The 115343-nt window shown below is 46.0% G+C and carries 107 protein-coding genes and 1 tRNA gene (1 of these 108 cut by a window edge); 23 read left to right on the plus strand and 85 right to left on the minus strand.

Annotation, left to right across the window (positions count from 1 at the left end; genetic code table 11):
• Positions 1-698 carry the 3' portion of an alanine dehydrogenase gene (gene ald / locus OM978_RS11695; RefSeq protein WP_233007282.1) on the plus strand. The gene continues 424 nt to the left of window position 1, outside the view, so the window shows 698 of its 1122 coding nt (coding positions 425-1122); its start codon lies beyond the left edge, outside the window; it ends in the stop codon at positions 696-698.
• Positions 699-796: 98 nt separating this feature from the next.
• A complete protein-coding gene (locus tag OM978_RS11700) occupies positions 797-1225 on the plus strand; it encodes a DUF192 domain-containing protein (protein WP_264342402.1) in 429 nt (142 codons plus the stop codon).
• Positions 1226-1234: 9 nt separating this feature from the next.
• On the opposite strand, the gene OM978_RS11705 is transcribed toward OM978_RS11700, so the two are convergent.
• The 27 genes from OM978_RS11705 to OM978_RS11835 all read right to left on the minus strand — a co-directional run bounded on the left by OM978_RS11705 (position 1235) and on the right by OM978_RS11835 (position 37857).
• Complete coding sequence (locus tag OM978_RS11705; RefSeq protein ID WP_264342403.1) at positions 1235-1552, minus strand: CcdB family protein; 318 nt, start codon at positions 1550-1552, stop codon at positions 1235-1237.
• The gene (locus tag OM978_RS11710; protein WP_264342404.1) at positions 1552-1797 is read right to left on the minus strand and encodes a type II toxin-antitoxin system CcdA family antitoxin; all 246 of its coding nucleotides are present in this window, start codon (positions 1795-1797) and stop codon (positions 1552-1554) included. The genes OM978_RS11705 and OM978_RS11710 overlap by 1 nt, the downstream gene beginning before the upstream one ends.
• Positions 1798-1970: 173 nt before the next feature.
• The gene (locus tag OM978_RS11715) at positions 1971-2231 is read right to left on the minus strand and encodes a DUF2960 domain-containing protein (RefSeq protein WP_127023124.1); all 261 of its coding nucleotides are present in this window, start codon (positions 2229-2231) and stop codon (positions 1971-1973) included.
• Entirely contained in the window at positions 2209-3387 is a 1179-nt protein-coding gene (locus tag OM978_RS11720; protein WP_264342405.1) for a 1-acyl-sn-glycerol-3-phosphate acyltransferase, read from the minus strand. The genes OM978_RS11715 and OM978_RS11720 overlap by 23 nt, the downstream gene beginning before the upstream one ends.
• A 117-nt stretch (positions 3388-3504) precedes the next feature.
• Positions 3505-4023, minus strand: coding sequence for a cell division protein ZapC (locus OM978_RS11725; RefSeq protein ID WP_264342406.1), 519 nt, complete (start codon positions 4021-4023; stop codon positions 3505-3507).
• Between the two features lie 109 nt (positions 4024-4132).
• Positions 4133-5146: a quinone-dependent dihydroorotate dehydrogenase gene (gene pyrD, locus OM978_RS11730; protein WP_264342407.1), complete on the minus strand. Its 1014-nt coding sequence runs from the start codon at positions 5144-5146 to the stop codon at positions 4133-4135.
• Positions 5147-5312: 166 nt separating this feature from the next.
• Positions 5313-10151, minus strand: coding sequence for an NAD-glutamate dehydrogenase (locus tag OM978_RS11735; RefSeq protein WP_264342408.1), 4839 nt, complete (start codon positions 10149-10151; stop codon positions 5313-5315).
• A 227-nt stretch (positions 10152-10378) separates the two neighbouring features.
• Positions 10379-12697: an efflux RND transporter permease subunit gene (locus tag OM978_RS11740; RefSeq protein WP_264342409.1), complete on the minus strand. Its 2319-nt coding sequence runs from the start codon at positions 12695-12697 to the stop codon at positions 10379-10381.
• 1 nt (position 12698) lies between these two features.
• A complete protein-coding gene (locus OM978_RS11745; protein WP_264342410.1) occupies positions 12699-13724 on the minus strand; it encodes a WD40/YVTN/BNR-like repeat-containing protein in 1026 nt (341 codons plus the stop codon).
• A 76-nt stretch (positions 13725-13800) separates the two neighbouring features.
• On the minus strand, positions 13801-15162 hold the full coding sequence (locus OM978_RS11750; RefSeq protein ID WP_264342411.1) for a DUF1329 domain-containing protein: 1362 nt from the start codon (positions 15160-15162) through the stop codon (positions 13801-13803).
• Positions 15163-15182: 20 nt separating this feature from the next.
• Positions 15183-17327 (minus strand): DUF1302 domain-containing protein, encoded by a 2145-nt coding sequence (locus OM978_RS11755; RefSeq protein ID WP_264342412.1) that lies wholly within the window; start codon positions 17325-17327, stop codon positions 15183-15185.
• A 302-nt stretch (positions 17328-17629) separates the two neighbouring features.
• The gene (locus OM978_RS11760) at positions 17630-17851 is read right to left on the minus strand and encodes a DUF2835 family protein (protein ID WP_233007295.1); all 222 of its coding nucleotides are present in this window, start codon (positions 17849-17851) and stop codon (positions 17630-17632) included.
• Entirely contained in the window at positions 17851-20433 is a 2583-nt protein-coding gene (gene pepN / locus OM978_RS11765) for an aminopeptidase N (RefSeq protein WP_264342413.1), read from the minus strand. Before pepN ends, OM978_RS11760 begins: the two co-directional genes overlap by 1 nt.
• A 71-nt stretch (positions 20434-20504) precedes the next feature.
• A complete protein-coding gene (locus tag OM978_RS11770) occupies positions 20505-22055 on the minus strand; it encodes a Na+/H+ antiporter NhaC family protein (RefSeq protein ID WP_264342414.1) in 1551 nt (516 codons plus the stop codon).
• Between the two features lie 110 nt (positions 22056-22165).
• A complete protein-coding gene (prc, locus tag OM978_RS11775; protein ID WP_264342415.1) occupies positions 22166-24184 on the minus strand; it encodes a carboxy terminal-processing peptidase in 2019 nt (672 codons plus the stop codon).
• A gap of 16 nt (positions 24185-24200) precedes the next feature.
• Positions 24201-24923 carry an RNA chaperone ProQ gene (proQ, locus tag OM978_RS11780; protein WP_264342416.1) on the minus strand — a complete coding sequence of 241 codons (723 nt, stop codon included), beginning with the start codon at positions 24921-24923 and terminating at the stop codon, positions 24201-24203.
• 6 nt (positions 24924-24929) lie between these two features.
• The gene (locus tag OM978_RS11785) at positions 24930-25238 is read right to left on the minus strand and encodes a hypothetical protein (RefSeq protein ID WP_233007300.1); all 309 of its coding nucleotides are present in this window, start codon (positions 25236-25238) and stop codon (positions 24930-24932) included.
• The gene (locus OM978_RS11790; protein ID WP_264342417.1) at positions 25235-25708 is read right to left on the minus strand and encodes a GAF domain-containing protein; all 474 of its coding nucleotides are present in this window, start codon (positions 25706-25708) and stop codon (positions 25235-25237) included. The genes OM978_RS11785 and OM978_RS11790 overlap by 4 nt, the downstream gene beginning before the upstream one ends.
• A gap of 107 nt (positions 25709-25815) precedes the next feature.
• Positions 25816-26496 carry an SIMPL domain-containing protein gene (locus tag OM978_RS11795; RefSeq protein ID WP_264342418.1) on the minus strand — a complete coding sequence of 227 codons (681 nt, stop codon included), beginning with the start codon at positions 26494-26496 and terminating at the stop codon, positions 25816-25818.
• A gap of 64 nt (positions 26497-26560) precedes the next feature.
• Complete coding sequence (locus OM978_RS11800; RefSeq protein WP_264342419.1) at positions 26561-28387, minus strand: M1 family metallopeptidase; 1827 nt, start codon at positions 28385-28387, stop codon at positions 26561-26563.
• A 14-nt stretch (positions 28388-28401) separates the two neighbouring features.
• Positions 28402-30228, minus strand: a complete 1827-nt coding sequence (locus tag OM978_RS11805) for a protein kinase domain-containing protein (protein ID WP_264342420.1) — start codon at positions 30226-30228, stop codon at positions 28402-28404.
• 104 nt (positions 30229-30332) lie between these two features.
• Entirely contained in the window at positions 30333-31904 is a 1572-nt protein-coding gene (locus OM978_RS11810; protein WP_264342421.1) for a dihydrolipoyllysine-residue acetyltransferase, read from the minus strand.
• A 10-nt stretch (positions 31905-31914) separates the two neighbouring features.
• A complete protein-coding gene (locus OM978_RS11815) occupies positions 31915-32892 on the minus strand; it encodes an alpha-ketoacid dehydrogenase subunit beta (protein WP_233007306.1) in 978 nt (325 codons plus the stop codon).
• Positions 32892-34076, minus strand: coding sequence for a thiamine pyrophosphate-dependent dehydrogenase E1 component subunit alpha (locus OM978_RS11820; RefSeq protein WP_264342422.1), 1185 nt, complete (start codon positions 34074-34076; stop codon positions 32892-32894). The genes OM978_RS11815 and OM978_RS11820 overlap by 1 nt, the downstream gene beginning before the upstream one ends.
• Positions 34077-34365: 289 nt before the next feature.
• The gene (gene astE / locus OM978_RS11825) at positions 34366-35418 is read right to left on the minus strand and encodes a succinylglutamate desuccinylase (protein WP_264342423.1); all 1053 of its coding nucleotides are present in this window, start codon (positions 35416-35418) and stop codon (positions 34366-34368) included.
• A 124-nt stretch (positions 35419-35542) separates the two neighbouring features.
• Positions 35543-36823 (minus strand): endonuclease, encoded by a 1281-nt coding sequence (locus OM978_RS11830; RefSeq protein ID WP_264342424.1) that lies wholly within the window; start codon positions 36821-36823, stop codon positions 35543-35545.
• Positions 36824-36978: 155 nt separating this feature from the next.
• Entirely contained in the window at positions 36979-37857 is an 879-nt protein-coding gene (locus tag OM978_RS11835; RefSeq protein ID WP_264342425.1) for a DMT family transporter, read from the minus strand.
• Between the two features lie 270 nt (positions 37858-38127).
• Between OM978_RS11835 and OM978_RS11840 the strand changes: the two genes are divergently transcribed.
• Positions 38128-39111 carry a catalase family peroxidase gene (locus OM978_RS11840; protein WP_264342426.1) on the plus strand — a complete coding sequence of 328 codons (984 nt, stop codon included), beginning with the start codon at positions 38128-38130 and terminating at the stop codon, positions 39109-39111.
• Positions 39112-39178: 67 nt separating this feature from the next.
• On the opposite strand, the gene OM978_RS11845 is transcribed toward OM978_RS11840, so the two are convergent.
• Complete coding sequence (locus OM978_RS11845) at positions 39179-40153, minus strand: LysR family transcriptional regulator (RefSeq protein ID WP_264342427.1); 975 nt, start codon at positions 40151-40153, stop codon at positions 39179-39181.
• Positions 40154-40295: 142 nt separating this feature from the next.
• Here OM978_RS11845 and OM978_RS11850 point away from each other — a divergent pair, with 142 nt between their 5' ends.
• The 4 genes from OM978_RS11850 (at position 40296) to OM978_RS11865 (ending at position 42604) form a co-directional block, all read left to right on the plus strand.
• Positions 40296-41231, plus strand: a complete 936-nt coding sequence (locus tag OM978_RS11850) for a sodium-dependent bicarbonate transport family permease (protein WP_264342428.1) — start codon at positions 40296-40298, stop codon at positions 41229-41231.
• A 90-nt stretch (positions 41232-41321) separates the two neighbouring features.
• Positions 41322-41398, plus strand: a tRNA-Pro gene (locus OM978_RS11855).
• 167 nt (positions 41399-41565) lie between these two features.
• Positions 41566-41787, plus strand: coding sequence for a hypothetical protein (locus OM978_RS11860; protein WP_264342429.1), 222 nt, complete (start codon positions 41566-41568; stop codon positions 41785-41787).
• Positions 41788-42277: 490 nt separating this feature from the next.
• Positions 42278-42604: a hypothetical protein gene (locus OM978_RS11865; RefSeq protein ID WP_264342430.1), complete on the plus strand. Its 327-nt coding sequence runs from the start codon at positions 42278-42280 to the stop codon at positions 42602-42604.
• A gap of 23 nt (positions 42605-42627) precedes the next feature.
• On the opposite strand, the gene OM978_RS11870 is transcribed toward OM978_RS11865, so the two are convergent.
• Entirely contained in the window at positions 42628-43257 is a 630-nt protein-coding gene (locus OM978_RS11870) for a hypothetical protein (protein ID WP_264342431.1), read from the minus strand.
• 372 nt (positions 43258-43629) lie between these two features.
• Between OM978_RS11870 and OM978_RS11875 the strand changes: the two genes are divergently transcribed.
• On the plus strand, positions 43630-45471 hold the full coding sequence (locus OM978_RS11875; RefSeq protein ID WP_264342432.1) for an ABC transporter ATP-binding protein: 1842 nt from the start codon (positions 43630-43632) through the stop codon (positions 45469-45471).
• 39 nt (positions 45472-45510) lie between these two features.
• Here the strand turns inward: OM978_RS11875 and OM978_RS11880 are convergent, their stop codons facing one another.
• From OM978_RS11880 to apbC, 6 genes are all read right to left on the minus strand, one after another.
• The gene (locus tag OM978_RS11880; RefSeq protein WP_264342433.1) at positions 45511-46086 is read right to left on the minus strand and encodes a glutathione S-transferase family protein; all 576 of its coding nucleotides are present in this window, start codon (positions 46084-46086) and stop codon (positions 45511-45513) included.
• A 73-nt stretch (positions 46087-46159) separates the two neighbouring features.
• Entirely contained in the window at positions 46160-47086 is a 927-nt protein-coding gene (gene blaPER, locus OM978_RS11885) for a PER family extended-spectrum class A beta-lactamase (RefSeq protein WP_264342434.1), read from the minus strand.
• A 74-nt stretch (positions 47087-47160) separates the two neighbouring features.
• The gene (locus OM978_RS11890; protein ID WP_264342435.1) at positions 47161-48678 is read right to left on the minus strand and encodes a DUF3300 domain-containing protein; all 1518 of its coding nucleotides are present in this window, start codon (positions 48676-48678) and stop codon (positions 47161-47163) included.
• A 171-nt stretch (positions 48679-48849) separates the two neighbouring features.
• On the minus strand, positions 48850-49734 hold the full coding sequence (locus OM978_RS11895; protein ID WP_264342436.1) for a DMT family transporter: 885 nt from the start codon (positions 49732-49734) through the stop codon (positions 48850-48852).
• A 254-nt stretch (positions 49735-49988) separates the two neighbouring features.
• Entirely contained in the window at positions 49989-50579 is a 591-nt protein-coding gene (dcd, locus tag OM978_RS11900; RefSeq protein ID WP_233007323.1) for a dCTP deaminase, read from the minus strand.
• Positions 50580-50581: 2 nt separating this feature from the next.
• Entirely contained in the window at positions 50582-51673 is a 1092-nt protein-coding gene (gene apbC, locus OM978_RS11905) for an iron-sulfur cluster carrier protein ApbC (protein ID WP_264342437.1), read from the minus strand.
• A 166-nt stretch (positions 51674-51839) separates the two neighbouring features.
• Between apbC and metG the strand changes: the two genes are divergently transcribed.
• A complete protein-coding gene (gene metG, locus OM978_RS11910) occupies positions 51840-53903 on the plus strand; it encodes a methionine--tRNA ligase (protein ID WP_264342438.1) in 2064 nt (687 codons plus the stop codon).
• 56 nt (positions 53904-53959) lie between these two features.
• On the plus strand, positions 53960-55372 hold the full coding sequence (locus OM978_RS11915; RefSeq protein ID WP_264342439.1) for an MFS transporter: 1413 nt from the start codon (positions 53960-53962) through the stop codon (positions 55370-55372).
• A gap of 38 nt (positions 55373-55410) precedes the next feature.
• Here OM978_RS11915 and OM978_RS11920 read toward each other — a convergent pair whose 3' ends face one another.
• Positions 55411-56421 (minus strand): NAD(P)H-quinone oxidoreductase, encoded by a 1011-nt coding sequence (locus OM978_RS11920; protein ID WP_264342440.1) that lies wholly within the window; start codon positions 56419-56421, stop codon positions 55411-55413.
• Positions 56422-56508: 87 nt separating this feature from the next.
• Here OM978_RS11920 and OM978_RS11925 point away from each other — a divergent pair, with 87 nt between their 5' ends.
• The 3 genes from OM978_RS11925 (at position 56509) to OM978_RS11935 (ending at position 59438) form a co-directional block, all read left to right on the plus strand.
• Entirely contained in the window at positions 56509-57699 is a 1191-nt protein-coding gene (locus OM978_RS11925) for a class I SAM-dependent rRNA methyltransferase (RefSeq protein ID WP_264342441.1), read from the plus strand.
• Positions 57700-57754: 55 nt separating this feature from the next.
• A complete protein-coding gene (locus tag OM978_RS11930) occupies positions 57755-58330 on the plus strand; it encodes a YceI family protein (RefSeq protein WP_264342442.1) in 576 nt (191 codons plus the stop codon).
• An 874-nt stretch (positions 58331-59204) separates the two neighbouring features.
• Positions 59205-59438 carry a lysozyme inhibitor LprI family protein gene (locus OM978_RS11935; RefSeq protein WP_264342443.1) on the plus strand — a complete coding sequence of 78 codons (234 nt, stop codon included), beginning with the start codon at positions 59205-59207 and terminating at the stop codon, positions 59436-59438.
• 367 nt (positions 59439-59805) lie between these two features.
• Here OM978_RS11935 and OM978_RS11940 read toward each other — a convergent pair whose 3' ends face one another.
• From OM978_RS11940 to OM978_RS11965, 6 genes are all read right to left on the minus strand, one after another.
• Complete coding sequence (locus OM978_RS11940; RefSeq protein ID WP_233007333.1) at positions 59806-60105, minus strand: PilZ domain-containing protein; 300 nt, start codon at positions 60103-60105, stop codon at positions 59806-59808.
• Between the two features lie 80 nt (positions 60106-60185).
• Positions 60186-60572 (minus strand): response regulator, encoded by a 387-nt coding sequence (locus OM978_RS11945; protein ID WP_233007334.1) that lies wholly within the window; start codon positions 60570-60572, stop codon positions 60186-60188.
• A 100-nt stretch (positions 60573-60672) separates the two neighbouring features.
• Positions 60673-64605: an ATP-dependent RNA helicase HrpA gene (gene hrpA, locus OM978_RS11950; protein ID WP_264342444.1), complete on the minus strand. Its 3933-nt coding sequence runs from the start codon at positions 64603-64605 to the stop codon at positions 60673-60675.
• Positions 64606-64712: 107 nt separating this feature from the next.
• A complete protein-coding gene (locus tag OM978_RS11955) occupies positions 64713-65132 on the minus strand; it encodes a CBS domain-containing protein (RefSeq protein ID WP_264342445.1) in 420 nt (139 codons plus the stop codon).
• A gap of 55 nt (positions 65133-65187) precedes the next feature.
• Positions 65188-66213 (minus strand): isoaspartyl peptidase/L-asparaginase family protein, encoded by a 1026-nt coding sequence (locus OM978_RS11960; protein WP_264342446.1) that lies wholly within the window; start codon positions 66211-66213, stop codon positions 65188-65190.
• Between the two features lie 108 nt (positions 66214-66321).
• A complete protein-coding gene (locus tag OM978_RS11965; RefSeq protein WP_264342447.1) occupies positions 66322-67281 on the minus strand; it encodes an endonuclease in 960 nt (319 codons plus the stop codon).
• Between the two features lie 329 nt (positions 67282-67610).
• Here OM978_RS11965 and OM978_RS11970 point away from each other — a divergent pair, with 329 nt between their 5' ends.
• Entirely contained in the window at positions 67611-69242 is a 1632-nt protein-coding gene (locus OM978_RS11970) for a response regulator (RefSeq protein ID WP_264342448.1), read from the plus strand.
• A 31-nt stretch (positions 69243-69273) separates the two neighbouring features.
• On the opposite strand, the gene OM978_RS11975 is transcribed toward OM978_RS11970, so the two are convergent.
• The 5 genes from OM978_RS11975 to OM978_RS11995 all read right to left on the minus strand — a co-directional run bounded on the left by OM978_RS11975 (position 69274) and on the right by OM978_RS11995 (position 71688).
• A complete protein-coding gene (locus OM978_RS11975; RefSeq protein WP_264342449.1) occupies positions 69274-69768 on the minus strand; it encodes a DUF1543 domain-containing protein in 495 nt (164 codons plus the stop codon).
• A gap of 12 nt (positions 69769-69780) precedes the next feature.
• Entirely contained in the window at positions 69781-70377 is a 597-nt protein-coding gene (locus tag OM978_RS11980) for a nucleoside deaminase (protein WP_264342450.1), read from the minus strand.
• Between the two features lie 120 nt (positions 70378-70497).
• Complete coding sequence (locus OM978_RS11985; RefSeq protein WP_264342451.1) at positions 70498-71289, minus strand: DUF2145 domain-containing protein; 792 nt, start codon at positions 71287-71289, stop codon at positions 70498-70500.
• Positions 71273-71410, minus strand: a complete 138-nt coding sequence (locus tag OM978_RS11990) for a hypothetical protein (protein ID WP_264342452.1) — start codon at positions 71408-71410, stop codon at positions 71273-71275. The genes OM978_RS11985 and OM978_RS11990 overlap by 17 nt, the downstream gene beginning before the upstream one ends.
• Positions 71411-71415: 5 nt before the next feature.
• Positions 71416-71688, minus strand: a complete 273-nt coding sequence (locus OM978_RS11995; RefSeq protein WP_264342453.1) for a hypothetical protein — start codon at positions 71686-71688, stop codon at positions 71416-71418.
• Between the two features lie 216 nt (positions 71689-71904).
• Between OM978_RS11995 and OM978_RS12000 the strand changes: the two genes are divergently transcribed.
• From OM978_RS12000 to OM978_RS12010, 3 genes are all read left to right on the plus strand, one after another.
• Entirely contained in the window at positions 71905-72774 is an 870-nt protein-coding gene (locus OM978_RS12000; protein ID WP_264342454.1) for an SDR family NAD(P)-dependent oxidoreductase, read from the plus strand.
• Between the two features lie 147 nt (positions 72775-72921).
• Positions 72922-74382 (plus strand): exodeoxyribonuclease I, encoded by a 1461-nt coding sequence (gene sbcB / locus OM978_RS12005; protein WP_264342455.1) that lies wholly within the window; start codon positions 72922-72924, stop codon positions 74380-74382.
• Positions 74383-74618: 236 nt separating this feature from the next.
• Positions 74619-75635 carry a hypothetical protein gene (locus tag OM978_RS12010; protein ID WP_264342456.1) on the plus strand — a complete coding sequence of 339 codons (1017 nt, stop codon included), beginning with the start codon at positions 74619-74621 and terminating at the stop codon, positions 75633-75635.
• A 127-nt stretch (positions 75636-75762) separates the two neighbouring features.
• Here OM978_RS12010 and OM978_RS12015 read toward each other — a convergent pair whose 3' ends face one another.
• The 9 genes from OM978_RS12015 to OM978_RS12055 all read right to left on the minus strand — a co-directional run bounded on the left by OM978_RS12015 (position 75763) and on the right by OM978_RS12055 (position 80334).
• Positions 75763-76257, minus strand: a complete 495-nt coding sequence (locus OM978_RS12015) for a hypothetical protein (protein ID WP_264342457.1) — start codon at positions 76255-76257, stop codon at positions 75763-75765.
• Positions 76258-76353: 96 nt separating this feature from the next.
• Entirely contained in the window at positions 76354-76746 is a 393-nt protein-coding gene (locus OM978_RS12020; protein WP_264342458.1) for a lipocalin family protein, read from the minus strand.
• A gap of 82 nt (positions 76747-76828) precedes the next feature.
• Positions 76829-77356, minus strand: a complete 528-nt coding sequence (locus OM978_RS12025) for a hypothetical protein (RefSeq protein WP_264342459.1) — start codon at positions 77354-77356, stop codon at positions 76829-76831.
• A gap of 82 nt (positions 77357-77438) precedes the next feature.
• Positions 77439-77819, minus strand: a complete 381-nt coding sequence (locus OM978_RS12030) for a hypothetical protein (RefSeq protein WP_264342460.1) — start codon at positions 77817-77819, stop codon at positions 77439-77441.
• 91 nt (positions 77820-77910) lie between these two features.
• A complete protein-coding gene (locus tag OM978_RS12035; RefSeq protein WP_264342461.1) occupies positions 77911-78375 on the minus strand; it encodes a hypothetical protein in 465 nt (154 codons plus the stop codon).
• Between the two features lie 89 nt (positions 78376-78464).
• On the minus strand, positions 78465-78770 hold the full coding sequence (locus OM978_RS12040) for a hypothetical protein (RefSeq protein ID WP_264342462.1): 306 nt from the start codon (positions 78768-78770) through the stop codon (positions 78465-78467).
• A 108-nt stretch (positions 78771-78878) separates the two neighbouring features.
• Positions 78879-79232, minus strand: coding sequence for a hypothetical protein (locus tag OM978_RS12045; protein ID WP_264342463.1), 354 nt, complete (start codon positions 79230-79232; stop codon positions 78879-78881).
• A gap of 108 nt (positions 79233-79340) precedes the next feature.
• Complete coding sequence (locus OM978_RS12050; RefSeq protein WP_264342464.1) at positions 79341-79841, minus strand: hypothetical protein; 501 nt, start codon at positions 79839-79841, stop codon at positions 79341-79343.
• An 88-nt stretch (positions 79842-79929) separates the two neighbouring features.
• On the minus strand, positions 79930-80334 hold the full coding sequence (locus OM978_RS12055) for a hypothetical protein (protein ID WP_264342465.1): 405 nt from the start codon (positions 80332-80334) through the stop codon (positions 79930-79932).
• A gap of 582 nt (positions 80335-80916) precedes the next feature.
• Here OM978_RS12055 and OM978_RS12060 point away from each other — a divergent pair.
• Complete coding sequence (locus OM978_RS12060; RefSeq protein ID WP_264342466.1) at positions 80917-81939, plus strand: alpha/beta hydrolase; 1023 nt, start codon at positions 80917-80919, stop codon at positions 81937-81939.
• A gap of 54 nt (positions 81940-81993) precedes the next feature.
• On the opposite strand, the gene OM978_RS12065 is transcribed toward OM978_RS12060, so the two are convergent.
• Positions 81994-82944: a redoxin family protein gene (locus OM978_RS12065; RefSeq protein WP_264342467.1), complete on the minus strand. Its 951-nt coding sequence runs from the start codon at positions 82942-82944 to the stop codon at positions 81994-81996.
• 262 nt (positions 82945-83206) lie between these two features.
• On the opposite strand from OM978_RS12065, the gene OM978_RS12070 reads away from it, so the two are divergent.
• The 3 genes from OM978_RS12070 to OM978_RS12080 are packed head-to-tail and all read left to right on the plus strand — an operon-like array spanning position 83207 to position 86387.
• The gene (locus tag OM978_RS12070) at positions 83207-83914 is read left to right on the plus strand and encodes a DUF1080 domain-containing protein (RefSeq protein WP_264342468.1); all 708 of its coding nucleotides are present in this window, start codon (positions 83207-83209) and stop codon (positions 83912-83914) included.
• Entirely contained in the window at positions 83914-85593 is a 1680-nt protein-coding gene (locus OM978_RS12075; RefSeq protein WP_264342469.1) for a GMC family oxidoreductase, read from the plus strand. Before OM978_RS12070 ends, OM978_RS12075 begins: the two co-directional genes overlap by 1 nt.
• Complete coding sequence (locus tag OM978_RS12080; protein WP_264342470.1) at positions 85593-86387, plus strand: gluconate 2-dehydrogenase subunit 3 family protein; 795 nt, start codon at positions 85593-85595, stop codon at positions 86385-86387. Before OM978_RS12075 ends, OM978_RS12080 begins: the two co-directional genes overlap by 1 nt.
• Positions 86388-86481: 94 nt before the next feature.
• Here OM978_RS12080 and OM978_RS12085 read toward each other — a convergent pair whose 3' ends face one another.
• The 6 genes from OM978_RS12085 to OM978_RS21455 all read right to left on the minus strand — a co-directional run bounded on the left by OM978_RS12085 (position 86482) and on the right by OM978_RS21455 (position 92334).
• Positions 86482-86874 carry a DUF1801 domain-containing protein gene (locus tag OM978_RS12085; RefSeq protein WP_264342471.1) on the minus strand — a complete coding sequence of 131 codons (393 nt, stop codon included), beginning with the start codon at positions 86872-86874 and terminating at the stop codon, positions 86482-86484.
• 7 nt (positions 86875-86881) lie between these two features.
• On the minus strand, positions 86882-87655 hold the full coding sequence (gene blaOXA, locus OM978_RS12090) for a class D beta-lactamase (protein WP_264346942.1): 774 nt from the start codon (positions 87653-87655) through the stop codon (positions 86882-86884).
• A gap of 66 nt (positions 87656-87721) precedes the next feature.
• Positions 87722-88264 (minus strand): DUF4256 domain-containing protein, encoded by a 543-nt coding sequence (locus OM978_RS12095; protein WP_264342472.1) that lies wholly within the window; start codon positions 88262-88264, stop codon positions 87722-87724.
• A gap of 203 nt (positions 88265-88467) precedes the next feature.
• Positions 88468-90666, minus strand: a complete 2199-nt coding sequence (gene katG / locus OM978_RS12100; RefSeq protein WP_264342473.1) for a catalase/peroxidase HPI — start codon at positions 90664-90666, stop codon at positions 88468-88470.
• Between the two features lie 809 nt (positions 90667-91475).
• Positions 91476-91625: a hypothetical protein gene (locus tag OM978_RS12105; RefSeq protein ID WP_164731861.1), complete on the minus strand. Its 150-nt coding sequence runs from the start codon at positions 91623-91625 to the stop codon at positions 91476-91478.
• A gap of 358 nt (positions 91626-91983) precedes the next feature.
• Positions 91984-92334, minus strand: coding sequence for a YebG family protein (locus tag OM978_RS21455; protein ID WP_319633870.1), 351 nt, complete (start codon positions 92332-92334; stop codon positions 91984-91986).
• A gap of 136 nt (positions 92335-92470) precedes the next feature.
• On the opposite strand from OM978_RS21455, the gene OM978_RS12115 reads away from it, so the two are divergent.
• Both OM978_RS12115 and OM978_RS12120 read left to right on the plus strand, forming a co-directional pair.
• Positions 92471-93742: an anti-phage deoxyguanosine triphosphatase gene (locus tag OM978_RS12115; RefSeq protein WP_264342474.1), complete on the plus strand. Its 1272-nt coding sequence runs from the start codon at positions 92471-92473 to the stop codon at positions 93740-93742.
• Between the two features lie 24 nt (positions 93743-93766).
• Positions 93767-94804, plus strand: a complete 1038-nt coding sequence (locus tag OM978_RS12120) for a patatin-like phospholipase family protein (protein ID WP_264342475.1) — start codon at positions 93767-93769, stop codon at positions 94802-94804.
• Here the strand turns inward: OM978_RS12120 and OM978_RS12125 are convergent.
• From OM978_RS12125 to yceD, 22 genes are all read right to left on the minus strand, one after another.
• Positions 94801-95295: a GNAT family N-acetyltransferase gene (locus OM978_RS12125; protein WP_264342476.1), complete on the minus strand. Its 495-nt coding sequence runs from the start codon at positions 95293-95295 to the stop codon at positions 94801-94803. The genes OM978_RS12120 and OM978_RS12125 overlap by 4 nt on opposite strands.
• A 115-nt stretch (positions 95296-95410) precedes the next feature.
• Positions 95411-95815, minus strand: a complete 405-nt coding sequence (locus OM978_RS12130) for a hypothetical protein (protein WP_233007363.1) — start codon at positions 95813-95815, stop codon at positions 95411-95413.
• Positions 95816-95963: 148 nt separating this feature from the next.
• Positions 95964-97157, minus strand: a complete 1194-nt coding sequence (gene prpF / locus OM978_RS12135; protein WP_264342477.1) for a 2-methylaconitate cis-trans isomerase PrpF — start codon at positions 97155-97157, stop codon at positions 95964-95966.
• Between the two features lie 11 nt (positions 97158-97168).
• Positions 97169-99757: a Fe/S-dependent 2-methylisocitrate dehydratase AcnD gene (gene acnD / locus OM978_RS12140; RefSeq protein WP_264342478.1), complete on the minus strand. Its 2589-nt coding sequence runs from the start codon at positions 99755-99757 to the stop codon at positions 97169-97171.
• Between the two features lie 77 nt (positions 99758-99834).
• Entirely contained in the window at positions 99835-100962 is a 1128-nt protein-coding gene (prpC, locus tag OM978_RS12145; protein ID WP_264342479.1) for a 2-methylcitrate synthase, read from the minus strand.
• A gap of 58 nt (positions 100963-101020) precedes the next feature.
• Positions 101021-101905, minus strand: coding sequence for a methylisocitrate lyase (gene prpB / locus OM978_RS12150; RefSeq protein ID WP_264342480.1), 885 nt, complete (start codon positions 101903-101905; stop codon positions 101021-101023).
• Complete coding sequence (locus tag OM978_RS12155; RefSeq protein ID WP_127023398.1) at positions 101898-102584, minus strand: GntR family transcriptional regulator; 687 nt, start codon at positions 102582-102584, stop codon at positions 101898-101900. Before OM978_RS12155 ends, prpB begins: the two co-directional genes overlap by 8 nt.
• Before the next feature lie 442 nt (positions 102585-103026).
• Positions 103027-103752: a DUF4386 domain-containing protein gene (locus tag OM978_RS12160; protein ID WP_264342481.1), complete on the minus strand. Its 726-nt coding sequence runs from the start codon at positions 103750-103752 to the stop codon at positions 103027-103029.
• A gap of 527 nt (positions 103753-104279) precedes the next feature.
• Positions 104280-105059 carry a TatD family hydrolase gene (locus OM978_RS12165; RefSeq protein WP_264342482.1) on the minus strand — a complete coding sequence of 260 codons (780 nt, stop codon included), beginning with the start codon at positions 105057-105059 and terminating at the stop codon, positions 104280-104282.
• A 40-nt stretch (positions 105060-105099) separates the two neighbouring features.
• The gene (locus OM978_RS12170; protein ID WP_233007372.1) at positions 105100-105426 is read right to left on the minus strand and encodes a PilZ domain-containing protein; all 327 of its coding nucleotides are present in this window, start codon (positions 105424-105426) and stop codon (positions 105100-105102) included.
• A 12-nt stretch (positions 105427-105438) separates the two neighbouring features.
• Positions 105439-106344: a DNA polymerase III subunit delta' gene (gene holB, locus OM978_RS12175; protein WP_264342483.1), complete on the minus strand. Its 906-nt coding sequence runs from the start codon at positions 106342-106344 to the stop codon at positions 105439-105441.
• Positions 106337-107008, minus strand: coding sequence for a dTMP kinase (gene tmk, locus OM978_RS12180; RefSeq protein WP_264342484.1), 672 nt, complete (start codon positions 107006-107008; stop codon positions 106337-106339). The genes holB and tmk overlap by 8 nt, the downstream gene beginning before the upstream one ends.
• Complete coding sequence (mltG, locus tag OM978_RS12185) at positions 107005-108060, minus strand: endolytic transglycosylase MltG (protein ID WP_264342485.1); 1056 nt, start codon at positions 108058-108060, stop codon at positions 107005-107007. Before mltG ends, tmk begins: the two co-directional genes overlap by 4 nt.
• The gene (gene pabC, locus OM978_RS12190) at positions 108057-108821 is read right to left on the minus strand and encodes an aminodeoxychorismate lyase (protein ID WP_264342486.1); all 765 of its coding nucleotides are present in this window, start codon (positions 108819-108821) and stop codon (positions 108057-108059) included. Before pabC ends, mltG begins: the two co-directional genes overlap by 4 nt.
• A gap of 172 nt (positions 108822-108993) precedes the next feature.
• Positions 108994-110232 (minus strand): beta-ketoacyl-ACP synthase II, encoded by a 1239-nt coding sequence (fabF, locus tag OM978_RS12195; protein ID WP_264342487.1) that lies wholly within the window; start codon positions 110230-110232, stop codon positions 108994-108996.
• A gap of 120 nt (positions 110233-110352) precedes the next feature.
• Entirely contained in the window at positions 110353-110589 is a 237-nt protein-coding gene (gene acpP / locus OM978_RS12200) for an acyl carrier protein (RefSeq protein WP_008898948.1), read from the minus strand.
• Positions 110590-110763: 174 nt separating this feature from the next.
• A complete protein-coding gene (gene fabG, locus OM978_RS12205) occupies positions 110764-111498 on the minus strand; it encodes a 3-oxoacyl-ACP reductase FabG (protein WP_413691229.1) in 735 nt (244 codons plus the stop codon).
• Between the two features lie 29 nt (positions 111499-111527).
• On the minus strand, positions 111528-112463 hold the full coding sequence (gene fabD, locus OM978_RS12210; protein ID WP_264346943.1) for an ACP S-malonyltransferase: 936 nt from the start codon (positions 112461-112463) through the stop codon (positions 111528-111530).
• 30 nt (positions 112464-112493) lie between these two features.
• Positions 112494-113453, minus strand: coding sequence for a beta-ketoacyl-ACP synthase III (locus tag OM978_RS12215; RefSeq protein WP_264342489.1), 960 nt, complete (start codon positions 113451-113453; stop codon positions 112494-112496).
• Between the two features lie 6 nt (positions 113454-113459).
• On the minus strand, positions 113460-114500 hold the full coding sequence (gene plsX / locus OM978_RS12220) for a phosphate acyltransferase PlsX (RefSeq protein WP_264342490.1): 1041 nt from the start codon (positions 114498-114500) through the stop codon (positions 113460-113462).
• 6 nt (positions 114501-114506) lie between these two features.
• Positions 114507-114674 (minus strand): 50S ribosomal protein L32, encoded by a 168-nt coding sequence (gene rpmF, locus OM978_RS12225; RefSeq protein ID WP_008898943.1) that lies wholly within the window; start codon positions 114672-114674, stop codon positions 114507-114509.
• 19 nt (positions 114675-114693) lie between these two features.
• Positions 114694-115221, minus strand: coding sequence for a 23S rRNA accumulation protein YceD (gene yceD / locus OM978_RS12230; RefSeq protein ID WP_264342491.1), 528 nt, complete (start codon positions 115219-115221; stop codon positions 114694-114696).
• Positions 115222-115343: the final 122 nt, after the last annotated feature.

Genomic DNA, 115343 nt, shown 5'->3' on the forward strand with positions numbered 1-115343 from the left:
TTCAGGCTGGTGCCCGTGCACTCGAAAAATCATGTGCCGGTCGCGGTATGTTATTAGGTGGCGTACCAGGTGTTGAACCAGCCAAGGTCGTGATTATCGGTGGCGGTATGGTCGGTACCAACGCAGCTCAGATGGCTGTAGGTATGGGTGCTGACGTGGTCGTACTGGACCGCAGCGTAGACGTATTACGTCGTATCGATGCTCAGTTCAACGGCGCAGTGAAAACTGTGTACTCCACTGTAGATGCACTGGAAAAACACGTGTTATCTGCTGACTTAGTCATTGGTGGCGTGTTAATTCCAGGTGCTGCAGCTCCTAAGCTGGTCACAGCAGATCATATCAAGCGTATGAAACCAGGTTCTGCTATTGTTGACGTGGCTATCGATCAGGGCGGTTGTGTAGAGACCTCTAAAGCCACTACTCACGCTGATCCAACGTACATTGTTGATGACGTAGTGCATTACTGTGTGGCGAACATGCCAGGCGCAGTGCCACTGACTTCTACTTTTGCTCTGAACAACGCCACTTTGCCGTTTATCATCCGTTTAGCCAACAAAGGCTACAAACAGGCACTGCTGGACGATGCACATCTGTTAAACGGCTTAAACGTGATCAACGGTCATGTGGTGAACAAACACGTAGCAGACGCGTTAAACCTGCCATTTGTTGAACCTAAGCAAGTGTTAGCTGCAGTCTGATTTATACAATACCCCTTGATCAGGGCGGCATTAGCCGCCCTTTTTATTTGCTGCAATTTCCGTTAGTCTTTCTGCTTCACTCTCCAAGGTTTTTTATCATGAACTATCTGTTATCCGCTGTTTTTGCTTTAAGTTTTTCTGTGGCCGCTGTTGAAGAAATCCAGTTCGAAAAAGAATGGATCAAAGTCGGCCATCTTGAATTAGAAGTAGAACTAGCCTTAACCACAGAGCAACGCGCCCGTGGTCTGATGTACCGCGATAAAGTAGAAAATGGCATGTTATTTATTTACGATGAAGAACGGATATTGTCGTTCTGGATGCGTAACACCAAAGTGCCGCTGGATATCGCTTATATCAAAGCAGACTGGACTATAGAACCTGTTCAGTTCCTTTATCCCTATGATGAAAAAGGTAAAAAATCTAAAGGCCCTGCCATAGGTGCCTTGGAAATGCCTCAAGGCTGGTTTAAAGCCCAAGGATTAGCAGCGGGCACTAAGATTATCCGTTGTGGTAAGACGTGCGATTAAGAAGACTGATTAAATACCAGTAATAGCAAGATCCAAAGCCGCGACAATCTGATCTCTAAAATGCGCGAGAGAACCTACCGGATTCCTCAACTGCTTTTCTGGCACCGCAGCAATTTGTGGCGTGAGTAACAATAACTCTTCACCATCGAAACTTATCTGCGGTGTAAGCCCCTTCATTGCCTCGCCACCAAAAGCTGAACCCCTGCCCAAAGGAATCACAATACGGGTAGCAAGCTCGGTAAGTACCGCACTTTGAATATCAACCAGATAAGGATAATAGGCTTTGCTGTGGTTACTGGGATTAGCATACACATCAAACTGAGCCATCAAAAGCTCCTGAATTCGTCACCAAAACAGCCATGCTGTTCAACAAATTCGTTATAGCTTTTAATGGCTGCACGGTTTTCTTCAACCCACTGAGCAGCTTCGTATTTCGCCAACTCTTCTTTCAGTGCTCGCTCCAGGGTGGCGGAAAGATTGATGTTCAAAGCCCGTGTTTTAAGCAACAGATCACTATTCACTGAAAGATTCGCGGCTTTTTTGGGTGCTGTTACATCATAAAGATCGGCCATAAAAGCCTCCAGACTATTAGCTCAGCTATAAAAATAGCATATGCGCATTAGTATGCGCAGGCAAGTGTTTTAGCAGGAATACAAACAAAGGTCAGATTGACTTCAACAGATGGATAACGAATGAGGAAAATTTCTTGGCGTAACTGGTAATTACGCCCTTTAGGTAACAACGTTCAGAGATTAAAAGGTTCCTGATCATCCCGCAGTAGCAGAATTTCGCTAAAGCCCATTTTTACAAAGGCGTTTTTGCGATAGTCTTTGAGCGCCCCAGTGCCTTTGGCGGTCATGGCGACTTGCTGCTCCATTTTACGAAATGCAGTTAAGTCTATGCCTTCGGCTGCTGCGACTGCTTCGAAGCTATCGGCGTATTTGTCGTAGCTGAATGGGATCTTTTTCCACTCACCTTTGTATTTATAACTGATATGTCGCGCCATCTTCCAGCTCCTTATGTTGTGTAGCCAGCTGTTCTTGCTGGGCTAAAGTCTGCTGTTGTTTCAGCGCCGGTGCTGCATACATTTGCTGCACATAAGGGCGCAGCTCTTCAGGTAAAGATGCCATTTTGGTTTGATACCACAGGCTTTCCTCGCCAGGGTCCAGCTCAACATCCATTTCTGCTGCTAAATAATTCACCGGATACAAACGGTAACCAGCCCAGATTTGACGGTCTATTTCAGCGGCTAAAGCAGCAGGTTCCTGACAACACCCCTGAATAGCTTCACCAAAATGCACATGCACCCGACCTTTTTGGCCTACTATGCCCTGCACTATGCTTTGAATATCTTCCATCTCCGACTTTTTGTATTCGCCTGTACTAGCCAACTGATGTAGCTCATTGGCTTTGGCCTGGTCTAGCGGGTCAAATTCGTAAGATAAACACACAGGCACAATATTTAACGACTGCATATAAGTCGCAAAATCCAAACCGCGTTTTTTACCTTCAATAAAAAACATTTTTAAGATAGCTTCGTCGGTTTGATCCAAACCATCTTTAGCACGGCCTTCTTTTTGCGCTATCCAGATGGAATGGCCGGTTTCAAGCGAATCTTTGATGTAGGCTGACAAATGGCTCAGGGCTTTGAGCATTTCGCGTGGGGCTTTGATAGAGCGTTTAACAATAAAGCTTTTATTAAGCTTCATCAGCTCAGTCGCGCATTGCATTTTCAGCAAATTATCGCCAATAGCGATACGTACTGTGTCCATGCCCTTTTGATGCAGACACCAGTTCAGCAGTGCCGGATCCATAGCGATATCCCGATGGTTCGAGATAAATAAATAGGATTGTTTTGGATCTAAATGCTCAAGGCCACTAACACTGACACCAGCCGAGCTTTTCTGCAGGCTTTGTTGTAAAAAATCGGCCACCATATTCTGCACATCAGAGACAGTGCGCAAGCCTTTGGCTTTACGCGCCAATAACCAGCGCAATACAGGGGTAAACAGATAACGGATAGTTTTAGGCCAGCTGGCCAGGCGGTAATTTAAAATGGCATGCAAAAAATCGGCATCGTCCAATAAACGACAAATCGCTTCTGGTACTTCATGATCAAAATATGGGCGAATATCCTTGAAAGGATCCGTTTGATTTGGCACAGCTTTTAAACCCCAGCTTGAAAATGTGCCCTATTCTACCTGTTGCCAGACGGATCACCAGACTAATCTGGCCCGATCACTTGGCGGTTGTTGAATTATTGAGCGCTTTTAGTTAAATCAGGCAGTCAAAGCGTAAAGAGGCGCAAATTGCACCGGCATCAGACGGTTTTGTTGCACCCGCACCAACTGACCAGCCGATAATTGCTTGCCGTTTAACAGCTCCATAGGCTCCAGTAGCAAGCAATCCACCATAGGGTCAGCTTTTGCTACCAGCAACACTTTAGCGCGGCTTAAACCTTCGAGTTTGGCGATACTCATTAAGTCGGTGCGGCTTTCTATACTGGAGAAGTTAAACAGGTGGCTTTTTTGCACAGGAGCCTTCACAAAACTCAAAGCGGCAACGGCTTGAGCTGCGACTGTCAGTAGATCGCTGTCAGGCAACAAACCTTCCAAAGCTTCAGCAAAATCCATCAACAACTGTGCTTGTTCCATACACAAGCTTTGCTGCTCTGGTTTAACGTTCAGCTCTTTGGCACTGAAGGCCGTTTGAATATGGTGGCTGTTTGATAACTGCAACACCAAACGGTCTTGCTCATCGCAATACTGCCAGCACCAGTCAGGGCATAAAGACAACATACTCAATCCTTGTGAATTCAAGATGTTGCCTTTCTACACCTGTTTTTATACGCTGTTAAAGATTATTTTGGACTAATAATCAGGGATCCAAAATTGATCGGCATATGGCTTATTTAAGGCTCTCCACGATCTCTTTGATCAAGCTGGGGCCTTTATAAATAAAGTTTGAATACACCTGAACCAGATTAGCACCAGCGTCCATTTTTTCCTGAGCCGCTTTGGCTGAATCTATACCACCTACCCCAATAATTGGCATCTGTGGGCCTAAAGCTGCGCGGAACTGACGGATAATCTCCGTGCTCTTTTGCTGCACGGGCAAACCACTTAAACCGCCCATTTCATTGCCATATTTCAGGTGTTGCACCGCGCTTTTATCCAAGGTCGTGTTAGTGGCAATCACACCGTCCATTTTGCTGCGAAGCAAAGTCTCAGCTACTTGCTGCACTGCCACTTCATCCATATCAGGAGCAATTTTTACAAAAACCGGCACGTACTTATCTTGTTGTGCTTGCAGATCCAACTGCTCATTTTTCACTGCCTGCAGCAAATCAAATAACGCATCACCAAACTGCAGATCCCGCAAACCAGGTGTATTAGGGGAAGAAATATTCACTGTAATGTAGCTGGCATGAGCATAGACCTTACGCATACATTCGATGTAGTCGTCTTTACCCTGCTCGTTGGGTGTGTCTTTGTTTTTGCCGATATTAATGCCAAGCACACCTTTGTAGCTCGATTTCTTTACGTTCTCAACCAGATAATCCACACCTTTGTTATTAAATCCCATGCGATTAATAATGGCGTTCGCTTCAGGTAAACGGAACAAACGTGGTTTGTCGTTCCCCACCTGAGGTCGTGGTGTCACAGTACCTACTTCAATAAAACCAAAACCCATCTGGCCAAAAGCGTCGATGCAATCGGCATTTTTATCCAAACCTGCAGCTAAACCCACAGGATTATCAAAATGAATACCGGCTACTGTCACAGGTTTCTTCGGTAAATCCTGACGCCACAGCAAGGATGCCGGGGTATTTTTTAAATGCTTTAAGCTGCCAAGGGCCAGGTGATGTGAAAACTCAGCATCTGTACAAAACATTAAAGAACGCGCCAGTGAATAGAACATAACAACCTGCTTTTTATCAATAAAGGATGAAGGTGAAAAAATCGTCTGGAACGATTTTTAACAGCTTTAGCTGGCCCGAAGGGTGCTTTGCAGGATAGCAGAGCATAAAAACCGTATAAAAAAACCGGCTCATAAAAGAGCCGGTGTATTCTAGCTGGAACCTGAATTATTTCACAGGGTCACAGTGATGACTGAGTAACATCAGCTCACGCAAAGCCACTGAGAACTTGGCAAATTCATGGCTCTTGGTCGTTTTGAACTCGGCCAGCATTTGACGCCAACGCGCCAGTACTGGTTCATGTTCTGTGATCCAGCTGCCGATCACAGCTTCTGCATCACAAGCACCACCACAACCACGAACGACTACAGCAGACAGAGCACGTTGTTGCCAGTCCAGCTCTTCGCGGTACGAAGCACGAGCCAGAGCCTGCCAATGGTTAGCCACTGGTTGCTGCGTAATTTGCTCCAGGAACCAGTGCAGATCTAAACGATCACCCAGTTTGAAGTAAATTTCAGCACTCAGCAGCAGGCCATTTTTCTCTGCATCTGCCACCTGGGCAATGTCCATCACAGAGAAACAAGTACTCAGCTGAGCTAAATAACGGGCAACGTCAGCAGGCACGCCTTGTTCAATAAAGGCTTGCTCGTTGGCTGCAAGTTGTTCAGCTTCGGCTGGCGCCAGTAATTTTTGCAGGTTATTGCTGATTTCAACAAAAGCTGGTTTGAAGAAATCAATAGTCTGCTGAATATCCAGCGCCTTGTTACGGTGACGTAAGAACCAACGTGTCGTGCGGCGCATAGTACGTCGCAACTGGTGGAATAACTTGATTTGCAATGCTGCAGGGATCACGTTATCCAATTCTTCCAGCTTGTTCCATACCGCTTCCACATCAAATAAGTCGCGGGCTATGGTGTAGCACACTGCTACTTCAGCAATAGAAGAACCTGTTTCTTCCATCATACGTTGGGCAAAGTTTGCGCCCATATCATTGACAATCAGGTTAGCCAGTTTGGTCGCGATGATCTCAGCTTTTAACGGGTGAGTTTCCATCTCTTTGGCATAACTTTGCTGCAGCACTTTCGGGAATGCAGTAAACAGATGACGTTTGAAGTAGCTGTTTTCATAAATTTCCGGCAGTACCAGCCACTCTTTCATTACCATTTTGCCGTAAGCGGTCAGAATGGCCAGCTCAGGACGGGTTAAGCCCTGGCCTTTGGCAGTACGTTCAGCCAAAGCGTCGTCTGAAGGTAAAAACTCCAGTTCACGGTTTAACTTGCCGTCTTTTTCCAAAGCATGGATAAAGCGGGTGTATTCCTTCATCTGCTCAGCGCCCAGCACTGAAGACACAGAAATACTCTGAGTTTGACGGTAACAGTCGTTAATAACGATATCAGCCACATCAGTGGTCATCGCAGCTAACAACTCATTACGTTGCTTCAGCGTCATATCACCGCTTGCGACCAGAGCGTTTAACAGTATTTTGATGTTTACTTCGTTATCTGAACAATCTACACCACCAACGTTATCGATAAAGTCAGTGTTGATGCGGCCACCGTTGTTAGCGTATTCAATACGGCCACGTTGAGTAGTACCTAAGTTACCACCCTCGCCTATGACTTTAGCTTTCACTTCTTTACCGTTCACGCGAACAGCTTCAGAACCACGGTCACCGACTTCTGCGTGAGTTTCATCAGTCGCTTTGACATAAGTACCGATACCACCGTTCCAAATCAGATCCACGTCCATCATCAATGCGGCGCGAATAAATTCGTTTGGCGTCAGACTGACGGCTGTAGTGCCTAACATCTGCTGAATTTGTGGTGTCAGCTTGATGGACTTGGCGCTACGGGAGAACAAACCACCACCTTCGGAGATCAACGACTTATCAAAGTCATCCCAGGTCGACGTTGGTAAGTTAAACATGCGCTCACGTTCAACAAAGGTTTTGGCTGCATCTGGATTCGGGTCAACAAAAATGTGCATATGGTTAAATGCAACCTGCAGACGGATATGTTTGGATAACAACATGCCGTTACCAAATACGTCACCGGCCATATCGCCTATACCCACACAAGTGAAATCTGTGGTCTGGCAGTCGATGCCTACTTCACGGAAGTGACGTTTCACCGACTCCCAACCACCGCGGGCTGTAATACCCATACCTTTGTGGTCGTAACCGTTTGAGCCACCAGATGCAAAGGCATCACCTAACCAGTGATTGTATTCAGCAGAAATCGCGTTAGCGATGTCTGAAAAAGTTGCAGTGCCTTTATCGGCTGCTACTACTAAATACGGGTCATCTTCGTCTAAACGCACAACAGATTTAGGCGCAACAATCTGGCCCTGCACTATGTTATCTGTGATATCTAACAGACCACGGATAAAGGTGCGGTAACATTCTTTACCTTCGTTTAAGTAAGCCTCGCGACCACCGGTTTCTGGCAATTTCTTACAAACAAAACCACCTTTCGCACCTACTGGTACTATCACTGTGTTTTTTACTTGCTGAGCTTTTACCAGTCCTAAAACTTCAGTACGGAAGTCTTCACGACGATCGGACCAACGCAGACCACCACGAGCCACTTTACCACCGCGTAAATGCACACCTTCAACGCGTGGTGAGTAAACAAAAATCTCAAAAGCCGGTACTGGCAATGGCATATCCGGCACTAAAGACGATTTCACCTTAAAGGAGATGTAGCTCTTCTGCTGGCCCTGCGCATTTGGCTGGAAGTAGTTGGTACGTAAAGTAGCCGACATCATGGCAACAAAACGACGGATGATACGGTCATCATCCAGGTTTACTACGCTATCCAGTTGCTCGTTTAATTGCTTTTCAATGGCTTCAATAGCTGCTGCATCACCGGTATTTTGTGGATCAAACTTGGTGTTAAACAGTTGCACTAACAAATGCGCCAGTTTTGGATAACGGGCAAAAGCGTTTTCTACGTAAGACTGACTGAAAGTACCGCCAATCTGACGTTTGTATTTAGCATAAGCACGTAATAACGAGGCTTCACGGCCTGTTAAACCAGCGCCTAAAATCAGACGGTTAAAGCCGTCGTCTTCCAGATCGCCTTTCCACACTTTGGCAAAAGAGTCCTGGAAGGATAACTGCGCTTGTTCAAAGTCTGTTGGCATAGCGCCGTTAACTTCCATAGCGAAGTTTAAAATCCAGCTGACTGAGCCATCCGGGCAACGCACGGCATAAGGGGTTTCACCTATCACACGTAAGCCGAAGTTTTCCAGTATTGGCAAAACATCAGATAAATGGATTGGGTGATCTTTATGGAACAGGTTCAGACGCACAGCTTTACTGTCGTTACGCTCTTCCTGAGGACGGTAAAACAACATGTCCAGACGGTGTTCGTCGTTTAACGACTCGATTTTTTCAATGTCGACCAAGGCATCGTTTGGCAACATTTCGTCTTTGTAAGACGACGGGAAAGCCGTTAAATACTTACGGGCCAGTTCACGACCACGGGCTTCACCATAATGGCCAACCAGTGCAGATTCCAGCTTATCTTCCCAGGTACGGGCCGCTTCAACTAAATTGCGTTCAATTTCTTTCACATTAAACTCGATATTGTTATCGTTGATCCGAACGAAATAATGGGTACGCGCCAACACAGATTCAGAGAAGTAAGTGGTAAATTCCACAGCTTCAGTGCTGCCCAGAGACTGAGCCAGAATTTGTTGCGTAACTTTACGCAGCTGAGTGTTATAACGCTCACGAGGCACATACACCATAGCCGAGACAAAACGGCCGAAGGCGTCTTTACGCACAAACAGACGTGTCATATCACGTTCCTGCATTTGCAGTACGCCAGTCGACACATCTAACAACTCGTCTGTGGTGGCCTGGATCAACTCATCCCGCGGGTAAGTTTCCAAAATATTCAGCAATGCTTTGTAAGCGTGGGTGCCGTGGGCAAAACCAGACTTCGCCATCACTTTGGCCAGCTTGTTTTTCAGCAATGGAATATCAGCAGCGCTGTTGTTGTATAAGGATGACGAATACAAACCAATAAAGCGGTCTTCCCCTATCACATGGCCTTTGTCGTCAAAACGTTTGATACCAACATAGTCGATATAAGCAGGACGATGGACGCGAGATTTATTATTGGTTTTGGTCAGGATCAGCAAAGACGAACTTAACGCCTGCTTGCGGGCCTGCTCTGGTAAATCAGATAACATTAAATCGCGGGAGGTGGAACGGCGCATTAAACCTAAAGCACTGTCGTTCACGCCTTCAATTTTATGGTCGCCTTCTACCGCTTTGATGCGATATTCACGATAACCTAACAAGGTGAAGTTATCTTTGGCCATCCAGTTTAAAAACTCTATGGCTTGTTCCAATTCAGTTGAATGGATGGAAGCGGCTTGTTTTGGCAAGTCAGCAATCACCTGCAGCAGTTTAGCCCGGGTTGGTTTCCAGTCCTGCACAGCTAAAGACACATCTTCCATCACAGATTGCAGTTCGGAGGTTAAAGCTTCTACTGCAGCTTTGTCTGTCATGCGATCAATTTCGATGTGGAACACGGTTTGTTCAGTGCTGGCTTGTTCTACAGTGCCCAGTTTAAAAAAGTCCGTGATGTCGTTTTTATCGTTACGGAGCGTTTGCAATGGGTAATGCAATAACAAATGCGCGGTGATGGATTGGCGGCTTAATGCCATCCGTACCGAGTCCACTAAAAACGGGCTGTCTTTCACTACGATTTCAACAATAGTGTGTTTAGACTCCCAGCCGTGTTTTGCGATCTCAGGGTTAAAGACGCGGATTAATGCCTTGGCATCCGTATGACCGTTAAAGCTTTGCCATAAGCTCAGTGCAGCGCCATATAAATCGCTGTCATTACGACCAAACAAATCTTCATGAGACATATTGCCATACAGAGTGTGGGCAAATTTTTCGACCAGTTCGACCTGATCTTTGACTTTAGAACGAATAAGCTTACTTACATTTTGTAGTAGTACAGAAGGTTGACCGTCTATCAGTGCCATTTTTGTATCCTTTTTTGAAACCTCAGACTACGAAGACTGGGTTTACTTACATACAGAGCGTGTCAGGTGCGAAGTTTATTGAGTATTGACGGGCTTTTCGAGCTTTATTTATGTCTTTGTTACTGGTTGTACCAGAATAAAAATCGCTGATTTGACAAGTTATTCATCCGCTGTAAATAGAAAATGGCCTTACGGCCATTTTCTTGTTTAAACATGCAGTTTTGTGACTAGTTATTTTTTCGCCAGAAAAAGGCAGCCAGTGCTGGTAACACCAGAATTGCACCGAGCATATTCACTAAAAACATAAAGGTCAGCAGTATGCCCATATCCACCTGGAATTTCAGCGCCGAGAATACCCAGGTGCTGACACCAATGGCCAAGGTGATACCGGTAAAGAGTACCGCACTGCCCGTCTCTTTTAATGCAGTAAAATAAGCCTGACGCAAAGGCGTGCCATCACGCAGCAATTGCGTCATGTTCGACAGGATATAAATACCGTAGTCGACACCTATACCCACACCGAGCGCTATCACAGGTAAAGTGGACACTGTTAAACCAATTTCCAGTTTGGTCATTAGCGCAGTCGCCAGAATAGACACCACATAAAGTGGCACTATCACAGCCACTGTGGCTTTCACCGAACGGAAGCTGATTAAACACAGCACTATCACTGCACCATAGACATACCACATCATAGGGGTCTGAGCCGCGTCCACAGCTTCGTTCGTAGCCGCCATCACACCTACAGGACCAGAAGCTAACTTAAACTTCACGTCATCTGTGCTCAATTCTGCGCCGGCTTTTTTCGCTGCAGCAACCACTGTTTCAATGGTTTCGGCTTTGTGATCGTTTAAGAACAGAATCACCGGCATCACAGAACAGTCACTGTTCAGTAAACCTGTGCTGGTTTCTACCCGGCTAGAGGACTGCACTAAGCTTTCTGTGGTGCGTGGCAAGACTTTCCATTTCACGTTGCCTTCGTTAAAGGCAGCATTGATGGTTTTGGACACAGACGCCAGCGACACAGCAGACTGTACCCCAGGCACGTTTTCCATCTGCCACTGGAACTGATCGACGCGATTCATCACATCATGGAAAGTACAACCGTTGGCTGGTGTTTCCACCATCACGTTGATGTAATCGACAGAAATGGCGTAACGGTCGGTAATTAGGAAAGTATCCTGGTTATAAACCGAGTCTTCATGTAAGGCCGGAGCTCCCGGATGCAAATCACCAATTTTCAGGTAAGCACTTTGTTGCCAGCCCAACACAAAGAGCCCTGCCGTAACAGCTAACACCACTACTGCATATTTAGGGGTGGCAAAGGCGGACAAGCTATACCAGAACTTATCAATGCGTGGGTGTGGAGTACGAACTTTTTCTTTGTACTTGTCGCTAAACCGCACATAGGACATCAGCACAGGTAACAAAATCAGGTTGGTCAGAATAATAATGCCGACACCTAAACTGGCGATAATGGCCAGTTCACGAATAACACCAATATCAATAATCAATAAGGTAATAAAACCCACTGTATCAGATAGAAGTGCAATACCACCTGGGATCAATAACTTGCGGAAGCTGGCCTCTGCTGCAGTTTTTGCGTCCATGCCCATAGCCACATTTTTACCTGTCGCATTGATCATCTGTACGCCGTGACTGACACCAATTGCAAAAATCAGGAATGGCACCAGAATAGACATAGGGTCTATACCAAAGCCCATCAGCGTCAGACTGCCCATTTGCCAGATCACCGCAATCAATGAGCACGCTATCGGCAATAAAGTCAGCATCACTGAACCGCTGAACAAGTACACCATAATGGCAGTGATCACTATGGCAATAGCAAAAAATGCCAACACGCCTTTAGCCCCGTCAGCAACATCGCCGACCATTTTGGCAAAACCAATGATATGTACGGTCAGGTTTTCGTTTTGATACTGGCCACGCACCTGTTGCTCAAGTTCAGCGGCAAATTTAATGGTATCGAGTTTTTGCTGAGTTTCAGGGTCCACTTCTAACAGCTGAGCTGTCACCATGGCGCAGCTAAAATCGTCGGCCACCATACGACCGACAATACCGGCCTTCTCGACGTTGGATTTGACCACAGCCAAACCTTCAGCCGTTGGAGCAAAGTCAGCCGGTATCACTGGACCACCAGCAAAACCATCTTCGACCACTTCAACAAAACGTGTACTTGGGCTGTACAGAGACTTCACCAGACTGCGGTCTACCCCAGGCAGGTAATAAATCTGATCATGGATTTTTTTAAAGGATGCAAAAAAGTCCTGGTTAAAAATATCGCCTTTGGCGTCACAGACTGACACCAGAATATTATTGGCACCACCAAAGTCTTTGGCATGCTGCATATAGGTTTGCATGTATTCATGCTGCAACGGGATATTTTTAGTAAAAGCGGCGTCCAGTTTAATTTGGGTGGCTTTAAATAATAAAAATAAAGTAGCGAGTACAAAAAGTACGATGACAGCCATGCGGTTACGGAATAACACCGTCTCGCAGCTGGTTACAATTCGATTCAGACTCATGTTATTCCGGCTTCTTGATTGCTAAGGTTCGAATTCCAGCTTCGGTCACTAATACCAGCTGATCCTTGACTGCGACGGCATTCAAAATGGCTTTACTGTCTTGTGTTGGCATAGACGTGAAGGTTACGCCATCATCCTGACTGACTAACAAAGTGCCCGCATTTCCTGTCAGATAGACATTGCCTGCATCGTCTGTCAGCACACTGTTCAGCGTAGCGATATGGTTTAGCTTTATTTCCTGCCAGCTTTGGCCAAAATCGGTACTTCTGAACACATGGCCTCTTAAACCTGCTGCTATCAGGCTGTTTTTTGGTGTCATCGTCACACCAAACAAGGAGCCGTTATAAAACTCTGTATGGCGGGTCCAGCTTTTACCAAAATCTGCACTGGTGGCAAAAAAGCCTGCTTCACCAATCAGATACAGCACATTATTATGCTGATAAATACGGTTAAAATGCGGAAGTACCGAAGCACGCTCCTCCAGGTAAGCATCAGGATCGCTCTCCTGCAGCTCTTTTAAATACTCCTGATCGTCCGCGCCGACCAATTCCAGATGGAACTCATCCAGCCAGGTTTTACCACCATCACTAGTACGGTAAAACATACCATAAGCACCAAGGGCTATACCGTTGTTGGCATCGGCAAACAAAATATCAAACAGGGGCTTATCGGTTTCTGGTATAAATTGCTGTAACTGCCAGCTTTGACCGCCGTCCTGAGTGGCAATAATAGTGGCATCATGCCCTACTGCCCAGCCGTGTTTTTCATCAGAGAAATACACTGATGTAAACAAACTTTGCACCGGAGTCTGAATTTGAGTCCAACTGGTACTGTCTTTACTGACCAGCAGATGACCACGATCGCCTACTGCGACATAAAGCTGATCATTAACACGGATTAAATCGGTCAGCACTGCTTTGTCTGCCAAAGGCATCATAAAAGATGGCATTGGCGCAGCTGCAGACTCAGCATGAATTTGGGTTGCCAGCAGCAAAGCTGCGGCAGAGGATAAAAGTTTAACCATCATTAGAGTTTTCACTCAGCTTCAATTTAGAAACAAAAACGGTTGGCATCAAGCCAACCGTTTATTACATGTCTACAGATTAACGGGTACCTTCACGGCGCAAAGCCGCTGGAGTAAAGTCGTTGTCTGTTAACGGCACAGAGAAATCATACATCTTGTCTTCGTTGTCCAAACCAATCGCGATATAACGACGGGTGTTCAGATCGTGGAAAACTTCCAGCGTACTCCAGTGTGTTGGTACTTCGTAGTAGTTCAGACCATGAGCAACAGCAACACGGTATAATTCGCCTCTGTTGTCATACAGATCAGCTACATGAACTTGCCAGCTATCTTCATCAATAAAGAATACACGTTTACCATAGACATGACTGGTACCACTTTTCAGGTTCGCTTCCACGACCCATACACGGTGTTTTTCCCAGCGCACGTATTCCGGATTAATATGGCCTGGTTTCACCAGATCCGCATACTTCACGTCTTTGCTGTGCAGTTTGTAGCTGTTGTAAGGAATAAACAGCTCTTGTTTACCAACTAACTTCCAGTCATAACGGTTTGGTGAACCGTTAAACATATCGAAGTCATCTGTCGTACGTAAACCATCAGAAGCTGTACCTGGAGCATCATAAGCTACGTTTGGCGCACGACGAACACGGCGCTGACCTGTGTTGTAAGTCCATGCCTGACGAGGTGTTTTCACCTGGTCCATGGTCTCATGCACTAACAGCGCAGTACCGGCCAGACGAGCTGGAGTGGTTACAGCTTGCTTGAAACGGAACAGAATATTTTCTTTCTGTAACGCATCCACTGTGGCATCAGGCGCTGAATATTTGAACATAATTTGTTCATCAAAGCCGATAGTTACATAGTCGCCAGAAGCTGTAGGCGCAACCTGACCGCCATTACGGCTGGCAGCTACACCACGGAAACGCAAGGTATGGTTCCAGATGGCTTCCAAACCGTTGGATGGAATTGGGAACGGAATACCAATAGCCGCATTAACAATACCGTTACCGCCTTCGACCAGCTCTGCATTTCCTGCAATTTTCTTCGTTGCATCATAGACATACTGAGGGTAAGACGCAGTACGGCGAGTCTGGTACACATTCATTTTGTAGCTGTCTGGATAAGCTTCAAACAGCTTAATCTGACCTGGGCTTAGCATGTTTTTGTACTGGGCCATATTGGATTTATCAATGGTAAACAGTACTTTATCGCCAGCAAATGGATCCGGGTGGTGATCACCTGGCTTATAACCAGCAGGGGCAGATTTAATACCGCCTTCCCAAGCAGGAATACTGCCATCGGCATTACCGGCCTTTTCCGCGCCCAGCGGCGTCAGATCAGCACCCAAACGGGCAACCTGATCCGGAGTTAACTTCGCAATAGCACCACAGCTAACAACTAGCGCAATAGTGGATGCAATCAGGGTGAGTTTTTTCATAATGGTTCTCGCCTCGTCCCTTAAATAGAGTATTTGATGTTAAAAGATACAAAATCACGGTCAGCTGTATTGTTAGTCGTACCTACACCACCCCAGAAGGCATTGTAAGAAAACTCAGATGACCAGCGGTTCAGATAATCAAAAGCAACGGTGTAACCCACAGACTTTTTATCTTTGGAGAACATAAACAGTGGATCAGGTGTAATACCGTTCACGTCGTGCGAAAACACCACACGATGCGACATATTGACACCAGCAAACACGTCGTTGAAATCTGCTTTTGCTAATAAACGGTAACCCCAGGCTGATGCAGTCGGGAACGGGTTGGTTTCAGCGCCATTCGATAATGCTGTATGTACGCCGTCTTTATTGACCAGAGGACCACCGTTGATAGTGCCTAATAAAGGACCGCCGCTACGGTCAGTATTTGGACCATTTAAACGTAATACCGATTGATCCGGCATATCGTTGATTTTGATACCACCCACTTCAGCTAACATAGTGAAGTTGTCGGCAATCCACATAGGGCCAAACAAATGAGTCACTGTGATTTGCGCTTGTGTGGTGTCAGATAAAATATAACCCTGAGCAAATTCGCCTGAGCCTACTTTATTACCGTCATAACGACCAATCTGACTAATACCTTCCAACTCTGGACGTAAGCCTGCATTGGCTAACTGCTCTGGCATACCAGCGTACAGAATTTCCACGTCGTCGATTTGCAGTGGCTCATCCTGACGATAGGCTAATTCACCCGCTACAGAAGTACCTTCTACAGTGGTGTTAAAGCTAAAACCGTACAGCTTGATATCTTCCGGATATTGGATTAAGCCTTTAGAAAACACATCCAGCTCGTTGATATTTTCTTTATTGATTTCGCCTTGATTTGCAGCCAGATAAGCCAATGACTGAATCACACCTAAAGGCTGACCATTTGCATCCACACCAACACGGAAATCAGAAGCTACACCTGAAATCAGTGGAGTACGGCTGTGGTAATTCATATGGTAAACGGCAAATTCAGTGTCGTTCAGTTCAGGAGAAAAATACTCCAGCTTGATACCATACTGACCACCATCTTCAGGTTCAATTTCACCTGCAGCACCTTCTGGTCTTAAGGTGACTTTCGTTGAATAAGCTAACATAGCGTTGACGGCAGCAGCGCGCTGAGCTGCAGTAGCTGCCGGATTTGTTAAGGCCGCTAATAAAGCAGGTGCGCTTTGTGATAGCAGGTTCATTTCATCAACCAGGAAATCCAAATCGATATCCGGGTTACCGGCAAAACCTAACTGGATATTCTGACCATAACCGCCTTCACCAGCGAAGTCGTTGGTAGAGAAGTATGAGCCTGGCACTGGCAAGTAACTGTTTTTCCATTCGTACTGATAAAATACCTCAGCCGTCAGGTTTTCAGTTACACCTAAAGATGCCCACGCCATACCTACAGGAATAAATGCTTCTTTTAAGTCAGCACCCGGACTACGAAGTACGCCTACGTCAACCGGAGTGATGTTGATACCATGTGGGATAAAGGTACTTTCACCCCAGCTTAATACCTGATTACCTACACGAACAGATAATGGGTTAGCGCCATCATTTAACGCGAAGTTACCGTAGACATAAGCATCCAGTAAACGCAAATCACGGCAAGCCAGTCGTTTCGCTTCGTCATCCCCACAAGGATCAACTTTGTTGTTCGATAATGGATTGGTATAAGCACCGTCTTCATCCATCAGCGCAGAATCATAGAAGTAGGTGAAACGGCCAAAGAAACCTATGTCATCTTTAGCAATAGATAACTCGTGAGTACCACGAAACACTTCAGAGAACATATCGCCGCGGTCATAATTCAGGTTGCCTGCATCACCATTGCTGGAGTATGCGCCTGGCTGAGCCCAAATTTGTGCGCCGGTATAAATAGGATTGGTAAAAGCGCTGTAACCTGTCCAGTCAAAACGCGGATGGTTGACCTTACTGATGGTATCCCAATCACGGTCTTCAGCACGCCAACTGGCACCGTAGGAGAACGTAGAGTCAAAAACAACTTCTACATCATCAAAATCAAAGGTGGCTGCCTGAGCACTGGCGGCCGACAAGGCCAATAGTGCAGAAGCGACACCCATAGCTAAAGTACTTCTGACGAAGGCACCTGGCTTAGTATTCATTCGTTATCTCCCCCCTGTCCCTGCAGGTATTTTGTTATTTTTTATTTTGAGCCAACCAACTGCTCGGAGGTCAGCTTGTATCGAAGAAATCATTACATCATTTTGATCGGGGCGCAAGGCTTGCGATCAGTCAAATCTGTTGATTTTTATTCAGTTTTTTCCCTTTACCCCTATGAAACACCCCTACTGATGCCCGATCCGGTTTGACCAGTTGAATGAAGATCATCTAACTAAATGAAAATAATAGCTAAAGTGGCAGATTTTGCCTGTTTTGTTTTAAGTTACCGTTTTAAGTAATAGCTCTAATTTATTTTTTCTAAACTGTGGAACTTCGCCTGATCGGTTAAGGTTAATACAAAGCGCGCGTTCACTCCGGCATGACTGATGTAAGGCCGAAAATGCCGCAGTGGCAGTTGCACTGTCTGGCCATTTTCAGCTTGCACCACCACATCTGTATACAAGCCCTGATAAAAAGCCAGACATTGATCCACATCCAGTACCAATCTGAATTTATACTGTCGCATCAGCTTAAACTCTTGCTCACTTTCTCATACAAATCATTACTCAACTCTTTACTCAGCATAGTCTGCAAAACGGTTTTTAACTGCTGCTGCCGGGCACTCTGATAGCGTTTCCACGACAATAAAGGTGTGACTAAACGGGATGCAACCTGAGGATTAATAGCATCCATCTTCAGCACCACCTCCGCCAACACTTTATAGCCGCTGCCATCTTCTGCATGAAACATAGCAGGGTTTTGCTGATAAAAAGCGCCAAATACAGCACGAACCCTATTTGGATTCTGCCAGCTGAATTGTGGGTGTGCAGTCAGTTGTTCCAACGTGGTAAATACAGACGATTGCGGATAAGAAGCGGATAAATTAAACCATTTATCCAATACCAACACATCAGTATTCCAGCGCTGTTCAAAGACACTCATCAGCTCTGTAAACAGCGGATGTGAGGCACTACGACAAGCGCGTAGCACAGCTAATTGATCCGTCATATTGTCGCTGTTCACGTACTGCAGGCGTAACAACTCATCCTTTCCTTCAATAAAGGCCAGATAGTGTAAACAGACAGAACGTAAAGCACGCTTGGCAACCTGTTGTTCCTGGTATTGATAAGCTTCAGTCTGTAACGACTGATAACAGTATTGCCATTGATCTGCCAGTTTATTCGCCAGCTGTTGCGTAAAGCTCTGCAATGCCAACACCAGATCCTGCACAGGTATTTCATCGAACTGCTCTGCCACCATGTCATAAGCTGGTACTGTCAGTAATTCAGCAGTAAAAGCTAAATCATCTAAAGGCTGAATTAATAACTGCCGGTAGAACTCCAGCAAAGCTTCTGGCAACTGATAGTCCGCTCCTGCATTTTTTGCTTCAATAGCGGTTTTGACCTGAGTTTGCCAAAGCTGCTGTATTGCATCCCAGCGCGCTACACCATCTTTAGCATCGCGGGCAATTTGTAATAGTTCATCCATGCTGTACTGATATTGCAATTTCACCGGCGCAGAAAAATCGGCCAAAAGCACAGGCACTGGTTTTTGACTGACAGCAAAACTGAACTCCTGCTGCTCCTGCGTCATTTCAAGCAGATAAGACTGGCTGACTCCTTGCGCTAACAATTCGACACGTACAGGCAGCAGCAGAGGCAGTTTTTCAGCCTGATCCGCTGTCGACGGAGTCTGTTGTTGCATCAACAGCTTAAATTCACGTTTTTTCGCATCAAACTGACTATACACTTTTAATTCCGGTGTGCCGGATTGTTGATACCAGCGTCGGAACAAGCTTAAATCACGGCCATTGGCATCCTGCATCGCATTCACAAAGTCATCACAGGTGACTGCCTGTCCATCATGGCGTTTAAAATACAAATCCATGCCTTTTCTAAAACCGTCCTGCCCCAATAAGGTATGCAGCATACGAATGACTTCAGCGCCTTTGTCATAGACTGTGACTGTGTAGAAGTTATTCATTTCCAGCACTTGTTCTGGCCGGATTGGATGCGCCATAGGACCTGCGTCTTCAGCAAACTGAGCTGTACGAATGGTTTTCACCGCATCAATGCGGTTTAAAGTCGCGGAACCCATATCAGCGCTGAATTGCTGGTCCCTAAATACCGTTAAGCCCTCTTTTAAACTCAACTGAAACCAGTCGCGGCAGGTCACTCTGTTGCCAGTCCAGTTATGGAAATATTCGTGGCCAATAATAGATTCGATATTAAAAAAGTCCGTGTCCGTGGCAGAAGCCTGATCAGCCAGCACATATTTACTGTTAAAGACATTTAAGCCTTTGTTTTCCATCGCGCCCATATTAAAAAAGTCGACGGCGACCACCATATAAATATCAAGGTCATACTCCAGACCAAAAGTCTGCTCGTCCCACAACATGGCGCGTTTTAAAGATTCCAACGCAAACTGTGCCCGGTTTTTATTGCCTTTATCGACATAAAACTCCAGCGCCACTTCACGGCCAGAGCCCGTGGTATAACTGCCTTTTAAACAATCAAAGTCCCCCGCCACCAACGCAAATAAATAGCTTGGTTTTGGGAATGGATCGACCCAGGTGACATGACGACGGCCATCAGATAATAAGGTTGAACTGACCAGATTACCGTTGCTTAACAGTGCCGGATAGGCTTTATCATCAGCAATAATATGAGTAGTAAAACGGGCTAAGACGTCAGGTCGGTCCAGGTAATAACTGATACGGCGAAAGCCTTCTGCTTCACACTGAGTACAATAGGCACCATTGGACAGATACAAGCCTTCAAGCGCGGTATTGGCTTTTGGATTGAGTTCAATCTTAAGCTCAAGTTGTGCTTTGGCTGGCATACCCGGCAGGATAAGTTGCTCAGGCGTGACCTGGTAGGCATCGGCATTTAGCAACTGACCATCCACGGAGACAGCTAACAGCTTCAGTTCCTGCCCATCCAGAGTTAAAGTGCCTGCTTTGCCACTGGCAGATTGTAGCTGGTAGACCGCAGTCAAGACTGTCGCTTCGGGATTTAACTCGAAACTCAGCTCCACGTCGGTAATAGTAAATTCCGGTGCTTTATAGTCACTTAGTTTTTTTGCCTGACGGCTGGATACCTGGCTCATCAAAAATCTCTCTTTTTAACACAAGCTTTTTAATCATTAAAATTAAGGCCAGTTAAAACTGGCCTTAATTATTATTTGTTACCTTGCACGGCTGCAGTTATTGGCGTGTCTGGGGGTGTCAGTTTCAGGATCTTAATGCCCATATAAGCATAGATCACCGCCAGCACCGGATTGATCAGGTTAAAAAATGCGTACATGGCATAATCCAATGGATTGACGTTCAGCACGCCATGCATATAAGCACCACAGGTATTCCATGGGATCAGTGGGCTGGTGATAGTGCCGCCATCTTCTAAGGTACGTGATAAATTCACTGGTGCCAAACCACGACGCTCATACTCTTCTTTAAACATACGGCCAGGCATTACAATCGACATATACTGATCTGCCGTCAAAATATTAGTCGCTATACAGGTAGCTATAGTACTGGCGATTAATGAACCTGTACTGTGCGCCTTATGCAAAATGGCTTCGACAAATTTTCGCAATAAACCAATGTGCTCAAGCACAGCACCAAACATCATGGCAGAAAAGATCAGCCAGCAGGTGTTCAGCATTTTAACCATGCCACCACCGTTCAACAGCTTATCTAATTCTACATTTTGGGTTTCTATAACAAAACCACCATGCAAGGTAGTCCAGACAACCTGCAATGGAGCCAACACATTATTTAACGCTTCTAAATTTATGGTAACAAACCAAAGATTAATACTGGATGCCAAACCTGAATGCAGTGGTGCAGCCATTTTTGCAATCAGCTCCGGCTGGAATAACACAGCCCAGACACCACCTAACAAAGCACCAATAAATACAGTAGGGAAAGCCGGTACTTTTTTCACAGCCATCGCCATTAACACCAGTAACGGCACTAACATCAAAGGGCTGATCGCAAAATGTTGCTGCAAGGCTTCACTGATCGCACGAATTTGTGAGTCATCGGCCACGGCATTGGCATTAAAACCTAATACAGAAAAAATAATCAACGCCATAATCAGACTTGGAATAGTAGTCCAGGTCATATGGCGGATATGGTCAAATAAGTTTGAACCGGCCACAGCAGGAGCTAAGTTGGTCGTTTCACTGACAGGAGAAATTTTATCGCCGAAATAAGCACCAGAAACAATGGCGCCGGCCGTAATAGCAGGAGACATACCTAAACCCGCAGCAACCCCTATTAAAGCGACACCTATGGTGGCTGCTGTAGTCCAACTACTGCCAATGCTTAAAGCAACGACAGCACAGAGCAAACAGCTTGCGGCATAAAACCAGGAGGGATCCAGCAACTGCAAGCCATAATAAATCAGCGAAGGCACTGTACCAGCAAGCAACCAGGTGCCTATTAAAGCGCCTACCGAGAATAAAATCAGCAAGGCTCCCAAAGACAAAGAAATGCCTTTGACCATAGCCTGTTCTATATCAGTCCAGCTGTAGCCGTTTTTCAGACCAATAATCACACCAGCACCTGACGCAATAAATAATGCGATCTGGTTGGCGCCATAAGACGAGTCGCTGCCGTAGAGATAAACAGCAAGAGCCAACAGGACAATAAGTACCAGCAGAGGAATACTGGCGTCTAAAAAACTAGGGGCTTTTATCTGGCGTGGTACAGGTTGTAGTTCCATGGACGTATTCTCATCACGATTGGTTAACACCAATTCTGTTGTTATAAAAAGGGGTCAGAGTCAATGAATGTCGTTTTTATCCATTGACTCTAACCCCTTAGCTTCATTTATTAGTCAGCGCGTTTTGCCAGATGCCCCAGACTCAACAGGTCTGCAGTGATCTGAGCTGTTTCTTCCAGCAGAGGATCCAGCTTTTCCAACACTTCCGGTAAATCATCCAGGTTCTTCACCGCAGGTAATTTCAGTCGTGCCAAACGTTCGTTCACACGTTTTAAATCACGGGATGTGTTTTCGTCTTTTTTCTTTAAACGTTCCTGCTCGTTCAGTGAAATAGTTTTTTCGTCTTTCTCTTTGTTATACAGCGCAATATCGTCCATCAGGTATTTGTATTCTGTTTCTTTGCTGAAACGTTCCTGATGTTTTTGCTGTAAAACCGGCAATGCTTTTTTAATTTCATCTGATGCGCTGTACTGAGCCGCAGGGATACTATCCCATGGCAAGGCATTTTCTTCTTTGCTCTCGCCCCACTCACCTGGTTCGATAGGCGAAGGGAAAGCAATGTCAGGGATCACGCCTTTGTGCTGAGTACTGCCACCATCGATGCGATAAAACTTAGCAATAGTAAACTGCACTGAACCCAGGGTCTCTTCAAACATATCGTAAACCCGGCCTAAACCGCGGTGCTGTTGCACTGTACCTTTACCGAAGGTATGTTCACCTACAATTAAAGCACGGCCATAGTCCTGCATAGCAGCAGCGAAAATTTCAGAGGCAGACGCACTGTAACGGTCAACCATTACGGTCAGAGGGCCATTGTAAAATACACTGCCGTCCTGATCCTGACTAATGCTGATACGATTACCCGCTTCACGGATTTGCACTACAGGGCCTTTATCAATAAATAAACCTGTTAAAGATACAGCTTCTGGTAAAGAACCACCGCCGTTGCCACGCAAGTCAACAATAATACCGTCGACATTCTGCTGCTTTAAGCTGGCAATTTCTTTTTTCACATCTTCAGTCAGGTTGTTGTAAAAGCTTGGAATGTTAATCACACCAATCTTTTTACCTACAGGGCTTAACTTAGGTTCCAGTACTTCAGCTTTTGCCGCTCTGTCTTCTAAACGGATTTTATCACGCACAATAGAAATTTGAGTCGGTACGCCTTTGGACGCATCCCCACCTACTAATACCTGCAGACGAACAGTCGAGCCCTTTGGACCTTTGATCAAATCGACTACGTCATCAAGACGCCAGCCAACTACATCAACAAATTCTTCTTCGCCCTGAGCTACACCAATGATTTTATCTTTGGGTTTGATTTTTTTTGTCATATCAGCCGGACCACCCGGGACCAGACTCATAATGACAGTGAAATCGTCATCACTTTGCAGTACGGCACCAATACCTTCCAATGACAGGTTCATTTCCTGTTGGAAGCGTTCTGCACTGCGTGGCGACAGATAGGAGGTATGAGCTTCAATGCTGCGGGCATACGAATTCATCACAATTTGGAAAACGTCTTCACTTTCAGTTTGTAATAAACGTTTTTTCGCGTTTTCGTAGCGTTTTTTCAGCAGCTTGGTCGTCTCTTCTGCCGTTTTACCAGCCAGCTTCAGATTCAGCGCATCAAACTTAACTTTTTGACGCCACAGCTCATTCAGCTGAGCCACATCAGCAGCCCATGGCGCATCTTCACGCTCAAACTCATAGCTATCTTTAGCTGTGAAATCAAAAGGTTTATCCAGCAAACTGATCGCATAGTCATAACGCTCCAGACGGCGCGTCATGCTTAAATTAAACATTTGATAAGCAAAATCAAACTGGCCTTTCGCCAGGCCGTTATCAAATTCTTTGCGGTACTGCTCAAAGCCGTCTACATCTGACTTCAACAAAACATTACGGAAAAAATCCAGACTTTTTAAATAGCGGTCAAAGACTTTTGATGACAACTCATCGTCAATTCGTAACCCGACATAGTGTTCACGGGTAAAATAATTGGTGATCCGTTTACTTGCCGTTGCATGTTGTGGTTCCTGCGCCAGATTTGGCACAGGAGATATAACCGGAGCAGCAACGCTGCTACCGATCACCAGAAAAAATGCCGCTAAGCTGGAAATTTTTTTCATTGAACACTCGTCTCTGTTAGGCCTGGAACAGCTTATCCCCTTGGGTTTTAATCACCATACCTGAGGCAAGCTGAACCACAACATCATTTTTAACTACTTCAAGTACAGTTGCAGGCACTGGTTTCAGCCCTACTTTTAACTGCACAGCACTGCCAACTTTTAATGTGGCCGTATTTAATGCAATAAGTTCAACCGCTTGCTCCTGAACCACTTTTTCTGTGGTCTGAGGCTTAGAGTTCAGTCTGGCCGCTTTTGCAGCCACAGTGGCCTTATTAGGCTGAGATTTTTTGTAAGCAGGTTTGTCAGTCTGAGCAGCTTTAGGCTGATCTTTTTGTTGTTCTTTATGCTTAGCACGCTCTGCTGCTGCTTTGGCTTTACGCACTTCAGCCGCTTTGGTTTTGCTTTGCTCTAAAGTTTCAGCAGCATGAGCGGCCTGCTGTTCATCAATCAGATCACCTGCCTGACCATCTAAATCAACGCGGGCAACACCCACTTTGACACCGGCCAGATAACGCCAGCTGGAGGTATACAGACGTAAAGCATGACGAATTTGCGTTTTGCTGATGCCATCTTCTTCAGACAACCGCTGCGCTAAGTCCTGAAAAATACCTATTTTCAGAGGTTTAGCTTCACCGCTTTGGCTAAAACACAGAGGAAACTTTTCGCTAAGTTCGGCGAGGATTTGTTTCACATCTTTGCCTGCAGGTTGAGCTTGGATTTGTTCAGTTGGGGTTGTCATGCAAAATTACTCTTCTTCATCAGCGGCATCGACTAACTTAATGCCTTCTTCTAATTGGTTATTAACGTAACAGATAGCCCAGTCGACCAGTTCATCCTCATCTGCTTCTAACAAAACTAAACTACCTCGTAGTTCGTTCCATATAGCGATAAGTAAATGGTCAATTTCGGCTGCTAAAATATCATCCGGAAAACGGCGCCAGACTGCGTGATAAATGGCGTTGATTCGATCTGCGACGATCTCTTCTTCACCTTCCCAGTCACCTACATCGGCAACCTGGAATAAATAGTCCTGAATATTGACTAAATCTTTCATAAAGTCCGTGCCAGATGCTGTTCAAACAGCTGAACCAGCCCAGCTAAACCTTGTTGGTCATCCAGATCAAAACGCGCCAGACTTGGACTATCAATATCCAACACAGCAATAATGTTGCCGTTATGACGCACGGGGAACACAATTTCTGAGTTACTGGCTGCATCACAGGCAATATGGCCCGGAAACTCATGGACATCTTTTACCAGTTGGATTTCGCCACTGGACACCGCTGTACCACAGACACCTTTGCCTACCGGAATGCGCACACAAGCAACTTTCCCCTGAAATGGTCCCAAAACTAAAACGTCATCCCTTAAAATATAAAAGCCTGACCAATTCAGATCAGGCATTTCATTAAAGAGCAACGCACTCAGATTTGCCATGTTGGCAATCAGATCTGTTTCGTCTTCGATCAGAGACTGTGCTTGCTGTTGCAGCAGCTGATAAAATTCTGATTTTTGCTCACGCATGAAATATAGGTTCTACCATGACTACGAAGGCCCCTACATTACTTGTTTTGTCGCTAAATTTAAACCTCTGCCACAAAAAGATTTAGTCACTTTTGTTCAATAAACAATCAATGACTGTTCATTTCAAACTCAACTGACACTTCTGCTCTGATATCGGTCTGACCAAAGCTGACTTCAGCACCATCTGCCATAGCGCGAGCCATCTTCATCACAGGTGCAGGAGCATAACCTTGTTCATTGATTTTTTGCGCAGAACCCAGGGTTAAGCCATTGGCTTTTGCTAATAAAGCTGCCTTGGTTTTGGCATGAGCAAAAGCTTGTTGCAATGCTTTTTGATACAACTCATCGGACTCGCTGACTAAAAACTCAGCCTGGTTCATCTGAGTTACACCTAAATCTGCAGCTTGTTGCAGCACTGTGCTATACAGCGATAAATCATCTAAAGACACAGTGATGTCGCGGCTAACCAAATAACGTTGTGGTAATTTGCGCTCAGGGTCATGCTGATAATCAGGTTGAATACGCAAAGGCGCATTATTCAGTTGCTCTTCCTTCACCCCCAGCTTACGCAGGGCTTTGGTTAAAGCAGCGACCTGATCATCAACTTTTTGTTTAGCATCACTGACTTTCTCAGAGGTCTGCTGAATTTGCATACTTAAACGCACGGCATCCGGTTTAGCTTGCATTACAGCAGAACCAGATACAGTAACGGTTTTTACCGCTGGCGTATCTGCTAAAGCGACAAAACTCATACTACAGACCAGAAGAGCTACTAATTTCGTTTTCATTTTTAAATCCTGTTAAATACGTTCAGCACAGACTACCCTGCTTAGCTGAACGTCCACTGAAAAATTAATTAAGCTTCAGTACCTTATCAACAGCTGACTGAGTTAAAGGATGATAACCAGCACGGGCTTTCTGGTACACAGTTTTAGCCCAGCTAAGCGTTTGTGGGCTTTGGCTGAGTTGCTGATACAAAGGCACCACAAACTTACGCCGTCCAACCTTGACTAAGAACTTTTCCAGCGCAGGTTGAGCTTGCGTATAGTTTTTTGCCAGCGCCACCTTAAACCAGGCTGTTGCGACTTCCGCATTTTGACTCTGGCTCAAGCCAAAGCCTTGATCCAGCTGCTGGAGCTGGGCCGTATCGACAGTAGCAGCCAATTGGCCGATAAAATGTAACCAATGGTGAATACTCCAGCTGTTTGTCTGTAAATCCGTCAGCTTGCCGCTTTTTTGCCATAAAGCCAGTTGTTGATCCACCTGCTTAAAGGCATCTGATTGCGGCGCAACAAAAGTGCTGGCCAGTCCAGGCTGATACAGCCATTCCAGTACTTCGCCCATAGAAACAATATCCGGGTCGTTCAGCAGGGTTTTGCGCATATAACGCAGAAACTTTTCGGTATCCATGCTTTGAAAAGCAAAAGTCTGGAAATAGTTTTTTAAGAACGGATCAAACACAGCACGACCAAAACGTTGCTCTAAAAATTGCAGGAATAACATGCCTTTGACATAAGGTACCTGCGAGAAGGCGTCATCCGGGTCACGGCCTGTATAATCCGTCACCAATAAAGTGTCTTTGGCATCGAGCTGATCCAGATCATTTTCTAAGTCCTGCACGGACAACTGACGCTCCAGCAAGGCACGCTCTGGCCCATACACCTGCTCCATAATGCGGTTTTCAACATAATTGGTGAAACCTTCGTTCAGCCACAGCTCGTGCCAGCTGCCATTGGTGACTAAATTGCCGGACCAGGAATGTGCCAGCTCATGAGCTATTAAACTAACCAGGCTTTTGTCTCCTGCTATCACAGTGGGTGTAATAAAAGACAAACGTGGGTTTTCCATACCACCAAAAGGAAAACTGGCCGGTAATATCAACAAGTCATAACGGCCCCATGGATACTCGCCATACATAGCGCTTGCCACTTGCATCATCTGCTCTGTATCAGAAAACTCAGCCACGGCTTTATCCAGCCAGACTTTTTCAGCATACACTCCGGTACGCGCTGACATGGCTTTAAATTCTAAGTCCCCTATCGCAAGAGCTATCAGATAAGCCGGAATAGCCTGAGGCATACGGAAAAAATAGTCGCCGTCTTTGTCGGTATTGGCACTGTTATCAGCCCCCATTACCGCTAGCAATTCTTTGGGCGTATGAATACGGGCCTGATAATTCAGCCGTACTGCTGGTGTATCCTGCAGCGGGATCCAGCTACGGGCATGAATAGACTGCGACTGGCTATACATAAAAGGCTGTTGTTTTTCACTGGTTTGCTCTTTGGTCAGCCATTGCAGCCCTGAAGCTTGTGGGCTGGTGTGGTAATAAATCCGCACTTTAGGAAATTGCGCAGGAAACTCAATGCGCAGCGCCTGGCCGTGATTGGGTGACTTATCACCAAAGCTGTGGCTCAGCTTCAACCATCGGCCTTCAGCGGATTGGCCCATGACTTTTTCAATACTCAGGTCGCGGCTATCAAGAATAAGCTCGCGCACATCAGGGTGATGCCAGTCCAGTTGCAGTTCGACAAAACCTGAAAGCTGTTTTTTATCAAAATCGGCCGTTAAATCCAACGTCAGCTGTGGATGACTGACTAACGCAAAGTTGCTGAAACTATGGGGATCACCAGCCTGAACTTTGGCAGCAAGGATAAACAGCAACAACAGGACAACACGCATTTTTTTCTCCGAAACTAATTCTTACGGTAATTCATAGGATTGGCAGGATAATAACAAAGTTCCTGCTGGCTCTGGTGGCTGAAATGCCGGGTATCTTTGTGCGGTAACTTCATAAAGCCGCCCACACCCTCACCGCTGATTAAAGATACTTTTGACAGAATACTCTGCAATAAAGCTGCAAATTTCGCTTCAGCTGCAGGTTCAAGCAAACGGTAATAGTTGTGTATTTTCATATACAAAGGGGTGACTTCAAAAATAATACAGCCGGTGTGGCGAATTAAATTAAGTGCAGCCAGGTCATCCATAATACTATCCGGCAACACCAGTTGCTCATCAGGGTCTTTACCATCTTCAAAATAACTGTGCTGAGCGCTGCTATCGTCCAGTTGGCTCTGGCCCAGCTCGTATTTAAGCGCCGTGCCTTCTGGCACCACAAAAGGCTGTTCTGTGCTGTCGCGCGCTATGTGAATGGTCTGGCGGGCATCAAATAAACAGGCTTTAAAAATCCCCACTTTGGCGATAGAACGCGCCAACTGCACTACATTATTGACAGCAACAGCAAAGGCTTTTTGCAGACGCTCGTCAAACAGATTGAGGCTGGAGTCAATATAAACCCCGGAACTTTGCCAATGGATAGCAATACCACCGACCACAGGATAACGACCTAAACGGCTAACAGCAGCCACAAAAGCTTTTTCGGTTTCCCCCATGCCCTCGAGGTAGTTTTTGTAATAACGCTCTAACTGCACGTCATCTATGTACTGGATACCTTCTTCATCACTGTGTTCACGTAAAAAGGATTTACGCGATGAGTAGACCACTGTGTCCAGCTCCTGTGCTTTGGTGCTGGTCCAGACCGGTAACACCGACTCTGTGCTTAGCAATGGCAAATCAGGTGTCACCAAATGATGTAATCGCGGCATAGCTTTTAAGAAATAATCACCGGCTTGCTGACGTAACAACAAATCATCCGCCAGCATGCTGTCGAGCATAGTGGCAAACTCCATCGGCAAACCCAGGCTTCGTGCAGGTATCGCCTTGCGGCCAAAACGGCAAGACTGGCCGGACGCCAGAGCATACAAAGTACTGGCGACACCCTGCTCATCAAAACGAGGGCTGGATAAAGCACCGGTTCGCTGCTCTGGACCAATAAAATACACATCCCCTAAACGGGCATTGGAGGTCTGTAAATCCGATGACATCAGCTGCATCACGTTAGTGCCAATGTAATGGCCTTCACTGTCGAGCTGGGCAAACACCGAAGAGCCCCAATCCACCAGACTGATTTGATTGGTGCTCTCGTCGTAGACAATATTTGAAGGTTTTATATCGCCATGCACTATAGGTGCAGTTTCGCCGTCTTTTTTATGTTGGCGCAAAGCCAGTAATAAACTCGCAAGCTGAGTGGCGATATCCAGCAATAATCGCACCGGCACACGACCGTGCTTCAGGCTGTATTGCTCCAGATCCACGCCTTTGGCGCGGCCCATCATTAAAATGCCCTGCTTTTTCACCAACTGATAAGTAAAAAACGGCGGCACATTCGGATGCGCAGCCTGTGACAACATATAACCTTCGTCAGCCAGACGCTCCTGAATATGAGGTGGTAAATTAATGCGGGAGAATTTAAACACCACATCCTGCTGCTTTTGATCAAGGCCGGCAAAGACAAAACCATAAGCGCCCTTGCCCACCAGCTCAATTTGACGATAACCCAGTTTCTCCAGTTCAGAGATACAAAGCGCCACCCAGTCTTTGAGCTTTTTAGCGTCATTGGCGTTTAGCAGGTAAACCGACTGCTCTTCGGGGATATAGAAGTTACGAAGCTGATGTTTATCCATATAGTTTCAGACAAATACCCTTAAAACGAAAAACCCGGATTACTTTCGATCATCCGGGTTTTGTAGCAAAGAACGGTGCCAATTACCAGCTATTCGTCAATGACTTAGACCATAGACAACAACATGGATGACGGTTGTTCCAGATAGCTTTTCCACAAGTTAGTGAAACGGGCTATGGTGCCGCCGTCTATGACGCGGTGATCACCAGACCAGCTGATTTGCATCAGAGAGCGGCCTTCCACTTCACCTTTGGCATTAAAACGTGGCAACAACTGAGTTTTACCCAGCGCTACTATTGCCACTTCCGGCTTATTGATAATAGGAGTCGCCACAGTGCCGCCAATGGCGCCAATGTTGGAAATAGTGATAGTGCCACCTTTCAGCTCTGCCGGGCTAACACGGCCTTCACGGGCGGCGTCAGTCAGTTTCGTCAGCTCTTGGGCAATTTGTACAATCGACTTGTTCTGACAGCCTTTGATATTTGGCACCAGTAAACCCACTTTAGAGTCGACCGCTATACCAATATTGTGGTCATCAAAATACGTCAGTTCTGAACAGTCGCTGTTGACCTGACTGTTCATAATAGGGAACTGCTTGATGGCCAGCGACATGGCTTTCATAAAAAACGGCATCAGAGTCAGCTTAATACCCTGCTTGGCATATTGATCTTTCAGCTGGCCGCGCAAAGCAATCAGCTCTGTTAAATCAATTTCTTCACAGTAGGTAAAGTGCGGGATAGTCGATACCGAATCCTGCATCTGACGCGCCATAGCCGCTTTAATGCCTTTGATAGGCTCAACACGACTACCGCCAGTGCTAGTCACAACAGCTGTGGCCGTTGCGGCTTTAACTGGAGTTGCGGCAACTTTGGCTACAGCAGAAGTAGCACCACCATTTGCATAAGCTTTGACATCGTCTTTATACACCCGGCCTTTGTCACCAGAACCTGGCACTAAGGATAAGTCGATGCTTAATTCACGGGCTAAACGACGCACGGCCGGGCTGGCTAAAGCTTTGCCATTGCCTGCTGGAGCTGCAGTTGAAGCTGCGGCGACAGAGGCTGCCTTCGCAGCACAAACCGGGGCAGCAACTGGCGCTGCAACAACTGCCGGAGCAGCAGTTGAAGCACCGGCTATTTCCTGTTGAAACAGCGGGCTATGTACTTTAGCAATTTCACCTTTGGCATAATGCAGCTTGACTACTTTGCCGGCATATTTGGCAGGTATTTGCACTAAAGCTTTGTCGGTCATCACATCACAGACCGGCTGGTCTTCGGCTAATACATCACCTTCTTTGATCAGCCACTCGACAATTTCACACTCAACAATACCTTCGCCTATATCAGGCAGAATAAAGTCTTCCAGCTGTTTGCCTGTAGCAACAGCGGCAGGAGCGGTTTGCGTCGTAGCTGAAGCAGGTGTAGCCGCAGGAGCGACACCGTCTGTGTCCATTTCAAACAAAGGCGCATGCACTTTGGCTATATCGCCTTTGGCATAATAGAGTTTAGTAACCACACCATCGTACACAGCTGGAATTTGTACTAAAGCTTTGTCGGTCATCACGTCACAGACAGGCTGATCTTCGGCGATACGATCACCTTCCTTCACCAGCCATTCAACGATTTCACACTCGACTATGCCTTCGCCAATATCCGGCAGAATAAAATCTTTTTTCATCTGGCTATCCTTAGAAATTAACCGAGCGTTTTATCGCTTCGTAAGTTTTCAGATGATCGGGCACATATTCTTTTTCCAGTGCCAGCGGGTATGGAATATCCAGACCACAAACCCGTTCAATCGGGCTTTCCAGATGCAGGAAGCATTTTTTCTGAATGGTTGATGCAATCTCAGCTGCAAAACCACCCGTCAATGGCGCTTCATGGTTAATAACTAAACGGCCGGTTTTCATTACCGATTCAGCCACAGTGTCGACATCCCAAGGCTGAATGCTACGAAGGTCAATCACTTCACAGGAAATGCCTTCAGCTTGTGCCATATCCACAGCTTTTTGGATAATTTCCATCTGCGCACCCCAGGCTAATACGGTGACGTCTTTGCCTTGTTGCAGCACTTCGGCTTTGCCTAATGGAATTTCGTAATACTCTTCTGATACTTCGCCCACAGAAGCGCGGTACAGTTTCTTAGGTTCAAAGAAAATCACCGGATCCGGGCAGTTAATAGCTGCTAATAACAAGCCTTTGGCCTGAGCAGGATCGCGTGGAACGACAATTTTTAAACCTGGTGTATGAGCAAAATAAGCTTCAGGTGACTGGCTGTGGTAATGACCACCCGCAATACCACCACCGTATGGCGTGCGGAATACTAAACCACCAACATTAAACTCATTGCCTGAGCGGTAACGGAACTTAGCCGTTTCATTCACAATTTGGTCAAAGGCTGGAAAAATGTAATCAGCAAACTGAATTTCAGCCACAGGTTTCATACCCTGAGCCGCCATACCGTTGGCAAAACCAGCGATACCCTGTTCAGTTAAAGGCGTATTAAAACAACGGGCTTTACCGTATTTTTCCTGCAATTTGCTGGTCGCGCGAAATACGCCACCAAAGTGGCCGACGTCTTCACCAAAACACAATACACCATCGTCTTTGGCCATGGCTAAATCTAAGGCGTTGTTGATCGCCTGTAACATATTCATCTTAGCCATTATTCAAATCTCCCCGCCGTCACCGGATAAGCATCCGGGTACTTTCTGATATGTGCTTTTAGTTCTTCTAATTGTTCGTTTAACAGCGGAATTGGTGTTTCGTACACATCACTCATCAGATGTTCGATACCAGGCTTGGCCACTTTTTCTGCCACTTTTAGTGCATCCAGAATTTCCTGACGCAGCGCGTCGGACTTAGCTTTATCAGCTTCTTCGTCCAGCCAGCCTTGTTTCACCAGCCATAAACGGAAACGGGAAATCGGATCGTTTTTACGCCACATCTCCTCTTCTTCTTTAGAGCGGTAACCACTTGGGTCATCAGACGACGAGTGCGCACCTAAACGGTAAGCGATAGATTCAATTAAAATCGGCTCTTCGTGTTCCAAAGCATAGTCACGAGCCATTTGAGTGGCTTTGTACACAGCCAGAATATCAGCACCGTCGACACGAATAGCTTTGATACCGTAACCTACACCACGACAGGCAATACCATCGCCTTTAAACTGCTCGTTGGCAGGCGTTGAAATGGCATAACCGTTGTTACGGCAGAAGAAAATCACTGGCGCTTTATGTACAGCGGCCATATTTAATCCGGCGTGGAAGTCACCTTCAGAAGCTGCACCTTCACCAAAATAACAAATGGTGGTGTTTTTCAGTCCGCGTAACTTTTGCGCATAAGCGTAACCACTGGCCTGAGGAATTTGCGTGCCCAGCGGTGATGAAATTGTCATGTAATAAATGTTTCTGCTGCCGTAATGCACTGGCATCTGGCGGCCTTTACCTAAATCTTTTTCGTTGGAAAACAGCTGATTCATAAACTGTTCCAGACTAAAACCACGATAACGCAAAGCGCCTTGTTCACGGTACTGCGCCATAATCATGTCTTTATCATCCAGTGCAGCAGCACTGCCGACAGTGGCGGCTTCTTCGCCTAAACACTGCATATAAAAACTGATACGACCCTGACGTTGAGCGGCCAGCATACGTTCGTCCAGTATGCGGATAAACTGCATGCTGTCGTACATTTTAAGGGCTGTGGCTTGGTCGAGTTGTGGTACTTCAGCACCAGGGTAAATAGAACCGTCATCCTGCAGGATGCGCAGTGTAGGAATTTGTAACGCGTGACCGCTGGTAAACTCAGCTGTGTGCACTGTAGAGATGGTTGCGTTATTGGGGTTAGTCATAGGTGTCTCTTTTGGTTGTATCCGTCAGACTGTGACAAACATCGGCGCAATACGGTGGCTTGGTGACCACTCTTGGTAAATGAATTGCGTTTCCCCGTTTGCCCTGACCATTATTTTTGTTTTACGTGTTTTATTCAGTATGGCTATTTTCTTCTATTTTTCGGCCGCAACTTTACCTTTACGTAAACTGCATTGCAACCAGAGGCACAAATAAAAACAGCTGGTCCATGCACTAAAGTGTGGCCAGCTGTCAGAGTTTTTGTACTCTGCCAAAGCATTCGCCAGTGGCTTAACTCACTTTTCCAGCCACTGAAACAGGTTTTACCATCAGCATTGCGCGCTGACCAATAGCCACTTTAGGGTTAGGGAAAATAATAGCTTCACCTTCCACTTCCACTTTGTACTCAACGCCCTCGTCACTCGCAAGAAGAGTACCGACATCAAAAGTAGTGAAGTTTTCAATAGTGTCGGCAAAATGCAACTTGAAAGCTTCTGTGGTTTTATTGATAGAACGGCGCACTTCATAGAGGTTAAAATCGGCTTCATTAAACTCTGTGGTATGAAGATCGCCGCCTGAAATTAAAGCCCTGAGCGCCGATGCAGCCTGAGTAAAACGGCTCATATCGTTTTGACCAAAAGGCCGGACTTTCCCCAGCTCAATGGTAAAACCATGCGCCTTGCAGCTTTGGGCGGCAAAATAACTAAAAGTACTGGCGGGAGTTTGCATCAGAAGCACTGTATTAGCACCGCAGGCCTTCAAAAACTCAAATTGGGCTTTGCTCCAGTTTTCACCATGTAGAAATGGATACACAGCAAATTTCTCAAAACGAGAACCGCGAATAGCAGTGTGCAGATCATAAAGTTTACGCTCACGTAAATCTTGCGGCGCTTCGTCGAAAAATTTCAGCACATAGGTTTCTAACTTTTTCGCCCGCTCGCGCTCAGCGCTTTGTACACCAGGCTCTTTACTGTGATGGCCAGAGAATAAGCGATTGAGGTTATCCTGAATTTCCCGCACTCCAGCATTGATAGCCGGTGGATTACCAAATAAAAACAGCACCCGCTCTTTCAGTAGTAACTTTTCGGCTAATACGTCATTTAACAGCTCGGAACAAAGCTCAACTGGCGCAGTTTCATTACCATGTACACCACTTGAAAGCACTATATCCTGCTGGCCAAACTGCTTAGGCTGGCAATAGATCACACCTGTATCCCAAATCTGAATTTGTGTGCCGTTTTCAAGTTGATAGCTGGCAAAGGGTAAAAAATCAGCATGGGCTAAGGTGAGCTTTAAAAAATCAGGGTGGTGCTGCAATTGCTGCAACAACTCTTCAGGCTTCATAGATGCTCCATAGGCTAGCGCTTAAACGCTTTTTTAAGTTGCCCTATTCTAGCTTGTGGCCTGAAACACTCCAAGCTGCTTTTCATTTGAAAAAGCAGCCTGGCATTCGAACTACTCTCAGATACTACAAACCGCAGCTGGCTCCATAAATCGACTGCGCCCATTGTGGGTTGTCGATAAAAGGATTGCGGTTTTGTTGCCACTCGTAAATGCGGTTATTACGACGGGACTCAAAACTATCCACCGGATCTTGTATATGCCATTGCAACAATACACACAATTTGCCCATTTCAGGCGCTGAACTGCCGGTAGGTGCAAAGTTACGTAAAATCAGGTTTGGCGTGCTGGTTTCATCGCCCCCTTCGTAGCGCACATCCATATAAAACATCATACGCGCGACATCACCTTTGACGGCATTACGTGGCTCAAAGCTGTCGCTGTCAGTTTTGTTTTCCGGCGCTTCAGTCAAAGCTGTGCCGCCTAGATCAAAGTCTTTGTTGCCGCGACTGGAGTTAATAGACACATCGGCAGGTCGCAAATGATGGATATCGGTGTAAGCGTATTGGCTTTCACTGGGGAAACCATGGCTTTTGGCCCAGACATGCTCACGATTCCAGGCATCCAATGAATTGGTTTGGCCGGCGCGGAAGGTTTTTGCTTCAGAGCGACCAGCATAAAGCAGGATCACATTATTGGTATTATTTGGGTCTTCATCTGTATAGGAAAGCGCATCCCACACCTGACTGTAAGTTAAGCGGACGTGACCCCGTAAAATGCTGTTCAGCGCAGCTTTGAGTTCGCTGCCAGATTTGCCCACTGCGGCTGCGTAATAAGTGGGTAAATTGACAACAGGTGGAGTGCCACCTCCTGTATCGCCACCGCCACTGCAGGTTGCAGTAAATACGCCGGTGCCAGGATTACCTGAATTGGCAGACACCACCCAATCTGAGGCCAGATTATTATCTGTGGTTTTATTGCGGCTAATGGATTTATCAACAGCATTGATGGACCAACCGGACAAGCCATTTTCCCAGCCCACCGCATCAACTTCTGTGCTGCCATTTCTTAATTTGACGTAATCGCCACTGTTACCAAAAGCCAGGGATAAACCAGCTAGCTCTGGTGTTTTGCCATACAGGCTTTGCATGGCTGCACTGTTTTTTGCCACCAGAAAATAGCTGCGTGGCGCCACTGTGCCAGACAAATTAAAGCTGCCGCCGTTATCCTGCAGGTTATAGCCTTGCAGATTAATGGCAGTGCAGCTGTTGTTATAAAGTTCGACAAACTCTTCAGTGTTGTCATTAGTTGGAGCGTCATACAACACTTCAGTGATCAGCAGATTGGCAAAGCTGGCACCGCTGTATAAGGCTGCAGTAAGCAGTGATAAGGTTGTGATCTGTTTCATTATAAATCCTGTAAGTTCTTGTTATTGTTTGAGGATCTGCATCCTGCCCCCAGAATTGCTTTGCTTCTCCGTCAAAGCACTACAAGATTAACTTAGATTTATGACAAATTGCTTAAATATAAAACATAATATTTACTTTATTTGTTCAGCAAAAATCAGGCCCACATCACCAACACCGCAGCTAATACAATCAAAGCTAGCCCCAACAAGTCCTGACGTTTGAGTTTTTCTTTTAACACCAGCACAGAAATCAGCAGCGTAAATAACACTTCCACCTGCCCCAGCGTTTTGACATAAGCCACAGCCTGCAAACTCATAGCAGTAAACCAGCCCAAAGAGCCGAGACAACTGGTAAAACTGGTGGCTAAGGTCAGCTGTGGCCTTTGCCATAACTTCACTAAGGTCGTTTTGTCGTTCAGCGCCAGATAAACCAGCAAAACAAAGGTTTGGGTGGTGATCACAAAAAACAGTACCCAGGCCGCTGCGGGTAAAAACGGCAAGCCCAGGGTCAGGCTGGCCTCACGGACCCATAAAGATGTCAGCGCAAAAGCTAAACCACTACCTAAACCTAAGGCCAGAGTTTTGGCTGATAAAGATTGAATACTGGTGGCTCCTGTTAACAAAAATACAGCGACACCACCAATAAAGACCCCAACCCAGCCTAAAGGGCTGATGTAAGTACCAAAAAACATCACACCGACAATAGCAGCCAAAATAGCCTCGCTTTTAGCAAGACCCACCCCTATCGCATAGTTTTTTAGCCGGAACAACACCACCATCAAAGCAGTTGCCAGAATTTGCATCGCAGAAGCGGCTAGCACGTAAAACACAAACCAGAAGCTAAAATGCGGAATGGCATAATCCTGCCATTGGTAAAGCCCGACTAAATACAACAGCGCTAAAGGACCGGCGTAAATAAAGCGGGCTAAAGTCACGCCCATCACAGGCACATCTTTACTCAGTTGTTTTTGTAACGCATTGCGCATTGCCTGCATAAACGCTGCCAGCAATGTAAAAGGGATCCATAAAGACATACAGACATCCATCGAAATCAGGAACCTGCATAATGCAGCGGCTTGTAAAACGGCGCAATCAGAAAATGGCAAGGCTGAAAAATTCTGACCATACTGAAACCGAAATTCATTGTGGTTCAACAGTCGTTGTAGTTTAAGGCAGCGGCAGTGCTGTTTGAATGAGTTTCCTCAACCACTCATTATCAGCAGCAGAGCCAACAGCCAGGCCTTACTAATGCTTGCAGAGAGCAAAGACCGCGGCAGGTTCGTTTTACTTAAAAGGTTAAGGTCATGACTAAAGGTTTAATAACGGGAACTCTAAGCCTGATTGCTTTTAGCTGTATGCAAGTACAAGCTCAAGACAACGGCAATGTCGCAGTAAAATTGGTAGATACACTGACAGAGTTGGCTCAGGGCCCACATAAAGGCTTTCGTTCCAATCATGCCAAGGGCGCTATTGTGACAGGTCACTTTACTCCATCTGCGGATGCAAAAAATTACAGTACAGCCGCTCATTTTAGTCAGACCGTGCCTGTGACAGTGCGCTTTTCCAACGCCACTGGAGTACCTAATTTACCGGACGCCGATCCTCATGCCAGACCTAATGGTATGGCCATACGCTTTACCTTACCGGATCAAAGCTCAACCGACATTGTCAGTATTTCCTACAACGGCTTTCCTGTTGCAACGCCTGAAGAATTTCTGGAGCTGTTAACCGCCATTAAAACCAATGCAACAGACACCAATAAGCCCACTAAACTGGAGCAATTTTTACAAAGCCACCCAGCGGCTCTGACTTTTGTAAAAACACCAAAACCTATGCCTGCCAGTTTCGCCAATCAGTCGTTTTTTGGTGTCAACAGCTTTATTTTTGAAAATGACAAAGGCGCACAACAGCATTTTCGCTACCGCATAGTGCCAAAAGCCGGAGCCAACTTTTTGACCGATGAGGCTGCAAAAAAAATGGCACCGGATTTCCTGATGGAAGAGATCAAACAAAGGGTAGTAAAAACGCCGGTAGAATTTAGCCTGCAGGCACAATTACCCAATGATGGTGATCCTTTGCTTGATGGTAGCAAAACCTGGCCTGACGACAGACGCCTGATTGAACTCGGCACCATTAAACTGGATGCTTTGCCAGCAGACACCGCAGCCTGGGATAAACAAATGTTTAATCCGTTGCTGCTGACCAAAGGCATTACAGCGACAGCCGATCCCGTGCTACAAACCCGCCCTGTAGCTTACTCCGTCAGTTTTGGTCGCAGGCTGCAATAAGTTATCCATTAAGTGATCTATGGTGCCATCAAATCAGGCCAGATGCTTCAGTGCTCTCTGACCTGATTTATTCAGTTGGCAAAAAGAAATGTGAAGGCAATTGTTGTATATCTTCCACCACCCAGCGCTCTTCAATACAGTCGGTCAGATGCTCTGCGATAAATTGGATCAGCCGACGTGCTGAAGCGCTTAATCTTTTGTCTTTGCGCGCCACCAGATACCAATGGCTATTCAGCGGGAAGCCTTTCACTTTTAATACGCTAAATTGCTCAGTGCTTTGACCTAAGGTATAGGTTGATAACACCGCCAGCCCCAAGCCACTAGCGACACTTAAACGTATGGCTTCGTTGCTTTCAATTTGCATTGTCTTTGAAAGATCAACCCCCTGACTGCTCAACCAGGATTCAAACTGCATACGGGTAGCAGAACCTGGTTCACGCATTAAAAAGCGCTCGTTTTTTAACTCTGAAAAATCAAGCTCACCGCCCTCTGCACAATAACGCGATGCCCAGTGATCAGCAGGAGCTATCAGTTGCAGCGGGTTTTTGATAATACGACAAGCCTGCACCAGCTCGCCGCTGGGCGGCTGACTGAATAAATACAAATCATCATCCTGATGACCAAAGCGGTTCAGAATATGAGCCCTGTTGCCTACATTTAATGTCACTGCAATTTTCGGATTGGCTTTGTCAAAAGCCCCCAAAATAGTCGGCATTACATATTTGGCTGTGGTGACTATACCTAAACTTAAAGTGCCGCTGCGCCCGCCTTTGGCCTCTTCCAATAACGAAGAGAAATCATCAAAACGACTCAGCACATCGGAAGCTGCCTGAAATAACGCATCACCAATGTAAGTGGTATGCACCTTACCTTCGCGGTATTCCAGCAAGGGCTGCCCTACTTCATCAGCCAGCTTTTTAAGCTGTAAGGACACAGTCGGCTGAGTTAAATGCAATAGCCGTGCTGCAGCGGATACGGACGCCAGCCGCACTACCTGCACATAAACCTGCAATAACCTGAAACTTAAATGTCGTACATCCACAGAACACTCCAAAACCAGTTGTTGCCTGCGCTTTTAACCACCCCATAGATAATCGTCAATATTAAAGTGGCAAACAATTAATTATCCAATATACCCAAAGGCAGGCACAATCGCCAGCCAATAACAGCTACGGAGTTGAGTCATGCCTGATATTGTGATCGCGTTTTTTGCCTTTGGCCTTATCGCGGGTTTGTTAAAATCAGATTTAAAAGTCCCTCAGTCTATTTATGAAACCTTATCTATCCTATTGATGCTGGTGCTCGGCCTGAAAGGCGGTATGGCGCTGCATGGTCAGGCTCATAGCGGTATGGTGCCGGATCTATTAGCCGTAGCGGCTTTAGGTTTGATTATTCCACTGCTGTCTTACCCGGTTTTACGTTACCTGGTCAAACTGACCAACTCAGATTCGGTCAGTATCGCCGCCCACTATGGCTCTGTCAGTGCCGGTACTTTTGCTGTGGTTGTCGCATTGGCTGAAAAATCTGGCTTGCCTTTATTGCCTGAAACCACCCTTTATTTGGTGATGCTGGAACTACCCGCCATAGTCATTATGTTGGGTATTTATGGAGCAACTAAAGGTCAGGGTAATCAAGCCCATATCTGGCGTGAAGCCTTAACCAGCCGCGGTGTGTTACTGCTTGGTGGCGGTGTATTGATTGGTTATCTGTATGGACCCGAAGGTTTAGAGCCTATAGCTCCTGCCCTTATTGGCGGCTTTAAAACCATGCTGGCGCTGTTTTTACTGGAAATGGGCCTGTGCACCGCCAAAGTCTGTAATCCATTACCACTGCAACATTGGCGTTTAATGCTATTTGCAGCCTTAGCCCCATTTGCTTTAGGTGCTTTAGGTTTGGCTTTTGGTTTAGTACTGGATTTACCCCAAGGTTCTTTATTGGTGCTGACCACTTTAGCCGCCAGTGCCTCTTATATAGCAGCACCAGCTGCAGTGCGCGCCAGTATCCCGGACGCCAATATAGGCTTAGCGATGCTCGCATCTTTAGGCATCACTTTCCCGGTGAACGTGCTGCTGGCCATTCCTGTCTATCAGCATTGGGTGGAGCTTGCGGTCGGGAATTAATCTAAGGTTCTGAAAAGCGAACAAAAAAAACGCAGTCAAACCTTGGGGCATTGCATTTATGAGTTAAAGCAGTAGTATAAGGCCCAACGTCGGTACGTAGCGCAGCTTGGTAGCGCACTTCGCTGGGGGTGAAGGGGTCGGAGGTTCAAATCCTCTCGTACCGACCATTAAATTGACCTGCTTTTACAGCAGGTTTTTTTATGCCTGAAATTTGATTAAATTCAATACTTAGCTTTCTCCTTAAAATCTATTTAGTTGTAAAAATTATTGGATTTTTTATAAACAGTTCATGTACAGTGGTTTTCTGATTTAGTGACAACAATAAGGAACAGTTATGCAAATCAATTTAAACACCCCAAGCACAGCTGCTACATCAACAGCACAGACTACAGCTCCTGCGGCTCAGGCTAAAACCACTACTACAATAGCCCCTTCTACTGCAGATACTGTGACCTTATCTGCTGAAGCAAAAGCTAAGTTTGCTGCTGATTTAGAGACTTTAGGTAATGGTTCTGGTAACGAACCACCAATTAAAGATAAAGACAAGGTTCAATAAAAATGGGCGATTTCGCCTACAAAATTGACCATGTATTGTGGCTGCTTTGTTTTTTGTTGCTGATTATATCTGTGGTTTATAAGCTAGACATGTCTTCCAGAATAGCCTTAACCGTATGGGTTATAGGCAATCTGGTTATGGATAAAGCCCAGCCCTTTGTGATGGATCTGGCTACAGTTTATGAAGATACAGGACCATCTTTTTGGTATATCACATGGAGTGCAGTCGATGTATCGTGTGTTTGGTGTATTTACAAAATACACGTAGTACACGACATTCCAGCCAGTAAACTGACCCGCTATATTATGGTCTGTCTATTAAGCTTGTGTGCTTTGCAGTTTATGCGATATGCCGACAGAATGGTTTTTGATACAAATTTGTTATCTGAAATATACAAATACATTATTGTTTCTATTAACATTTCAGTAGTGCCATTCGCCATATTCTGGTTTGTTAAGGACATACAAACGCTCAGAAAAGGAGTTGTCTTATGATTGAGTTTTTATCACTGCTTGTGATGGCTGTACTGCTGCTGAGTGGTCTGTTTTGGTATAAAAAGACCTGCCGCCATTTAACAGTCAAGGAAATAGAGCAAAGGGTTTCACAGCAAATGGAACAAAGAGCGCACAAACTTTGTATGCAGGCCTTTGATGTGCAAAGAACCAGCGAAGCTGAAGAACGCAATAAACTAGACGAACAATTTCAGGATGACTTGCATCTGTATGTAGAAGATTTTCAGGCAGAAGTCGCTGAAAGCTTGCAGCAGAATAAGGTGCAGGATATTCAAAGTTATGGCTTTATCAGGCTGACTAAATAGCGGCCTTTTAGCGGCCGCCCCATTCAGTTAGCCCATTGCTTTTCAAACTGATAAAACGCAGGTTTGGCCAGACTTAAGTTTGGCTGATGCTGCTTTTTTAGGTAATGCTGGATCTCCTGTTGAACCTGATGCACAACCTCTATTAGCTCAGCCAGAGCAAACTCTTCGGTGTGGAACACGAAGGTTTTACTGGCGGGTTCAAGCCAGCAAAACATAGCTTCGTTATCCATCCAGGTGATGACCTGATTAAAACTGGTTAAGTGGTGGGCGTTGTAACGGCGCATTGCGCTGTTGTCCCGTACTGAATGATCCAACTCATCAGCATGGCGCCACAAGGCTTCATTGCGTAGCGGATGATTGAGATCTGGCAGGTTGATTTCACTGCGCAGCGCCATAGCTCTGTGGCAGATGTCCAGCCCCTGCTCTCCGCAGCATTTGGCAGGCCAGAATATCCGGGATAATTGATAGGTATGGATCAGAATTAAATGCACGGCGTCGTACATATCTTCACAAGCGCGGCGCTGACAATCCCAGTCTTCAGACCAGTCCTGCAATTGTTTAATGGCTCTGTCCAGTTCCTGACCAGCTTCAACAATTAACTCAGATTGCAATTCGGCTTGTTTTATATGTAGCAGTATTTCTTTGGCATCCATTTCAACACTCCTGTAAGACGAGACAACACCCTTATTAGGGGTACTCTGTATGTTCAGTGTAGAAAGCATCAGAGGCTTTGCAAGCTAGCCAAAGTGCAGCTAAGTTATAGATTTTTCGATAATTACCCATTTTGGGTTTTCATAAAAATCTAAGCTGCTGAGTTATCGTGATATCAACTCTTTTGGTTTTTTCATATTTTTTTGTATTTATTTTCAACAATCTGCCGTTTAATTGGGTAATTCTGCTGATATAACACCACTGCACATCAAATAAAGTGATCGCTGTAAAACAGCCGTTCATCAAATAGTTACATCTGTTTTTTAAACTTTGACGTACAATAAGCGCCTTTTTCGTCGCCTCTGAGGAATTTTATGCTGGGCTTTTTTGAACGATTAACCAAACCTTTCCCTGATGACGAGCCAACTCAGCCGCCTCAAGGCTTATTTGCATTTTGTTTGCACTACAGCAAAGGTATGGTGCTACCGCTGATCCTGATGTCCATCGCAACAGCACTGCTGGCAGCACTGGAAGTGTCTTTATTCGGTTATATGGGCCAACTGGTAGATTGGCTGGTGAATAAAAACCCTGAAACCTTCTGGCAGGAAGAGCAGGATACCTTGATCACCATGGCTGTAGTGATGTTGGTGGTTTTACCTGCGTTAGTGTTTTTCCACTCTGCACTGATCCACCAGACGATATTGGGTAACTACCCTATGTCGATCCGCTGGTTAGCGCACCGTTATTTATTAAAACAAAGCCTTGGCTTTTATCAGAATGAGTTCGCAGGCCGTATCGCCACCAAGGTAATGCAAACGGCATTGGCTGTGCGCGAAACCGCCACCAAGCTGTTGGATGTGATGGTGTATGTGGTGGTGTATTTTGGCTCTATGTTGTATCTGATAGCCGATGCCGACTGGCGTTTAGTACTGCCGATGATTGCATGGTTAGTGATCTACACTGGCTTGCAGTTCTATTTTGTGCCACGGCTGAAACAGGTTGCTACTGAGCAGGCCGACGCCCGTTCAGAAATGACAGGCCGTATTGTCGACAGCTACACCAATATCAGCACCATTAAACTGTTCTCACACACAGCCCGTGAGTCTGATTATGCGCGCGACAGCATGCAGCTGTTTCTGGTGCCTGTGTACAAACAAATGCGTCTCGCCACCTGGTTGAATATTTGTGTGCAAGGGCTGAACTATCTGTTGGTGTTCTCTATTGCCACTCTGGCGATATGGTTATGGTCCGTCAATGCAGTCACTGTAGGTTCTATTGCCATAGCCGTCAGTCTGGCTTTGCGTTTAAACGGTATGTCGCAGTGGATCATGTGGGAAGTCAGTGCGTTGTTTGAAAACATCGGTACAGTGGCAGACGGTATTGCTACCTTGTCTCAGCCGCATCAAATCGTCGATAAAACCGATGCTAAACCTATTGAAGTGTCACAAGGTCAGATTGAATTTAAGCAGCTGAACTTTAACTACGGCAAAGTGGCTGGTGAACATGGCCCTGTGATTGACGGTCTGGAATTGTCGATTAAACCAGGTGAAAAAGTAGGTTTAGTAGGTCGCTCTGGTGCAGGTAAATCAACGCTGGTGAACTTGTTGTTGCGTTTTTATGACGTCAATTCCGGCCAGATTTTAATAGATGGTCAGGACATCAAAACTGTATCACAGGAAAGCTTACGCGCTCATATCGCTATGGTGACGCAGGATACCTCTTTGCTGCACCGTACAGTGCGGGAGAATATTTTGTATGGCCGTCCCGGTGCTACTGAAGCAGAAATGTTTGAAGCAGCTCGCTTGGCAGAAGCCGATGCCTTTATTCAGGAACTGACGGATCCTAAAGGCAATAGCGGTTATGACGCTCAGGTCGGCGAACGGGGTGTAAAACTTTCAGGTGGTCAGCGTCAGCGTATTGCGATAGCAAGGGTACTTTTGAAAAACGCCCCTATCCTTATTCTGGATGAAGCAACCTCAGCATTGGATTCAGAAGTAGAGGCCGCTATTCAGCACAGTCTGACTCAGCTGATGATAGGTAAAACAGTGATCGCTATCGCACACCGTTTGTCTACTATAGCTGCAATGGACAGGCTCATAGTGCTGGACCAGGGTCGTATAGTTGAGCAAGGTAGCCATCAGGAACTAATTGCCAAAGGTGGCATTTACGCTCAGTTATGGGCGCATCAAACCGGTGGTTTCATTGGTGTGGAATAAAATTAAAAAGGGCAGAGCTTAAGCTCTGCCCTTTTGTTTTTAGCTCAAACGAGGATCAGTTTCAGCCACCATCGGCTGGTTTAAATGCTCATGTCTAAACTGCAGTAAGACCGGAAAAGGTTTTAAATCGACTAAATCACGGAACAGCACCCAGTCGATAAGCGTAAATAAGCTAATACTCAGATAATCCCAGCGTCCAAAATGCCCTGCCCTGATTTGTTGCTCCAGCGCTTCCAGCGTTGCCTGTATACGCTCATGCTGCAGGTTAAAAAACAACTTATCCTCTGTGACTTCAAAACCAGAGCGTTTACATAGCAACAGCTCAACCAGCGAATCTGTACAGGCATTGATAGTGGTCAGGCAATTTTCCTGATCCCAGCTCAATGGTTTTAAATTTAACTTCTGTGCCAGGTAACGGTAAATGACTCCTGAATCAAAAATCACCTGCTCCTCGTCCACTAACACCGGCACTTTACGCGCTGGATTGTGTTTTACCAGCACAGAGCGGCCTTGCGACTCAAAAATATTTAATGCAACAAACTGATACGCCTGACCCGCCAGAACTAAACGTAAACGACGCACAAAAGGGGAAGCCACTGAACCTAGTAACTGCATAACCTACTCCATTTACAGATCATGAGTTCAGTGTACAACCTTAATAAGTCGCTTAGATAGCCCTGCATGTTGTTTAATCCGGACTAACTGCTGAGAGTTTTTTCAGCTCAAACTGATAAGCAGCCTGAGCGACTTGCGCGATAATGGCTTCATTGGTTCGTTCTGATTCAGCCGAATCCTTGACAAATACCGCCACCAATAAAGGCCGTCCATCAGGCAACATAATGACGCCTATATCATTAGTCGCCGCAGTTTTTCCTGCTCTGACGCCCGAAGTACCGGTTTTATGCGCCACTATAGTGCCCGCAGGTAACAAGCCTTTTAACCGCTGTGGTCCTGTGGTGGTTTCCACCATCCACTTCCACAATAAAGCCTGGGAGGTTTCAGATAACTGCTTTTTTTGTTCAAACTTTTGCAAAAGTTGAGCTACTGCTTTCATCGAAGTCCAGTTTTTATACTGCACCTGATCATCGGCATGCATTTGTGCTTCATTTGCCACAACTTCAGTTTCATTAATACCTAAAGACTGAATGTAAGTATGCAGAGCTGCAGGCCCTCCAACCAGTTCGAACAATAAATCACAGGCCACATTGTCGCTGTGTGACACCGAATACTGCAGTAACTGCTGTACTGCAACAGTAAATTCATCGCCCTGATGATCTTTCATCATTGGCGACCAGGTGTTTTGTAATACTTCGGAGCGTTTTACCGCGACCGATTGATTTAAATCCAGTTTACCCTGATCGACCTGATGTAAAACCAACATGGCTAAATGCAGCTTAAATACACTTTGCATCGGGAATTTCTCAAAAGGATTCACCAGCAAAGGCTCCAGATCATCAGGCCCCCATACAGCAACACCCACAGTGGCTTGTTTACCCATCACTATGGTTTCAATTTGCTCTTTTAACAGCGGGGATTGGGCAGAGACGACCCATGAACTTAAGCTCAACATCATCAGAGCAGTAGTGGTAAAAACACGTTTTGCGATGACATTCATACGACTGTCCTTGTTATTTTTGTGGATTATACAAAAGGCAGCCGCAGCTGCCTTTGTTCATTCAGTTATAGCTGTTATTCGATTTGTCTGCGCCCTTCTGAGCTGCGCATTTCTCTGCTTTGCGCTCTTGGCTGCTCCATCCGCGGCTGTTGCACTCGTGGTTGTTGATAGCTACGTTCTACCCTTGGCTGTTCAACCCTCGGCTGCTGATAGCTGCGTTCTACACGCGGCTGCTCAACACGGGGTTGTTGGTAGCTGCGTTCCGGGCGCGGCTGTTCAACACGAGGAGTCTGGTAATTACGCTCAGGCCTTACCGCCTCAACTCTTGGCTGTTGCACAGGACGTTCAAATTTAGTTTGCTCCGTCCTTTGCGTTTGGTAAGAACGTTCCGGGCGAACTACGTCTGGTCGAGGTTGCTTTACAGCACGGTCCACCCCCGGATCTTGACGATTGTTATTTTTCAACTCCTGACGCAATACCTGCTGTCTGTCCTTGAAGTCACGAGAATTTGTTGGCTCGACCTGAGCTCGCGGGCCTTCTTCTTTGGCTCGGCGAATAAGATCATCACCTTTTTTATTACGGTCGAACTGACGTTCTTTTTCGTCAAAACGTTGGGCCTTTTCACTATTAAACTTGCGGTCCGGTGCATAACCCTTGTTTTCACGGGTTTGGGCAGCCCATTCACGTTGTTGATCTCTGTTCTGATAACTGCGATTGCCACTGAACTCGCGGGTTGGCTGATACCCTGCCTGATAACTCACACCACGTCTGTGGTGTGGATTATGGCGCCAGTGATGTGAATTCTTATGATGTACTATCTGATGGCTGCGATAGTAATACGGGTCACGCCAATGATGATGGTGATCGATCACCACAATCTGACGGCGCGGCCAGTGAAAGCTGCTGAAATAGAATCCCGGCGCAATCTGAATACCAACGCCCCAGGAAAAACCACGATGCACAGCATAACCCACAGGCACATGCCAATAGACTGGCGGATAGCTATGCCACCACCATGGACCATACACCACTTGTGGATCGTAATAAGGGATATAAACCACCTGCGGAGAGGCAGGTTCTATGATGATGGTTTTTTCTTGCCTTACCACTTTAATATGTTCTTGTTTATCCAGATTACCAGAAGCATAAGCTTTGTTACGCAAGGTCTGAATACTGGTCATGACTTGTGCTTCCTGACCTAAAAACGCGTCACCTAAACGCTGTGTCCAGTCGATATCATCACTCATGCGTTCCAGCAATTGTGGGAAAGGCACCAAAGCTTTTACACTTGGATCCCAATCTTCATCTTCCACTTGTTCCAGCGCTTCTTCAGCACTGTAACGAGGATGTTCTTCCACCCAACGATTGGCTTTGATAATTTCCAGCGGATAAGTGGATGCAATAAGCACATGCGACAACACCGTATCCGGGTACAAAGCAATAGGAGCAAGCATAGCGTCCAGCTCAGCCTGACTAAAACTTTGCACAGTGCTACCGGCACTGGCGGTCTGTTGTGCTGCCACTGGGGCAACCAACAAGGCTGGGAATAAAGCCACTGAAAGCAAAGGTAAGCATTTCATCAGGGCACGCATTGTAAGCTCCTGCCACAGTTGTGGCCGCTAAAACCCGGATCTATGGGGAAGAGTGTCGCGAGATCCGACGCCACACTCCAAAATTCTTTGTAACACTGATGCATTTATCACCAGCTTGTATGAAGTTATAACAAGCACAGCCTGAACAGCTTCTGAATACTCAGGTATCTCTTAGGCTTTGACTTTAAAAAGCGACGAAGGTTTAAACCCTGTCACCAGCGAGGTGCCGGTGATCACCACTGCTACCCCAACAAAAGTATGCCAACCTAAAGCTTCGTTTAAAAACACATGGCCCCAGAACACACCAAACACCGGAATTAAGAAGGTGACTGTTAAGGCCGGAGTGGCGCCTTCGTCCTGCACTAAGCGGAAATATAATAAATAAGCCACACCAGTACAAATGACCCCAAGGGCTAATACAGCAGCTGCAACATTCAAACTGATATCGGCTTGTATGGGGAATAACAACATGACAGGAGCCAGCATCAAAGCTGATGTCCACATACTACCGTGGGCGTTGGTATAAGGAGCGACAGTTTTCGCAAGACGAGTGTAATGGGTCGCTATGCCATAACAAAAGGCAGCGCCAGCGGCACAAAATACAGCCACTAAAGCACCAGGTTCCAGCACAACAGGGTCAAAACCCACCAAGATGGCCACACCACTGATCCCCAGCACCAGACCAATCGCTATTCGCAAAGTTAAAGCTTGCCGGAAAACCACTATACCTATCAAAGCGCCCCAGATAGGAGCAGTGGCATTAAGCACAGATAAAACCGAAGCCGTTAAGGTTTGAGCAGCATAAGCAAATAACAAAAACGGTAAGGCAGAGTTAAAAAAGCCAAGAATAAAAAAGTGCTTCCAGTTATTTTTTAAATCCAGCTGATGTTTTTTCAAAAACCAGCCCATCAGGCCCAAAAATAGTGCAGCAAACAACACCCTGCCCGTCATTAAAGCAGCTGGCCCTAAGCTACCAACAGCGATACGCATAAATAAAAAAGAAGAACCCCAAATGGCGGCCAAACTAAAGAGACGAAGAAAACTGGCGGGCTGCATGAAAACTCCTGTAAGCAATCAAATCTTGGCTTGTACTTTGAACCAGCGCTGCAAATCGTTGGATAAACTCTGTTTTTTTAACTAACTATTCAGTTAATGCGACACTAATTGCACAAAAAATGAAAAAATCTAAAAAAGCCGGGTTGCGAAGCTATGCAGATATATTGCATAATTACCCCGCTTCATTTTTGCTTTATTGCTTCAGCCCATACCACTTTTGTATGGGCTTTTTCATTTCTGGGTCAGGTTAAAGACTAACTTTGGTCGTCCTGGCTAATACGGCTTGCCACAGCGCCTGTCTGTTGCTGATACTTCGCATCCACTCTTTTGTTGTATGGACGGGCAGCTTCACCTGTCATAGTTTCAAAATTCAGCGCCCCAATTTTCATATTGGGTCTAAGTGCCAGTGGTAAACGACCACTGTTATAAAACTCAAGCACTATATTGCCAGACCAACCTGGATCGATACGGTGCGCTGTTACATGTACCATTAAACCCAAACGGGCTAATGAAGAACGGCCATCCAACCAACCTACTATGTCAGCAGGCAAAGTGACGGATTCAAGCGTAATAGCCAATGCCAATTCGCCCGGGTGCAGGAAAAATGCTTCGTCATCTGTTAATACAATTTCATCACTCATCACTGAATTTAATGCATGATCCACTTCTTCACGTGGACCACTTAAATCGATAAATGCAGCGGCATAAGCACGAAAAGTGCGGAATTTATGGCCTAAGCGAATATCCACACTGACACCGCTGATCATGTCTGGTGTTGGCCGTGGCGTAATTTGGATCTTGCCTGCGTCTATGTAGGCTTCAATGTCGCGGTCACACAATCTCATGGTTAATCATCCGTAAAAATAATTTCGGGTTGCTGCGCTTGCTGATGTTGGGAGTTCCAATATAAAGCAAAGCTCAGTTGTCGTGCTATAGCCCGGTAAAAACCAGTACCGCTTTCGGCTGGGTTCAGCACTAGCGGCGTTCCGGCATCACAGGACTGGCGTATTTGTTTTTGTAAGGGTAACTGACCCAGCACAGGTACCTGATAACGTTCAGCTAATTCTAAGCCACCGTTGGTACCAAAAATATCGTCAATTTCACCGCAGTGACTGCACTGGTAAAAACTCATGTTCTCTACCAGTCCAAGCACAGGAATATTCACACTGCGAAACATAGAAATGGCTTTTTGTGCATCAGCCAAAGCCACATCCTGCGGTGTTGTGACTATCAAAGCTCCGGTCACTGGCAGTTTTTGCGACATGGTCAGTTGAATATCGCCCGTGCCAGGTGGCATATCGACAATTAAATAATCTAAATCCGGCCACAAGGTTTCGTTTAATAACTGCAGCAATGCCTGACTGGCCATAGGGCCACGCCAAACCGAAGCTTTTTCCGGGTCGACTAAAAAACCTATCGACTGTAAATAAATTCCAGCGGCTTGTTTAGGTAATAGATGTTTATCGTCTGGTGATTCAGCTTTGGCATCTTTTAAACCCAACATGGTAGGAATGGAAGGACCATAAATATCCGCATCCAACAGCCCTACTTTGGCCCCTTCTAAGCCTAAAGCCACCGCCAGATTAACAGCAGTAGTGCTTTTACCTACACCACCTTTGCCTGATGCCACCAAAATCACTTGCTTGATATTGCGGTATGCTGGTTCTACTGTGTTTTCGCTTCGAAGTTCCAGAGTCAGATTTGGCTGCACCTGCTGAAGTACAGGCAATAACTCGTCAGCCAAAGAGGCCCATGGGAATTTCAGCGTTAAGCTCAGGCTATTTTGTTTAGTGTTAAAACTGGCCTGCTGAATCAAGCTATCCAGCGGCATAGGAAATTCGTTGCTTTGAAACTCAGCCAAAGTTTTGGCTAATAGGTCCGGCATGTCATCGGCTGATGATTGCTGTTCTGCTGCTTTTTTAAACCATTTAAACCACATCGTGTTACTCAATCTGTGTTGCTGAACTGGTTCGATTCCTGTGAACTGTATTTTGTGCACACTTTACCAGCTTTTCAGCGCTTTGCTGCTTTTGAACTGGTGCGCTTTAACGCGCGCTATTGTATCATTAAGCCACTTTTTTCAGTGATATATCTATGAGTTATCGATGACACAACGCAAAATTCTTATCACCAGTGCTTTACCTTATGCCAACGGCCCCATTCACTTAGGTCATATGCTGGAATATATTCAGACTGACATCTGGTCCCGTTTCCAAAAAGCCCGTGGTCATCAGTGTTATTACGTCTGTGCTGATGATGCTCATGGCACTCCTATTATGCTTAAAGCGCAGCAGCTGGGTATTACCCCAGAGCAGATGATTGCGCAAACTTCGCAAGAGCATCAGGCTGACTTTGCAGAGTTTTTAATAGGTTTTGATAACTATCACAGCACTCATAGTGAAGAAAACCGCCAATTCGCCAGCGATATTTATACCAAGCTGGATAAAGGTGGTTATATCAAACGTAAAACCATCAGCCAGTTGTTTGACCCTGAAAAACAAATGTTCCTGCCGGATCGGTTTGTGAAGGGCGATTGCCCTAAATGTGGTACTTCTGATCAAAACGGCGATAGCTGTGATTCATGTGGCGCAACCTACAGCCCAACTGAATTGAAAAACCCACGTTCAGTAGTGTCAGGTGCAACTCCGGTTTTAAAAGACAGCGAACACTATTTCTTCGACCTGCCTGCTTTTGAGCAAATGCTAAAAGACTGGACCCGCAGTGGTTCATTGCAGGATGAAATGGCGAACAAACTGCAGGAATGGTTTACTGAAGGCCTGCAGCAATGGGATATCAGCCGCGACGCACCTTATTTTGGTTTTGAAATTCCAGGCGCGCCAGGCAAGTTTTTCTATGTCTGGTTAGACGCTCCTATAGGCTACTTAGCCAGCTTTAAAAACTACTGTGATAAAACAGGCGTGAACTTTGACCAGTTCTGGCAAAAAGACTCTGACGCTGAGATTTACCACTTTATCGGCAAAGACATTATCTATTTCCACAGCCTGTTCTGGCCAGCTATGTTAGATGGTGCTGGTTACCGTAAACCTACCTCTGTGTATGCGCACGGTTTTGTCACTGTCAACGGTGCCAAAATGTCCAAGTCTCGTGGCACCTTTATCAAAGCCCGTACTTATTTGGAGCATTTAAACCCTGAGTATCTGCGTTATTACTTTGCATCTAAGCTCACCAGTAATATCACCGACCTGGATTTAAATCTGGAAGATTTTGCGCAAAAAGTGAATGCAGATTTAGTAGGCAAAGTGGTGAATATCGCCAGTCGCTGCGCCAGCTTTATCAGCAAAAAATTCGATGGCAAATTAACAGCAGACATTGCAGAACCTGCGTTATTAGCTGAGTTCACAGCTGCAGGCGAAACCATTGCCGAAAGCTTTGAGAAACGTGAATTTGCCCGTGCTATCCGTGAAATTATGGCGCTGGCCGATAAAGCCAACCAGTATATAGACGCTAAAGCGCCTTGGGTGCTGGCAAAAAATGAAGCGACCTTAACCGAAGCGCATTTGGTCTGCTCTATGGGTATTAACCTGTTCCGCGTACTGATGCATTACTTAAAACCAGTGCTGCCGGCTATGGCCAAAGAAGTGGAACTGTTTTTAAACGATGAATTAAGCTGGTCGACGTATCAGACCGCTTTAACCAATCACAGCATCAATGTATTTAAACCTCTGATGCAACGTGTAGAAATGACAAAGGTAGAAGCTATGGTCGAAGGCTCAAAAGAAAACTTACAGCCTACAGCTGCGGCACCTGTTGCTAAAGCTGCTGTTGCAGAAACTAAAACAGCTCCTGCTGTTGCTGCAGATGGCGCTATCGAACCTATTGGCGAAACCATCAACATTGATGATTTTGCCAAGCTGGATTTACGGGTTGCCCGTATTATCAACGCCGAACATGTGGAAGGCGCTGACAAGCTGGTGAAACTGCAACTGGACTTAGGCAACGAGCAACGTCAGGTGTTTGCAGGCATTAAATCCGCTTACCAGCCAGAGCAACTCATAGGTCGTCTGACTGTGATGGTTGCGAACTTAGCGCCACGTAAAATGCGGTTTGGCATGTCAGAAGGCATGGTCATGGCTGCTGGCCCTGGTGGCAGTGATATTTTCCTGTTAACACCAGATGATGGTGCTACGCCCGGAATGCGCGTTAAATAGAAAATACGGGCGGGTCCGATGTAAATCGCCCGCCCTTTTTTGTGACAAGGAAAAGCATGTCTAACATTCTGCGTTCGTTTTCTTCGTTGTATTTTGCCACTTTATTGATGGTACTCGCCTCTGGGGTACTGACCACTTATTTAGGTTTGCGCCTTGCCGCAGACTCGGCAGCTCAAATCTGGATAGGCGGCATGATGTCGGCTTATTATCTGGGGTTAGTCGCTGGTTCTAAAATTGGTCACCGTTTAATAGCCCGTGTTGGTCATATCCGTGCTTTTGTTGCCAGCGCTGGCATTACCACAGCAAGCGCTTTGGGTCATGCCTTAATAGACGATTTAGCCGTCTGGCTGGTGCTGCGCCTGATGGTGGGTATGGGCATGATGTGTATGTATATGGTGCTGGAAAGCTGGCTGAACGAGCAAGCCGACAGTAAAAACCGCGGTACAGTCTTTGCCAGTTATATGATTGTCTCTTACTTAGGTTTGGTGCTGGGTCAGCTGGCGATTAGCTTAAACCCGGAATTAACTCTTAAACCTTTGCTGATTGTCGCTATGTGTTTTGCGCTTTGTATTGTGCCTTTGGCCTTAACACGCCGTATTCACCCTGCGCCTTTGCAACCTGCGCCACTTAAAATCAAACTATTCTGGCAAAAAGTGCCACAGGCACTGACGACCGTAGGTATGGCTGGTGTGATCGTTGGTTCTTTTTATGGCCTTGCACCGGCTTATATTGCGCACAGCGGCGCCAGCACACAACAAGTTGCAGCTTATATGGCAACCACCGTTATCGCAGGCTTATTAGCGCAGTGGCCTATGGGGCGTCTGTCTGACAAAATCAGACGCAGCAGGCTGATCCGTATCAATACAGTGATCCTCGGTGCCATTGTGCTTTGTATAGCTATACTGCCGCTGAGCGGAATACCACAACTGGTGTTTACTTTTGCTTTTGGTATTTTAGCTTTTACGCTGTATCCGCTGGCAACAGCGCTGGCGAATCAGAATGTAGAGCAGGAACATAGGGTTGCATTGTCAGCCACTATTTTACTGACCTTTGGTTTGGGCGCTTGTATTGGGCCACTGATCGCTTCTGCTTTTATGCAGCTGATTGGCGATAGCATGCTGTATGGTTTTATGGCTTTATGTACTTTGCTGCTGTTTTTACGTTTAACTCAGGTGAATTACCAACAGAAACAACAAAACAAAGAAGTAGCTCAGGACTATGTCATGGCATCGGGCGACTTAATGTCTTCTCCTTTAGCTGCCGCCTTAGATCCACGGGTTGACGAGCAAATGGTGCAGGAGCAAATGGTCAACCCTCATCATTCGGATGCAGAGCTGCCGACAGCGGATCAGGAGTTGAGCAGTATGGATGCAGAACAAGAAGCTGCTGTAACCACTGAAACTGTTGAAGCTGTAGATGAAGCAGAGCCAGATAAACACCAAACATCAGATCACAACAAACCGGCTTAAGCCGGTTTGTTGTTTTCAAAGCTCAGTAAGCGAAAAAATCAAAATAACGTGAGTACCAGTTTGCCCACCACAGCGTTAGCAGCCAGCAACTGATGCGCCCGCTCCGCTTCTGACCAGTCGATACTTTGCGCCAGCACAGGTTTAATTTTTCCTTCCGCCAAAGCCTTTCCAAACTGCTGACTAAAATCGCTGATTAATGCTGATTTATAGCCATCTGTTCTGCTTCGAAGTGTGGAGCATAAAAGCTGACCGCGTTTTTTCAGCATCAGGCCTAAATCCAGCTCTGGTGTCATACGGCCACCCAGCATAGAAAGCACGACAATCTGCCCATCCAGCGCCAACAGCTGAATATCTTTGGCGATGTATTCACCTGCTACAGGGTCGATAATCAAATCAAAACCTTGAGGTCGTGCGGCTTTTAGTTCAGCATCAAAATCATGAGTTTTATAGTTCACAGCACAATCGACGCCTAAGGCTAAGCAGGCTTTGGCTTTTTCGTCCGAACCCACTGTCACAGCAACAAAGCAGCCCATAGCTTTACCCAGCTGTAGAGCTGCTGTGCCAACCCCACTGGCCCCTGCATGCACCAATAACGCGCCTTGATAGGGCAAATGACCCACAACCCGCATCGCCTGGAAAGCTGTTAAAAACACTTCAGCACAAGCAGCAGCTTCGCTCATACCCAAAGTTGCAGGCTTTTTGATCAGATGTTCTGCAGACATAGCGACATACTGCGCATAACCACCGCCAGGCACTAAGCCAAATACAGTCTCGCTAAGCCAATCTTGCGATACATCATCGGCCACAGCCACCACAGTACCAGCGACTTCCAAACCTAAAATATCGGACTCCCCTGCTGGCGGCGGATAGAGTCCTGAACGCTGCAATAAATCTGCTCTGTTAATACCTGCAGCTGCGACTTTAACCAGAACCTGCCCGGCTTTTAGCACAGGAACAGCCACTGTGACTTGCTGCAACTGGCTTTGGCTACCGGGATTAATCACCTCAATAGCGGTCATTTGACTGGGTACGACATGCTTTTGCGTCAATTTGGCTGATCCTTTTAATAGTTTTGCTTTAGCTTTTGCGCACTCTTCACTAAAATAGCGCCCCTTGCCCATCTACAGAGTAGACCTATGTCTCACAGTATCATTTTACAACCCGAACGCGAAAAATCCTTAAGACGCCGCCACCCTTGGGTGTTCTCTAAAGCGGTATTGCAGGTTAAAGGCAAACCAGAGTCGGGTGAAACTGTAGATGTATTGACCCACGATGGGAAATGGTTATGCCGCGGCGCTTATTCAGCCGACTCGCAGATCCGCGTGCGCGCCTGGACTTTTAACGAAAAAGAACAGATTGATCAGGCCTTTTTCACCCGCCGTATTCAGCGTGCCTGGTCTGTGCGTCAGGATATGTATGATTTAAACCAAACCAATGGCTTACGCATAGTAGCAGCTGAATCTGATGGTTTACCTGGCGTGACTATCGACTTATACGCCGATGTACTGGTCTGTCAGCTGTTATCCGCTGGTGCCGATGCAAATCGCGAGTTGATTGTCACCGCACTAAAACAAATTTTCCCTGACGTCAGCATTTACGAGCGTTCAGACGTGGATGTACGTAAAAAAGAAGGTTTAAAACCAGTCACTGGCTGGTTGCATTTGCCTCGTGAAAGCGGCGAAGTGGTGATTTTAGAAAACGGCATGAAAATTCTGGTCGATGTGATCAACGGCCACAAAACAGGTTTTTATCTGGATCAACGTGATTCACGCGCTGCAGCAGGCCGTCTGGCGAAAGGCAAAACCGTGCTGAACTGCTTTAGCTACACCGGCACTTTTGCTTTGTCGTGCTTAAAAGGTGGCGCGGCTCATGTCACTAACGTGGATATGTCGGATTTAGCCTTAAAAACCGCAGAACGTAATTTAGCGTTAAATAACATGGAACTGGACAAGGCCAACAACGTCAAACAGGACGTCTTTAAACTGCTGCGCGAATACAAAGAGCAAGGCAAGTTGTTTGATATGGTAATTTTAGACCCACCAAAATTTGCCGACAGCAAAGCCCAGTTGATGCAAGCCGCCCGCGGCTACAAAGACATCAACCGTGTCGCTATGCAGTTGGTGAAACCAGGTGGTTTATTACTGACCTTCAGCTGCTCAGGCTTAATGGAAGAAATGCTGTTTCAGAAAATAGTGGCCGACGCTGCACTGGATGCGAACAAAGATTGTTTGTTTATCGAGAAACTTAGTCAGTCCAGCGACCACCCTATTGCCAGCTTCTACCCTGAAGGTCATTATCTGAAAGGTTTAGTCTGTAAGGTATTTTAAGAACCTATTCTCATCCCGGGATTTTGTTCCGGGATCATCACAAAAGGAGTGTTCGATGACGATGAAAAAATTAGCTTTAATAGTGGCCGCAGCCTTAAGTTTTTCTGCTGCTGCCGACTGGTCCGTCAATAGCGCGCAATCCAGCCTGAATTTTGTCTCGGTAAAAAATGACGTTGTGGCCGAAACCCACAGCTTTAAAGACTTAACAGGCAAGTTAACTGAAGCAGGCGAGTTTTCGGTCGCTATTCCTGCGCTGAGCATCGACACAGCCATTCCAATCCGTAACGAACGTATTCTGGAACATGTGTTAGCGGCCAAACAATACGCCACTATCAATGCCAAAGGCAAAGTCGACAGTAAAGTGTTAACTGGCTTAAAAACCGGTGACAGCGTTGTTGTGGATCAAGCGTTAGATTTGACCTTACTCACTCAAACCCAAAGCCTGATGGCTAAAGTAAAAGTGACCAAAGTGTCAGACAGCCAATTGGTAGTCACCACTGTTGCGCCAATTATGCTGGACGTAAACAAATTCCAGTTAAATGCAGGCGTAGAAAAACTGCGTGAACTGGCAGGCTTAAAAGCCATCAGCCCAATGGTACCAACCACTTTTAGTCTGGTATTGGTGAAGTAGATTTTTGGTTGAGTTTGATTTGTGAAACAGCCACCTTTTTCGGTGGCTTTTTTTATGCTCTATCGTTCAGTATATGAATTGTATTTGGTATGAACCAAATACACCGAGGTCAAAACAACACCAATTTTAATGGCCAATCACCGCCAAAATTAAATATCAAGTACAACACAAAACACAGCAACGCGTAAAATATTGTTCTGATTGCAAGTTTGATTAGCCTGAAATAACAGTGCGAATAACTTTTGCTGATAACCTGAAAATCCTTGTCTAAAGATAAAAAAATAAAAAATAGACACAATAAGGAAACTAAGGCTACGAGGAGAAGCCAGATACTTAGCGGACCGGCAATGAAAATTGATACAATAATGATCCAAATACAAAATACAAACACAGGAATTTGATAAAAATAGGCATCATCATTAGGACTATTGCTGTCCGTCGAGTGTAATTTATCAAGGAACGTCACTGATAATAAAATTAGTATTTTAAGAGTAAAAGCCCGGGAATAACTTTCATCTGTTACAAAATAATAGAAACTCGCTAGGTCACTGGCTATAAACAGTGCAAGGATCAGTAAGGTCAAAAGCAAGTCTGTTTTATGGGATATTGCCTTAAGCATTTTTATTCCTTTTTTCGTACAGACGAATGACTGATCTGGCTGACAAAACAAGCTTATGATTGTTCTTAACTTACTGAATAAAGATAGTAAGTTACCCAAAATATACGATTAAAAGCGCCTCTGTAAAGCTTAATAAATCGACTTTGGCAGAAGAAAAACTATTCGTTTAGCAACAGCATAATTTTTACTAGCCTGCCTTGAAATCCCTCACTTTCCCTGACACTGTTAACACAGCAAATTCAAAAGGATAGGAAGATGAAACTTTTACTTATCGTCACCACCCTACTCGCCACAGCTCAGCTTCAGGCTGCCGCAGCAGACAACCAAATCAATTGCCAGGCGAAAGACTTAGGTACTGTCGACCAACTGATTTGTTCAGACCAAGAGCTGCTCAAACAAGATCAGCAACTGGCAGAGGTGTATCAGCAGGCTTTGCTAAAAGCGGCCAATGAAAAACCACCTCTGTTAAAAGCTGAGCAGCGCGGTTGAGTAAAAGGGAAAGCCGATTGCTGGAAAGAAGAGGATAAAAAAGCCTGTGCTTCAACGCTTTATACCCAGCGTATTGCCGAGTTACAGGCGCGTTATGAACTGGTTCCTGTCAGTAAAAAACTACTGCTTAGCTGTGAAAATAATCCGGCCAATGAAATTTCAGTTCGTTATTACCCCACCACACCAGCCACTTTAATTGCGGATTATGGTGATCAGGTATCTTTAATGTATCAGCAAGCTGACCAGAGTTATGTCGGAAGAAATGAAAAACTATCGGAGCAAAAGGGTATTTTTACTGTGCAATGGGGTTATGAAGCACCGCTGATGAGCTGCAAAACTAAATAGCAGTAAGCGCTGCGAAGGCTAGTTAATTCAGCTCTATGATTTGCACACCCAGCTGGTAGCAGTCTTCTTGTTCCTGAGCGCAGCGCATTACTTTAGCGTGGGCGGATAAAGGTGGAATACTGGGGTTGGAGCTTTGCATTTTGATGTAGAGCAGAATGCCCATCTCAAGCGGCTCATCTATTTCCAGCGACATGCCGGTAGAACTTAAATCACGGCAAATGGCGTTGATCACCCGGCCCGATTGTGGATCGTTGATCATCAGCTGGACCTGAGAATTCACCATCATACGGTAGTAGTTGCGTTTATCGCTGTGGCCTAACATAGACTTTACTGCCTTTGCTTATTGCATGATATTTAAAGCGTCGCATCTTTTATAGATCGGCCACAAGCTGCTGTAAAGGCTTATTTGTGCAAATGACTGCAGAGTAAATCGTCCACCAGCATCTGAATATGTCGGGCGCTGATAGGTTTGCTGACAAAAGCGTCTGCGCCGGCGTCCAATGCAGTTAATTCATCGCGCGGAGTATCCATACCAGACATCATCAGAATAGGAATATGGCCGGTTTCTGGGGCGTTTTTCAGCAGGCGGCAGGTATCCAGACCATCCAGGCCTGGCATACAGATATCCATCATCACCAGATCAGGTTGTTGCTGCAACACCAGTTGCAAAGCTTCTACCCCACTTTTGGCGTAGGACAACTGATAAAAAGGCGACAAAGCCAACTCCAGCAGACGAAACATAAAATCTTCGTCGTCCACTATCATGACCTTCTTTTGCTTCAGTTCCATTGTCTGCATCCTTGTGATCTCCATTCAAACGCATCGATGCGTTTGACTTAAGTGTATGGCCTATTTAACGATTTGCCAAAAAATCAGCCAAAAATTAACTTTACTTTAACTCACTAACTGCCAGCAAAATGCGTTTTACCGACACTGGATAAGGTGTTCCCAAAGTTTGAGCATGCAAGGACACTTTAAGTTCCTCCAGCATCCAGCGGATGGCCAGCACTGGTTCCGGAATAGTGCGGCCGGCATATTTACCCAGCAGGCTTTGATAAGCTTCTTCTGCTTTTTGGTATTCGTGTGACATCAAGCGGTCACGGTTTGGATCCACAGGCAGTTTTTCCTGACGTTTTTGTAGCGCTTGTAAATATCGCAAAATAGCATCTAAACGTGCCGCACCATGAGTACTGACAAAACCCTTAAACAGCAAAGAGTCGAGATGTTGCTTGATTTCACCCTGACCTTGCACATGTTTTAACTCAACTTTACCTTTGAGCTTTTTCTGAATTTCATGGCCGAGGGTTAAAATCTGCTCCACTTTCAGCGCGATACGAAGCACTGTTTCACCCAGCTCTGCGCGGATCTTCTCTTTGACAGCGGTAAAGTCAGCTTCTGTTTCAGGCCAGGGCTGTTCACTGATCAGTTGATCAACACCAGCGGCGATACAGTCGTCTATCAGCTCCAGCACTTTGCCAAAAGGATTAAAGTACAAACCAAGCTTGGCCTTGTTGGGCAAGGATTCCTGCAGGTACTTCACTGGCGATGGCACATTGAGCAAAACCAATCGGCGCAAACCCAGTTTGCTTTGCTCAGCCGCTTGTTCGGCGTTATCCAACAGCTTAATAGACACCGAATCTTTGTTATCCACCAAAGCCGGATAAGCTTTGATTTGATAACCGGCCTGCATTTTGATGTATTCACGCGGCAACTGGCCAAAAGACCACTGTGTCAGCTTATCCTGCTCTATACCCCGCTCAGCCACCTGGCTTAAGTTCTGCTGTACTTTGCCTTGCAGCTCTTGTTTTAATAGCGCCAAAGAGCGGCCTTGTTTTAAAGTCGTGCCTTTATCATCCACCACCTTAAAGTTAAACTTCAGATGAGTTTCAATACCCGAAAGCTCCCAGGCATCGTCCGGAATAGTCACGCCCGACATACGTTTTAATCTGTTGCTGACCACATCCAGCAAAGGCCCGTCTTCCGGTTTAATACTTTGCAATAAGGCATCGGCGTAATTTGGTGCTGGCACAAAGTTGCGCCTGTATTGTTTGGGCAGGCATTTAATCAGCGCCACTAATAAATCGTGCCGCAGGCCCGGGATCAGCCAGTCAAAGCCCTGCTCTTCCAGCTGATTCAGCAAGGACAACGGCACCACCAGACTGACACCATCATCTGGCGCGCCAGGTGAAAAATGATAATCCAGAGGTAAAGTTAAATTGCCCTGACGCCAGAATTCGGGGAATTTATCGGCAGTGACTTCAGAGGCGTCACGCTTATACAGCTGTTCTAAATCCAGATGCAGTAATTTAGCGTCTTTGGCTTTGGCCTCTTTCCACCATTTAGCAAAATCCACTCTGTTATTGGCCCAGACCGGAATTTTTTCAGCGTAAAACGCAGCTAAGGTCTCTTCATCCACCAGAATATCGCGGCGGCGGGCTTTTTCTTCCAGCTCTGTCACTTGCTCAATCAGCTTTTGGTTATGGGCTAAAAAGCTTTCGTTCAGGCCTAAATCCTGCTCCACCAAAGCACTGCGGATAAAAATGTTGTGACAAGTGGCAGGGTCTATTTTGCTGTACAGCACAGGGCGTTTGCCGACAATGATCAGGCCATACAAAGACACCTGTTCATAGGCCACTACCGCGCCTTTTTTCTTTTCCCAGTGCGGCTCGCTATAACTGCGGGTGACTAAATGCATAGCCGCAGGTTCAACCCATTCAGGCTCAATTTTTGCCACAGCACGGGCATAAAGCTTGGAGGTTTCAACCAGTTCAGCGGCCATCACCCATTTGGGTTTACGTTTAAATAAGCTGCTGCCAGGGAAGACAAAAAAGCGGCTTTGGCGTGGGCCCATATAATCGGCGTCGCTATCGCGGCTACCGATTTGGCCTAATAAACCTGTCAATAAAGCACTGTGAATTTGCTCGTAGGACGCAACCTGCGAATTCAGGCTCCATTGCTGCTCGCTACAAATTTGGCTTAACTGGCCAAATAAGTCCTGCCATTCGCGCACACGCAGGTAGTTCAACAGCTCTTGTTTACATAAACGGCGGAACTGGTTATTGGTCAGCTCGTCCTGCTTCTCTTGCAGATAAGCCCAAAGCTTGAGCCAGGCACTGAAATCTGAATCCGGATCGGCAAAACGGCCATGTAATTCATCAGCTTTTTGTTGTTTATCCAGCGGACGTTCGCGTGGGTCCTGAATCGACAAAGCTGAGACAATCACCAACACTTCCTGCAAACAGCTGTGTTCTGTCGCCGCAAATACCATACGGGCTAAACGAGGATCAACAGGTAAACGGCTGATTTGACGGCCTAAGTCGGTCATTTGCAAACTATGGCTATTGGACTGAGGCTTGACTGCTCCCAGCTCTTCTAACAGCTTAATACCGTCGTTAATAAAACGACTGTCTGGCCGCTCTAAAAACGGGAAAGCCTGAATATCACCTAAGCCCAACGCCAGCATCTGCAAAATAACAGAGGCTAAGTTGGTGCGCAGAATTTCCGGGTCAGTAAATTCTGGTCTGCCATTAAAATCTTCTTCGCTGTATAACCGAATACAGATACCAGCGGCTACACGACCACAACGGCCTTTGCGCTGATTGGCACTGGCCTGACTGACAGCTTCAATCGGCAGCTGTTGTACCTTAGAGCGGTAGCTATAACGCGAGATCCGCACTGTGCCAGGGTCTATCACATAACGAATACCAGGCACTGTTAACGAGGTTTCAGCCACGTTGGTCGACAGCACTATTCTGCGGCCAACATGGTTTTGGAAGATCAGGTTTTGCTCGGCTGCACTTAAACGGGCGTACAGTGGCAGTATTTCAGTGTGAGGCAGTTTTAACTTTTCCAGCGCATCGGCTGTATCACGAATTTCGCGCTCGCCGTTTAAGAAAATCAGAATATCGCCGGGAGGCTCGCGGTACAGCTCTTCCACTGCATCAAAGATAGATTGCAGCTGGTCAGCATCTTTATCGTCGTTTTCCGCCAAAGGCCGGTAACGGGTTTCGACCGGATAAGTGCGGCCTGAGACTTCGATAATAGGCGCATCAAAAAAGTGTTTGGAAAAACGCTCTGGATCTATGGTGGCCGAGGTAATAATGACTTTTAAATCAGGGCGGCGCGGCAACAGCTGTTTTAAATAGCCTAATAAAAAGTCGATATTTAAACTGCGTTCGTGCGCTTCGTCGATGATCAGTGTGTCGTATTGATTTAAAAATCTGTCCTGCTGAATTTCAGCCAGCAACACACCGTCCGTCATCAGTTTGACTAAAGTAGTGGGTGCAGTGTGATCGCCAAAACGGATTTTATAACCCACCTGCTGACCAACAGGGCATTTCAGCTCTTCAGCCAAACGTGCAGAGACACTACGGGCTGCTAAACGCCGGGGTTGGGTATGGCCTATCATGCCAGCAACACCGCGACCTAACTCTAAACAGATTTTTGGAATTTGGGTGGTTTTACCTGAGCCTGTTTCACCGGCAATAATCACTACCTGATGTTTAGCAATGGCGGCTTTAATATCGTCTTTTTTACCTACGACAGGCAGTTCAGCCGGGTATTCAATAGTGGGGACAGCAGCCAAACGTTGAGCCCGTAGCTGCATAGAGGCGGTAATTTTTACCGACAACTGCTGCATTAACTGCTGCTGTTTGCTCTCATCCTGCTGCTTTTTAATGTTCTGTACGGACTGGCGAAAACGGTGCTGATCTTTGGATAAAGAATTAGCAATGGCTTTGGTAAGCGCGGCAACAGAAATTTCAGCGTCCGTATTAAGGTGATTGCTAGCAACAGCAGGTTTAGCAGTAGAGTCGGTCAACACAAGGCCCTCAATAAATAGGGGCGACATGCTACCAAGTTCAGGGGCTTTAGATCCAGTAAAAGCACCGCTTAAAACGGTGCTTTTACTGCAACTTCAATATTAATACCCTAACTAACGGCTTTGTAATGGGAGTGCAGTTCTAAGTCTATAGCCCTTAGTACATCAGTTCTGCTAATCACCCCCAGCAGATAACCATCGTCATCCACCACAGGATAAACCTTAGGTTTGGACATCAGCATAGTTTGCGCTAAGTCCACTATGCCGTGGTACGACTTAACCGTCAGCACTTCAGTACGCATCACGTCTTTGACCGAAGCGGCCTGCTGTAAGTGATAAGTGCCGGACAACATTCTTGCTAAGCAATCCTGCTCAGACACAAAACCAATCACTTTTTTAGCTTTGTTGATCACAGGCCCACCCAATTGTTCGGCAAGGATCAGTTTATTCACAGCTTCTTCGACAGACATCTCTTCGGTAAAGGTCACAGGGTGACGATTCATATGATCGGATATTTTTAATAAGTCCATAAGCCCCTCAAAAGTGTCGTATTTTCACAACACCTTAAGCTTAGACCAGCGTGAGCTATTTGGCCGGACTGTCTTTAAAAATTTCAGTCACTGCAGCTTCGCCTTCCGTTCTTTTTGCTCTGTACATGCCTTCGGTATTAAAGCTCCAGCCTACTTTGCCCTTGTGATCAATCAGGATCACACCACCAGTGCCCCCTACTTTCGCCAGATCTTGCTGAATAACCTGATCGGCGGCTTTGTCGGCGCTGATGCCCTGATACTTCACCCTGGCGCAAATATCTGAAGCAACCCGATAACGGATAAAAAACTCGCCGTGACCAGTGGCCGACACTGCGCAGCTGGCATTGTCAGCAAAGTTACCGGCGCCAATAATAGGCGCATCACCAATACGGCCATAACGTTTGGCCGTCATACCGCCAGTAGAGGTTGCTGCTGTTAATAAACCACTGCGATCCATAGCCACAGCGCCTACAGTGCCCATATTCCACTCTGGTAACCATGGTGCTTCTAAACGATAGTTTTGTGCCTGATGTGGTACTTTTTGCATACTTTGTTTGGCTTTTTTCAGTGCTTCATAGCGAAAAGTGGTGTCGAAATAACTGTTATCTACCAGCTCCAGCCCCTGCTCTTTGGCAAATTGCTCAGCACCAGCACCAGAGAGCATCACATGCTCAGATTTTTCCATCACAGCGCGGGCTAATAACACAGGGTTTTTCACGTGAGTTAAACCAGAAGCAGCACCAGCCATCAGGTTATCACCCCGCATAATGGACGCATCCAGCTCGTGACCTTCGTCATAGGTATAGACAGCGCCTTTACCAGCGTTAAAAAGTGGAGAATCTTCCATAATCAGCACAGCTGCTGTGACTGCATCCACACTGCTGCCACCTTTTTCCAGCACCGCATAACCTGTATCCACCGCATGTTTTAAAGTGGCGTGGTAGGCCTGCTCCTGAGCATCTGTCATCTGGCTTTTATTGATGGTACCGGCACCACCGTGTATGACGATAGCTATAGGTTGTTTGGCAAAAGCCAGAGCAGAAAAGCAGCTTAAGGCTAAAAAAGACATGGTGCGGCGCATAAGAGATCCCTGATTATTTTATTAGTGAATTTACAGATAACCAAGGTTGTACCGCGAACGCCAGGGCTGATGCAAGTTGCGCTGCGTTAATCCGTTAAGAATAAGGGTTTAATCTTCAGCGCCTATCGAGGCTTCAGCACTGCAATTTCCTGCCCGCTTAAAACCAGCATTCAGCGCCTGCCGCTCTGTATCAAACCATTGCTGATTGCGCTCTGACACCTGGCGATAACCACTGCAATGACTTAAGTGATACAGCTTACTGCGTTTATTACCAAGCACCTGGCCTGAGGCTTGCGTCGTTGACGGTAATGCGGATACTGCCGCTGTTTGTGTAGTTTGTTTTGCTTTAGTCAAACCAAAGCCTGAGACTTTGTAATTCAGCTGCCAAACCTTTTTGCCTGTGACAAAGTCATTGGCATGGCCCATTTGCTGCGCAATACGTTGTTGCAATTTACGTTCTGTGTCATCTACAGGATCTTGCTGATGCCAGGCCATAAAAAGCTGCTGCTGAGCTTTAGCTAAAGGCAGCTGATATTTATCCGCCATATAAAAATGAATACGGGCTATATCACCGCGAATTTCAGCGCGAGGTTCCACCAACCTGCTTTTAAAATCGACTTTCACTTCACAAGAGCCATACTGCGGAGCCTGCGCTGGCAGCATGCCAAACCGGTAATGTGCTCTGTCGCCATTCACTTCACCTATAGCGGGTTTGAGGTTAAATAAATCGGCCTCCATTTGCTTAAACAAGACGTCTGTTTTACCACATTGTTCACGACCGCCCTTTTTCCAGCAGGCTAAAGGCGAGCCAAATTGCTGAGCAGGCATCACATGTTCCCATTCAATCCGGTTGGCGCGTGGGCCGTTTTTACGAATTTGATAACCGCAGCCTTTTAAATCAGGAATACCTTTGCCTGCTTGCCAGCGAATAGTGCAGCCACAATAAAATTCTTGTTTTTCAGGAGCATAAATACGACTGGCAACTGTTTTAGCGGAATCAAAATTGGCAGGTGCAGCTACAACGGCGAAAACCACAAAAAAAGCGAACGAGAATATGAATCTAAACAAAGCGATACAACCTTAAACTGCCTACAGATCGTTTTTATTATGCCATAAGTCTGAACACAGCAAATAAGGCATTTAAGTTCCTATTTAGTTAACTAGCAAAGCGCAACAAGGCCCGATATTAAGAAGTTTAAAGCTGAGCAATAGTGCCTTTAAAGTCCTAACATTCTGACTTATCAGCGCTTTATCTTTACTTTAACCCGAAAGCCGCATTAGCCACTATTAACAAATAGAAAACATCCTTTACAAAACCAATTTGACTATTTAGTATGCGAAACACAATTTCGTCGCAATAAATCAGCAGTTAAACGCAGAACAAGAGTTAAGCCGGTATGGACCAGTCATTTTTTCGTTGTAAAAAAGTCTTGGTCATTGATGACTGTGCGCCCGTCCGGGCCACCGTAAAAGGAATGTTACAGCAAATGGGGTTTGAGGCTATTCACCTGGCTAAAGACTCAGGCGAAGCTATGCAAAAATGTATAGAAATGCCGTTCGATTTTATCCTATGCGACTTTAATCTCGGTGACTGTAAAGATGGTTATCAGCTATTTGAAGCTCTGAAAAAGCAACAACTGTTGGCCCCGCTCTGCTGCTTTATTGTAATTAGCGCTGAAGCACAAAGCCAAATAGTACACGGTGTTATTGAGTTACAGCCTGACGATTACCTGCTAAAACCTTTTACCGCTCCGGCGCTGGAAGAACGTATCTGCAGAGCCATCCGGCACCGCATCGAACTGCGCAAAGTATTTTTCCGTTTGTTTGAACATGATTATGCAGAAGCTTCACGTGAGTGTGATTTAGTGATCCGCACTAAACCTGATTACGCACTGCAAGCCATGCGATTAAAAGGCGAACTACTGCTGAAATTAGGCCAATACGACAAAGCCGAAGTTTTTTACCAAAAAGTGCTGCAACAAAAAGCCTACAGCTGGGCTCGTTTGGGCCACGCCTTAAGTTGTTTTTATCTGGAGCGCTGGGAAGATACCGAGCTTGAGCTTGTGGATCTAACCCAGTTTGGCGATACCAAAGTGGAAGCTCTGGATTGGTTATCGCGTTTATATGTGCGTCACGGTCGTTATCAACTGGCCTTTGAAACCTTAAGCAAAGCAGCCACCTTATCGCCAAAAAATATCAGTCGGCAGAAAACCCTGAGTAATTTATGCGTCATGTTGGGCCACACAGACGTTGCGGCCCGTATTGCCGGAAAAATAGTTCAGGGTGCGCGTCATTCGATTGATGATACCGCCGACAACTATCTAAACCATGCTCGCGCTTTGGTGGATCAGGCCAAGACCTCAAATTTGCTGGAAAAAGCAGTGATACTGCAAAATGCAGCCAAACTGCTGGATGCGCTGCATAAGCGCTTTAATGTCGATGCGCTCAAACGAGAGACGGTTATTTTACGCAGCCGTATGAATAGTTGTCGTGGCGCTATCAAAGAAGGCCGCGAGTTAATACAGCAAATTCAGGATTTACCCCTGGATGACTTGAGTATCGACAGCTGCATGGATGCCGCCAAAGCTTATTTTGAACTAGGCGATTTGTACTCCAGCCAGTTGTGCATCGACCGTTTAAAAACCATGTTGTACGACGATGACTTTCTCACCGAGACTCAACGTATTATGTTGCAGCTGGAACAAAACAAACACGAGAGCTTAAAACAGCAGATCAAACAAATTAATACCGAAGCCACAGATGCCTATCGCATGGGCCAGTTTGGTCGGGCTGTCATGCTGTTTTGTGAAACCTTCGACTATATGCCGACCAATCCGGTGATAGCGCTGAATTTATTGCAGGCCATGAGCAAAAGCGCAGGCGTCACAGGTGAAACCATCAACTACGCCCGCAACGCCGCTCGTGTACTTCGGCAAAATCAGCTGGAAAAAAGCGAACAGGAACGCTTTGAAAAGTATGTGATAACCCTAAAGAAAACCCAGCCGGGCTTAGCTCAGGTTCAGTTGTAACGGGTCAGAGCTTTGGCTCTGACCTTTGTTTTTAGCCCAAAATAATATAATCCGACTGATGCACTGTTTCTTTGTGTTGCCCCGGGATCAGGCGCACATAACGACCGCCTATCTGATCAATGGCAATACAATCATCCACATCCAGAACTGCATCGGTATGAGGCTTATCCCAGCTTTTCGGCAGATGCATTTTACCTTTCTGCTTGGCTTCAGTTTTGTCTTTGGCAGTTACCAGCAGATAATGGTGATCTTCACCAAAAGCGCCTGGGGTATAACCGCCTAAGTTGATGAAGAATAATCGCAATTCATCTGCTGCAGGTGCCTGTTCAGAAAAGCGAACCTGATAGCCCTCTACTCCATCGACCTGCATCCAGGAGTCGATATGCATACCGGCCATAGTGCCAAACCACTGCTGACGCAACTCCGGGTAGCAGTCTTCAATACTGTTTCCCGTAACAAACACTACATCATGCACTTCAATTTTTGCTCTGGGGTGTTTACCACCCAGCATCACAACAAATAGCATTACGATTTCCTGTTAATCCCTACCGTTATAAATCCGGCCGCCAGAGTTTTTGTAATAATCCAGCACAGCTTTGGCATCAGAGCGTTTAAACTGACGCACCACTTCCATACCTGCATTCTCTAAATACTGGTAAGACTGTTCAAACACCGGGCCTTCGTCAAAACCAATAGCACGCGCATCTTCTGCGGTACCAGCACAGACCATACGATTCACTCCACTCCACAGCACAGCGCCCATACACATGGCACATGGCTCACAAGAGGTAAATAACTCACGGCCAGTGTCGGTAGCCAAAGTGAAAGTACCCAGCGCTTTTTCGGCCATCATAATAGCCACTGTTTCGCCATGTAAGGTGGAATTGGTTAAAGGCACCACACGGTTTACCCCTACTCCTAGCAATTGGCCAGAAGCACGGTCAAAAATAGCAGTACCAAAAGGACCACCCGTACCACGTTCGACGTTTTGTTTTGATAATTCAATAGCTAACGCCATTTTCTCATCGTCTGTTGCATAGTTTTTTTGCCAATCGACAAAAGTAGCAACCCAGTCTGGTAATTCCACAGTGACAGCACTGCCCGGCTGGTGAATAAAACCAATACGCTCTTTCATGATTTTTCCTGTCGCTTGTAGCAAAAAATTGGGCCGACTTTTTACCTTTATATAGTCTTTCAGACAAGTAAAAATTGGATAAAGTCGCTGTCTTAGACTAAAACAGCGACTTTTTGGGGCTTATTGTGTGAGTACCATACGCTTGGTTTTCGGTTGTTGTTGTAACAAAAACTGCTCTACAGACTCCACTGTCACTACCTGATACTGGCCTTTAAGGCGGCTTTTCAGCGGATGGTCAGTAAAACTGACATTGGCTTTAAACACAGAAGCGCCTAATCGTTTGAGTGGATCGACGTTAATTATGCCTGGCTGGTAACTTTGTTGTTTTAACCACTTCTGCACAGAGGCCCTGTCCGACAAAGACTCCCCGCTCAATGCATGTGCCAGTAATTCCAGCCCCCACTGGTTGGAGTTCTGATAATCAGTGGCAAAAGCGTAAGACAACATACTGTACTTTTTATGATGAATGTTCCTAGGCAGTGAGCCTTGCATCAAGCTGTTTAACTTCTGCTGTACCTGCGCAGGTGGCAATAAAATCAGCACCTCAAAAGCATGTACGTCGTCGAGGAAGAAATTGCCTAAGCCCTCCACATACAGATCGGACTGCTCAGACCCACATTCATTCAGTTCATGCAAAACTGTATAACGGCCATCACTTTGTTTTTGAACTAAACCCAAATGGCTGTATCGCAAACCATACTGAGATAAATCCTGCCCCACTCGGGCTATAACGGCTGTTTCCGCTCCGGCCTGTTGCAAGGCAGTTTGAGTTTTTAATGCCAACTCCAAAGAATTCATCAGCTCCAGCGGTTCAATTTCACTGCCTTCACAGCTTTGCCCTGCCTGTACAGCAGCAGACAAAGAAAACAATAAGGCTGTTGCAACAGCTTTAAAATTATTTAGCTTTGGCATTTTCAATCAACGCCTTACCCACCTCAGTAGGAATAAAAGCAATAGCTTTTCCGCTGTAATACAACATATAACCTGTGCTTAAAACGGTCAGCTCTACAGCTTCACCAACGGCAATACTCAATCCTTTCACCGCTTTACCAGACAGCTTAACCGTACACTGGCTGCTTTGCCTGAGCCTTTGATCACAACAACCAGACCTTCAGCAGTTTTTTCTACACCTTCGACCACCAGTTGACCTGAAGCTGCAACTGCAGATAAAGAACCTGCCAGCACCAACCCCACACCTTCAGACATAGTCACTGAAGCATTTGAGCCATTACAAGAGCCACCACAATCCTGAGCAAATACAGCGGGAAGGGTAAAAGACAACAGTGAGGCAAAAACAACTACTAATTTCATCGGGTTATTTCCTTTAATCCATGGATAAGTTCACTATCAAGACTGCCTTAAATTACTGGCAGTTTCAACGAGCTTTTAAGTTGCATTGAGCTTTACGTTTTTTATAGAAATAGGCAATAGTGCTCAACTTTCGTTCTACCGCTCCAGCGCCAACGGCTGCCAAGCTCAACCTGTAGCGAATCACCGCTAATCAACAGGCTGAACAGGAGCAAGGTTATGGCTACTCTGAATTTAAATTCAAAAACTGAACTACAGGCAAAAGTCTGGTTTATCACCGGCGCAAACCGGGGTATAGGCGCTGAAATTGCTAAAGCCGCACTGGCAGCAGGGGATTCTGTCGTAGTGACAGGCCGCAATCTGGAACAGCTCAGACAAAAATTTAATTATTCAGACAAAGCTTTGGCTTTAGCTCTGGATGTAACAGACATAACTCAGGCTCTGGATGCAGTAGAAGCGACTATCAAACATTTTGGCCGTATTGATGTACTGGTGAATAACGCAGGTTACGGCCAGTTGGGTGTATTTGAAGAAATTCCGCAAGCTGATGTAGAACGTCAGTTTGCCACTAATGTATTTGGTCTGATGAATGTCACCCGCGCTGTATTACCCCTGATGCGGGCACAGCGTAGCGGCCGCATCTTCAACCTGTCCTCTATTGGCGGTGCTTTAGGTTTTGATGCCGCTTCTGTCTATTGTGCCACTAAGTTTGCGGTAGAGGGTTTTACTGAATCTTTGGCGCTTGAAGTCAAAGGCCTTGGCATAGAAGTGAATATTGTTGAGCCAGGTTTCTTTCGCACTGACTTTCTCGACAGCAGTTCAGTGCAATATGGCACTGAAAAAGTAGCGGATTATCAGGACTACTCCACAGCCCTGGAGCAGGCTTACAGCAAAGTCAGTCATCAACAGGCTGGCGATCCGGCCAAACTGGGTCAGGTACTGGTACAACTGGCAAAGACTGACATCCTGCCGCTGCGATATGCCGCAGGGTCTGACGCTATAGACTATTTAACGACAGCCTATCAACGCCGCTTGCAGGAGTTGAACGACTATAAAGCTTTATCTATGTCGACAGATCTAGAGGCTTAATCCAGGCGGACCATGCCTTTTTGCATGGTCCTTTTATTAACGAAGCCCCGGCTGTTTTTTTAAAAAGCCAGATCCCACAATCGACGCCTATTCCAGCCAGTGCTACACTGCCCGCTCTTTGTTTTAGCATTTATGGATGCCACTGATTTGAGCCAACCATCGACACCACTGGCACCACCACAGGCCAGCTTTTATTTCTACGACTATGAGACCTGGGGCGCGGATCCAAAAAAAGACCGTCCGGCGCAGTTTGGTGGTATTCGCACAGATTTAGATTTAAACCCTATTGGCGAACCCGATATGTGGTATTGCCAGTTGGCGAACGATTATTTGCCTCATCCGGTCGCTGCGCTGATCACTGGCCTGACGCCACAGCTCTGTAATCAAAAAGGTTTGCCTGAAACCGAATTTTGCCGTCGTATTCTGGAGAAATTCAGCCAGCCGAATACCTGTGTGCTTGGGTACAACAGCTTACGTTTTGATGATGAAGTCACGCGTTACAGCCTGTACCGTAACTTCTACGAGCCTTATGGCCGCGAATGGCAACAAGGCAACAGCAGGTGGGATTTAATCGACATAGTGCGTGCTTGTTATGCGCTGCGCCCTGAAGGCATTGTCTGGCCAGAAAAAGCCGATGGCAGCCCAAGCTTTAAATTAGAAGATTTAACCAAAGCCAATGGTTTATCACACCAACGTGCACACGACGCTTTGTCTGATGTATACGCCACTATCGCCATTGCCAAACTAGTGAAAGAAAAACAGCCGAAGTTGTTTCAGTACCTGCTGGATTTACGTAAAAAAACTGAAGTCAGTAAGTTATTTGATTTAGTCAATTTAACACCGCTTGTGCATGTGTCGGGCCGTTTCCCTGCTATTCAGGGCTGTGTGAGCTGGATAGTGCCTTTAGCGCCGCATCCAACCAATAAAAACGCCGTGATTTGCTACAACCTGCAAGCCGATCCAACACCTTTGCTGGAGCTGGATTTAGCTTGCTTGCAGCAACTTTTATATACCAAAACCGCAGATTTGGACGAAGACCAGGAAAGGCTTGGCTTAAAGCTTATTCATATTAATAAGTGCCCTGTGTTGTCCCCTGCTAAAACCTTATCAGAGCAACGCGCTGCCGATTTGGGCATAGACAGAGCAGCTTGCCTGAAGCATCTGGACTGGCTGCGGCAAAACCGCTCTGCTATTCAGCCTAAGGTGATGGAGCTGTATCAGTTGCCGACAGACTACAGTGTAGAAACCAATCCGGATTATCAGCTATATAACGGTTTTGTCTCCAACGAAGATAAACAGCGGATGGAACAGCTGCATTTGATGAGCGCCGACCAACTGGCGTCCAACCCTGTGCTTTTTAGCGAAGACAGATTAAATCAGCTGCTGTTTTTATACCGTGCCCGCAACTACCCACAAAGCCTGACCGATCAGGAGCAACAACGCTGGCAAAGGTATCGCAGCGACAAGCTAACGCATGGCCTGGATAAACCTAATTTAACTTTTGAAGAATTTGGGTTGGCGCTGGAAAACCTGGCGCATGAAGCAGGCGATGATGTGAAAAAAATGAATATCCTCAAGGCGTTGTTTCAATACGCCCAAAGTTTGTAACCGTGATTCATTGATGCTGCTATTAGGCGAAAACGTAGGGGCGACCTTTAGGGTCGCCCGTCTATCCCTTTAAATCTGCATTCCCCGAAATAGTAAAGCCAACAAAGCCGCTGTATCGAACAAAACAGTTACAGTTTTTTGTTCAGCTGCCAGTAAGCTCTCTATGTTTAACAGCCCACTTCTGCTAGCCTGCGCACAGTAATTAACCAATGCTGTTTTTGGGTGCGGAGCCTGTCATGAAGTTGTGGTCAAAAATCAAAATGATGTTGTGTAGTTTGTTATTAACCGGCTGCTTTGCGCCAGCTTTATTAATGACGTCACAAGCCCAGCTTCTTGGCGAGTTGTTTCGTCCTCTGGTGGGTTTTAACCCGCTGGATGTAAACCTGTTTGAGAACCCGCTGATCCGCGACCCTATGGTGGCGTTGATGGGTGAAGAAAAGTACCGTACCGCCGTCACCTTGTTAAATACTGCGACAGCCATCCAGCAACAAGGCCCGCTGTTTTTTGTTGTATCCGAACACTCTCCTCTACCTCATCTGGCCGAAAAGGCAGGTTTTGTCTGGAACAAAGAACACAACCAAATGGCTATTTTGCTGGTGTCCGGTGGCAAAACCGAAATATTTAATCAGGTGGTTGAAGGAGCTGCGGGCAAAATAGCCCCCAGTTGGCCAAAAGAGCTGGTTGAGTACACCAGCCCTGAAAAGTTAAAACAAAAGGCAGTGGCAGCCGCAGCCGGAAAGATTGGCCAGGGTTTAGGTTTGTCGGAAGAGCAAACTGGTTTTGTTGAAACAGGCTTAGCCGGCGGTTCAGTGCAAAACGCACTGGAAGAAAACTTAAAACAACAAGCCATGGATCCGGTCGAAGAAATTAAGCAAAAGGTAGAAGCAGGCAAAGCCGATTTATTAAATCAGCCAAAACAACGTTTTACCGAAATGACCCAAGAAGCCATGCTGACCGAAGACGATATGTTTAAGCAATTTACCGGCAAATCGGCAGAAGAATTAAAAGCAGCGAAAAAATACGCTGAAGAAGCCAAAGCCCGGGCTGACGCTAATCAAAAGAAACCGTTCACCACCATCAAAGACAAAGCCACTTTAGAAAAAGAGGCCAAACAGTGGGCCAAAGATAAAGCCAATAAAAAAGTAGACGAAACCCGCGCCCCGGCTGACGACTTACTGAATGAGTTAACCGAAGAAGTAAAACAAAAGACCACCCCACCTGTGCCAGAGAAGAAAAAGGATGGTGGGGAGTAAAATCAAGTCAGCCATCTGCGCGTAGAGAGCGCAATATACTGGTACTAAGTGGCGGCAAAGAGCATGATGCGTACTTTAACGATAACAGTGGACAAAGTGAGTGTTTTGAGCAGATTGTTAGATATGCTCACTTACTTAGCCAGCCCAACAAGGCACCTAAGGCCACACCCAGTAGGCTGAATAAAGGCGATGAAAGCCAGCGATATTCTCTGTTTTGTTCTATGGCTCGCGTGTGCAGGTTTATGGCTGTGTTGATTAAAACTGATATGTCGGAGCTGTTTAGTGGAGCTCTGGATATACGAGCACGCTCTTCATCGCTCAAAGCCTGATATTCGGCAAGTGATAGCTCTCTCTGTTGGTCCACTGAGTACCGCCTCCGGTAACTTCTTCGCCAAGCTAAGGATGCTTTCACTCCTGCGGTATCTAACCTGAAGAACTCTGGGTGTTCTAGAAAAACTTTCTTCCAATGCTCGGCTTTGCTTTTGTCTCCGCTGATTCGCGTAGCCCACCCTTCAAAATCCAATTTGTAATAGTCATAGCTCCCCATGACCTGGATAGCTGCAATTACATCGCCTAGGCGATTGTCGCCATAGAGATACGGTGATTTTATTTGGGCAGCCATGCGGAGATCCTCTTGTAGTACATCTAACGACCGCCACACAGGCGAGCAACTTGTTGCGAGTCTGGCACGCGCAGTGCGCTATGTTTCAGGCGCTTGTTAGTGCTTGTTTTCAATGCGACGCCATACCTGATTTACGTTTTCCGCCGATAGTAAAATCAAAGTATCCTTATTTACAGTTGATATTTGATATTGCAGCTCTGTTTTTTGATCAAGAGCTATTTCGGTAATCGAAAGCGTATTGTTTGAAACTGACCAAAGACCTTTGGTTTGATGCCTATGACCATCACCAAAACTGCTAGAAAAACCAAAATCATCAATCAAACACTTAAAATGACCATCTTGAGAAAATGTGCAAGTTTTAGTCTCTTTGAAATCAGCACCTTTAACAACGTACGTCCACGTACCAAGTATCGGCGCTATCGGCAATTCGGCAGCAAAGCATGAAAATGTCAGTGCAAACATAAGACATATAGAGCTACTTTTAACCACTTTAAGTCACCACTAACGCCCGCCACAAACGCGAGCAACTTGTTGCGAGTCGGAAGCCGCAGGCTGCAAATGACGCGGCTTGTTATAGGAAGCTACATTCATACTTGGCGCGGACCGATGAAAAAGTAACTGAATAATTAAGACCACTACGCAAATATGGATTGATTATGTAGCCACTCGCTTTAATACTCTCACCGACTTTAGCCCTGTAATCAAACGTACCACCGTTTTCATCCCAAGGTACGATAGAAAGAGACACCTTTGCTCCGTAAGCCATTGGTAAGGATAAAAAATGTGAGTCTATATCTCCATTTTTTACAGATCCATTTTTAGTTTTGAATAGATAATACTTATCCTTTTTTGTAGTTGTGTACAGGACTTGAATAAACTCGTTGTCCTCTGAATCAGATAGACCGAGCGTTATTACCGGCCCCCAATCTGTATCTCTATATTCTTCGAGGATTTCGAACTCACATTTCATTGAGCGTAGAGTTTTTTCATTTTGTCCTAAGGACACTCGCTTGAATTGCCCTCCTTGAACATTAATTTCCTCAGCAATACATGCAGAGGAAAAAATAAGTATTGATATTATTAAAGAGGTAGCTTTCATTTTGCTCCTATAACTATAAGCGCACGCGCGCGAACCTTGGTGAGAGTCGCCACGGCCACAGGCCGCCAAGTGATGCGCCTTGTTAGTCATCGACACTGCCCCATATGATTTCAGAATTAGGAGCGACGTCTAAGACTCTGTTAGTGATATTTAATACTATTTCATGACGTATATCTGAGGTAGCACGCACATGAACGAACCCGATTTTACATTCTTTATGAGCGTGCAGTAGGTGATTGGCGAACTCTTCGGGAGATAACAGGCCACCGTTAAAACGCACGCTTTGAGCATCTACCACTTCAACTTTATGAGTCTCACAACGAGTTAGGCAGCAACTGCCAGGGCATATTGAACTTGTATCAACTTCTAATCCAGATTCATCTTTCTGAAAGCTGAGAAATGCAAAGTACATTACCAGCGAAAGAAGAATAGACACAAAACCTAATTGCACTGAGTTGTTCATTGGATTTCACCTAGATGACTAACGCCCGCCACAAACGCGAGCAACTTGTTGCGAGTCGAGCGTCCAACAGGCGCGTTTTTGATGGCGATTGTTATGTGCCATTTTGCCGAGCTAAAAAGTTTAATACTGTTAACCGCTCTTTCTCGTAATACTCCTCGCGTTTTTCTGTGTGGATAGTTGGACTGCAGGAGCTTACGGCTAGATCTTTTTTATCTTGATAAGCAAACACAGCGTACTGCACATTTAATTTAAAAGGGAAGCCACAAGCACCATTACCAGGCCGAGTTGTAACTACTATTTTTTTGTCGTAGCTTCCTTTGTAAACCTTATCCAGTTTTATAGTCACTTGCCTCAACTCGTAGTAACTAAACCATGAACCAGGTTCCCTTCTTTCAATTGTTTCAATTCCTTCAACAGTGCCAACAAATACATAAGGATATTCATTGTAGCTTTCCTCAATGTCATAACTGCTACAACTGCATGCGAGTGTTTCGCCACTGAAAATGACAAAAATTGCAATAAACCAGAATTTAAACACTTTAGCTCCCTGCCACATAACTACTTGCTTTGGGGCTGCCGAAACATAGCGCAGCGACGTGTAGGCTGTCCCTGCCGCGAAGCGGCGACAACAGCAACTTGTTATGTTTATTGTTTTGCCAAATCACAAAAATATTCCGAATAACATTCGTCAGCCCAACACTGAATCTTGACTGAGCCAAACTCTTTACCAGAGTTAATCTCTCTCGAAATTATTACGGTCTCAGCTTTAAATAAATCTCCTAATGCATCAGCCAACTCTTCAAAACCCGAAAGAAAAATCTGTTGCTCAAAACCTTCAGCATCTATTTTCAACGTTACATTCAGGGAACCTTGCTCCTGAGACCGAACTGCGAGCAACTCTGTTACGAAATCAGGTCTAGAAAACACAAGTAATTCTTTATACTCAGACATCTTAGACCTCTCGAACATAACACCCGCCACACAGGCGAGCAACTTGTTGCGAGTCCAGCACCGAAGGCGCGTTATGCTGGCGTTTGTTATGTTGGTTTCTCTGCATCATTAATTCATGATCTCATGCAATTCAAACCCAACACATTCCCCACCACTTAAGTTTATTGTCATCGACAATCCGGGCCTGCCAGGCTTTGGAATAGGTATAAAAACAGAAATTTTGTCTTTCTTTGTATCAGTAAATTCAGCTTCCATCAGGTACTTATCGTAATTAATAAATTCTGAAAGAAGCTTTTCACTTTCGGACAAATACTTACATGCACCATCATTTGATTGAGATTTTTTTGCCTCAGTGACGAGGTGATTTAAGAATGAAATATCGACATCTGATGTATCACTCCCAGCCATTGTTGCTAAAGACATGGAAGAAAAAACTAATAAATGAAATAACTTAACTACCATCACAAAGCCTTTATGCACAAACAGATGAAAACATAACTTCTAAATTTAGCGCGGAAAGCCGCGCAGCGGGTTGACGTCGCAGCCAGCGATTTTTGCTGGCGATAGAATTTACTTGTTAGGCTTTAGCCAACGATACAGCAAAACATTTAAACCAGCCGTTGCTAACAAACCAAACAACGCAACCCACACCAGCAAGCTTGATGCATGATTTCTATTGAAAAAAGTGGATGATGGTTTTTGAGCAGGACCAAATTTTGAAATGAGCACATCCTTCATAAAAGGGCATCGATGAAATTGATAACGATAAGTCGACTCCAACAAGTTAGGCTCTATCGGTTTTCCGAAGAACACTGGAACCGCTTCATTTGTTGACAAATAAACATACTCACCAACTTCACCTTTCCAGACGCCTAACACGCTGTACTTACTTATATTTTCAGCGACTTTTTCGATTTCAGGCCCAACCTCTATAACTATTTCAGCATCCTTATAAAGGCCAGCTACATAACTTGCTTCTAATCCTTTGAAAAAGGCAACCTCACAATAAGTGACAGAGGCAAACAACTTTTGACTCATAAAAAATGTTGCTAGTAATAAAAGAATCTTCATTGATGCCTAACGCTCCGCTAAACGGAGAGCGTTAGCGAGTCCGGTGGAGGCCACGCTGTTTGTGGCCGGAACGAATTTAAGCGGTTTGTTATACGATTTCATAGTATGCAAGCTCTTTAAACTCGAATGCTTTAGATGTTAACTCGCTTACAGACAACTTTTCTCTCGTCTTCGGCATAGTTCCTTGGTCGCCTTCCCAGCAAGCGAATAAGGCTACTTTTCCGCCCTTAAATTTCAGTGCTGAGACACAATGCGCGAGAGAGTAGTAATTTTCCTGCGCTAGCTCGAGCTCTTCCCCTTCAAGCCCATCTTTAAAAAATCCACAGCCGCAGCCTTCGTTACTACCCGCATATGAAACATTGGGTAAACAGAATTGTTTTTTTACCAGAAAATCATTTTTTTCCAATTCTGTAACATGAAATCTTGGAATGCGGTCGTTATATGCCGTTATAGGGATCTTTAAATCACTTGCTATATATAATGCTAAGCACATACTCCCTCACGTATAACAATTTAATAGAAGGGTTTCTGCCCGCAAGTCGAACATTTTTCTGCCTTCTTTTATGATTTTTACTCATACCAAGCTAGCGCTGATGTACCTCTATTTCAACAAGTTTTTCTGAAATCAGTAAATTTATGGCCGACAAAATCTATACAAGCATTACGCTAGTTGTTCTTAAATTTACTCAAGCTCGATATCTGGAAATTTAATCAGTGGTTTGAGCTAACGAAGGAAGGGATTATCACAACGCATTTGTTCGATTTGGCACTTACAGACTGTGAGATTCATGTTTTCTAAGATAAACATGCGGGTCGGGCGAGCCCGCCCCCTACAGTATTTCTTTATTTCAGTTGGCGTAATCGGTGACGTTCAATATTTCCCAGGTCAGGCGCCCAGCCCATTCGAATGAACCCCTTTCACAATTTATTTATCCGCTTAACGTTTTTTCGCACAAAAGCCTGTTGTGCCGAATTGCCTTGGTATCGACCACAAATTCATGTTTTTATAAAAGCATTGGCGGACAAACCAACGCTTGGTGGTGCTAACCACCAGCAATACTAATGAGGAGTTTTTATGCGCAAGGGGCAAGTTGCTGTTTTTTATATCGTCTTTTTTATCGCTTCACTTTTTAGCCAGCAGGTTTTCGCGCTAAATGAGGTGAAACTACATCAAGATATTGAGTGGGTGAAGGTAAAAGGCTTTTCGCTGACGACTGATATCTACAGCCCGGAAAAAGCGGTTAAGCCATTGCCTGTGCTGGTGATTTTTCATGGCGGCGGCTGGCTGGTGAATAACAAATCCATAATGAACGATATGGCGCTCTATATGGCAAACCACGCCAACCTGGTGGTGGTCAATATGAACTACCGGCTGCTTGGCGATAATAACAACAGCACCACAGTCAACGAGATAGTGGAAGATGCTTTGGGTGCTGTGCTTTGGGTGAAAGACCATATTCAAAACTACGGCGGCGACCCGGCTAAAATTGCTGTGACTGGCGATAGTGCCGGTGGTCATTTAGCGTCTATGGTGATGCTGGCTGGCCGTTCTTTGGATTCAAAAGGTTTTACGCCACAAAGCCAGAATTTCACCCCAAGCTATCTGCCAAAAGGCAAAACGGCCGAACAAGTTGCAGCTGCAGATGGTGCCAAAGTGCAGGCGGTGATCCTGAGTTATACCGCCTTTGATTTACTGCAAAGCGCAAAAGGTGGCTTTGAGACTGCACAAAACCCGTTCTGGAAATGGGGTAATGCTAGTCCACGCGGCTTGTTTGGCGACGGTATTAGTGTTGATAGCCATGAACAGTATTACAAAGCTGTATCGCCTCTGTATTTATTGCCGGAAGCTGGTTACAAGCTGCCTCCTCAGTTTGTACTGGTGGGCAGTAAAGACGGCCTGACCACACCTGAAGTCGCAAGTAGTTATGTCAGTTTGCTCAAAGCTGCAGGACAACAGGTGGAGTTCAAAATATACGAAGGCAAAGGCCACGGTTTTCTCGATAGCGGCTGTAACGACTATACCAAAGGCTGCTTTAAAGACTTAGCCACGCCCACTTTGGATGACATGATTAAGTTTCTTGATTCTGTCTTTCACTAAATACTCAACATAAGAGTGGCACTGAAACAGTGCCACTTCTTAACCCGTAAAACTTTACTGCAGCTGCTTTGCTATCTGCTGTGGATTTGAGAAATCGCTGATCTCAGCCACCTTTTTGCCATCTTTTATTTTCAGCAGCACCGGAATACTACGAACATTAAAGTGCTGAAATAACACACCATAGCTGTCGATCTGAAAGGGTACTTTCATCTGATACAAGGTGTTGAATTCAGCCAGAGCTTTATCGTCAGTCCACAAATGGTTCACCACCCCACTCCAGTTTTTTTGTGGCAACAAAGCCGCCAACTGATTTAAGCCTGCCTGAGCATCCTTACATTGTTTTGCCATCTCTGGTCGGGATTCAGCCAAATACCAGTCGCACCAGGTGGCGGTAAAAAACACCAGCTGCTCACCGGTCTGATACTTAGCTAACAGCTTTTGTTGGGCTGCTGCAGTCATATCCGATGTGGCAGTTTCTGCTGGCAACTGCTGACCTTGCGCCAACCGGCTGATAAAACCATCCAACGCTGCATCCGACTCATGTGAGCTGTATAGCTTTTCGCCCTTCTGATTTAACAGCACCGAATAAGGTGTGCCCACTAAGCCCATGGCCAACGCCAACTGACCTTGCTGATCCAGATAAATCGGCATACTCAGCTTAAAGCGCTGCTGCAGCTTGCTGATTTCCTGACGTTTTTCGTTGATATTGATATTTACCGCAACAAAATTCACTTTGTCGCCATACTGCTGATACAGCTTTTCAAAATGTGGCATTTGCTCCATACAAGGCTGACACCAGCTGGCCCAGAATTTGATATAAGTGGGTTTAGTCTGGTCGAGACTAGCTAAAGTAAAAGGTTGAAGGGTTGGAAATTGCTGCAATTGCACGGTTTTATAATCAGGCAACTTTTTATCGTCAGGTAAATTTTTATAGTCGGACTGGGCCCAACCGGAAAAAGCCAGAGCAGCCAATACAGGCGCGATGAAACGGACTAATTTAAGCATCAGAACTCTCCTTGAAAAGACTTTACAAAGTCTGACAGTAGCCGCAGCTTTTGCCTTGTATATTTGCGACAAGTTGTTATGCCTACAAACTACAGCTTCAATTCAGCGCGGGCAACAGCAGTTGCAACTCAAAAAGTAAAAACAGATCTTGCTTTCTACTAGCGTTACTTGCTTTTATAGAGCAGCAATGAAACCGATTACACTAAACTGAAAACGTAAAATGGTGCCATCAGAGCATTCAACAGATAACAGGGGTAGCAAATTGATTTTATCGATAAAAAATAAAACCTTAGCAGCAATTACTCTACTTTCGGTGATTAGCCTGCCGATCTTTGCAGATGACAATCAACTGACAGCACAGGAAAAAGCAGACGGCTGGCAGTTGTTGTTTAACGGCAAAGATATGTCGCAGTGGCGTACTTTTAAACAGCCTACTGTCAATGAGAAATGGCAAATTGAAGATAACGCTATAGCTCTGACTGCAGGCGGTGGTGGCGACTTAATCAGTAAAGAGAGTTACAAAAACTTTGAGCTGACGCTCGACTGGAAAATTGCCGAAGTAGGCAACAGTGGCATTCTGATTCTGGCTGATGAAAAAGGTAAATACATATACTCCCACGCGCCGGAAATTCAAATTCTGGATAACGAGCGCCACCCGGACAACAAGCTCGACACTCACCTTTCAGGTTCGTTATACGACATGATTGCCTCTCCTGTCGCTTCCCACAAAAAAGCCGGTGAATGGAACAGCACTAAAATTCGCTTAGAAAACTCTGCTTTAACCATTTGGCAAAATGACGTGCAAACGGCAAAAGTGACCATTGGCAGCGATGAATGGAAAAGCTTAATTGCCAAAAGTAAGTTCGCCGACTGGGCAGGTTTTGCCGCGGCCAAAGAAGGTCATATAGGTTTACAGGATCATGGCGATAAGGTCTGGTTCAAAAATATCAAAATTAAAGAGCTGAACTAATGAAAGATTTTGACTTTGAAGTGCTGGTGGTTGGGTCCGGCGCTGGTGGTTCTATGGCGGCATATGAGCTGACGAAAGCAGGACATAAAGTTCTGATGCTCGAAGCAGGTCGGGACTATGACCCAAAAACTGAAACCCCTATGTTTAAACGCAACGGCGAAGCGCCGTTGATGGGTGCTGGTAACTCAGATAAAGACTTCGGTTTTTATGACGCGACTGTAGATGGTGGCTGGAGTGTCCCTAACGAGCCTTATACAGCAGCTGATGGCTCTGAGTTTTTATGGTGGCGTGCCCGTATGTTAGGTGGCCGCACCAATCACTGGGGCCGTTATTCATTGCGTTTCAGTGAACATGATTTTAAAGGTAAAAGCCGTGACGGCTTAGGTGCTGACTGGCCATTTGACTATGAAGATATCGCGCCCTGGTACGATAAAACCGAAGCTTTAGTGGGCGTCTGTGGCACCAATACCGGCTTGGATGATATGCCTCCTTCACCAGATGGTGTGTTGCAACCGCCACCTAAGCCACGAATCACTGAGCTTTTAATAGCTGCTGCTGCCAAAAAACTCGGTATTCCACTAGCTCCTATGCACCGCGCAGTATTAACACGGCCTTTGGATAACAGAGCCGCCTGTTTTTATGCCACCCCTTGTGGTCATGGCTGCTCTATTGGTGCAGCTTTTCAAACCACCACTTCGCTTATTCCTATGGCCAAAGCCACAGGAAATTTACAGGTGATCACTGACGCTATGGTGAAATCTGTCGATACCGACGAAAACGGCAAAGTGACAGGTATCAGTTATGTGGATAAAAAAACCTCTACTGTGCACCAACTTAAGGCCAAAGTGGTGATCCTGGCAGCAAGCGCCTGCGAATCCGCCCGCTTATTGTTAAATTCCAAATCGACACGTTTTCCAAATGGCCTTGCCAACACCAGCGGTCAGGTTGGTAAAAACCTGATGGACTCCACAGGCGCCAATATCAGTGCTCTGGTGCCGGCTTTACAGGGTCGTCCTATTTATAACGAAGATGGTCATACCGCCAATCATTTGTTTATTCCATGGTGGGGCCACAAAGCACAAGAACGTAAAGAGCTGAATTTCCCCCGAGGTTATCACTTTGAAATTGGTGCGCGCTTTAATGAGCCAGGTGCTGGCCTGCAAGGTAACTTTCAGGGTTATGGTGCAGATTTAAAACGTCAGGTGAAACAGAATTACGGTGCTTATGTTGGTTTTGCCCTGCGTGGTGAAATGGTGCCTAACGAGCATTGTTATATGGATATAGATCCTGAAGTCAAAGACAAATGGGGTATTCCTGTCGCGCGTTTTCACTGGAAATGGTCGGAGCATGAGCTGAAACAGATAGAACATGGCCTGAAAACCGCTAAAGCTATTTTTACTGAAATGGGCGCTACTGTGGGTGAATTACCCACTCCAGAGCAGGCCATTTTAAAAGGCGGCGAAATTATCCATGAAGTGGGCACCACTCGTATGGGCGCATCGCCAAAAGACTCAGTCACTAACCAATGGGGTCAAAGCTGGGACTGCCCTAACCTCTTTGTGATGGATGCCGGCGTCTTTGCATCTAACCCACATAAAAACTGTACTCTGACCATTATGACGCTGGCCATGCGTAACTCGTCCTGGCTTTCAGCGCAGTTAAAACAAGGAGCGATCTGATGGCAAAGGATCAAAACAACACAGCGGATCAGCAAGAGATGCAGTACAAATCCGGCATGACCAGACGGGATTCGTTAAAACTGATGATGGCATTAGCGGCCAGCACGCTGTTACCTGCAGTCTTGGCAGGCTGCGATAGTGCCCCGGTCAATACAACTGATGCAGGAGCAGGTGCGGCAAAAGCCAGTACTGAACATTGGCCTGATCTGAAGTTATCTCCCATCACAGCGACTGGTTATGGCAAAGATCCAAACTTAATTCTGCCACCAGAATCGCCATGGCCTTTGACCTTAACTCAGGCTCAGCTGACTTTAGTGGCCGTGCTTTCGGATATTCTGGTGCCCCGTGAAGGCAGTGTACCTAGTGCTTCTGAAGTGCATGTGCCAGCAGTGGTCGATGAATGGGTCAGTGCGCCTTACGAGCGTCAACAACAAGACAGACTGACTATTTTGTCGACTCTGGCCTGGATAGACGACGAAGCGCAGATGCGTTTTAGCAAAACTTTTGTATTGCTTAATAAAACGCAGCAAAAAGCTATTATGGATGATATAGCTTTTGATACAGCCGAAACTCCGGTTCAGTTTAAGCGCATAGCCACAGCCTTTGGTCGCTTCCGCGGTTTGGTGCTGGCTGCGTTTTTCTGTACACCGGAAGGAATAAAAGACATAGGTTATGTGGGTAATGTGCCCATAGGCGGCGATTATCCTGGCCCGACAAAAGAAGCTTATGCTCATTTAGATAAGGTATTAGCGGATTTAGGTTTAACAGAATACGCCTATCCTATTCAGGCTTGAAAAACCGCTCGTAAGGGCGGCCTTTAGGGTCGCCCGCAGCGGTATTGGAATGCGATATCAGACGGGCGGGGATAAACCCCGCCCATACCAAGCATTACTTTAACCTTTCCAGCTGGCCTTTACGGCGCACCAGGTTTTTATAATCCCACTGAATATCACGGGCTTTTGCCAACCAGCGTTGTACATCAGCCGTATTGATCTGACTGCTGTGGTTGTAACGTTTTTCAGCGGCTTTAAAACTGCCTTCCGGCTTTAATTCAGCTTCATCAAAAGACTGCCCACTCCAGAACAACAGCCGAATACCACCTTTCAGTTTGCTATAACCCACTACAGGATTGCCATCGAGAAACCACACCGGATGCGCATGCCAGATTTTATTCTCAGCTTCAGGCAAAGCCGCATCAATCTGCTCTGCCAACAGTTGGCAAATCAGTTGATCTTCTTCGGCCTGAGCCTGATTGTAGCGACAAATATCCGGATGCATCATCTCTCCGTTAGTTTGTTTCAGCTAAAGCTGGTAAGGCCTGCATAGACTGCAGAACTTCGCGCACTATGGCTTCTCTTTTATATAAATCCTTCATTCGATCTGGTGTATCTATATTCAGCGCAAAAAATACCGGACCTGTCGGCCATTCGACATAACCAACCCACCAGCCAAAACGCCCTTCCCAGCCGGTTTTTGCTCTTAAGATCCAATCTTTGCCTGCTTCGTTGATCATCATATCTTTCACAAGCAACTGATGCTCTTTAGCAAAAGGCAGCTGATTCAGGTAAAGCTTTTTAACAAACTCTACTTGCTCATAGGCTGAAATAGCCAGTTTGCCATCGACCCAATAGGCACCTTTGTCTGTAGATGGATCAGCATTGCCATAGTTGATTTTTTGCAGATACTCCCCTGCGCGTTTTTCACCAATTTGTTTGGCAAATATCTCATAAACCCAAAGCGCTGAGGTGCGCATAGCAGAACGTAAGTTTTGATCCTGATTATGGCCGGAAAAACTGCGTTCGACCCCATCCCAATGAAACAGCTGAAATTCATCCTTTAAGACACCAGCATCCAACGCCATCAAGCTATGAGGGATTTTAAAAGTAGAAGCCGGAGACATGCGCTGTGCCGCACGTTGTGGATTAAACACCAGCAGTTTCGCAGGTTTCACCCGCTCATCAGAAACCACCAGCGTGCCTTTGGCATTAAACTTGGTAAAAGTCGCTTGCCAGTTTGCTTGTTCAATGGGCTCTGCAGCACTACAAAGTTGGGCGCAAGCCATTAAAACAACAGTAGAAACAATTTTTAAAACAGACACTTGAATTCCTTAATGGATAGATTGGTTAATTCAAACCCTTAGTGAGCCGCGAAAACCTCTGACGGCATAATAAGACTGAGCTCCATTATGGTAGATAAATACCCGGCCATAACGATAGTCGCCAAAGATGGCACCATCCAAAGCGCGGATATCCCCTGGTGTTGCCAGCCAGCTGGAAGTTTTGCTATCAAAAGAGCCAAATTGCTGCAGATAACGGTAGTCGTCTTCATTGAGTAACTGAATGCCCATAGCCGCAGCCATCTCTACCGCACTGCTGGCTGGCTTATGTTCTTTTCTGGCATCCAGTGCTTCACGGTCGTAACACAAACTGCGACGGCCTTTTGGGCTTTCGGCTGAGCAATCAAAAAAGATAAATTCGCCACTTTGCTCGTCAACCCCTACTACATCGGGTTCGCCGCCTGAGGCTTCCATTTCGAACAGCGATGTGAGCTTATCCGGATAGGCTTCAAGTCGCTCCTGCACAGTGACCCAGTCCAGCGTAACATGGCGATTTTTGTTTTTTTCAAAGCGTTTTTTTAATAGCTGGATCAGCTCTGAGTGTCGTGTGTCCATAACTTAACTCATTGGTTAAAAGCATTTTATGGCAAGGATGTAAAACCTGGCTGCCTTTGGATGTGATTGAACTAGTCGCTTTACGCTAACGCCAAAGTCCATCGGCTTCAATCACTTTTTCTCAAAACAACTGCTCCAAAAATAAAAAGGCAGCTGTTAAAAAAACAGCTGCCTTTGTTTCACTCAGTACCAAAATACTGGTATTACTTTAAGTCAAAGCGATCAGCGTTCATCACTTTGTTCCAGGCGGCAACAAAATCACGGACAAACTTTTGCTTGTTGTCCTGTTGGGCATAGACTTCAGCCAAAGCGCGCAGCTGAGAGTTAGATCCAAAGACCAAATCAACACGGCTGGCAGTCCATTTCACAGCACCAGTTTTGCGATCTTTACCTTCAAACAGTTCAGCCTCTGCTGACACCGGAGTCCAGGCTGTGTTCATATCCAGCAAATTGACAAAAAAGTCGGTGCTTAATGTGTCGGCTTGTTTAGTAAATACACCGTGCACGGATTTATCCGCGTTGATATTCAGCACACGCAGACCACCGATCAGAGCTGTCATTTGCGGCGCTGTTAACGTCAGCAACTGAGCTTTATCCAGCAACAACTCCTCAGCTTTGACTGAATAACGGCCTTTTACATAGTTACGGAAACCATCAGCTATAGGTTCCATCACCGCAAAAGACTCCACATCGGTTTGATCTTGTGATGCATCAGTACGGCCCGGACTAAAAGGCACCTCGATTGCTACACCAGCATTTTTCGCAGCTTGCTCAACAGCAGCAACACCTGCCAGAACAATAATATCGGCCAATGACACCTTACGGCTTTCTGACTGGTTATTAAAAGAGGCCTGAATTTGCTCAAGCACAGCCAGCACTTTGCTCAGCTGCGCCGGTTGATTCACTGCCCAATCTTTTTGTGGGGCTAAACGAATACGGGCACCATTAGCACCACCTCGCTTATCTGAACCACGGAAGGTTGAAGCGCTGGCCCAGGCTACTGATACCAGTTCTGAAATGGATAAACCTGAAGATAAGATCTTACTTTTCAGTGCAGCTATATCTGCAGAGTTCACCAACTCGTGGGTCACTGCAGGCACAGGATCTTGCCAAATCAGTTCTTCTGACGGTACTTCAGGGCCTAAATAACGAGCTAAAGGTCCCATGTCACGGTGAGTTAATTTATACCAGGCACGGGCGAACACATCAGCAAACTCTTCTGGGTTCTGATGGAAACGTCTGGAAATAGCTTCATAAGCCGGGTCCATTTTCAGCGCTAAATCAGCAGTTGTCATCATTGGCGCATGACGAATGGCTGGGTCATGAGCATCAGGCACAGCTGTTGCGGCAGATTCGTCTGTTGGGATCCACTGATGAGCGCCAGCCGGGCTTTTCACCAGTTTCCAGTCATAACCAAATAAGGTATCAAAATAGCTACTGTCCCACTGGGTAGGAGTTGGAGTCCATGCGCCTTCAATACCACTGGTAATAGTATGAACACCTTTACCTGTGCCAAAGGCATTTTTCCAGCCTAAACCCATTTCTTCCAGTGGAGCAGCTTCAGGCTCAGCGCCAACTAAAGAGGCGTCGCCTGCACCATGGCATTTACCAAAGGTATGGCCACCAGCAACTAAAGCGACAGTTTCTTCATCATCCATTGCCATACGGGCAAAGGTTTCACGAATATCACGGGCTGAAGCCACTGGGTCCGGGTTGCCATTCGGGCCTTCAGGGTTGACATAAATCAGGCCCATTTGCACTGCAGCTAGTGGATTTTCTAATTCACGATCGCCAGCGTAGCGTTTATCGCCCAGCCACTCTGTTTCCACACCCCAATAAATATCCTCCTCCGGAGCCCAAATATCTTCGCGGCCACCAGCAAAACCAAAGGTTTTAAAGCCCATAGATTCCAGCGCACAGTTACCGGCCAAAATCATTAAATCTGCCCAGGACAACTGGTTGCCATATTTTTGCTTGATTGGCCACAATAGACGGCGGGCTTTATCCAGATTGCCATTATCAGGCCAGCTGTTTAGTGGAGCAAAACGTTGTGAGCCTGACGATGCACCACCACGGCCATCGCTGGTGCGATAAGTACCGGCACTGTGCCATGCCATACGAATAAATAATGGACCATAGTGGCCATAATCCGCCGGCCACCAGTCCTGTGAGTCGGTCATCAGGGCATATAAGTCCTGCTTCACCGTGGCCAGGTCCAGTTTTTGAAAAGCTTCGGCGTAGTTAAAGGGTTGATCCATAGGATCGGATAACGAAGAGTGTTGATGTAAAATATTTAAATTCAGTTGGTTCGGCCACCAATCACGATTTGAAGTACCACCGGCGGCTGACTTAGTCAGAGCGCCGTGCATTACCGGGCATTTACCTTGAGTCTTGTTGTCCATCTGTAACTCCAATTGTTGCTGTTATAAGGGAATAATCCCATTAAAAGGCGATAACTCTGCAATCGGAACCTGCACGTCCAAGCGTGTTATCAATAAAAATTACCCTATTGTTTACATTCAAACTATCAGACTGAACCATGAATTGGCCTCAGCGATGTCACATGAACTCTGCCATGTTTTACAGCAGTCTACAGGATTTAGACATCGAACTTCATGAAAAAATTCAATGCCTTAAATCACTTTTTCAGATGCTGCGAAGTTAAAGCTCTGGACAGGGACCTGATAAAAGTAGACTAAGAGTTACAGATGACAGACTAATTACGGCAGAAGGGGAAAAAAGATCGGTGAGAGCACAAAACAACAGTTTTTTCGTTTCGGAACCTATCATCCAAGTCAGGCAGCTGAGGATCAGTAGAATAAAAAAACATCGGGAGTGTTTTTTAACGGCGTTGTTTGCCGGCCCGCAGGGTGAGCGCCAGGGATGGCAGCGAATAAAAAAACATCGGGAGTGTTTTTCACTCACATCGTCCATGATGTTCGCCTTCGGCAGCTAAAGCTGTGCAAAACGGCTATCCTGCCGTTTTGTTAACATCGAAGCGTTGGCCCTCTAGGGTGAGCGCCATGGATGGCAGCGAATACAAAAACATCGGGAATATTTTTGAACGGCGTTGTTTGCCGGCCCGCAGGGTGAGCGCCATGGAAGGCAGCGAATAAAAAAAACGCGCTTAGCAGCAATCTAAGCGCGTTCAAGGGGTTACGTTTTTTACCACACTAAGCTCAGCACAGCTTACTGCAGGTCACAGCCACCATTATTTGGTGTAAACAGCTCCACTCAGACTTAAAGCGCGGCCAATCTGAGCTAAAAACTGATTGATTCGACGCACCAGCAGCAGAGAAGATACGCTGCGCTCTGTAGTGCTCACGTTAGATTTTTCTACTGTGGTATTGATACTGTTCATGTCCAACCTCGTTAAGTCTGAGAAAGTGTTCATCCGAAAACGTGGTTATTATGCTGCAAATTTAACCAGATCACTAACGAGATAATTTATAGCCTGGATATTAGTTTTTCTAATGCAAAATAACATTCTCTGTCATGATTTATTCAGCTTGTTTTCATATTCACTATTCACTGCAATAATCGACCTTCAATAAAAATGCTGTTACAGCAGCTAATTATGCACAAAGATTGTGTTGAACCCAATAAAAAAGGCATAACCTATTTATAGTTATGCCCTTTCAGGTTACTTTTTTAAATTAGCTGTTCTAATAAAAAATAAAGGTACAAGCTAACCGCGCCACTGAATCTCTGCTGGTAAATTAAGCAGCCAGATCGTCTGTGGCTTCCGTCACTTCTGTCAGTACAACGGCCGCTTTAGCCGGATCAGCAACGCCTTTCTCCTTTGCCTGTTCTTTATCGGCTACCGGGGCTTTGTTGCTTTTGGTTTTCTGATTCAGCGTCTGGATCACCAGCTCTTTTTGCTGAGCTAAATACAGCGCCAGATCTTCACGTTGTTGCTCATCCGGGATCAGTTCACTTTGACCCAACATTAAAAACAGTTCATCAGCAATATCCAGCATCCGGTCATAGGCGTCTGCTTCAGGCTTTGAACTAAAAGTCATTTTTTCTACTCCAGCGCGCTCAACAATGTATTTAATAATAACGGCCATAAATCCTCCTGCTTTTGATACTGAACATTTATACAGCAACCACTGTTTATTTGTCCAGTAGTATTTATAAAAAATACGCATCGCCTCTTTTCTGCTTTTGCCGTAGCATAAAGTTATTCTCAAAGAAGGATTTTGTATGCAGCATTTGTGGGCCGAACGCCGTCTTGCCGAACATAGCCAGAGACCAAACGATCACCGTACACCATGGCAACGGGACAGAGCCAGAATTCTGCACTCCGCCGCTTTTCGCCGCTTGCAGGCTAAAACTCAAATTATGGGTATTGGCCAAAATGACTTCTACCGCACCCGTCTGACCCACTCTTTAGAAGCTGCACAAATAGGCACGGCGTTAGTAGCGCAATTAAGTTACCAACAAGAAGACCCGGCTCTGCGGGCATTATTGGCACAGGACAGCCTGATGGAGGCTTTGTGTCTGGCCCATGATTTAGGCCATCCACCTTTTGGTCATGGTGGTGAAAAAGCTCTGAACGCCTGTATGCAGCATTTTGGTGGTTTTGAAGGCAACGGTCAGACCTTGCGTATTGTTGGCAAACTGGAACCCTATACAGCCAGTGGCGGCATGAATTTAAGTCGCCGTACTTTATTAGGTTTATTAAAGTATCCGATAGTACAGCCTGCGCTCGATCAGTTTGAGCAAGGACTCACAGTCAAACCTTGCAAAGCTATTTATGCCGCCGACAGTGATTTACTCGATTGGATCTTAAGCCCTTTATCAGCAGCAGATCGCAGCGCTTTTCAGCGCACTGAAGCTTTACTCAAAGCGCCCTTTTTAAAGTCACTGCATAAATCTCTGGATGCTTCGATTATGGAGCTGGCCGATGACATAGCTTACGGCGTGCATGACCTGGAAGATGCGATTGTGACTGGTACTGTGACCATTGAACACTGGCGCCGTTTGGCAGAGCCTGAAATGGCGAAGTTACCCGGTGATATTGCCAGTGCTTTGAAACATATCAGTCAAAAATTATTTATACCCGAACATCATATTCGTAAAGATGCCATTGGCGCGCTGGTGAATTTGCTGATCACCAGCATTGAGTTGTATCAGTCGTTACCGGACACTCAAGACCCATTGATCCGGTACAATGCAAGACTACCAGAGCCGCAGCAGCAGCTGTTGCAACTGCTAAAAAGCTTTGTGTATGAGGCCGTAATTTTATCGCCAGATGTGCAACGGGGCGAATACAAAGGACAGCAAATTGTCCGCTCATTGTTTGAAGCCTTTAGTTCGGAAGCGGAACGTTTACTACCCGCCAATACCAGAAATCGCTGGCTTATGTCGGATAGCGAACAGAGTAAAATGCGGGTTATTTGTGATTATGTTTCAGGTATGACAGATGAGTATGCACTGCGTATGCATCAGCAATTGTTTGCCGCATCTTTGTAAGTTTTAAATGAGGATAGGATTGGGGTGACAAAGTCGACATTAAGAGTACTGGCGGGAGCCACGGCCTTTGAACATCTGCAACAACAAGGCTTACGTCAGCAGGATATTCATTTAGTTTTAGGCGCCAGTGGCGGCCCTAAATGGTTTTGCTTATTTGGATTAGATCAGTATTTGTTTGGTGAATTTTTTAAAGACAGAAGCACGCCTTTATCTTTAGTCGGCAGCTCTGCCGGAGCCTGGCGTTTTGCCTGTGTTACGCAGCAAAACCCTGCTGCCGCCACTGAACGTTTTGCCAAAGCCTACAGCAGTTTGTGTTTTCCACCCAAGGCCAGCATTGATCAAATTACCTCAACCTCAGCTGCTGTATTGGATCAGGTATTCCCTAACGACGACTGCATTTTACAGGTGCTGAATAACCCTGTACTGCAACTGAATTTTATTGCAGCCCGCGAAGTGAAAGTAAGAAAATCTGAACGCAAAGCGGCGCAAGTCAGGCGTTTACTGTTAGCAGCAGGCGCTAATCTGCTCAAACCTACGTTATTACAACGGTTTTATAAAAGAGTGGTGATGCAAAATCACAGCAATCCTGGCTTGTTACAACAGGTGCCTCACGAAGCTTATCCACTGACACCAGACAATTTTAAGGCTAGTTTATTGGCATCAGGTTCTATTCCTATGGTAATGCATCCGGTGAAAGATCCGGCGGGTTTACCAGCGGGTTTATATATGGATGGCGGTTTGCTGGATTATCATCTGTCTTTGCCTTACCAGCAGGACGGTTTGATTTTATATCCACACTTTTATCCGTACCTGATCCCCGGCTGGTTTGATAAATCCTTGCCATGGCGCCGCGCTAAAGCAGCGCAAATGGATAAGATGATCCTGCTGTGTCCATCCGAATCCTGGGTGAAATCCCTGCCTTACGGCAAAATTCCGGACCGCAAGGATTTCGACAAACTAACAGACACACAACGTCTGGAGTATTGGGCCATAGTGCTGGAACGCTCAAAAGAACTGGCGGACGATTTAAAATCCGGCAATTATTTGCTGGAGCGATTTTAAGCTTTAACCATATAACAGGCTATTTCTGGTAAATAAGTATCCAGAATAGCCTGCTGCTCTGCGCTAATATTTGTCACTTTGGCAAAACCTTGTTTAGCCCAATAGCCTTCAGCCCCCTGCACTGCCACCAAAGCCAAGGCTTCTAAGCCCAATTTCTCCGCTTCCATGCTGGCGTGGGCCAATAACGCAGGCGCTAACGACTGTCCGCGAAAATCACTGGAAATAGCCATATCGTGCAGATACAAGCAGTTAGTGTGTGAATAAACAGGAAAAGCCGCAGCTAAAGGCGTAATGCTGCCAAGCACCGACGGATAAGCCAGCAGATAACCTGCCATTTGCTGATCAACAAAATAGCCCCAGCAGGTGTGAGAAAACGTAGATATTCGATTAGCCATCACAGTGGCTGATTCAACCAGATCTTCGCTGTAGCAGTTTTGCTGCACCAGCATTAGCTGTGGGACATCAATGACAGATAAAGTAGATACAGACATAACAAACACCGGTAAAAATAAGCGGCAGAGCTTGGATTGAAAACAAAAACCACCTGCTCTAGCTGAGACAAGTGGTTTTTTAAAACACTGAATATAAAGTTATTTGTTCAGATTTTTAGTTCAGGCTTTTTAACAGCGTTTGATCTAAACCGTCAGCAGACAATAACTTCACAATAGCTTTGCAGTGATCCAAAGTAAAATCACCTTCGCTGATTTGCAGGTTTAATGCTTCACGACGTTTTTGCACTACACCAGACAAAGTTTTATTGTCAGCGTCTGCGCCTTTTAATTTCTGCTCTAACTTCGTCAGCCACGGATACAGCTGCTTTTCAGCATCATAAGCCTGCTGGCGAATTTCCGGATGGTAATCTTCGCACGCATTTAAATTTAACAAATAAAAATTCAGATAACCGGCAACGGTCAGATACTGGTAGTCCACTGTTTCAGCTTTCACTGCAGAAGACAATGTCGCAGAACTTAAACATAAGGCGGCAAACAGGCTGTAACCTAACTTCTTCATCAAAGACTCCCCAAAAAAATCGTAAATTCGATACCCAATCTACAGAGAATAACCTGCCTTTTCAACATGGCAGGTTATTTATACTGGAATAATAAGTCGATAATTCAGCACCGCAGTTACAACTTATCATTTTTACCATTTTATAGACTTAGAATGTGCCAGCCGGTACCCGCACCCAACCTTCCATTAATACCCTGGCACTTCGACTCATTATGGCTTTGGTGACTTTCCATTCACCTGCCACTAAAGCAGCTTCTGCGCCAACTCTTAAAGTGCCGGAAGGATGACCAAAACGCACAGCTTTGCGTTTGACACCACCAGCAGCCAGATTGACTAAAGTGCCTGGAATAGCAGCTGCAGTACCAATAGCCACAGCAGCTGTGCCCATCATGGCGTGATGTAATTTACCCATAGATAAAGCCCGCACCACCAAATCCATATCGCTTGTAGTCACAGCTTTACCACTGGACGAGATATAGTCTGTGGCTGGCGCGACAAAAGCAATCTTTGGCGTATGCTGACGGGTTTTAGCTTCGTCTATATGAGACATCAAGCCCATTTTGACTGCACCATAAGCACGGATAGTCTCAAACATGGCCAAAGCTTTGGCATCGCCATTAATGGCTTCCTGCAGCTCAGTGCCTGTATAACCAATATCTTTGGCGTTGACAAAAATCGTCGGAATACCGGCATTGATCAGTGTGGCTTTAAAAGTACCAACCCCTGGCACGTCCAAATCATCCACTAAGTTGCCAGTTGGGAACATCGAGCCACCGCCCTCGCCGTCTTCATCAGCGGCTGGATCGATAAATTCCAGTTGCACTTCAGCGGCAGGGAAAGTCACACCATCCAGTTCAAAATCACCGCTTTCCTGCACTTCGCCGTTGATCATCGGCACATGAGCAATAATGGTTTTGCCAATATTGGCCTGCCAAATCCGCACTGTGGCTTTGCCATTTTGTGGAATACGGCTGGTATCAACTAAACCTGCGCTGATAGCAAAAGAACCGACAGCTGCAGATAAATTGCCGCAGTTACCACTCCAATCAACAAAAGCTTTATCGATGGAGACCTGGCCAAACAAGTAGTCGACATCGTGATCACTTTTGCTGCTTTTGGATAAAATAACAGTTTTGCTGGTACTGGACGTAGCGCCGCCCATGCCATCAATTTGTTTGCCGTAGGGATCGGGACTGCCAATCACACGCAGCAATAAGGCATCACGGGCAGCGCCTGAGATTTGTGCTGCTTCAGGTAAATCCTGCAAACGGAAAAACACACCTTTGCTGGTACCACCACGGATATAAGTGGCAGGTATTTTAATTTGTGGTAAATAACTCACTCTGTTGCCCCTTAGACCTTAGCTTCAAGGAAGTCTTTGGCAAAACGCTGTAACACGCCACCCGCTTCATAAATTGACACTTCTTCGGCTGTATCCAAACGACAAGTCACTGGTACTTGCAGCACTTCACCGTTTCTGCGGGTGATCACTAAAGTTAAGGTAGTGCGAGGTGTACGCTCGCCTAAAACGTCATAACTTTCAGTGCCATCCAAAGCCAAGGTTTTACGGTTCACACCTGCTTTAAACTCCAGAGGTAATACACCCATGCCCACCAGGTTAGTGCGGTGAATACGCTCAAAGCCTTCGGCAACTATGGCTTCAACACCAGCTAAACGCACACCTTTGGCCGCCCAGTCACGGGATGAACCCTGACCATAATCAGCACCGGCAATAATGATTAAAGGCTGCTTACGTTCCATATAAGTTTCAATGGCTTCCCACATCCGGGTCACCACACCTTCAGGCTCAATACGGGTTAAAGAACCTTGTTTGATTTTGCCATCCACCACTGCCATTTCGTTAATCAGCTTAGGGTTGGCAAAAGTAGCGCGCTGCGCTGTTAAGTGGTCGCCGCGGTGGGTGGCGTAAGAGTTAAAATCTTCTTCCGGCAGCCCCATTTTATGCAGGTATTCACCGGCAGCACTGTCCATCATAATGGCGTTGGATGGCGATAAATGGTCAGTGGTGATGTTGTCACCCAGCACAGCCAGCGCACGCATACCTTTCATGCTGCGCTCACCGGCCAATGCACCTTCCCAATAAGGAGGACGGCGGATATAAGTGGTTTGTGGACGCCAGTCATACAGCGGGCTGATTTTTTCGCCGTAATCCACAGAAACTGCAAACATAGGCTCGTAGACTTTACGGAACTGTTCAGGTTTGACGCTGCTTGCCACCACAGCATCTATTTCAGCATCGCTTGGCCAAATGTCTTTTAAGCGGATTTCGTTGCCGTCTTGATCCAATCCCAGCACGTCTTTTTCGATATCAAAGCGGATAGTACCGGCTATGGCATAAGCCACCACCAAAGCTGGTGAGGCTAAAAACGCCTGCTTGGCATAAGGGTGAATACGGCCATCAAAGTTGCGGTTACCAGACAACACAGCTGTGGCGTATAAATCACGCTCTATCAGCTCCTTTTGGATCACTGGGTCTAAAGCGCCACTCATACCGTTACAGGTGGTACAGGCAAAACCAACAATACCAAAACCTAAACTTTCTAAATCTGTCAGTAAGTTGGCTTCTTTTAAATACAGCTCCACAGTTTTAGAACCAGGCGCCAGCGAGCTTTTCACCCATGGCTTACGGCTTAAACCTTTGGCTTTAGCGTTGCGGGCCAATAAGCCTGCAGCTATGACGTTACGTGGGTTACTGGTATTGGTGCAGCTGGTAATAGCAGCGATAATGACAGCACCATCCGGCATTAAACCCGGCTCGTTTTCCACCACACCACTAATACCTTTGACCGCTAAATCGCTGGTCGACACTCGCGCATGAGGATTAGAAGGACCGGCAATAGTGCGGCCGACACTGGATAAATCAAAACGAATAACACGCTCGTATTCAGCCGTTTTTAAACTGTCGGACCATAAACCTGCAGTTTTGGCGTAGGTTTCAACCAGCTTGACTTGCGCTGGCTCGCGACCTGTTAGGGTTAAATAATCCAGAGTTTGCTGATCGATAGAGAACATAGCGGCAGTAGCGCCATATTCTGGCGTCATATTAGAGATAGTAGCGCGGTCGCCTAAACTCAGGCTGCTTGCACCTTCACCAAAAAACTCCAGATAAGCAGACACGACTTTTTCTTTGCGTAAAAACTCAGTCAAGGCCAAGACTATGTCTGTTGCCATAATGCCTGGCTGTGCTTTGCCCGTCAGCTCTACGCCAATAATATCCGGCAGACGCATCCAAGAGGCACGGCCTAACATCACGCTTTCTGCTTCTAAGCCACCTACCCCAATAGCAATGACACCCAGCGCATCCACATGAGGCGTATGGCTGTCAGTACCCACTAAAGTATCAGGGAAAGCCACACCGTCAATGGCGTGAATAACTGGCGACATCCGCTCTAAATTGATCTGGTGCATAATGCCGTTGCCTGGTGGTATCACATCGACATTTTTAAAGGCTTTTTTGGTCCAGTTGATAAAGTGGAATCTGTCGTCATTACGTCTGTCTTCGATAGCACGGTTTTTCTCAAAAGCGTCTTTTTCAAAACCACCATGCTCTACAGCCAAAGAGTGATCGACAATCAGCTGAGTCGGCACTACAGGGTTTACTTTGGCCGGATCACCACCTTGCAGCGCAATAGCATCACGCAGACCTGCTAAATCCACTAAAGCGGTTTGACCTAAAATATCGTGGCAGACCACACGGGCCGGAAACCATGGAAAATCCAGATCCTGCTTGCGGTAAATCAGTTGTTTTAATGAATCAGTTAAAGTCGCCGGATCGCAGCGGCGTACTAAGTTTTCAGCATGAACACGGGAGGTATAAGGCAGTTTGGCATAAGAGCCCGGTTCAATGTCGTTGCATGCAGCTTCTGCATCAAAATAATCCAGGTTGGTGTCTGGTAAGTTTTTACGGTAATTAGAATTCATGGCCATTCGCCTTTATGTATAAGTTCAGATCCAACAAAAGCCCACTAAGGGCTTTTATTGTTTGGGTGCTTTTTTGCTTAACGGCTTGATAGTGGCGTTACTGTACGTGGTTCCACACCTGTATATTCAGCACTTGGGCGAATAATACGGTTGTCGGCACGTTGCTCCATCACATGAGCGGCCCAGCCTGTTAAACGTGAACAGACAAAAATAGGCGTAAACAGCTTGGTTGGAATTCCCATGTAGTTGTAAGCCGAAGCATGGAAAAAATCTGCGTTACAGAACAGTTTTTTCTCGCGCCACATGACGCTTTCACAGCGTACTGAGATGTCATACAAGGAAGTATTACCGTTGGCTTTACCGAGCTTTTCTGACCATTCTTTGATCACCGCATTACGTGGATCGGACTCCGCATAAATAGCATGACCAAAACCCATGATTTTTTCTTTACGTTCCAGCATGCCCATTAACTTGGTTTCGGCATCATCCGGATTGTCCATCTTTTCAATCAGTTCCATCGCCGCTTCGTTTGCGCCACCGTGCAGCGGGCCACGTAATGAACCAATAGCGCCAGTGATACAAGAGTGCATATCACTTAAAGTGGAAGCACAAACACGAGCTGTAAAAGTAGAAGCATTAAACTCGTGCTCTGCGTATAAAATCAGCGAAGAGTTCATTACATCTGTATGCAGCTGAGTTGGCTTTTCACCATGTAAAGTCCAGAGGAACTGCTCGGCAATAGAATCGGCCGCTGTTTCCACTTCAATGCGCTGGCCTTTATGGCTGAAGTTATACCAGTAGTTAATTAAACCGGGGAAAATCGCCAGTAAACGGTCAGTCGCATCCTGTTGCTGAGCAAAACTCTCTTCAGTTTCTAAGTTGCCCAACATAGAGCAACCGGTGCGCATCACATCCATAGGATGAGCAGAAGCAGGAATACGTTCCAGTACTTCTTTTAATGCCTGTGGCAGGTTACGCATAGCTTTTAAGCGTTTTTTGTACGCAGCCAGTTCAGCTTCGTTGGGTAACTCACCTTTTAAAATCAGGTGCGCTACTTCTTCAAATTCACAGTGAGCGGCTAAGTCTTTGACGTCATAACCACGGTAGGTCAAGCCTGAACCTGTTTTGCCTACTGTGGATAAAGCGGTTTTACCTGCAATTTGGCCACGTAAGCCTGCGCCTGATAATTCTTTTGCGTTCGCCATCTTGTCTCTCCGTTTTTAATTTGTTTTGTTGATTTGTTGAATGCTGTTTGGCTTATGGTTATTTTTTAGTGGCAAACAGGGCGTCTAATTTCTGCTCATAACTGTGATAGTTCAGGAAGTCGTAAAGTTCAGCACGGGTTTGCATGCTGTCGACTACAGCTTTTTGATCGCCGTTGGCCAGAATAGACTCATACACATTCAGTGCTGCTTTGTTCATAGCGCGGAAAGCACTCAACGGATACAACACCATATCCACACCAACACCAGCCAGCTCTGCTTTATTAAACAGCGGCGTTTGACCAAACTCAGTGATATTTGCAAGCACAGGCACTTTCAGAACCTTGGTAAAAGCCTGATACTGCTCCAGCGTATAAACAGCTTCAGCAAAAATGGCATCAGCACCTGCTGCTTCACAGGCTAAAGCGCGTTCGATGGCGGCTTCTAAACCTTGTTGTTGCAACGCATCAGTGCGCGCCATAATAAAAAAGTTCTCGTCTGTTCTGGCATCGACAGAAGCCTTAACGCGATCAACCATTTCTTCCAAAGATACGATTTCTTTGTTCGGTCTGTGACCACAACGTTTTTGCGCCACCTGATCTTCAATATGAAAACCTGCGGCACCGGCATTGGTCATTTCTTTCACAGTACGGGCAATATTAAAAGCTCCACCCCAGCCTGTATCTGCATCCACCAGCAATGGCAGTGCAGTAGCACCCGTAATACGACGGATATCCTCACAGACATCGTTTAACGAGGTCATACCCAAATCCGGCAAACCAAAAGAGGCGTTAGCCACACCAGCACCTGATAAGTACAAGGCTTTATGACCCACACGTTCAGCCATCATGGCAGTGTAGGCGTTAATAGTGCCCACCAGCTGTAACGGATGATTGTCTTTAATTGCCTGACGAAGCAGAGCGCCAGCGCTTTTTACATTAGCCATGTGAAGTCCCCTGTTGAAGTAACTGTTGTTCAATATTACGTTTGGATGCAGCGATATGACGGCGCATCAATAAGTCGGCAAGTTCGCCATCGCGGTTAGCAATGGCATTGATAATAGCTTTGTGTTCGTCAAAAGCCCGAGATACCCGTGGGCCATTCATGCCAAGCTGCACCCGGTACATCCGCACCAGAAAATACAACTCATCACTTAAAATATTAATCAGATATGGATTTTTACTGCCTAAGATGACGCGGTAATGAAAGTCGACATCACCGGCTTCCTGGTAATAACTTTCACCTTCGCGCACTCGTTGTGTCGACAAATGCTGATCAAGTAGCGCCCTGACTTCGGCAATTTCCTGCTCTGTCATATGCTCTGCCGCCAAACGACAAGCCAGGCCTTCCAGCTCTTCGCGCAGCTGATACAAAGAACGTAAACCTTCAATCGACAGCTTCACCACACGGGCGCCGGCGTTGGGCGTGCGTTCGATTAAATGACAGCGTTCTAAACGCGCTAAGGCTTCACGCAGCGGCGCGCGGCTTAAATCATAACGTCGCGCCAGTTCAGGCTCACTGATCTTGGTACCAGCAGGAATTTCGCCTTCCACTATGGCGGTGCGAATTTGCACCAGCACCCGGTCGGCCGCAGTAATAGCTTCTTTAAATTCGGTAGCAAGCATCAGATTGTCGACAATATTAAGAAAGTAGTTACGTTTTACGCCTGATAATGACTTTGGTCAAGCTTAAATGCGACGTTATGTCGACATAAAGACTAAAGTACTAGAGGAAGTTGTATGGAATTATGGACGGGTTTTATCGCATATATGGGTATTTAGTCCTGTTCAGGACTGGCTGAATTCTCAGAATTAAAGCTAAAAATTGCTGTGATGATGCAAACCAAACCGATAAATAAGCTTTTTATGACAGAGATATAAAAAGACCTCGGATTATCCTCTAATGTATACAGGTTGCCACGGCGGTGGACATACTCGTTCAGGTAATCCACCAAAGCAGTATATAAAAAATAAGATCCAATCAATAAAAGGGATAATTTCACCAGCCAAATCGCGGCATCCGAAGTTTTGAGCTTTATCATTCTATCTCTCTGATAAATTTAGTGATTTAAGATGTAGAACCTTTAAACAGCTGCCACTTCTCTATATTCACGCCTTTGACAATCATCCACAAGCTTAAAGTTAACTCGCCCACTAACACCGGCATCAGAACCCAGGGGAATAACAGCGATGCCAGAGCTGGTGCCAGCAATAAGGCTAGGCTATTAATTAAATAACACAGACCAGCCAGCGCCAACATGACTCCAATAAAAGCCGGAAAAAAGCCAGATTTAATAATCAGATAACCACGCAGCAAACAGGCCAGCGCAAAAAAGATCAGCCCAATGCCAAAACCATAGCTGTGCAGCCCAATAGCAAGATAAGACCAGGCAGCCAATTGCTCAGAAGAAAACACAGAAGCTGCGGTCCCACCACCTAATAACAGCAATGGAATGACTAACAGCAACTTATTGGCCACCAACATAGCGGTTTGAATCAGGTTAAAAAAAGTGGCGGCCAGATTCAGCCCAGCATTAACGCGTTTAAACAATAGATAAAACAGCACGATAATGGGGATATCCAGCAGTTGCATCGACAGATCCCCTACTATGCCCAGCCTCCACAGTGAGGATGACGCCATAATATTCTGCGCTGTAGCTGCGGCATCTAAAGGAACCACCAGGGAGCCTCTGACCATCAGCTCACCAAAAAGCCCTAACACAATAATGGCCAGATAAAACACTCCACTAAGGCGTACGTAAAATTGTGGCGATCGTTCAAAAGCAGAATTCATAGTTGAACCTTTTAGTAGCAGTGGTTTTAAGTGAATTGAATCAAGTAATTACACTGGCAGATCTCAGCTAAAAAAGATAGATACTGCTCTGTGAAGCCTCTGCCCCTTAGTCCACGAAACGGAGCAAAGTAAATCAGACTGTGAGATATATTCGGCAGATGCCTTTACAGTTTTTATTAGATTAAATTTTTCTAACATTAATAGCCTGTAAAAACTTTGGCTTCTATAGAAGTTTTGTTACTGCGGCCTCAATTATTCAGCAAAAGCTTATACAGCCTGAGGTGGAGTGGATAACTTGGGGATAACTGCGGTATAACATCAGGATAAGTTCTGACTTCTGTTTCTGTTTGAAGCACTTAAAAAGCAAAGAGCTGTGCAGGCAAATTCAGCAAGCTTTGTCTACACTCAAAACCAGTAAGTTAACCTGTTTGTCCTCTTTGGTTCCGTATAGCGCACGGCTCATTTAGATGAGCCATTCCCCTAAGCCCAGAATGAATCCCTTGATTCTGGGCTACTTTTCCTTCTCGTTAAGCTTTTTTAACTGATTGAAACAGCTGATAAAAATTTGCTGAGGTTTGTTCTGCCAACAATTCAATGCTGACATTACGCTGTTGTGCGATACAAGCAGCCACAGCACTAACGTAAGCCGGCTGATTAGTTTTGCCGCGATAAGGCACAGGAGCTAAATAAGGCGAGTCGGTTTCAATCAATAAGCGATCAGCCGGAATTTGGCGTGCTACAGAGCGCAGCTCATCGGCGTTACGAAAGGTTACGATGCCGGATAACGAAATATAAAAACCTAAATCCAAAGCAGCTTTTGCTGTATCCCAGTCTTCTGTAAAGCAGTGCAATACACCACCACAGTCAGCAGCACCACCAGAGCGCAATAAATTCAACGTGTCCGCTCTGGCATCACGGGTATGCACTATCAAAGGCTTCTTCAGTTCAAGGCCGACCGCTATATGAGCGGCAAAAGCCTCTTGCTGAATCGCTTTGCTGTCCGGGCTGTAAAAATAGTCCAGACCGGTTTCGCCGACAGCCACTACAGCGGGATCAGCACAATAACGGCGCAGTAATTCGATATCGATTTGCTCTTCCTGATGCAGCGGATGTTCACCACAAGACACTGACACTTGTGGATAAGCAGCCACAAGTTGTTTCATCGCAGGAAATTCTTTCAGGCTGACCGATACACACAACATATGCTCTACGTTGGCAGCGGCGGCTTGTTGTAAAACTTCAGGCAGGGTCAGGGCTAATTTGTCCCACTCCAGACGGTCGAGGTGGCAATGTGAATCAACAAACAAAAGTGTTCTCCAAAATAGTATTTAAAACAGCCATATCAACTTAGAGGCTGTAGGTAGGCTCAGTCGAATCGAGCATACCACCTAATAATTTTTCAATTTTATCCTGCAACTGAAATTTATCGTCAATAAAAGCGACGCCAATACCTGCTGGAGTAGAGCTTTGTGCACCTTGTGGTGTCAGCCAGGCGACTTTACCGGACACACGCACAGCTTCCAGTGCGTCAGGCAAAGTGACCACTAAAGATAAAGAATGCCCCATGCGATAAGGCCGTGCTGTACGCACGAACAAACCACCATTTTTCAGAAATGGCATATAGCAGCGGTACAGCTCTTTTAGCTCTGTAAAATCCAGTTGGATTTCGTCCACAAGTAGCTCCTGTTACAACAAGGCCGAACGGAGTTGCACCAGCAAGGCTGATAAATTCAGCGCGGCATTTTGCCCTGTAATCAGCTGACGGTCACGACCCCATTGCTGCAAAGACAACAATAACTGGTGATGTTTTAGCTGCATATCAGCGCCTTTTTGCCACAACTCCTGTCGTACAAACCAGAATAAGGTTGAAGGCAATTGTTCAGTGTCAGGCAAATGGGCCAGCAGCTCATACATATCTAACTGAGCAGACACGAACTTCTTCAGCATAACCAATTGTGCAGAAATTGCTGCCGCTTCGTCGTTTTCCAGCAGTTTCAATGCTAATAAAGGTGCACCACCGACGTATTGCAGTAAAAAGTCCGGCACAGGTCTGCTGCTGTGTTCCTGTAACCAGTGTTCAATCTGCTCACCGTACACAGGAGCTAAAGCCCAACTTTGACACCGGCTTAAAATAGTAGGCAACAGCTGCGCCGGATGGGCACTTTGTAAAATCAGAAAACTATTTTGTGGTGGCTCTTCCAAAGTTTTTAATAAAGCATTGGCGGCGGCTTCAGTCATCAGTTCAGCCTGAGGAATCAGTGCCAGCTTGACGCCACCTTGCTGTGATGCGCCTTGCATAAACTGACCCAAAGCACGTATAGGGTCCACCCCTATACTGCTGCTACCTTCTGTCGGCAATTGCCACAGATCCGGGTGATGACCAGAGGCCATCAGCTGACAACTTTTACATAAACCACAAGGCAACTGCTGCTGTGGTGTTTTACAGAGTAAATAGGCCGCCAGACGTTTGGCAAGTGCCAGTTTGCCAATACCAACTGGGCCTGTCAGCAATAAAGCATGGTGCAAATGCCCTGCTTCTGCCAATTCAGTCAGTTTGTATTGATACGAGTCCAGCCAGGGGAAATCAGACATCTGTGCCAAGATCCGCCTTTGCATCATGGCTTAAAGATCCACTTTGATAAGCCTGTTGCAGAGCATTCAGGATCTGTTGCTGCACCTGCTCCATCGACTGACTGGCATCTATGGTGACTATATTGGCTTCAGTGGCAGCTATTTGCAGATACTTAGCACGGGTGCGCTGAAAAAATGCCAGTTGCTCCTGCTCAATACGATCCAATTCACCACGAGCCTGAGCACGTTGTAAACCTATAGCCGGGTCTATATCTAAATACAGCGTTAAATCCGGCGTTAAACCACCTAGTACCACCTGACGGATACTGTTAATCAGATTTTCATCCAATTGACGACCGCCGCCCTGATAAGCACGGGACGATAAATCATGACGATCACCCAGCACCCAGGTTCCTTGCTGTAAGGCCGGCTGGATCACTGTTTTTACTAGCTGCACACGGGATGCATACATCAACAATAATTCGGTTTCAGGCGCAACGATTTCATCCTGCACTTGTTTAACCAGAGTGCGGATTTGTTCGGCTAAAGGTGTGCCGCCTGGCTCACGGGTGCTGATAAACTTGATGTGATGTTCGTTCAGCCATTGCTGGATAGTACGGATAGCGCTGGTTTTACCCGCGCCTTCCAGCCCTTCCACTACAATAAAACGACCTAAAGTTGTCATTGTTTTTTCTTTTCCAAAACTTTCTTGCCAAAAACTCGCTTTCCCAAAATATAGTGCTGCACTGCGGCATTATGCTCTGCCAGAGTACGGGAAAACTGATGAGTGCCATCGCCTTTTGAAACAAAATACAACCAATCACTTTGCGCAGGCTGAGCCGCAGCTATGATAGAACTGCCACTTGGCGCCGCTATTGGGCCTGGCGGTAAACCAAAATGCTGATAGGTATTGTAAAGGTGCGGATTCTTTAAATCCGCTCTGGTGATATCGCCATTAAAACTATCACCTAAACCATAGATCACAGTTGGGTCTGTTTGTAGTTTCATGCCAAGCGCTAAGCGATTGACAAAAACTGAACTGACCAATGGTTTTTCCGGCTCGTGGCCGCTTTCTTTCTCGACAATGGATGCCATAGTCAACAGCTCATAGGGTGTTTTGTAAGGTAAATTGGCTTGTCGGCTGTCCCATGCCTGTTGCAATCTTTGGATCAGCAGCTCGTTGGCGCGCTTTAATAATTCAGTGCTGGTGCTGTTGGCGGTGTAATTGTAGGTTTCAGCAAAAAACAAAGCTTCGGCATTGGCTGGTTTATTACCCCAGGCTTCAGGCCACTTTGCAAGTTCGACTAATGCAGCTTTATCCGTCAAATCATGCTGTAAATATTCGGCTTCGGCTAAACGTTTTAAGCTTTGGCTTAAGGTTTCGCCTTCTTTGATGCTAAAAGCAAACTGCGCCACTTTGCCACTGGCGAATAAATGCAGCATTTGTAATAAGCGGGTTGGTTTTTGATCTGTGGGTACTCTGTACACGCCCTGATGTAACTTTGAAAGCTCAGGATGTATTCGCAAATAAATGGATAACCAACGGCACTGGGCGTTGCTCAGCAGATTTTGCTGCTGCCAGTTACGACAGAGTTTCATCGCGCTGTCGCCGGCTTTAATTTCTATATAAGCCTCTGTCAGCGGCAAACGACTTTGGCTGTATTGTTGCCAGATATTGGTTAAACCAAAAAAACTGACCAGCGAGACTAACAGCACTACAAATAAAGTTCGGATCAAAGCTCAACTCCGCTGACAAACTGACGCACCAGTTCGATATTTTTAGTTTGCCCGGCAAATTCCTTTACCGGCACTACACCCATCAGGGCATTACAAATCAATAAGGCTTCTGCTTGCTGCAGATCCGCCAGGCGATAACGACCTTCTGTCACTGATAGCTGAGCCATCAGATAGTTACGCATCACGCCATTCACGCCAGCCTGGTCCAGCACAGGAGTAAACCATTGACCCTCTTTGCAAAACATCAGATTGGCAGCAGACACTTCAATCACTGCATCACTTTGGTCCAGCACCACAAGCTCATCAACATCACTTTGAGCTAATTCGGCTTTAATCAACACCTGCTCCAGCCTGTTGTTGTGCTTAACACCAGCCAGCTCGGGTTGCTGCGCTAGTTTAAAACCAGCTACCCCAAGGCGAATGCCCTGCCGTTGCCAGGTTGTGTAATCAGGTAAAGCTGCGGTGCTGATATAACAGCAAGGCGATTCAATACCTTGTGGGCTATAACCCCGGCCTGCCTGGCCACGGCTTATCAATACTTTAATCACTTGATCAGGCGCTGAAATAGCCTGCTGGACTTGTGCTGTTAGCTCATCAGTATCAAAAGAATGGATCAGCAAAGCTTTGGCGCCCGAGACTAAACGCTGCAGATGCAAATCCCACAGCATAGCTTTGCCGTCTTTTATCCTTACTGTGGTAAAAAGCCCGTCACCATACTGAAAGCTACGATCTGTGCTGCCGGGTGCCTGCAGATAAAGCATCAATACCCATCCAAAGCTTCTGTAAAAATCTGGCCGAAAGTATGCCTGAAATCAATGACTTTGGGAATGCAGGTACCGGGTCTTGTCTCAGACTCAAAAATGGGTAGAACAGCAGGAGTTTGAATTAAAAAATTGATAGTAGGGTCAGAGCTGAAGCTCTGACCCTCTAATTTTAGATTTTCTTAAACAGAATAGAACCGTTAGTGCCGCCGAAACCAAAGGAGTTACATAAAGCGTATTCCAGTTTGGCATCGCGCGCAGTATGCGGAACATAGTCTAAGTCACAACCTTCGTCCGGATTATCCAGGTTGATGGTTGGAGATACTTTCTGGTCGATCAGTGACAAGATAGTGATGATAGATTCAACAGAACCTGCTGCACCTAATAAGTGCCCCATCATCGACTTGCTGGAACTGACCATTAATCCTTCTGGTTTGGCACCAAAAATGGATTTAATTGCCATAGTTTCAGCTATATCACCTGCAGGCGTAGAGGTACCATGCGCATTGATATACTGCACTTGATCGGCGTTTATACCGGCATCACGTAAAGCATTTTTCATTGCCAAAGCAGCGCCACGACCGTTTTCCGGTGGTGATGTCATATGATAGGCATCGCCGCTCATACCAAAACCTACCAGTTCAGCGTAGATTTTTGCACCACGGGCTTTGGCATGTTCGTACTCTTCCAGTACCACAACACCAGCGCCGTCACCCAATACAAAACCATCACGGTCTTTATCCCATGGACGACTGGCCTGTTGTGGCGCATCGTTACGGGTTGATAAAGCACGGGCCGCACCAAAGCCACCCATACCTAAAGTAGTAGATGCTTTTTCTGCACCACCGGCTATCATCGCGTCCGCGTCACCGTAAGCTATCATACGGGCAGCCTGGCCAATGTTATGCACACCAGTAGTACAAGCGGTGACAATACTGATATTTGGACCTTGCAGACCTAACATGATGGATAAATGACCAGAAATCATGTTGATGATGGTAGAAGGTACAAAAAACGGCGATAAACGACGTGGGCCGCTGTTCAGTAATTTGGTGTGGTTTTCTTCGATTAAACCTAAACCACCAATACCTGAACCTACAGCTACACCAATACGTTCGGCATTTTCTTCGTTAATTTCCAGTCCGGAATCCCGAAAGGCCTGCACACCGGCAGCGACACCGTACTGGATAAATAAATCCATTTTTTTGGCTTCTTTGGCCGGGAAAAACTGTTCGACGTCAAAATTTTTGACTAAACCAGCAAATTTGGTGGTGTAAGCCTCTGGATCAATATGATCAAACAGCGCTATTCCACTTTGACCTTGTAATAAAGCCTGCCAGGTCGACGTTACATCGTTCCCCAGGGGCGTTAGCATACCTAAGCCCGTCACAACCACTCGACGTTTTGCCACAGAATCCTCCGCAGTCTAATTTATTCTCTATTGCTGATCCGCCTCTGTACTGAATACGTAGCAGACAGCTTCAGAAACAAAAACGGGTAGCAGAGGCTACCCGTTTTGTCAGCTCAACGCTTACTCAGCGTGGGCCTTGATATAGTCGATAGCAGACTGTACCGTTGTAATTTTTTCAGCTTCTTCGTCTGGGATCTCTGTGTCAAATTCTTCTTCCAGAGCCATAACTAATTCTACTGTGTCCAGAGAGTCAGCGCCTAAATCGTCAACGAAAGAAGATTCGTGCTTCACTTCTTCTTCTTTAACGCCTAACTGCTCGATGATGATTTTTTTAACGCGTTCTTCGATGTTGCTCATCTTTTCTTCCTTTTTCTCATGTAAATCGCAACAATTGGTGCAATTTTGTGTGGCGGCTAGTTTATGCGTAAGCCCGGTTTGTTGCAAGTAACGACTAAGTCTTTTCCTGCTGGTCAAACCATTTGCCTTAGCTCCTGAAGCTGCAATACAACTTCAATCACATCGGCTAAAGGCTTACACCATATACATACCGCCGTTGATATGGATGGTTTCACCCGTAATATATGCTGCCGGACCTGAAGCCAAAAAGGCTACAGCGGCTGCTATTTCTTCCGGCTGGCCCAGACGATTCGCCGGGACCTGGCTGAAAATTGCTTCTTTTTGCTCTTCTGACAATTCTTTGGTCATATCGGTGTCGATAAAACCTGGTGCAACAGCGTTCACCGTGATACCACGGGAGGCAACTTCTCTGGCCAATGACTTGGTGAAACCTAACACGCCCGCTTTCGCTGCAGCATAGTTAGTCTGACCCGCATTGCCCATAGAACCTACCACTGAACCTATGCTGATGATCCGGCCGTGACGCTTTTTCATCATGCTACGCAGCACAGCTTTACTTAAACGGTACACTGATGTCAAATTGGTTTGCATGATGTCGAACCATTCTTCTTCTTTCATGCGCATCAACAGGTTATCGCGGGTAATACCAGCGTTGTTCACCAGAATATCAATATCGCCAAACTGAGCTTTAATAGTCTCTAAACACTGCTCAATAGAAGCTGTATCGCCGACATTTAACACCAGGCCTAAACCTTTGTCACCTAAATAAGCGGAAATAGCTGCTGCGCCTGATTCAGTTGTTGCAGTTCCAACCACTTTAGCGCCTAAAGCGGCTAATTGTTCAGCAATAGCGCGACCTATGCCACGGCTTGCGCCCGTGACTAAGGCCACCTGACCTTCTAACGAAATAAATGGAGTCGTCATTCTATGTAAGCCTTTTATTCTGTAGCTAAAGCGTCTTTTAATGACGCTACATCTGTGACTGAAGCCGTGTTCAGCTCTTTATTAATACGTTTAATTAAGCCACTTAATACCTTGCCTGCACCCAGTTCAATCACTGTGTCCACGCCTTGTGCAGCTAAAAACTCGATACTTTCTGTCCAGCGCACCGGACTATACAGCTGACGTACCAACGCATCTTTTATTGCCGCGGCATCAGCTGCTGCACTAACGTCGACATTGTTCACTACGGGTATGACAGCTGTATGAAACGAAATACTGTTTAAATCATCTGCCAGTTTGTCTGCTGCTGGCTTCATTAAAGCGCAGTGCGACGGCACTGACACAGGTAAAGGCAGCGCACGTTTGGCACCTGCGGCTTTACAAAGTTCATTTGCACGTTCAACAGCAGCTTTATTACCAGCAATCACCACCTGACCAGGCGAGTTGAAGTTGACAGGAGAAACAACTTCACCCTGCGCTGCTTCTTCGCAAGCTTTGGCAATCAGCGCATCGTCCAGACCAATAATGGCTGACATAGCACCAGTACCGGCAGGCACAGCCAGTTGCATATACTGACCGCGTTTTTCCACCAGCTTGACTGCATCGGCCAGGTTTAATACACCAGCACACACTAAAGCTGAATATTCACCTAAAGAGTGACCGGCTAAATAAGCAGGAGTCGCGCCGCCCTGCTCCAGCCATACCCGATACACCGCAACAGAAGCTGTTAATAAAGCAGGCTGAGTACGGTGTGTTTCGTTTAATGCTGTATCAGGACCATTGGCCACTAAGGCCCATAAGTCATAACCTAAAGCCGCAGAGGCTTCGGCGAAGGTGTCGCGAACTGTTGCAAATTCAGCATGAAGTTCGGCCAACATACCGACGCTTTGTGAACCCTGTCCTGGAAATACCAATGCAAGTTTGTTGTTCATCATTTTTCTCGCAATATTCTCGTCATATCGTTAATAACGTATTAAAGCCGAAGCCCAGGCAAAACCACTGCCAAATGCCTCAAGCAATATAGTTTGTCCACGCTGGATACGGCCATCACGCACAGCTTCATCTAAGGCTGTAGGCACTGTTGCAGCTGAGGTATTGCCATAACGGTCGAGGTTAATGACAACCTGATCCATCGACATATCCAGCTTACGTGCCACAGCGGAGATAATGCGCAGATTGGCCTGATGTGGCACTAACCAGTCGATTTGGGATTTATCCATATTGTTGGCAGCAAGGGTTTGCTCAACCACTTCAGATAAACGGGTGACTGCAACTTTAAAAACTTCGTTGCCTTTCATCGCGCCCCAGGAGTTATGAACTGAAGCTTCGACACCACGGATAGGGTTGTCGACATACAATAATTCGGAGTATTTACCGTCAGCATGAATATGAGTGGATAAAATACCTGGCTGCTCTGATGCTTCTAAAATAACAGCACCTGCGGCATCACCAAATAAAATCACCATGCTGCGATCTTCAGGGCTCATTAAACGCGATAAACAGTCTGCGCCTATCACCAGCACTCGTTTTGCCATGCCACTTTTTACATACTGGTCAGCAATACTTAAGGCATAACAAAAGCCAGCACAGGCTGCTGCAACGTCAAAAGCCGGAATGCCTGGCATATCCAGTTCACGCTGCACTTCGCAGGCTGCACTTGGCAAAGCACGGGAAGCACTGGTAGTTGCCAGTACTATCATGTCGATGGAGTTTTTGTCGATGCCAGCTGCTTCAATAGCTTTTAATGCAGCCTGAGCCCCCATTGTAGCGACAGTTTCGTTGTCACCTATAATGCGGCGTTCTTTGATACCAGTACGTTCGATGATCCACTCGTCTGTGGTTTCAACCATGGTTTCGAGATCAGCATTGGTTCTGACCTGAGACGGAAAGTAACTTCCGGTTCCAATAATGCGTGAATACATTGGGCCCTACGCTTTGTCAATTAATACGTGTTCCAGCCTGTCTTTGATCTTCACCGGCACCTGGCGTTCAACCTCGCGCACGGCCTGACGGATGGCACTAAGAAATGCTTCTTTTGTCGCATTTCCATGACTCTTCACTACAATTCCGCGCAATCCTATCAGACTTGCCCCGTTATACTGGTCGGGGTTCACGCCTAAAGACATACTTTTCAGGAAAGGTTTGATTAACCAGCCGAAAAGTTGAGCAGACATGGAGTTTTTTAGTGCAGTTTCTAAGCGTTTTAAGATGAGTTTCGCCACACCTTCACAGGTTTTCAGCGCTACATTGCCAACAAAGCCATCACAAACAATGACGTCGGCTTTACCGGAAAAAATGTCATTGCCTTCGATATAGCCAATGTAATTGATATCCGCACATTCGGATAAGAGTAAGGAGGTCCGCTTGATTTGATCCGAACCTTTAATTTCTTCTTCGCCCATGTTCAACAAAGCCACTTTGGGTTTGACTATACCTTCCACTTCTTCGGCCATCACAGCGCCCATCACGGCAAACTGGAACAAGGTGTCTGAATCACAATTGACCGTAGCGCCTAAATCCAGCATGAAGACCGGACTGCCGACAGTAGAAGGCAGGCTACTTATTAAAGCAGGGCGTTCCACGCCGTTCAGCATCTTCAGCACAAAATGCGCCATAGCAATCAAAGCCCCGGTATTACCGGCGCTGACACAAGCGGCCACTTTGTTTTGTTCGACTAAATCCAGGGCAATACGCATCGACGACTGGCGCTTGTTACGCAAAGCCACAGAAGGTTTGTCGGTCATCAGAACGGTTTGAGATGCATGCTGAACAGAAAGCTGAGGATGGTTTAAATATCCCGCCTGTTCTAATTCATTGGTAAGTATTTCAGAATCGCCGCAGAGGACTAGATCTACATGGGGAAATTCACACAGCGCTTCTATAGCTGCAGGAATGGTTGATTGGGGGCCATGGTCGCCCCCCATCATGTCTAAAGCTATTTTAAGTCGTAGTGGTTGCAACAAGTGCATCCAACCTTACTTAATTACTTTACGACCTTTGTAGTAACCATCTTCAGTGATGTGGTGACGACGGTGCGTCTCACCTGAAGTTGCGTCTACAGACAGCGTTGGCCCAGTCAACGCATCATGAGAACGACGCATGTCACGTCTTGCACGAGATTTTTTGTTTTGCTGTACAGCCATTGCCTTTCTCCTAAAAAAACTATTTTTTCTTCAATTCTTGCAATATTGCAAATGGATTCGGTTTTTCTGGTTCTGGTTCTATTTCTCCCCAGCTCATCTGCACTTTGGTTGGATCACAAGATCCTTCGTCGTGCATAGGAAACAAGGGTAAAGCCAGAATTAATTCGTCCTCAACCAATTGCCTCAAGTTAACTTCGCCGTGTTCGTTTTTTTCGACCACTTCGTAGCGCTCTGGAATATCGTCATGAGCCGAATCTTTGTCACTCCTTATCGGAGTGTATGCAAAACTGGTGTTCAGTTCCAGGTTCATGTGTTCGCTACAGCGTTCACACTTCACTTGTACCTGACAACGAGCCTGAGCTTCAATGAAGACCAACCCCTGTTCATCAGTTCCGCAATTTACTACTACGTCTACATCACCCTCAGAACTTACTAACGAGTCTGTTAATCTGGTTAAAGTAACCAGAGGAACTATACCATCAAAGGTTGCACGTTTCTGTGCAGCTCGGGTTGGATCAAGGGTAATTGGAATTTTTACCTTTTGCATAAGGCGCGCATCATATAGATCGAGGCTAAAGCTGTCAAAGGATTCCTGCCTCTTTTTTGTTAATTATTCCCGCCTAAACCGCTGTTCTGACGGCCGTTCTGGCGTTATAGTGCGGCGCATTG

Origin of the sequence: Rheinheimera sp. MM224 (assembly GCF_947090785.1) — a bacterium.
GTDB lineage: Bacteria > Pseudomonadota > Gammaproteobacteria > Enterobacterales > Alteromonadaceae > Pararheinheimera.

Excerpts from the sequence above, each read along its gene's own strand:
- OM978_RS11700 (WP_264342402.1), top strand. The coding sequence starts at position 797 with ATGAACTATCTGTTATCCGCTGTTTTTGCTTTAAGTTTTTCTGTGGCC.
- OM978_RS11705 (WP_264342403.1), bottom strand. The coding sequence starts at position 1,552 with ATGGCTCAGTTTGATGTGTATGCTAATCCCAGTAACCACAGCAAAGCC.
- OM978_RS11710 (WP_264342404.1), bottom strand. The coding sequence starts at position 1,797 with ATGGCCGATCTTTATGATGTAACAGCACCCAAAAAAGCCGCGAATCTT.
- OM978_RS11715 (WP_127023124.1), bottom strand. The coding sequence starts at position 2,231 with ATGGCGCGACATATCAGTTATAAATACAAAGGTGAGTGGAAAAAGATC.
- OM978_RS11725 (WP_264342406.1), bottom strand. The coding sequence starts at position 4,023 with ATGTTGTCTTTATGCCCTGACTGGTGCTGGCAGTATTGCGATGAGCAA.
- pyrD (WP_264342407.1), bottom strand. The coding sequence starts at position 5,146 with ATGTTCTATTCACTGGCGCGTTCTTTAATGTTTTGTACAGATGCTGAG.
- OM978_RS11735 (WP_264342408.1), bottom strand. The coding sequence starts at position 10,151 with ATGGCACTGATAGACGGTCAACCTTCTGTACTACTACAAAATGTAAGT.
- OM978_RS11740 (WP_264342409.1), bottom strand. The coding sequence starts at position 12,697 with ATGAGTCTGAATCGAATTGTAACCAGCTGCGAGACGGTGTTATTCCGT.
- OM978_RS11745 (WP_264342410.1), bottom strand. The coding sequence starts at position 13,724 with ATGATGGTTAAACTTTTATCCTCTGCCGCAGCTTTGCTGCTGGCAACC.
- OM978_RS11750 (WP_264342411.1), bottom strand. The coding sequence starts at position 15,162 with ATGAAAAAACTCACCCTGATTGCATCCACTATTGCGCTAGTTGTTAGC.
- OM978_RS11755 (WP_264342412.1), bottom strand. The coding sequence starts at position 17,327 with ATGAATACTAAGCCAGGTGCCTTCGTCAGAAGTACTTTAGCTATGGGT.
- OM978_RS11760 (WP_233007295.1), bottom strand. The coding sequence starts at position 17,851 with ATGCGACAGTATAAATTCAGATTGGTACTGGATGTGGATCAATGTCTG.
- pepN (WP_264342413.1), bottom strand. The coding sequence starts at position 20,433 with ATGAGCCAGGTATCCAGCCGTCAGGCAAAAAAACTAAGTGACTATAAA.
- OM978_RS11770 (WP_264342414.1), bottom strand. The coding sequence starts at position 22,055 with ATGGAACTACAACCTGTACCACGCCAGATAAAAGCCCCTAGTTTTTTA.
- prc (WP_264342415.1), bottom strand. The coding sequence starts at position 24,184 with ATGAAAAAAATTTCCAGCTTAGCGGCATTTTTTCTGGTGATCGGTAGC.
- proQ (WP_264342416.1), bottom strand. The coding sequence starts at position 24,923 with ATGACAACCCCAACTGAACAAATCCAAGCTCAACCTGCAGGCAAAGAT.
- OM978_RS11785 (WP_233007300.1), bottom strand. The coding sequence starts at position 25,238 with ATGAAAGATTTAGTCAATATTCAGGACTATTTATTCCAGGTTGCCGAT.
- OM978_RS11790 (WP_264342417.1), bottom strand. The coding sequence starts at position 25,708 with ATGCGTGAGCAAAAATCAGAATTTTATCAGCTGCTGCAACAGCAAGCA.
- OM978_RS11795 (WP_264342418.1), bottom strand. The coding sequence starts at position 26,496 with ATGAAAACGAAATTAGTAGCTCTTCTGGTCTGTAGTATGAGTTTTGTC.
- OM978_RS11800 (WP_264342419.1), bottom strand. The coding sequence starts at position 28,387 with ATGCGTGTTGTCCTGTTGTTGCTGTTTATCCTTGCTGCCAAAGTTCAG.
- OM978_RS11805 (WP_264342420.1), bottom strand. The coding sequence starts at position 30,228 with ATGGATAAACATCAGCTTCGTAACTTCTATATCCCCGAAGAGCAGTCG.
- OM978_RS11810 (WP_264342421.1), bottom strand. The coding sequence starts at position 31,904 with ATGAAAAAAGATTTTATTCTGCCGGATATTGGCGAAGGCATAGTCGAG.
- OM978_RS11815 (WP_233007306.1), bottom strand. The coding sequence starts at position 32,892 with ATGGCTAAGATGAATATGTTACAGGCGATCAACAACGCCTTAGATTTA.
- OM978_RS11820 (WP_264342422.1), bottom strand. The coding sequence starts at position 34,076 with ATGACTAACCCCAATAACGCAACCATCTCTACAGTGCACACAGCTGAG.
- astE (WP_264342423.1), bottom strand. The coding sequence starts at position 35,418 with ATGAAGCCTGAAGAGTTGTTGCAGCAATTGCAGCACCACCCTGATTTT.
- OM978_RS11830 (WP_264342424.1), bottom strand. The coding sequence starts at position 36,823 with ATGAAACAGATCACAACCTTATCACTGCTTACTGCAGCCTTATACAGC.
- OM978_RS11835 (WP_264342425.1), bottom strand. The coding sequence starts at position 37,857 with ATGTCTTTATGGATCCCTTTTACATTGCTGGCAGCGTTTATGCAGGCA.
- OM978_RS11840 (WP_264342426.1), top strand. The coding sequence starts at position 38,128 with ATGACTAAAGGTTTAATAACGGGAACTCTAAGCCTGATTGCTTTTAGC.
- OM978_RS11850 (WP_264342428.1), top strand. The coding sequence starts at position 40,296 with ATGCCTGATATTGTGATCGCGTTTTTTGCCTTTGGCCTTATCGCGGGT.
- OM978_RS11860 (WP_264342429.1), top strand. The coding sequence starts at position 41,566 with ATGCAAATCAATTTAAACACCCCAAGCACAGCTGCTACATCAACAGCA.
- OM978_RS11865 (WP_264342430.1), top strand. The coding sequence starts at position 42,278 with ATGATTGAGTTTTTATCACTGCTTGTGATGGCTGTACTGCTGCTGAGT.
- OM978_RS11870 (WP_264342431.1), bottom strand. The coding sequence starts at position 43,257 with ATGGATGCCAAAGAAATACTGCTACATATAAAACAAGCCGAATTGCAA.
- OM978_RS11875 (WP_264342432.1), top strand. The coding sequence starts at position 43,630 with ATGCTGGGCTTTTTTGAACGATTAACCAAACCTTTCCCTGATGACGAG.
- OM978_RS11880 (WP_264342433.1), bottom strand. The coding sequence starts at position 46,086 with ATGCAGTTACTAGGTTCAGTGGCTTCCCCTTTTGTGCGTCGTTTACGT.
- blaPER (WP_264342434.1), bottom strand. The coding sequence starts at position 47,086 with ATGAATGTCATCGCAAAACGTGTTTTTACCACTACTGCTCTGATGATG.
- OM978_RS11890 (WP_264342435.1), bottom strand. The coding sequence starts at position 48,678 with ATGCGTGCCCTGATGAAATGCTTACCTTTGCTTTCAGTGGCTTTATTC.
- OM978_RS11895 (WP_264342436.1), bottom strand. The coding sequence starts at position 49,734 with ATGCAGCCCGCCAGTTTTCTTCGTCTCTTTAGTTTGGCCGCCATTTGG.
- dcd (WP_233007323.1), bottom strand. The coding sequence starts at position 50,579 with ATGAGATTGTGTGACCGCGACATTGAAGCCTACATAGACGCAGGCAAG.
- apbC (WP_264342437.1), bottom strand. The coding sequence starts at position 51,673 with ATGTGGTTTAAATGGTTTAAAAAAGCAGCAGAACAGCAATCATCAGCC.
- metG (WP_264342438.1), top strand. The coding sequence starts at position 51,840 with ATGACACAACGCAAAATTCTTATCACCAGTGCTTTACCTTATGCCAAC.
- OM978_RS11915 (WP_264342439.1), top strand. The coding sequence starts at position 53,960 with ATGTCTAACATTCTGCGTTCGTTTTCTTCGTTGTATTTTGCCACTTTA.
- OM978_RS11925 (WP_264342441.1), top strand. The coding sequence starts at position 56,509 with ATGTCTCACAGTATCATTTTACAACCCGAACGCGAAAAATCCTTAAGA.
- OM978_RS11930 (WP_264342442.1), top strand. The coding sequence starts at position 57,755 with ATGACGATGAAAAAATTAGCTTTAATAGTGGCCGCAGCCTTAAGTTTT.
- OM978_RS11935 (WP_264342443.1), top strand. The coding sequence starts at position 59,205 with ATGAAACTTTTACTTATCGTCACCACCCTACTCGCCACAGCTCAGCTT.
- OM978_RS11940 (WP_233007333.1), bottom strand. The coding sequence starts at position 60,105 with ATGTTAGGCCACAGCGATAAACGCAACTACTACCGTATGATGGTGAAT.
- OM978_RS11945 (WP_233007334.1), bottom strand. The coding sequence starts at position 60,572 with ATGGAACTGAAGCAAAAGAAGGTCATGATAGTGGACGACGAAGATTTT.
- OM978_RS11955 (WP_264342445.1), bottom strand. The coding sequence starts at position 65,132 with ATGGACTTATTAAAAATATCCGATCATATGAATCGTCACCCTGTGACC.
- OM978_RS11960 (WP_264342446.1), bottom strand. The coding sequence starts at position 66,213 with ATGCGCCGCACCATGTCTTTTTTAGCCTTAAGCTGCTTTTCTGCTCTG.
- OM978_RS11970 (WP_264342448.1), top strand. The coding sequence starts at position 67,611 with ATGGACCAGTCATTTTTTCGTTGTAAAAAAGTCTTGGTCATTGATGAC.
- OM978_RS11975 (WP_264342449.1), bottom strand. The coding sequence starts at position 69,768 with ATGCTATTTGTTGTGATGCTGGGTGGTAAACACCCCAGAGCAAAAATT.
- OM978_RS11980 (WP_264342450.1), bottom strand. The coding sequence starts at position 70,377 with ATGAAAGAGCGTATTGGTTTTATTCACCAGCCGGGCAGTGCTGTCACT.
- OM978_RS11985 (WP_264342451.1), bottom strand. The coding sequence starts at position 71,289 with ATGCCAAAGCTAAATAATTTTAAAGCTGTTGCAACAGCCTTATTGTTT.
- OM978_RS11995 (WP_264342453.1), bottom strand. The coding sequence starts at position 71,688 with ATGAAATTAGTAGTTGTTTTTGCCTCACTGTTGTCTTTTACCCTTCCC.
- OM978_RS12000 (WP_264342454.1), top strand. The coding sequence starts at position 71,905 with ATGGCTACTCTGAATTTAAATTCAAAAACTGAACTACAGGCAAAAGTC.
- OM978_RS12010 (WP_264342456.1), top strand. The coding sequence starts at position 74,619 with ATGAAGTTGTGGTCAAAAATCAAAATGATGTTGTGTAGTTTGTTATTA.
- OM978_RS12015 (WP_264342457.1), bottom strand. The coding sequence starts at position 76,257 with ATGGCTGCCCAAATAAAATCACCGTATCTCTATGGCGACAATCGCCTA.
- OM978_RS12025 (WP_264342459.1), bottom strand. The coding sequence starts at position 77,356 with ATGAAAGCTACCTCTTTAATAATATCAATACTTATTTTTTCCTCTGCA.
- OM978_RS12030 (WP_264342460.1), bottom strand. The coding sequence starts at position 77,819 with ATGAACAACTCAGTGCAATTAGGTTTTGTGTCTATTCTTCTTTCGCTG.
- OM978_RS12035 (WP_264342461.1), bottom strand. The coding sequence starts at position 78,375 with ATGTGGCAGGGAGCTAAAGTGTTTAAATTCTGGTTTATTGCAATTTTT.
- OM978_RS12040 (WP_264342462.1), bottom strand. The coding sequence starts at position 78,770 with ATGTCTGAGTATAAAGAATTACTTGTGTTTTCTAGACCTGATTTCGTA.
- OM978_RS12045 (WP_264342463.1), bottom strand. The coding sequence starts at position 79,232 with ATGGTAGTTAAGTTATTTCATTTATTAGTTTTTTCTTCCATGTCTTTA.
- OM978_RS12050 (WP_264342464.1), bottom strand. The coding sequence starts at position 79,841 with ATGAAGATTCTTTTATTACTAGCAACATTTTTTATGAGTCAAAAGTTG.
- OM978_RS12055 (WP_264342465.1), bottom strand. The coding sequence starts at position 80,334 with ATGTGCTTAGCATTATATATAGCAAGTGATTTAAAGATCCCTATAACG.
- OM978_RS12060 (WP_264342466.1), top strand. The coding sequence starts at position 80,917 with ATGCGCAAGGGGCAAGTTGCTGTTTTTTATATCGTCTTTTTTATCGCT.
- OM978_RS12065 (WP_264342467.1), bottom strand. The coding sequence starts at position 82,944 with ATGCTTAAATTAGTCCGTTTCATCGCGCCTGTATTGGCTGCTCTGGCT.
- OM978_RS12075 (WP_264342469.1), top strand. The coding sequence starts at position 83,914 with ATGAAAGATTTTGACTTTGAAGTGCTGGTGGTTGGGTCCGGCGCTGGT.
- OM978_RS12080 (WP_264342470.1), top strand. The coding sequence starts at position 85,593 with ATGGCAAAGGATCAAAACAACACAGCGGATCAGCAAGAGATGCAGTAC.
- OM978_RS12085 (WP_264342471.1), bottom strand. The coding sequence starts at position 86,874 with ATGATGCATCCGGATATTTGTCGCTACAATCAGGCTCAGGCCGAAGAA.
- blaOXA (WP_264346942.1), bottom strand. The coding sequence starts at position 87,655 with ATGGCTTGCGCCCAACTTTGTAGTGCTGCAGAGCCCATTGAACAAGCA.
- OM978_RS12095 (WP_264342472.1), bottom strand. The coding sequence starts at position 88,264 with ATGGACACACGACACTCAGAGCTGATCCAGCTATTAAAAAAACGCTTT.
- katG (WP_264342473.1), bottom strand. The coding sequence starts at position 90,666 with ATGGACAACAAGACTCAAGGTAAATGCCCGGTAATGCACGGCGCTCTG.
- OM978_RS12105 (WP_164731861.1), bottom strand. The coding sequence starts at position 91,625 with ATGAACAGTATCAATACCACAGTAGAAAAATCTAACGTGAGCACTACA.
- OM978_RS21455 (WP_319633870.1), bottom strand. The coding sequence starts at position 92,334 with ATGGCCGTTATTATTAAATACATTGTTGAGCGCGCTGGAGTAGAAAAA.
- OM978_RS12115 (WP_264342474.1), top strand. The coding sequence starts at position 92,471 with ATGCAGCATTTGTGGGCCGAACGCCGTCTTGCCGAACATAGCCAGAGA.
- OM978_RS12125 (WP_264342476.1), bottom strand. The coding sequence starts at position 95,295 with ATGTCTGTATCTACTTTATCTGTCATTGATGTCCCACAGCTAATGCTG.
- OM978_RS12130 (WP_233007363.1), bottom strand. The coding sequence starts at position 95,815 with ATGAAGAAGTTAGGTTACAGCCTGTTTGCCGCCTTATGTTTAAGTTCT.
- acnD (WP_264342478.1), bottom strand. The coding sequence starts at position 99,757 with ATGAATTCTAATTACCGTAAAAACTTACCAGACACCAACCTGGATTAT.
- prpC (WP_264342479.1), bottom strand. The coding sequence starts at position 100,962 with ATGGCGAACGCAAAAGAATTATCAGGCGCAGGCTTACGTGGCCAAATT.
- prpB (WP_264342480.1), bottom strand. The coding sequence starts at position 101,905 with ATGGCTAATGTAAAAAGCGCTGGCGCTCTGCTTCGTCAGGCAATTAAA.
- OM978_RS12155 (WP_127023398.1), bottom strand. The coding sequence starts at position 102,584 with ATGCTTGCTACCGAATTTAAAGAAGCTATTACTGCGGCCGACCGGGTG.
- OM978_RS12160 (WP_264342481.1), bottom strand. The coding sequence starts at position 103,752 with ATGAATTCTGCTTTTGAACGATCGCCACAATTTTACGTACGCCTTAGT.
- holB (WP_264342483.1), bottom strand. The coding sequence starts at position 106,344 with ATGTCTGATTTCCCCTGGCTGGACTCGTATCAATACAAACTGACTGAA.
- tmk (WP_264342484.1), bottom strand. The coding sequence starts at position 107,008 with ATGACAACTTTAGGTCGTTTTATTGTAGTGGAAGGGCTGGAAGGCGCG.
- pabC (WP_264342486.1), bottom strand. The coding sequence starts at position 108,821 with ATGCTTTATCTGCAGGCACCCGGCAGCACAGATCGTAGCTTTCAGTAT.
- acpP (WP_008898948.1), bottom strand. The coding sequence starts at position 110,589 with ATGAGCAACATCGAAGAACGCGTTAAAAAAATCATCATCGAGCAGTTA.
- fabD (WP_264346943.1), bottom strand. The coding sequence starts at position 112,463 with ATGAACAACAAACTTGCATTGGTATTTCCAGGACAGGGTTCACAAAGC.
- OM978_RS12215 (WP_264342489.1), bottom strand. The coding sequence starts at position 113,453 with ATGTATTCACGCATTATTGGAACCGGAAGTTACTTTCCGTCTCAGGTC.
- plsX (WP_264342490.1), bottom strand. The coding sequence starts at position 114,500 with ATGCACTTGTTGCAACCACTACGACTTAAAATAGCTTTAGACATGATG.
- rpmF (WP_008898943.1), bottom strand. The coding sequence starts at position 114,674 with ATGGCTGTACAGCAAAACAAAAAATCTCGTGCAAGACGTGACATGCGT.
- yceD (WP_264342491.1), bottom strand. The coding sequence starts at position 115,221 with ATGCAAAAGGTAAAAATTCCAATTACCCTTGATCCAACCCGAGCTGCA.